74 protein-coding genes and 1 tRNA gene (1 of these 75 cut by a window edge) are annotated in these 101968 nt (G+C 56.8%); 38 read left to right on the top strand and 37 right to left on the bottom strand.

Going from position 1 to position 101968, the window contains the following annotated elements; translation table 11 throughout:
- On the top strand, positions 1 to 185 hold the 3' end of the coding sequence (locus OHL23_RS27735; protein WP_263355341.1) for a lactonase family protein. Its footprint begins 1066 nt before the window's first position; 185 of the gene's 1251 nt are visible here — the last part of the coding sequence; its start codon lies beyond the left edge, outside the window; its stop codon occupies positions 183 to 185.
- A 660-nt stretch (positions 186 to 845) separates the two neighbouring features.
- Entirely contained in the window at positions 846 to 2171 is a 1326-nt protein-coding gene (locus tag OHL23_RS27740) for an MFS transporter (protein WP_263355342.1), read from the top strand.
- A 19-nt stretch (positions 2172 to 2190) separates the two neighbouring features.
- On the opposite strand, the gene OHL23_RS27745 is transcribed toward OHL23_RS27740, so the two are convergent.
- Positions 2191 to 2925 (bottom strand): YqaA family protein, encoded by a 735-nt coding sequence (locus OHL23_RS27745; RefSeq protein WP_263355343.1) that lies wholly within the window; start codon positions 2923 to 2925, stop codon positions 2191 to 2193.
- Positions 2926 to 3149: 224 nt separating this feature from the next.
- Here OHL23_RS27745 and OHL23_RS27750 point away from each other — a divergent pair, with 224 nt between their 5' ends.
- The 3 genes from OHL23_RS27750 (at position 3150) to OHL23_RS27760 (ending at position 6081) form a co-directional block, all read left to right on the top strand.
- The gene (locus tag OHL23_RS27750) at positions 3150 to 3938 is read left to right on the top strand and encodes an MlaE family ABC transporter permease (protein ID WP_263355344.1); all 789 of its coding nucleotides are present in this window, start codon (positions 3150 to 3152) and stop codon (positions 3936 to 3938) included.
- 3 nt (positions 3939 to 3941) lie between these two features.
- Positions 3942 to 4802 carry an ABC transporter ATP-binding protein gene (locus OHL23_RS27755; protein ID WP_263355345.1) on the top strand — a complete coding sequence of 287 codons (861 nt, stop codon included), beginning with the start codon at positions 3942 to 3944 and terminating at the stop codon, positions 4800 to 4802.
- A 100-nt stretch (positions 4803 to 4902) separates the two neighbouring features.
- On the top strand, positions 4903 to 6081 hold the full coding sequence (locus OHL23_RS27760; RefSeq protein ID WP_263355346.1) for an acyl-CoA dehydrogenase family protein: 1179 nt from the start codon (positions 4903 to 4905) through the stop codon (positions 6079 to 6081).
- A 44-nt stretch (positions 6082 to 6125) separates the two neighbouring features.
- Here the strand turns inward: OHL23_RS27760 and OHL23_RS27765 are convergent, their stop codons facing one another.
- The 6 genes from OHL23_RS27765 to OHL23_RS27790 all read right to left on the bottom strand — a co-directional run bounded on the left by OHL23_RS27765 (position 6126) and on the right by OHL23_RS27790 (position 12871).
- On the bottom strand, positions 6126 to 6344 hold the full coding sequence (locus OHL23_RS27765) for a hypothetical protein (RefSeq protein ID WP_263355347.1): 219 nt from the start codon (positions 6342 to 6344) through the stop codon (positions 6126 to 6128).
- Between the two features lie 28 nt (positions 6345 to 6372).
- Positions 6373 to 7533, bottom strand: a complete 1161-nt coding sequence (gene mqnE / locus OHL23_RS27770; protein WP_263355348.1) for an aminofutalosine synthase MqnE — start codon at positions 7531 to 7533, stop codon at positions 6373 to 6375.
- A gap of 77 nt (positions 7534 to 7610) precedes the next feature.
- Positions 7611 to 9653: a WD40/YVTN/BNR-like repeat-containing protein gene (locus OHL23_RS27775; protein WP_263355349.1), complete on the bottom strand. Its 2043-nt coding sequence runs from the start codon at positions 9651 to 9653 to the stop codon at positions 7611 to 7613.
- A 193-nt stretch (positions 9654 to 9846) separates the two neighbouring features.
- Positions 9847 to 11511 carry an OmpA family protein gene (locus tag OHL23_RS27780; RefSeq protein ID WP_263355350.1) on the bottom strand — a complete coding sequence of 555 codons (1665 nt, stop codon included), beginning with the start codon at positions 11509 to 11511 and terminating at the stop codon, positions 9847 to 9849.
- A 295-nt stretch (positions 11512 to 11806) separates the two neighbouring features.
- The gene (locus tag OHL23_RS27785) at positions 11807 to 12421 is read right to left on the bottom strand and encodes an NADH-quinone oxidoreductase subunit B (protein WP_263355411.1); all 615 of its coding nucleotides are present in this window, start codon (positions 12419 to 12421) and stop codon (positions 11807 to 11809) included.
- Between the two features lie 117 nt (positions 12422 to 12538).
- Positions 12539 to 12871, bottom strand: coding sequence for a hypothetical protein (locus OHL23_RS27790; RefSeq protein WP_263355351.1), 333 nt, complete (start codon positions 12869 to 12871; stop codon positions 12539 to 12541).
- Between the two features lie 292 nt (positions 12872 to 13163).
- Here OHL23_RS27790 and OHL23_RS27795 point away from each other — a divergent pair, with 292 nt between their 5' ends.
- The 5 genes from OHL23_RS27795 to OHL23_RS27815 all read left to right on the top strand — a co-directional run bounded on the left by OHL23_RS27795 (position 13164) and on the right by OHL23_RS27815 (position 16814).
- Positions 13164 to 14555 carry an ammonium transporter gene (locus OHL23_RS27795; RefSeq protein ID WP_396127438.1) on the top strand — a complete coding sequence of 464 codons (1392 nt, stop codon included), beginning with the start codon at positions 13164 to 13166 and terminating at the stop codon, positions 14553 to 14555.
- 184 nt (positions 14556 to 14739) lie between these two features.
- Positions 14740 to 15078: a P-II family nitrogen regulator gene (locus OHL23_RS27800; RefSeq protein WP_263355353.1), complete on the top strand. Its 339-nt coding sequence runs from the start codon at positions 14740 to 14742 to the stop codon at positions 15076 to 15078.
- 103 nt (positions 15079 to 15181) lie between these two features.
- Entirely contained in the window at positions 15182 to 15433 is a 252-nt protein-coding gene (locus tag OHL23_RS27805; RefSeq protein WP_263355354.1) for a hypothetical protein, read from the top strand.
- Positions 15433 to 15900, top strand: a complete 468-nt coding sequence (locus OHL23_RS27810; protein WP_263355355.1) for a type II toxin-antitoxin system VapC family toxin — start codon at positions 15433 to 15435, stop codon at positions 15898 to 15900. The genes OHL23_RS27805 and OHL23_RS27810 overlap by 1 nt, the downstream gene beginning before the upstream one ends.
- A complete protein-coding gene (locus OHL23_RS27815; protein ID WP_263355356.1) occupies positions 15897 to 16814 on the top strand; it encodes a D-hexose-6-phosphate mutarotase in 918 nt (305 codons plus the stop codon). The genes OHL23_RS27810 and OHL23_RS27815 overlap by 4 nt, the downstream gene beginning before the upstream one ends.
- A 2-nt stretch (positions 16815 to 16816) precedes the next feature.
- Here OHL23_RS27815 and OHL23_RS27820 read toward each other — a convergent pair whose 3' ends face one another.
- Positions 16817 to 19267 (bottom strand): ABC transporter permease, encoded by a 2451-nt coding sequence (locus OHL23_RS27820; protein WP_263355357.1) that lies wholly within the window; start codon positions 19265 to 19267, stop codon positions 16817 to 16819.
- Positions 19268 to 19601: 334 nt separating this feature from the next.
- On the opposite strand from OHL23_RS27820, the gene OHL23_RS27825 reads away from it, so the two are divergent.
- Positions 19602 to 22289, top strand: coding sequence for a [protein-PII] uridylyltransferase family protein (locus OHL23_RS27825; RefSeq protein ID WP_263355358.1), 2688 nt, complete (start codon positions 19602 to 19604; stop codon positions 22287 to 22289).
- Between the two features lie 193 nt (positions 22290 to 22482).
- On the opposite strand, the gene OHL23_RS27830 is transcribed toward OHL23_RS27825, so the two are convergent.
- The 3 genes from OHL23_RS27830 to OHL23_RS27840 form a co-directional block, all read right to left on the bottom strand.
- Positions 22483 to 23601, bottom strand: coding sequence for an alpha/beta fold hydrolase (locus tag OHL23_RS27830; protein ID WP_263355359.1), 1119 nt, complete (start codon positions 23599 to 23601; stop codon positions 22483 to 22485).
- Positions 23598 to 23960 (bottom strand): PadR family transcriptional regulator, encoded by a 363-nt coding sequence (locus OHL23_RS27835; RefSeq protein WP_263355360.1) that lies wholly within the window; start codon positions 23958 to 23960, stop codon positions 23598 to 23600. The genes OHL23_RS27830 and OHL23_RS27835 overlap by 4 nt, the downstream gene beginning before the upstream one ends.
- A gap of 373 nt (positions 23961 to 24333) precedes the next feature.
- Positions 24334 to 24729 (bottom strand): DUF302 domain-containing protein, encoded by a 396-nt coding sequence (locus OHL23_RS27840; RefSeq protein ID WP_263355361.1) that lies wholly within the window; start codon positions 24727 to 24729, stop codon positions 24334 to 24336.
- Between the two features lie 134 nt (positions 24730 to 24863).
- Between OHL23_RS27840 and OHL23_RS27845 the strand changes: the two genes are divergently transcribed.
- Complete coding sequence (locus tag OHL23_RS27845; protein WP_263355362.1) at positions 24864 to 25409, top strand: hypothetical protein; 546 nt, start codon at positions 24864 to 24866, stop codon at positions 25407 to 25409.
- A 9-nt stretch (positions 25410 to 25418) separates the two neighbouring features.
- Here the strand turns inward: OHL23_RS27845 and gltB are convergent, their stop codons facing one another.
- Positions 25419 to 29909, bottom strand: a complete 4491-nt coding sequence (gene gltB, locus OHL23_RS27850) for a glutamate synthase large subunit (RefSeq protein WP_263355363.1) — start codon at positions 29907 to 29909, stop codon at positions 25419 to 25421.
- A 261-nt stretch (positions 29910 to 30170) separates the two neighbouring features.
- Here gltB and OHL23_RS27855 point away from each other — a divergent pair, with 261 nt between their 5' ends.
- From OHL23_RS27855 to OHL23_RS27885, 7 genes are all read left to right on the top strand, one after another.
- Entirely contained in the window at positions 30171 to 30641 is a 471-nt protein-coding gene (locus OHL23_RS27855; protein WP_263355364.1) for an arginine repressor, read from the top strand.
- 10 nt (positions 30642 to 30651) lie between these two features.
- Positions 30652 to 31719 carry an N-acetyl-gamma-glutamyl-phosphate reductase gene (gene argC / locus OHL23_RS27860; protein ID WP_263355365.1) on the top strand — a complete coding sequence of 356 codons (1068 nt, stop codon included), beginning with the start codon at positions 30652 to 30654 and terminating at the stop codon, positions 31717 to 31719.
- A complete protein-coding gene (gene argB / locus OHL23_RS27865) occupies positions 31716 to 32498 on the top strand; it encodes an acetylglutamate kinase (protein WP_263355366.1) in 783 nt (260 codons plus the stop codon). The genes argC and argB overlap by 4 nt, the downstream gene beginning before the upstream one ends.
- A 26-nt stretch (positions 32499 to 32524) precedes the next feature.
- Positions 32525 to 33787 carry an aspartate aminotransferase family protein gene (locus OHL23_RS27870; protein ID WP_263355367.1) on the top strand — a complete coding sequence of 421 codons (1263 nt, stop codon included), beginning with the start codon at positions 32525 to 32527 and terminating at the stop codon, positions 33785 to 33787.
- 22 nt (positions 33788 to 33809) lie between these two features.
- Entirely contained in the window at positions 33810 to 34817 is a 1008-nt protein-coding gene (gene argF / locus OHL23_RS27875) for an ornithine carbamoyltransferase (protein WP_263355412.1), read from the top strand.
- 75 nt (positions 34818 to 34892) lie between these two features.
- Positions 34893 to 36350: an argininosuccinate lyase gene (gene argH / locus OHL23_RS27880; protein ID WP_263355368.1), complete on the top strand. Its 1458-nt coding sequence runs from the start codon at positions 34893 to 34895 to the stop codon at positions 36348 to 36350.
- Positions 36337 to 36855 carry a GNAT family N-acetyltransferase gene (locus tag OHL23_RS27885; protein WP_263355369.1) on the top strand — a complete coding sequence of 173 codons (519 nt, stop codon included), beginning with the start codon at positions 36337 to 36339 and terminating at the stop codon, positions 36853 to 36855. The genes argH and OHL23_RS27885 overlap by 14 nt, the downstream gene beginning before the upstream one ends.
- 28 nt (positions 36856 to 36883) lie before the next feature.
- Here the strand turns inward: OHL23_RS27885 and OHL23_RS27890 are convergent, their stop codons facing one another.
- A complete protein-coding gene (locus tag OHL23_RS27890; RefSeq protein WP_263355370.1) occupies positions 36884 to 37174 on the bottom strand; it encodes a hypothetical protein in 291 nt (96 codons plus the stop codon).
- Between the two features lie 325 nt (positions 37175 to 37499).
- Here OHL23_RS27890 and OHL23_RS27895 point away from each other — a divergent pair, with 325 nt between their 5' ends.
- The 3 genes from OHL23_RS27895 (at position 37500) to OHL23_RS27905 (ending at position 40807) form a co-directional block, all read left to right on the top strand.
- Positions 37500 to 37817, top strand: a complete 318-nt coding sequence (locus OHL23_RS27895; RefSeq protein ID WP_263355371.1) for a FeoA family protein — start codon at positions 37500 to 37502, stop codon at positions 37815 to 37817.
- Positions 37814 to 39733, top strand: coding sequence for a ferrous iron transport protein B (feoB, locus tag OHL23_RS27900; RefSeq protein WP_263355372.1), 1920 nt, complete (start codon positions 37814 to 37816; stop codon positions 39731 to 39733). The genes OHL23_RS27895 and feoB overlap by 4 nt, the downstream gene beginning before the upstream one ends.
- A gap of 198 nt (positions 39734 to 39931) precedes the next feature.
- On the top strand, positions 39932 to 40807 hold the full coding sequence (locus OHL23_RS27905; RefSeq protein ID WP_263355373.1) for an SGNH/GDSL hydrolase family protein: 876 nt from the start codon (positions 39932 to 39934) through the stop codon (positions 40805 to 40807).
- A 44-nt stretch (positions 40808 to 40851) separates the two neighbouring features.
- Here OHL23_RS27905 and OHL23_RS27910 read toward each other — a convergent pair whose 3' ends face one another.
- Both OHL23_RS27910 and OHL23_RS27915 read right to left on the bottom strand, forming a co-directional pair.
- The gene (locus OHL23_RS27910; protein WP_263355374.1) at positions 40852 to 41601 is read right to left on the bottom strand and encodes a hypothetical protein; all 750 of its coding nucleotides are present in this window, start codon (positions 41599 to 41601) and stop codon (positions 40852 to 40854) included.
- A gap of 93 nt (positions 41602 to 41694) precedes the next feature.
- Positions 41695 to 43053, bottom strand: coding sequence for a multicopper oxidase family protein (locus OHL23_RS27915; RefSeq protein WP_263355375.1), 1359 nt, complete (start codon positions 43051 to 43053; stop codon positions 41695 to 41697).
- Positions 43054 to 43351: 298 nt separating this feature from the next.
- Here OHL23_RS27915 and OHL23_RS27920 point away from each other — a divergent pair, with 298 nt between their 5' ends.
- Positions 43352 to 44947 (top strand): ABC-F family ATP-binding cassette domain-containing protein, encoded by a 1596-nt coding sequence (locus OHL23_RS27920; RefSeq protein WP_263355376.1) that lies wholly within the window; start codon positions 43352 to 43354, stop codon positions 44945 to 44947.
- Positions 44948 to 45033: 86 nt separating this feature from the next.
- On the opposite strand, the gene OHL23_RS27925 is transcribed toward OHL23_RS27920, so the two are convergent.
- Both OHL23_RS27925 and OHL23_RS27930 read right to left on the bottom strand, forming a co-directional pair.
- Complete coding sequence (locus OHL23_RS27925) at positions 45034 to 45480, bottom strand: DUF6526 family protein (protein ID WP_317891734.1); 447 nt, start codon at positions 45478 to 45480, stop codon at positions 45034 to 45036.
- Positions 45481 to 45506: 26 nt separating this feature from the next.
- Positions 45507 to 46637, bottom strand: coding sequence for a hypothetical protein (locus OHL23_RS27930; RefSeq protein WP_263355377.1), 1131 nt, complete (start codon positions 46635 to 46637; stop codon positions 45507 to 45509).
- A gap of 370 nt (positions 46638 to 47007) precedes the next feature.
- Here OHL23_RS27930 and OHL23_RS27935 point away from each other — a divergent pair, with 370 nt between their 5' ends.
- Complete coding sequence (locus OHL23_RS27935; protein ID WP_263355378.1) at positions 47008 to 48507, top strand: sialate O-acetylesterase; 1500 nt, start codon at positions 47008 to 47010, stop codon at positions 48505 to 48507.
- Between the two features lie 121 nt (positions 48508 to 48628).
- On the opposite strand, the gene OHL23_RS27940 is transcribed toward OHL23_RS27935, so the two are convergent.
- The 3 genes from OHL23_RS27940 to OHL23_RS27950 are packed head-to-tail and all read right to left on the bottom strand — an operon-like array spanning position 48629 to position 52325.
- Positions 48629 to 50791 carry an FUSC family protein gene (locus OHL23_RS27940; protein ID WP_263355379.1) on the bottom strand — a complete coding sequence of 721 codons (2163 nt, stop codon included), beginning with the start codon at positions 50789 to 50791 and terminating at the stop codon, positions 48629 to 48631.
- Positions 50792 to 50793: 2 nt separating this feature from the next.
- Positions 50794 to 52008: an HlyD family efflux transporter periplasmic adaptor subunit gene (locus tag OHL23_RS27945; RefSeq protein WP_263355380.1), complete on the bottom strand. Its 1215-nt coding sequence runs from the start codon at positions 52006 to 52008 to the stop codon at positions 50794 to 50796.
- Positions 52009 to 52025: 17 nt separating this feature from the next.
- Positions 52026 to 52325 carry a YtcA family lipoprotein gene (locus tag OHL23_RS27950; protein WP_263355381.1) on the bottom strand — a complete coding sequence of 100 codons (300 nt, stop codon included), beginning with the start codon at positions 52323 to 52325 and terminating at the stop codon, positions 52026 to 52028.
- 621 nt (positions 52326 to 52946) lie between these two features.
- Between OHL23_RS27950 and fumC the strand changes: the two genes are divergently transcribed.
- The 4 genes from fumC (at position 52947) to OHL23_RS27970 (ending at position 56151) form a co-directional block, all read left to right on the top strand.
- A complete protein-coding gene (gene fumC, locus OHL23_RS27955) occupies positions 52947 to 54380 on the top strand; it encodes a class II fumarate hydratase (protein WP_263355382.1) in 1434 nt (477 codons plus the stop codon).
- Between the two features lie 447 nt (positions 54381 to 54827).
- Positions 54828 to 54919 (top strand) — tRNA-Ser (locus tag OHL23_RS27960).
- Positions 54920 to 55018: 99 nt separating this feature from the next.
- Positions 55019 to 55147, top strand: coding sequence for a hypothetical protein (locus OHL23_RS27965; protein WP_263355383.1), 129 nt, complete (start codon positions 55019 to 55021; stop codon positions 55145 to 55147).
- 2 nt (positions 55148 to 55149) lie between these two features.
- A complete protein-coding gene (locus OHL23_RS27970) occupies positions 55150 to 56151 on the top strand; it encodes an acyltransferase family protein (protein ID WP_263355384.1) in 1002 nt (333 codons plus the stop codon).
- 13 nt (positions 56152 to 56164) lie between these two features.
- Here the strand turns inward: OHL23_RS27970 and OHL23_RS27975 are convergent, their stop codons facing one another.
- On the bottom strand, positions 56165 to 57709 hold the full coding sequence (locus tag OHL23_RS27975) for a DUF1593 domain-containing protein (protein WP_263355385.1): 1545 nt from the start codon (positions 57707 to 57709) through the stop codon (positions 56165 to 56167).
- A 184-nt stretch (positions 57710 to 57893) separates the two neighbouring features.
- On the opposite strand from OHL23_RS27975, the gene OHL23_RS27980 reads away from it, so the two are divergent.
- The 6 genes from OHL23_RS27980 (at position 57894) to OHL23_RS28005 (ending at position 67076) form a co-directional block, all read left to right on the top strand.
- The gene (locus OHL23_RS27980; protein ID WP_263355386.1) at positions 57894 to 59216 is read left to right on the top strand and encodes a glycoside hydrolase family 18 protein; all 1323 of its coding nucleotides are present in this window, start codon (positions 57894 to 57896) and stop codon (positions 59214 to 59216) included.
- Positions 59217 to 59350: 134 nt separating this feature from the next.
- The gene (locus OHL23_RS27985) at positions 59351 to 60406 is read left to right on the top strand and encodes an alpha/beta hydrolase (protein WP_263355387.1); all 1056 of its coding nucleotides are present in this window, start codon (positions 59351 to 59353) and stop codon (positions 60404 to 60406) included.
- 80 nt (positions 60407 to 60486) lie between these two features.
- A complete protein-coding gene (locus OHL23_RS27990; protein ID WP_263355388.1) occupies positions 60487 to 62268 on the top strand; it encodes a CRTAC1 family protein in 1782 nt (593 codons plus the stop codon).
- A gap of 175 nt (positions 62269 to 62443) precedes the next feature.
- Positions 62444 to 62800 carry a PadR family transcriptional regulator gene (locus tag OHL23_RS27995; RefSeq protein WP_263355389.1) on the top strand — a complete coding sequence of 119 codons (357 nt, stop codon included), beginning with the start codon at positions 62444 to 62446 and terminating at the stop codon, positions 62798 to 62800.
- Position 62801: 1 nt separating this feature from the next.
- Positions 62802 to 65420: an ABC transporter permease gene (locus OHL23_RS28000; protein ID WP_263355390.1), complete on the top strand. Its 2619-nt coding sequence runs from the start codon at positions 62802 to 62804 to the stop codon at positions 65418 to 65420.
- Between the two features lie 243 nt (positions 65421 to 65663).
- A complete protein-coding gene (locus OHL23_RS28005; RefSeq protein WP_263355391.1) occupies positions 65664 to 67076 on the top strand; it encodes a cytochrome P460 family protein in 1413 nt (470 codons plus the stop codon).
- A 43-nt stretch (positions 67077 to 67119) separates the two neighbouring features.
- Here the strand turns inward: OHL23_RS28005 and OHL23_RS28010 are convergent, their stop codons facing one another.
- From OHL23_RS28010 to OHL23_RS28040, 8 genes are all read right to left on the bottom strand, one after another.
- Complete coding sequence (locus tag OHL23_RS28010) at positions 67120 to 68718, bottom strand: glycosyl hydrolase family 79 N-terminal domain-containing protein (protein ID WP_263355392.1); 1599 nt, start codon at positions 68716 to 68718, stop codon at positions 67120 to 67122.
- A 165-nt stretch (positions 68719 to 68883) separates the two neighbouring features.
- Complete coding sequence (locus OHL23_RS28015; RefSeq protein WP_263355393.1) at positions 68884 to 70329, bottom strand: TolC family protein; 1446 nt, start codon at positions 70327 to 70329, stop codon at positions 68884 to 68886.
- The gene (locus OHL23_RS28020; protein ID WP_263355394.1) at positions 70326 to 73553 is read right to left on the bottom strand and encodes an efflux RND transporter permease subunit; all 3228 of its coding nucleotides are present in this window, start codon (positions 73551 to 73553) and stop codon (positions 70326 to 70328) included. Before OHL23_RS28020 ends, OHL23_RS28015 begins: the two co-directional genes overlap by 4 nt.
- 2 nt (positions 73554 to 73555) lie before the next feature.
- Positions 73556 to 74806: an efflux RND transporter periplasmic adaptor subunit gene (locus OHL23_RS28025; RefSeq protein ID WP_263355395.1), complete on the bottom strand. Its 1251-nt coding sequence runs from the start codon at positions 74804 to 74806 to the stop codon at positions 73556 to 73558.
- A gap of 669 nt (positions 74807 to 75475) precedes the next feature.
- Positions 75476 to 77008: an FAD-dependent monooxygenase gene (locus tag OHL23_RS28030; RefSeq protein WP_263355396.1), complete on the bottom strand. Its 1533-nt coding sequence runs from the start codon at positions 77006 to 77008 to the stop codon at positions 75476 to 75478.
- Between the two features lie 342 nt (positions 77009 to 77350).
- Positions 77351 to 78106 carry a 2-dehydropantoate 2-reductase gene (locus tag OHL23_RS28035; protein WP_317891736.1) on the bottom strand — a complete coding sequence of 252 codons (756 nt, stop codon included), beginning with the start codon at positions 78104 to 78106 and terminating at the stop codon, positions 77351 to 77353.
- Between the two features lie 9 nt (positions 78107 to 78115).
- Positions 78116 to 78895, bottom strand: coding sequence for an RNA polymerase sigma factor (locus OHL23_RS29125; RefSeq protein WP_396127440.1), 780 nt, complete (start codon positions 78893 to 78895; stop codon positions 78116 to 78118).
- A gap of 360 nt (positions 78896 to 79255) precedes the next feature.
- Complete coding sequence (locus OHL23_RS28040; protein ID WP_263355397.1) at positions 79256 to 79810, bottom strand: hypothetical protein; 555 nt, start codon at positions 79808 to 79810, stop codon at positions 79256 to 79258.
- Positions 79811 to 80707: 897 nt separating this feature from the next.
- Here OHL23_RS28040 and OHL23_RS28045 point away from each other — a divergent pair.
- On the top strand, positions 80708 to 81181 hold the full coding sequence (locus OHL23_RS28045) for a helix-turn-helix domain-containing protein (protein ID WP_263355398.1): 474 nt from the start codon (positions 80708 to 80710) through the stop codon (positions 81179 to 81181).
- A gap of 139 nt (positions 81182 to 81320) precedes the next feature.
- Here the strand turns inward: OHL23_RS28045 and OHL23_RS29130 are convergent, their stop codons facing one another.
- From OHL23_RS29130 to OHL23_RS28050, 3 genes are all read right to left on the bottom strand, one after another.
- Positions 81321 to 81695, bottom strand: coding sequence for a hypothetical protein (locus OHL23_RS29130; protein ID WP_396127441.1), 375 nt, complete (start codon positions 81693 to 81695; stop codon positions 81321 to 81323).
- Entirely contained in the window at positions 81602 to 81886 is a 285-nt protein-coding gene (locus OHL23_RS29135) for a hypothetical protein (protein WP_396127442.1), read from the bottom strand. Before OHL23_RS29135 ends, OHL23_RS29130 begins: the two co-directional genes overlap by 94 nt.
- A gap of 111 nt (positions 81887 to 81997) precedes the next feature.
- Entirely contained in the window at positions 81998 to 83122 is a 1125-nt protein-coding gene (locus OHL23_RS28050; protein ID WP_263355399.1) for a glycerol dehydrogenase, read from the bottom strand.
- 534 nt (positions 83123 to 83656) lie between these two features.
- Between OHL23_RS28050 and OHL23_RS28055 the strand changes: the two genes are divergently transcribed.
- On the top strand, positions 83657 to 84496 hold the full coding sequence (locus tag OHL23_RS28055; protein ID WP_263355400.1) for a class I SAM-dependent methyltransferase: 840 nt from the start codon (positions 83657 to 83659) through the stop codon (positions 84494 to 84496).
- Between the two features lie 51 nt (positions 84497 to 84547).
- On the opposite strand, the gene OHL23_RS28060 is transcribed toward OHL23_RS28055, so the two are convergent.
- The 5 genes from OHL23_RS28060 to OHL23_RS28080 form a co-directional block, all read right to left on the bottom strand.
- Positions 84548 to 86095, bottom strand: coding sequence for a sensor histidine kinase (locus OHL23_RS28060; RefSeq protein WP_263355401.1), 1548 nt, complete (start codon positions 86093 to 86095; stop codon positions 84548 to 84550).
- A 7-nt stretch (positions 86096 to 86102) separates the two neighbouring features.
- Positions 86103 to 87545 carry an extracellular solute-binding protein gene (locus tag OHL23_RS28065; RefSeq protein WP_263355402.1) on the bottom strand — a complete coding sequence of 481 codons (1443 nt, stop codon included), beginning with the start codon at positions 87543 to 87545 and terminating at the stop codon, positions 86103 to 86105.
- A gap of 551 nt (positions 87546 to 88096) precedes the next feature.
- Positions 88097 to 89074 carry a zinc-dependent alcohol dehydrogenase family protein gene (locus OHL23_RS28070; protein WP_263355403.1) on the bottom strand — a complete coding sequence of 326 codons (978 nt, stop codon included), beginning with the start codon at positions 89072 to 89074 and terminating at the stop codon, positions 88097 to 88099.
- Positions 89075 to 89468: 394 nt separating this feature from the next.
- Positions 89469 to 96686 (bottom strand): FG-GAP-like repeat-containing protein, encoded by a 7218-nt coding sequence (locus tag OHL23_RS28075; protein ID WP_263355404.1) that lies wholly within the window; start codon positions 96684 to 96686, stop codon positions 89469 to 89471.
- Positions 96687 to 97453: 767 nt separating this feature from the next.
- The gene (locus tag OHL23_RS28080) at positions 97454 to 99532 is read right to left on the bottom strand and encodes a sigma 54-interacting transcriptional regulator (protein ID WP_263355405.1); all 2079 of its coding nucleotides are present in this window, start codon (positions 99530 to 99532) and stop codon (positions 97454 to 97456) included.
- Positions 99533 to 100093: 561 nt separating this feature from the next.
- Between OHL23_RS28080 and OHL23_RS28085 the strand changes: the two genes are divergently transcribed.
- Entirely contained in the window at positions 100094 to 101326 is a 1233-nt protein-coding gene (locus OHL23_RS28085) for an efflux RND transporter periplasmic adaptor subunit (RefSeq protein ID WP_263355406.1), read from the top strand.
- A gap of 34 nt (positions 101327 to 101360) precedes the next feature.
- A partial coding sequence (locus OHL23_RS28090) for an efflux RND transporter permease subunit (RefSeq protein WP_263355407.1) occupies positions 101361 to 101968 on the top strand: 608 nt, incomplete at its 3' end.

Below are 101968 nucleotides of genomic sequence, written 5' to 3' on the forward strand. Positions count from 1 at the left end.
ACGAACAAAATCTCTATGCTCTTTCGTCGCGCGGAGCTACGAGCATTCCGGAGGGCCAGGGAAATCTCCTGCACGTTCTTTCCATCGAGGAAGATGGAACGGTGCAGGAAACGGAATCGCCGATCGTATTCAATGAACCGAATGATACACGGCCGCAAGGTGTAGCCGTGGTGCCGGCAAACTAAGCAGACGCGGGGCTTGTGTCGGCAGTTCGGCAAGCCTCGTCTTTTCGCATGAGCCTCTCTTGGGGCTCTACGAGGCCATTTACTCAGGCTGGCAGATCGGAGCTTCGATAGGGGATCATCAGCGAGGCTGCCATGAGAACCTCATTCGAGCGTTTTGTTAAGGGGATATGGCCGGTGCTCCACCTATCCGTCTTCCTACCCCAACCGCCAAACTGGGTGCCCCGTCCTTGACGCAAGGGTGGCAAACCACAAAAGCCAGCCCCGTTTCTGGCTAGCCGCCTTTCTATCTGTAATTAGCAACGCAAATTGAAAACCGGAGACATCTGCTCTCACATTGCCGGGAATTACCCTCCGCAAGCGCATAATCGAAATGAGCATCTGTCCCGGCAGGCCCCAGACCACTCAGAGCAAAAAAACCGCAAAAAAAAAGTACCCAAAAAGTGCCCTAAATCGCGCTTTTAGCGCACCTCAAAATCACCATAACCCATCTGAAATGTGAGCAATACAAACCAAAAACAAGTACCCCCTACCCCCTACTCAATTAAGTTCTCCCTTTCTTCGCCATTCCCGAATGCCGGCGCGCAGCCCAATTCTGAAAGTGGCGCCCGCAAAACCGCATCAACTCCAGCAACGCGTCTCGCCGTGCGGCATCATAGAGAGGTGACCAATATCTCTACCGGACTCGCGCACGCCTACCGGGCGCTGCGCCACAGAAACTTCCGCCTTTTTTTCGCCGGACAAAGCATCTCCCTCATCGGAACGTGGATGACCCGCGTCGCCACAATGTGGCTCGTTTACCGTCTCACAAAATCCGCGGTCCTTCTTGGCACCGTAAGCTTCGCCGGCCAGATTCCGACCTTTCTGCTCGCGCCCTTCGCCGGCGTCCTCGTAGACCGCTGGAATCGTCATACCGTCCTCGTCTGGACGCAGGCGTTGGCCATGATTCAGTCGCTGGCCCTGGCATTCCTGACGCTTACCCATCGCGTCACCATCGCCGAAGTCCTCATTCTGAGCGCCATGCAGGGATGCATCAACGCCTTCGACATGCCTGGCCGCCAGACCTTCATGCTCGAAATGGTGGAGCAGCGTGACGACCTGTCGAACGCCATCGCCATCAACTCGTCCATGGTCAATCTGGCAAGGCTCGTAGGTCCATCCATCGCCGGAATCGTCATCGCAGCCAGCAGCGAAGGCTGGTGCTTCCTCGTCGATGGCGTGAGCTACATCGCTGTCATCGCATCGCTGCTGATGATGCGCCTTCCTGCGCTCAACCCTACGGCTCTGGCAGCCCGGGCCAAGCGCGCAGGCAACTCCATGGTCACGCAACTCAAAGAAGGCTGGGACTTCGTCCGTGGTTTCGTTCCCATCCGCACCATCCTGCTGCTCTTCGCACTGAACAGCCTGATGGGCTGGCCGTTCACGGTGCTCATGCCCATCTTCGCCGTCCAGGTCCTCAAAGGCGGCCCACACACCCTCGGATTCCTCATGGCGGCGCTCGGCGTCGGTTCTCTGACCTCCGCCGTCTCACTGGTGTTGAGAAAATCCGTGCGCGGCCTCCTGAAGATGATCCCGATCGCAGCTGTCATCTTCGGAGCCGGACTCGTACTCTTCGGCCTCTCGCACGTTCTCTGGCTCTCGATGATGCTTCTGCTCGTCGTCGGCTTCGGCATGATGCAGGGACTCACCGCCAGCAACACCATCATCCAGACCATCGTTCCCGAGGACAAGCGTGGCCGCGTGATGAGCTACTACACCGTCGCATTCGTCGGCATGGCCCCCTTCGGCAGCCTGCTCGCCGGTACCCTCGCCCACGCCATCGGAGCGCCCAGGACGGTGATCATAAGCGGTATCTGCTGCATCCTCGGCGGGGCCTGGTTTTTCACCCGAATGTCCGGTATTAAAGTTGTAATGCGGCCAATCTACCAACAGTTGGGAATTATTCCCGCGATGAATCTTTCACAGCTTCAGGAATCCGCTACGAAATAAACAGTCCGGACAGCCATCCCTAAGCCGCGTCTTCAGCAGGCGCGTCCGCCGGCCGGCGCGACCGTGCGCTGAATTTCAACTTCCAGATCCCGTAACCGATCCCAAGCGCCACAATCCCGACATAAGCCCACAGAATCGCGGAAGACCAGCCATCCAGTTCATGTCGCCAGAGCGTCACAATACGGCGTCCGTAAGTGACTCCCAGCCACGCCAGCAAGCCATACCGGATCGCCCGCGCCGCGCCGTAGGAAGCCAGAAATGGCCCTCGTTCCATACCAAGTGCGCCAGCCGCCAGCAGAAACGGAGTCAGCGGCACCGGAGGCGGCAGAATCGCTGAAAGGCCTACAGACCATACCCCGTGACTCTCGACCCACCCCGTAATCCTTCCCAGAAACCGCTTCGGAACGTATCGCACTAATGCCACTTTCCCGCCCTTGCGGCCCACGCCCCAGGTCAGGTATCCGCCGATCATCGAACCGGCAAAGGCGCAAAACGCAAGCCAGATCGCCAGAATGACCGTTGTCCTCCGGTGAGCCGTCAAAAGCAGCAAGAGCAGATCCGTGCTCCCAGGCAACGGCAGCGGAATCACCGAAGAATCAATAATCGCGACGCCAAATAATCCCAACCCTCCCAGACTCACCAGCCAGCGCAACAATGGAGATCGATGCGATGGCGTGCGCCGCGCGGCCCCAGTCACAGCTTTCGTTGCCGATTGCAGCCACAGGATCATCGCCTCATTGCCCAATTGCGTCATTCCTCCGACGGTCGCCCCTTGTTAGATGCAATCCAGGACCCGAGGCCTACCATGGCCAATGAAACTTAGAAAAAATACGGAGTATCCTTCCCGAAAAGACGAATTGCAACCTGTTGTCAGCAATCGCGCTCAAATACGCTATTCTGACCGCAGGGGATTTCACGCGTCCCATCCGGAACCAGTTCAGTACAAACGAAGATTTCGCAAGCAGACACTTCTTCCATATGCCCTTTGCGCTTGACAACCTCGACGTCCTCGCCAAGCGCATGCTCCTCGCTCTGCAGGAGTACACGCTTTTTTGCTGGCAAGCCGTAATCAATCTCTTTCGCTCACCGCATTACTGGCCCGATGTCATGACCCAGTGCGACCTGATCGGCGTCGGCTCTCTGCCCATCGTTGTGCTCACCGGCTTCTTTACCGGAGGTGTTCTCGCGTTGCAATCTGCGGCCTCGCTGGCGCAGTTCGGTGCGCAGGCCTACACCGGCCGTTTCGTTTCGCTCTCCATGATCCGCGAGCTTGCGCCCGTGCTCACCGGCCTCATGGTCTCCGGCCGCAACGCCAGCGGCATGGCCAGCGAACTCGGCTCCATGGTGGTCACCGAGCAGATTGACGCCATGCGCGCCCTGGGCACCGATCCCATGAAGAAGCTGGTCACCCCGCGCATGCTCTCAACCGTCGTCATGCTCTTCCTGCTGACGATCGTCTCAGACACCGTCGGCACCGCTGGAGGCTCCGCCGTGGCCGTCTTCATCAGCCACCAGAACGGCACGCAATACTACACTTCCGCCTACCAGGCCCTCGGCTACGACGATATCGCGCAGGGTCTCACCAAGCCGCTCTTCTTCGGCTTCATCATCTCCACCGTCGGCTGCTTCTTCGGCATGAAGACCACAGGCGGCACGCAGGGCGTGGGACGCGCCACCACGCAGGCCGTCGTCGTCTCCTCCGTGCTCATCATCTTCTGCGACTTCATCCTCAGCCGCGCCCTGCTCTGGCTGTACTCAGGTATCTGATCCATGGCCGAGCCGAACCCAGCCCCGAGCCACGTCCAAAACCATGTCCAGCCGGAACCTGCCCCGGTCAAAGAAGCGCAACCTGTCGTTCTCTTTGAAAACGTCTCTCTGCGCTTCGACGGTCCGCCTGTCCTCGAAAACGTAAGCTTTCGCGTAGGTTCCGGCGAAACCCGCATCCTGCTCGGCCCTGCGGGAGTTGGAAAAAGCGTCCTGCTCAAGCTGGCCAACGGTCTGCTACGCCCCGATTCCGGCCGTATCTTCCTTTTCGGCGAAGAGATCACCGCCATGCCTGAAGAAGAACTGCTCAGACTCCGCACCAGCACCGGCATGGTCTTCCAGGAAGGCGCACTTTTCGATTCGCTCACAGTACGCGACAACGTCGGCTACCAGCTCATGGAGCGCCATCTACCCGTCGCCGAGATCGACCAGCGCGTCCACGAAGCCTTGCGTTTCGTCGAGCTCGAACACACCTACGGGATGCTCCCTGCGAGCCTTTCAGGCGGAATGCGCCGCCGCGTGGCTATCGCCCGGGCCATCATCGACAAGCCCGATCTGCTCCTGTACGACTCGCCCACCGGCGGCCTCGACCCGGTTACCTCCACAACGATCATCGAACTCATCATCAAGGAACGCGACGTCTACCGCACACCATCCCTGCTGGTCACCCATCGCCTTCAGGACGCCTTCACCATGGTCTCTCACCGCTACGACAACGCCGCCAACCAGATGGTCCCCCTACCTCAGAATCAGAACAACCCCAACACCAGCTTCCTCGTCCTGCATCAGGGCAAACTCATCTTCGACGGATCGACCGATGCCCTGGTCTCCAGTGAGGACCCGTTCCTGAAAGAATTCCTGGCGTGAGCTTCAACAAACCTCGCAGACTTCCCCGCACAGCCCGTCCTCTGCTACCCTCAAGTGTTTTGGGCCACTCGCCCCATAGCATGATCGAAAGGCACAACAGATGGGCTTCAAGTTCCAAGGCGTAGACTTCCTCAAGTTCGATTCCCTGCTCAATGAAGACGAGCGCATGGTGCGCGACACCGCCCGCGCTTTCATTGAAGATAACCTCATCCCGATCATCGAAGACTGCTTCCGCGAAGGCCGTTTCCCGCGCGAACTCGTCCCGACGATGGGCGAAATGGGCTTCTTCGGAGCGAACCTGCACGGTTATGGCTGCGCCGGCATGTCCAACGTCGAATACGGCCTCGTCATGCAGGAGTTTGAGCGCGGCGACTCCGGCTTTCGCAGCTTTGTCAGCGTGCAATCCGCGCTGGTCATGTACCCCATCTACACTTTCGGCAGCGAAGAACAGAAGCAGAAATGGCTTCCCGATCTCGCCGCTGGCCGCAAACTCGGCTGCTTCGGCCTCACCGAGCCCGGCTTCGGTTCGAACCCGGGGGGCATGACCACCCGCGCCACGAAGGTAGGCGACGAATACATCCTGACCGGCGAAAAGATGTGGATCACCTCCGGCACCATCGCCGACGTCGCCATCATCTGGGCCAAAGTGACCGAAGAAGACGATAAAGTCCGCGGCTTTCTCGTAGAAACCGACCGCCCCGGCTTCCGCGCCGACGAAGTCCACGGCAAATGGTCCCTGCGCGCCTCCGTCACCGCAGGATTGTCGCTCCAGGAAGTAAGAATCCCCGCAGCCAACCTGCTTCCCGGCACTGGAGGCCTGAAGAGTCCGCTGATGTGCCTCAACCAGGCCCGCTACGGCATCAGCTGGGGAGCTATCGGCGCAGCCATGTCCTGTTACGACACCGCCCTGCAATACGCCAAAATGCGCAAACAGTTCCGCAACGAACCCATCGCCAGTCACCAATTAATTCAAGAGAAGTTAGTCTGGATGATATCGGAGATTTCAAAAGCCCAGTTGCTATCGCTGCACGCAGGCCGCATGAAAGATGCCGGAACGCTAACTCACGAAGTTATCTCCTTAGCCAAGCGCAATAACGTCTGGATGGCTCTTGAAACCGCCCGCATGGCCCGCGATATCTTAGGTGGAAACGGAATAACCGAAGATTACCCAATCATGCGCCACATGATGAACCTTGAGTCCGTCAAGACTTATGAAGGCACTCACGACATTCACGCGCTGATCATTGGTCAGCACATTACGGGCATTCCAGCGTTTTAATTCGGCGTCTTCGTGCCAAGTTCTGAGTATTCGGAGCTCAATGCTCAGAACTTGCCCGTCACAGCCAGATCCTTTGCCAGCTTCTCGTCGGCCTTGCGAAGCTCCGTCACATATTTCTCGGATGTAGTGTTCGACAGAGAATCGCGGATCGCCTTTCGATATCCACCCATATAAATCGTATAGAGCACCGCAAAGGCACATCCGACGCCGAACATGAGGCCAAGGATCAGCCCAAACAGGGCAGCCATGCCGAAGACTTCCATCGCATTGGCCCTCCCTGGCTCGTTCTAACTAAACCGCAACGACAAAGCTGTCTTCCGTGCGCGTTACCGAGTGGTACAGCGTATCGCGCTCCACAGGCACGCGCCCAGCGGCGGTGATCAGCCGGCAAAGCTCCTTGCGCGTCATTCCCTGCGGCGTGGTGGCCCCTGCGTCGTGGTAAATCTTCTCCTCGATCACCGTGCCGTCCAGATCGTCCGCGCCAAAGCGCAGCGCGATTTGCGCGATCTTCGGCGTCAGCATCTGCCAATAAGCCTTGATATGTGCGAAGTTATCCAACAGTAGCCTGCCCACTGCAACCTGGCGAATATCCGTCAATCCCGTAGTGACTGGCAGATGATCGAGCGCCGTGTTTTCGGGATGGAAGGCCAGCGGAATAAAGGTCTGAAAGCCGCCGGTCTCGTCCTGCACCTCGCGCAGTTTCAGCATATGATCGACGCGATCCTCATCGTTTTCGATGTGGCCGTAAAGCATCGTCGCATTCGACCGGAAGCCAAGCTTGTGCGCCAGCCGCGCCGTGTTCAGCCACTCGCTGCCGTCAATCTTGTGATCGCAGATGATGCTCCGCACCCGCGAAGCAAAAATCTCCGCGCCGCCGCCCGGCATCGAGTCAACACCAGCTTCGCGCATCTTGATCAGCGTATCCTCAATGCTCAGCTTCGCCCGGCGCGCCAGGAACGCAACCTCAACCATCGTGAAGGCTTTGATGTGCACCTTGGGAAACCGCTCTTTCAATCCCTTCACCAAGTCGAGGAAATACTCAAACGGCAGATCCGGATGCAGCCCGCCCACGATGTGGAACTCTGTCACCGCTTCCGTATAGCCCGAAGCAGCCGTCTCCCATGCCTCCTCCAGCGCCATCGTGTACCCAGCCGGATCGCCCTTCTTGCGTCCAAAAGCGCACAAACGGCACGCAGCCACGCAAACGTTGGTTGGGTTGATGTGCCTGTTCACATTGAAGTAGGTCACATCGCCGTGCATCCGTTCGCGCACATGGTTCGCCAGCCAGCCCACGGCCAGCACATCGCTCGTGCCGTAAAGAGCCAAGCCGTCGTCGAAGCTCAGACGTTCGCCGGCAAAGACCTTCTCCGCAATCGGCTCAATGCGAGGATCGTAGGTTCGAAAAGAATGCGTCAGTAAGGAACGACTCGGAGCTGCTGTTTCTGCCTGCATAACAAAATGATACTGGAATCGCCATAAACGGTTCAGCGATTTCCGCTCCCATGAACAAAACGTAGTCCAATTCGCAGTTATGGATGCACAGGCTCGGCGATCACCCCATCCTGCAGCGACGCGGCAAAACGCATTCCGTCTGCCGACCGCGCCAGAAAGAGCCTAAATCCCGTCTGGGTTGCCGTATATTGCAGCGTCTTTGGATCAATCGAAAAAAGCATCTGGTTGCTGCGCGAAGTAGCCAGCATCCGGCCCGTTTTCGCGTCCTGGGCAAGATCGCCAACATCCCGAATTGGAATCTTCTCCAGCCAGAACCAATTGGCGCCCTTGTCGCGAGAAAAGTAGATCCCGTCTCCGGCGCCGATCCAAAGCTCGCCATCTTTTGAGAAGGCGATCTTGCGAATGTCCTTGATTTTTGAGGGAATACCCATCGGGTCCCAGTTCTTGCCCTGGTCTTTGGAGAAAACAAGACCGGCTCTGCGCGCAGCAAGCATCTCGCCATCCCAGACCGCGACCGAATGGTACTCAGCCGATCCCATCACCAGACCGCCCTGCCACGTCGCGCCACGGTCCTTACTGGTAAACAAACCCTCCGAGGTCGCCACCAGCCATACTTCGCCTGAGAGATCGAAGTTCGCAACGCGAGAACTCATCTCTCGCGCCGGAAGCGTAATGTTCTCGATCCGATTGACGCGCCTGCCGCCAACCGTCTCCGTGACGATCTTCGTTCCGGAGTTCAGGATGCTGCTGCGCATCACCCAGTGTGGCCCATCCGAGTCCTTGCCGGAGATGTCCCCGTTCTCGAGCGCAAAAATGCCATGACTGGTTCCAGCCAGCACCGTTCCGTCCTGAGACTGAGCCAGCGTAAAAACATCCCTCCCATCCAGGCCGGTCGCAATCTGGCTCCAGTTCGCACCACTGTCGGTAGTCAAAAATACCCCGCCGTAGCTCTTGTCATTCACTACGCCCGCGAGGATGCGCCGCTGGTCACGATTGTCCGCCACCAGAGCCTCCACTTTGCGCGCCGAGAATCCCTGGTTTGACTGCGCAAAGGTCACGCCTCCATCGTCGCTCGCCAGCACTCCACTTCGGTCGGTCGCAAGCAAAATATGACCGGGCCGGGCCGGATCGAGATAGATGTCGTTGACAATCACATCGGCTCCCGTCAGCCGCTGCCATTCGTGTCCACCGTCGCGGGTGCGGTATAAACCCTCTGTCGTGCCGGCATAAACCACCTCGCGATGATGCGTATCCTGCATCAATACGCGGGTACGGCGCGCTGTCGAGGGAATGCCCTGAATCTTGTGGAAGAGTTCGCCGCCATTTTCGCTCTTGTAGATGCCGGAACAAGCGCTGGCATACACAACACTTGGCCGTTCCGGGTCGAGAATGATTGAAAAGACATCGGAATCATCAATGACGCCCTGCTTGATGTTGCGCCAGTGAGCCCCATCGTCGCTCGTCTTCCAGGGCAGGTGCCAGGTTCCGGCATAAATGACTTCGGGCTTCCGCGGATCGATCGCCAGCGATTCGACTTCGTGAATCTCCCGTGACAGGGGATTCTCCGCCGGTGGACTGATCAGATCCCATGTCGCTCCGTGATCGCGGCTCCGATATACCCCCTTGAGAGAACCTGCTACCAGCACATCAGGATTTGACGGCGCCTGCGCCAAAGACAACACTGATTGCCCTTTCAGCGCTGGAACATCCAGCCAGCTCTTGCCGCTGTCGTGACTCACGAACAGACCTCCATCCGCCTGTCCTAGCCGCCAAACGCCTGCAAAAAGAGTGGCATGGTCTGCCGCGTCCACAACAATGCTGTCGACCACGAGATCGCCTGGATCGTTTACATCGCCCACTCTGCTCAGCCGCTCCCAGGTGGTCCCGCCGTCTCGCGTCTCAAAGATCCAGTTGTCGGTGTCTCCAAGATAGAGATGCCCCGGCTCACCGGGAACAGCGGCGAAAGCACGAGCATCCCCGCCATACGGGCCAATGGACCGCCACAAAACAGGCTGCGTGTGAGATTCAGCGCGCGCAGGCCCAACGACCAGAGTCAATCCCGAAAACAGGGACAGTAGAAGCGTGGACAAGAGCAAGAAAGCATAGGATGGGAACTTCATTCCGAGCAACGAATCTCCAACAACGGGACAGGGCAGCTAATACTGAAAGCATCAGGTGCAAAAAAGAAAAGGGCTGACCGGATGAAACGGTCAGCCCCGGTATTTTCAACGAGAACTTGATTCACTTGAGACTCGATGAAAACCGGGACAGAGACTGACTTGAGCCTCCGCCCCGGTTCGGTTTCACAGCTTGCTACTGTGCGGCCGCTGCCTTTTTCCTGGGGTGATGCCTTTCAGCGAGCGGCTTGCGGGTCTGTGGCTTCACTTCCGCAGTGACCTTGGTCGCGCCAGCTACATCGAAGGTCGCGCCAGATGGCACCAGGTAGTCTTCCACCTTCTTGTCATCGCCGGTACCGGTGTAGACCGTGATGCGCGAGGCATCAATGCCCTTCTCGGTTACCAGGTAGTCCTTGGCGTTGACTGCGCGCTGTGCAGCGAAGTCCTCAGGCACGGCATGTTTCTTCGCGTGCTTCGGAGGAGCCTTCTCTTCCGCCGTCGATTCGCCAACTACGGCGAGAGCGGCATCCGACTTGCTCTGCAGTGTCAGGGCAACGTCGTCGAGGCAGGCCTTGGCTTCGTTGTCTACGCGGGTTGGACGCTTCTTGTCCTTGTCGAAGGTGAGCGAGCAGAGCGAGGAGACGGTCGGCGGCGGCGGGACATACGGAGCTTCGATTGAGATCGAGGTCGTAGAGTTCGCGCTTTGCCCCTTGTCGTCTGTCGTGGTGCAAGTCACTGTGACCGTGCCGGAGGCTGCGCCTGCCGACGAGTATGTTGCCGAGGCTCCGGTACCGCTGACAGAACCGGCGGTAGCCGAGTAGCTGTAGGTCAGAGGACGGCTCTGCGGGCTTACGCCAGTCGCCGTGATCGTGCTGGTGTCACCCGGCTTGATCGTCGACGGATTCGCCGAGCAGCTCACTGTCGGGGGCTCGAAAGCCTTCACGGTGAAGGTGGCCTGCGCGTCGGCGGACTGACCGGGCTTCGGGCCTTCCGTTACATTGCACTTGACCGTGTGCGAGCCGGGCGCAAGATTCGCCGTCGCAACCGTTGCCGTCGTGCCGGATCCAGTTACGCCCTCACCGGTAAATGTGTAAACAGCCTTAAGCTTCGGATTCAGCATGTCGGCGGTAGCCGTGATCGTTACAGGCTCGCCGGGGAACACCGATGCGGGGCTCGCCGAGCAAGCCAGCGTCACTGGAGGCGGCGGAACGATGGAGCCAATGTGCCAAACCACGCCCGCGCTCAGGCGCGCCGCGTTGATGTTCGCACGGCCACCGAATTCCACTGGGCCAAAGTCCGCATGCATGTATTCGTAATCTGCCTGGAAGAGGCGGATCGCGAGGTGGTGGTGAAACAGAGGCGTGTTGTAGTCCATGCCGCCGCCAACCGTAAGTGCCGGCCCCCAGGTATCTGCCTCGTGTTCCGGCCCACCAATATCAGCCGCTCCCACCAACGCGTGAGCGAATGGTGTAATGTCGGCAGTCGGATACCGGAAGATCAGACCGGCTGCACCCGTCACGAAGCTGTCGTTATCCTGGCCGCCTAGACTGCCATTGAACTCATGTTCGCCGATTTCGACCTGAGCACCCACGTACTTATTGAAGTAATAAGCGCCGCTAAAGATCGCGCCGACGTTCACCGACTTGTACTGAACCGGCTGGATTGATCCGTCCGACTGCTCCACCTGCACCGTGCCATGGGGCGCCAGGTAGCTATAGCCAGCGAAGATATCCCAGCGTGACGCGGAAGCGTCCGCGGGGGCCTTCGCGGCTGGCTTGTCCTGAGCAAATGCGCCCGCGGACATCATAGTGGCCGCTGCCGCAACCGCCAGAACCACAGACTTCGTAACACGAAAATTCATACGTTTCCTCCGCAACCATGCTTGAAATGCGACTGCGCCAATTCAAGTTTTCAACTCGTGGATTGTTTCGCCCGCCTGAGTACGGGCCATGAATTCTTTGAACAGAAGCAGATGAATCTTAAAACTGATGCAACAGTCTCAAGTTACCATAGGGCGAAAAGCGCGGAACACAAATTTCTTCAGTAAGTTGCCCTATGCGTTAATGTTTACAAGCGCGCCCGCTACTCCCCTGGCGAATCGCTTTGCAAGACGAACAGAACTCAGAGTCCTTCGGTCCAAGGCGTGACAAGACCTACTAACCTATGTTCAGAGCCTTCAACAGACTTCCACGCTCACGTTTGATTTTTTCCTGAAGCAATGTAATGGCGTACATAAGCTGCTCGGGACGCGGAGGACATCCGGGGACATAGACATCCACGGGAATCACCTGATTCACACCCTGAACCAACGCGTAGTTATTGAATACGCCACCTGAAGTTGCGCAGGCGCCCATCGAAATGACCCACTTGGGCTCGGGCATCTGCTCATAAAGACGCTGGATCACCGGCGCCATTTTCTGAGAAACGCGTCCAGCGATAATCATCAAATCCGATTGCCGCGGCGAAGGGCGGAACACCTCCGCGCCAAATCGCGCGATATCGAATCGAGACGCGCCCATCGACATCATCTCGATGGCGCAGCAGGCCAAGCCAAAGGTCATCGGCCATACCGAGCTCTTCCTAATCCAGTTCACAGCGAAATCCAGAGAGGTGAGAAAGACACCCTCCGGCTGCTCAAAGCCGTAACTTACCTCGCGCACCTTGGCGCGATTCCTGGCACTGCTCTCAAGTGATCCAAAGAGATACTGGTCCTTGTCCGGGCCAGTGCCCCGATTTTCGCTCGAACTCCCCGCCCCGACAGTCTCAGACATGGTTTCAAGTATACGACGCAAACGAGACATTTTGAACACTTTCCTATGTTCCTCACGCAGCTTTTCTCTGAGAGGTCCGACTAGAAGTGTCTCATTGTGCACAATTTGCCGCCGTGCTTAGGACGCCATGAGGCGTCTTCCAATCGATGGGAAGCCATAAAAATGGCGTCGAATCGAATCCAACGTAACTTTCCAAGTGCACTCGGCGGGCCGCCGCTTTGTTCCACTATGTGAGGCACATTGCTCAAGTGCGCTGCCCCATTGCCGCGCATACTCGGGAGGGTCAGCGATTCCGGCCGCAAGTTTCGCGTCGAGCACATCAAACTGCCCGTTACCCAGTTTCGTCGACTTACCAGCCATCGTCAGTAACTCGCTCGCCGCCTTACTCTGCGCCGCAGAATCCGCCTTCACGATCGCAGGAATCACGAGAGTAAATAAAAACAGACTCATACGCCTGACATTTTGAAGACTTGCACCGCTCCGCCGTGCGTCATCAGGCGTGCTGGAAGCTCTTCGCTGATTCATTCAGACTTCTTTCGGGAATCGCCCCAATTCTGCGCCGGGCGCCAATTGTCCGGATGGATTTTCTCCCAACATAGCAGTTTTACAACTACGAACCATTTCCAAATGGTCTCCTTATGTTCCCAGGCATCCTTCGCAATACAATCAATTCGAAATGAAATCTCAGTATTTAATCCGAACTCTTGTTTTCTTCTTGCTAGGGGCCGTCGGCACATCGCTGTTGCCAGTCGTTTCCCTGGCGCAAGCCGGTCCGTCCATCACTTCCCCGGCAGCGCAGCCATCCGCCAGCGCTCCGGCAACGCAAGCCCAGATCGCAGCTCTCCAAAAATCCGTCTCAGACGCGCAGGGCTCGGCCGACAACGCATGGATGCTCGTCTCAGCCGCACTCGTTCTGATGATGACCGGCCCTGGCCTGGCCCTATATTACGGCGGCCTCGTCCGCACCAAGAATGTCCTCGGGACGTTGATGCAGAGCTTTGCCATGATGGGCATCATCACCGTGCTCTGGGCGCTGGTGAGCTACTCGCTGGCCTTCGGACACGGCACAAGCTTCATCGGCGGATTCGAGCATCTCTTCCTGCGCGGTGTCGGCCTCACGCCCAACGCCGACTACGCTCCCACCATTCCCCATCAGACCTACATGATCTACCAGTTGATGTTCGCCATCATCACTCCGGCGCTCATTACTGGAGCCTTCGCCGAACGGATGAAGTTCAGCGCCATGGCCTTGTTTCTCATCCTCTGGTCGATCTTCGTCTATAGTCCCATGGCCCACATGGTCTGGGGAGTTGGCGGCCTGCTCAATGCCGCCGGGGGCCGTTTCCCTTGTCTTGACTTCGCCGGCGGTACTGTCGTGCATGTCACCTCCGGAGTCTCAGCCCTGGTCACCGCGATCTACCTCGGCAAACGCATCGGCTATCCAAAGACCGCCATGCCGCCACATTCGATGGTGCTCAGCTTCGTCGGAGCCTGCCTGCTCTGGGTAGGCTGGTTCGGATTCAACGCGGGCTCCGCGCTCAACGCCAGCGGGCTCGCCACATCCGCCTTCGTCGCCACCCACTTCGCCGCCGCAGCGGCAGCCATCAGCTGGTCCGTCGCCGAATGGATGCACAACGGCAAGCCCAGCGCGCTCGGCGCCATCTCCGGAGCCGTCGCCGGCCTCGTCGCCATCACCCCGGCCTCTGGCTTCGTCCAGCCGATGCCGGCCCTGCTCATCGGGCTGATCGCCGGAGTCTTCTGCTTCCTCATGGTCACCCGCGTCAAGAATCACTTCCGCTACGACGACTCGCTCGACGCTTTCGGCGTTCACGGAGCAGGCGGAACCCTCGGAGCGATCCTCACCGGGGTTTTCGCCGTCTCAGCCATCAACCCCATCTTCGGAAAGGATGCAAACGGAAATCCGCTGCCCACCGGAGCGATCGAAGGCAACTGGCATCAACTCGTGAATCAGTTGATTGGCATCGCCATAGCCTGGGCCATCTCCATCGTCGGAACTTTGATTCTTCTTTTTGTTATCGACAAGACTCTCGGTTTGCGCCTCTCTGCCGAAGACGAAGCTACCGGCCTCGACCTCACGCAACATGGAGAAGAAGGCTACGATTTCGGCTCTTAACCAATCCTGTCGTCATCCTTAGCGGAACGAAAATGCAACCTTCCCTGGAACGCTGCATTTTCAAAAAGAGTACCAAGGCGGATTCCTTATCGAATTGATCGCTTTATGGGATTCCGCTTTCACACCAACCTGATACGCTAGACGCTGTCAACGCGAGCAACTTTCGCGCGAGGTTTTTGGTTTTATGCAAAAGATTGAAGCAATTCTCCAGCCCTCCAAGCTGGACGCAGTCAAGGACGCCCTGCTCGAAGCAGGCATCGAGGGCATGACGATCCTGGAAGCGCGCGGTCACGGCCGCCAGAAGGGCCACACCGAGTTCTATCGCGGCCGTGAATACACCGTCGACCTCCTGCCCAAAGTTAAAATCGAAATCGTTGTGCCAGACGACCTGCGCGAAAAGACCATCGCAGCGATCATCGGCGCAGCCCGCACCGGCAAAATCGGCGACGGCAAAATCTTCGTCACACGCATCGACGAAGCCATCCGTATCCGCAACGACGAACACGGCGAATCCGCCCTTTAGACCGTCCAGATACAGCCATAGTCAAAGGCCTTACGACGAGGCCTTCGACTGCAAATCCCGGCAACAGTGGTATTGTTGATCGGCCCTCTGCTAGGCTAAATCCATGCAGATCACCGTAACCATTCCCGATGAGTTCGCCGCCCAAGTCCAGGCTCGCGGCATCACGCCGGAAAATTACGTCCAGAGATTGATCGCTGATCAGGCCTCCAAGCTGCAAACATCCGGCGCATCGCAGGAATTGACCTCTGAAGAGTTCAACGCCGCGCTGGATGCGCTTACCCGGTATTCAGACAAGATTCCCTCGCACCCTATCCAGTCATTTGCGCGTGAAAGTTTTTACGAGGACCGTGATTGATGGCCGGTTCGCTGTATTTGGCCGACACCAACATATTGATTCGCCTTGTAAAAAGGGACCATCCGGAATATCCGCTCGTGCGCGGAGCCATCAACACCCTGAAAGAAAATGGTGTCGGTCTGGGTTACACCTTGCAAAACATGGCCGAGTTTTGGAATGCCTCGACTCGCCCGAAAGAGCGAAACGGCTTTGGTCTGACGGTAGAAGAGACGGAGAATAACGCGCAGGAAATTGAGCGAATCTTCATTCCTCTGGCAGACAACGAAGCTATCTATCACAGATGGCGAACAATCGTTGTAAAGCACAGGGTATCAGGCATTCAGGTGCATGATGCGAGGCTGGCCGCGGCCATGTATGTGCACAGCATTACACACATCCTCACCTTCAACGGTTCTGACTTCAGTAGGTTTGAGGGTCTCACCGCAATCCACCCCAGCCAGATAGCCCCAAACAAGGTAAATCCATGAACAATACCTCCATCGGCAACTGGAATGACCGCTTCGCCATTCCCGCCATTGCCCAGATCGTGCCCGGCAACGGCGGCCTGCCCAAGGTGCAAATCACATCCTCTGCGGCATCCGCAGAAATCTACCTCCATGGCGCGCAGCTAACATCCTGGCAGCCGGCCGGTTCAGAGGAAGTAATCTTTCTCAGCCAGCAATCACACTGGGAAGAAGGACGCGCCATTCGCGGCGGCATCCCGATCTGCTTTCCATGGTTCCGGGCCAAGTCGGACGATGCAAAAGCTCCTGCGCACGGCTTCGTCCGCACCAAAGCCTGGAAGCTCGAAGCTCTCACCCAGGAACAGGACTCGGTTGTCATAACCCTCGCCACCGAAAGCGACGCGGAGAGCAGAAAATGGTGGCCATTCGACTTCCGCCTCGTTCATAGAATCACTGTCGGCGCCGAACTGAAGCTCGAACTGATCGTCTCCAATACCGGCTCCGCACCGTTCCATTTCGAAGAGGCCCTGCACACCTACAACCGCGTAGGAGACGCCACAAACCTTCGCATTGCCGGCCTCGATGGCGTCGCATTCCTCGACAATCGAGACGCCAACAAACAGAAGCTGCAATCGGGCGATGTCCTGCTCACTCAGGCCACCGACAACGCCTACCTCAACACCCAAAGCCCGGTCGAGATCGTCGATCCAGTTCTCAAGCGGCGTATCCGCCTGGAAAAACAGAACTCTCTCACCACAGTCGTCTGGAACCCGTGGCAGGAAGACGCCGCCAAACTCGCCGACCTGGGCGACGACGAGTGGCGACAAATGGCATGCGTGGAAGCCAGCAACATCCTCAGTGGAGCTGTCACGCTGGCCCCCGGTAAGGAACATGCGATGACGGCGATGATCCACGTCATCAACAACTCAGCGGTTTAGCCTTACTCATTCCTCAGCGCAACCACCGGATTCACGCTTGCCGAGCGATTCGCCGGAAGAGCTGCCGCTAAAGCCGCCACCAGCACCAGGCTGAATCCAGCCAACAGCATCGAGCTGGACATCCCCGTATTCATCGCTGCGAAGGTATGGGTCAGGATACGCTGTGTCACGAACGTGAGCGCCAAACCCGCCACCATTCCAAGGCCGATCAGGGTGAAAGACTGGCGTAGGACGAGCGCAATTACCTGCCAGCGTTGCGCGCCGAGAGCCATGCGAATCCCGATCTCAGTTGTCCGCTGCGTCGCGCTGAAGCTGAGCAGGCCGTAGATGCCGATCGCCGCCAGCAATAGCGCCAATCCGCCAAATAGCGTGAGGAGCCCCACCAGCAAGCGCCTTGCGGCCAACGAGTCGTTTACCAGGCTGTCGAGCGTGTGCACGTCGTAAACAGCTTCCGCAGAGTCAGCCGTCTGCACCGCCTCGGCCAGCGTAGCGCGCATGGCGTCGGGGGCAATCGTGGTTCGCACCACAAAAGCTGCTTCGTCCACCGGGTTCTGCGCCATCGGCGTATAGACGACGCCTTTGTTTTCGTCCATTTCGAGGGAGTCCCGCCGCACGTGGCCAACCACGCCGACAATCTCAACCCAGGGAGAACCGGAGCCCTGCCGAACGCGCTTTCCAACGGGACTCTGGCCAGGCCAGTAGGCGCGAGCCAGCATATCGTCGACCACGGCTACGCGCGGATGTCCCGTCCGGTCTTCCTCGGTAAACCATCGTCCGTTCAGAAGCGGAATCTGCATTGCTCGAAGGAAGTCCGGGGTCGCCTCCCGGTCATCGCTATGCGGTCCGGGATCGTTGGGCTTCTGGGGTCGATTCTCGATCTCAAAGCTCGACGACGGGTACTGCCCTTGACCAAACGGCAGCGGATAGACCGCAGCAGCCGCAACCACTCCCGGCTGCTGGCTCAGACGTGAGGTCACGTTTTGCAAAAAGTTGGCTTCTTTGGTGCCGCGATCGATGCCCGGCTGATCACGATAGTTCGAGGCATTCAAAGTCACGCTTCCTGTGAGAACACCGGTCGGACTGAATCCTGGCGCGACATTCTGAAGCTCCTTCAGGCTGGAAAGAAAAAGGCCCGCGCCCGCAACCAGCAGGAAGGCCAGCGCAATTTCGGCTGTGACCAGCGCGCTGCGAAAGCGCTGCCGCGCCGGGCCCGCAGTAGCGCTCTTGCTCTGTTCGGTCAAGCGCAGTTCCTTGTACGACCGCGCAACCTGCAGGATCGGTGCGAGGCCTGAAAGCAACGATGTGACCAGACCGAACCCCGCTGCCACCAGGACAAGTCCAAAACTGCCGTGGACAGCGAAACCCGCCGCCAGATCGTGAGGAATCGCCAGCAAAAGCAGCCTGCCAAACGCCGGCCCCGACAGCACGGCAATCAAGGTAGCTGCACCCGCAAGCAGCGCAGTCTCTGTCACGAATTGGGCCGTGATCTGCCGCAGCGATGCGCCCAGCGCGGTGCGGATTGCCAGCTCTCGTGTTCGCGTCGAGGCTCTTGCCAGCATCAGGCCTGAAATGTTGGCGCAGGCGATCAGCAGGATCATCGCGACCACCGCAAATAGGGCAACCAGCGGCTTGCGCAGGTCACCGGCGGCATCCTTGGTCCAGGGCTGGGCGAACATGCCCCACTCCGAGCTGAGCCCGAAACTGCCCGTGCCCTCGCGGCGAATCTCTTCCAGCCGCTTTTGCTCCAATGCGGCGTTCAGTTGGGCTACGTTCGCGCCCGGCCGCAGACGCAGCACCGAGTCGTACGACTCGTTGAAACGATTCGACTGGTCGTAGTCTTTCGAGGTCAGGCCAAGCGGAATCCACATCTGCTCATTGCGTGGCCAATCGAAGTCGCTGCGCATGACACCAATGACCCGATACGATTTGCCGTCCAGCAATAGCGACTTGCCGATGGCGTCAGGCTGTCCGCCAAAAAACTCCTGCCACGTAGCGTAGCTCAGCACCACCACCTGGTTGGCGCCCTTCTGGTCTTCTTCGGGAGCGTACGTGCGGCCGAGAATCGGCTTCGCGCCAAAAACCTGGAACCACCGCCAGGTCGTCATGCCCGCCCGCAAATGCTGGGTGCGTCCGGCGAAGGTGGCATTGAAGCTATTGGGCTGGACCAAAGCTCCCGATTCGACGATGGAACTCAACGAGACAGCGTCAGCAAAATCCGGCGCCGAGACGCCGATACTGGGCAGATTCAGCTGAATATACCGCGCGTGAAAGGAAGCCACCCGCGCCGGATCGTCCACCCCAGCCGGTTGCAGCAGAACCGCCTGCACCACGCTGAAAATCGCCGTATTCGCTCCCACGCCCAAAGCCAGCGTCAGAATCGTGACGATCGTAAAGGTACGCGCCCGCCAAAGCTGCCGCACGGCGTAGCGAAGATTCGCAATCACAGCATCCATGCGTTCCTCCCTTTACCTCTACGCACTGGGACAGCACGTTGTTCACCAAAAATCATTGACCTTTCCGCACAACTTGCCTGATTGATCATGAAAACAGTGTCCGTTCCCGCAAATCCACGCCCGTTTCCGGACAAGGGTACGCTTTCGCTTTCGGTTCCGCGGAAGCGTCCGACCAGCCTACGGGACACACCGAACCCGCACCTCGCGCTTTCTTTCCCATCGTGCGAAAGTTTTCGCTTATCCTCAAAGTGTCCCTGATCCTAAATTGGCCGGAATTTTTACCGGCCGTTCTTCATATCAGCACCCACTCATACGCGAAATCCCGGAGCCGTTTTTGCAAGCAGCCGCCCTCGTCATCGACGACCTGAGAGACCAATACATCCAGCAGATGGCGCTCGTCCGCCAGACCTACGACCGCACCGGCGACGGCACCGCCGCCATCCGCCGCCGCTCTTCGATCGTCGACCGCCTGCTCATCGAGCTATGGCGGCGAGCCTTCGGCGCAGACGCCAGCGCCAAAGTCAGCATGCTCGCACTCGGCGGATACGGCCGCAAAGACCTCTTCCCGTTCTCCGACATTGATGTCCTCTTTGCCTGCACCGATGACGACACGGAAAAAAACACCCGTCCCGCCATTCGAGCCCTCAACCAGGCCATGTGGGACATTGGCCTGCGCGCCAGCCCCGCCACCCGCACCCTCAAGGAATGCAGCCGCTTCGATCCCGACAACCTCGAGTTCACCCTGTCGACATTCGACCATCGCTTCCTCGCAGGCAACTTCCCTCTCTATCAAAAGCTCCACAACGAAACCTTCCCCGGCCTCGTCCTCAGCGAATGGAACGAAATCGCCCAGAAACTCGGCGAAATCGCCCGCAGCCGCCACGCCAAGTACGGCAACACCATCTTTCATCTCGAACCCAACCTGAAAGAGTGTCCGGGCGGCCTGCGTGATTTCAACCTCGCTCCCTGGTTCGCCCTCCTCTTTCACCTCAAAGAACACAAGGAATGGCCCAAACAGCGCAGCGGCGCTGGCTCCAGCGACAAAGCCTCAGCTTTAGGCTGGCAGTCCGCCCACGGTGACGCCGAAGCGGCCTTCGACTTCCTCTCCGCCGCCCGCTGTTTCCTGCACTTCCGCCACGGTCGCGACGACAACACGCTCGACTGGCAATCCCAGGATGAAGCCGCAGCCAACAGCGTCGGCCTCGAAACCCGCGGCACCGCCGACCCCGCCTACTGGATGCGCACCTACTACCGGCACGCGCGCACCATCTACCGCCGCGCCGTCCTGCTCATGGAGCACCTGCCTGCGCCCGTCAGCTTCTACAAGCAGTTCCGCAAGCGCCGCAGTCCCATCCAGGGCACCGACTTCTCGCTCGACCAGGGCCGCATCGACATTTCGCCCACGGCCCAATTTTCCGACACCGACGGTCTCCTGCGTATCTTCGCCATCATCAGCAACCACGGCTATACCCTCACCCAGGCCGCCGAAGACCGCATCACCGACGCCCTGCCCGTCCTCGCCATCCACACTCCCGAGGGGCCCTATCTCTGGAACTGCCTCCGCGAAGTCCTCCTCGGCCCCCACGCCGCCCATGCGCTGCGCACCATGCACGCCCTCGGCATTCTGGAGATGCTCATCCCCGAGTTCCACGGCATCGATGCACTCGTCATCCGCGACAGCTACCACCGCTACACAGTCGACGAACATACCTTTCTCACAATCGACAACGTCCACGCACTCCGCCGCCCCGTCGAAGATTACGAACAGCGCCTCGCCACGCTCCTTCCTGAAATCGACCGGCTCGACCTGCTCCTGCTCGCGCTTCTGCTCCACGACACCGGCAAAGCCCGCCGCAACGGCGAACACACCGCCCAAAGCGTCGAACTCGCCGACAGCTTCCTAGCCCGCCTCGACTTCGATATCGAAGAGCGAGAAATCGTCCGCAAACTCATCCGCAGCCATCTCGAAATGTCCAGCGCCCTGCGCCGCGACATCTTTGACACCGACAACGTGCACACCCTGAGCGAACGCGTCGGCTCGCCGCTGCTCCTCAAGATGCTCACCCTCATCACCTACGCGGATATCAAGGCAGTCCATCCCGACGCGCTCACTCCATGGAAAGCGGAAAACCTCTGGCAGCTCTACATGTCCACCGCCAATTTCATGGACCGCAGCGTCGACGAAGTCCGTTACCACGCCGACCTCGACCCCACGCTCCTTTACCGCATCGGAGCTATGCTTCCTGGCCCAGGCGAAGCGAAGTTTCCTACTCAGGAAAAAGCCATCCGTAAATTCCTCGAAGGCCTGCCCCAGCGCTACCTGCAAACCCGCCTGCCCGAGCAGATCCGCAACCACTTCCTGCTCGCAGCCAAAGTCGACCAGAACCAATTCGAGCCCATCCAGCTCGATCTCCGCCCGCATCGCCAGCTACTGGAGTTGACCGTCATCGCCCGCGACCGCAGCCGCCTCTTTGCCGACGTCGCCGGAACCCTGGCGGCCTGGGGCATGAATATCGTCAAAGCGGACGCCTTCGCCAACGAAGCAGGAATCATCGTCGACAGCTTCCAGTTCACCGACACCTTCCGCACCCTCGAACTCAACCCCGAGGAAAAAGACCGCTTCACAGTCAATGTCAGAGAGATTCTGTCGCTCGGAATCACTTCCTCCAAAACCCAAATCGAGCAACTGCTGGCCAACCGCCGCCAGACCCCAAGAAACGGCACCGTAAAGGTCGAAGTCCCCACACGGCTGGAATTCGACTCCGAATCCAGCAAACACAGCACCCTGCTGCAAGTAGTGGCGCAAGACACCCCCGGCCTGCTTCGCCAGATAGCCCTGGTCCTGCACAACCACGACTGCAACATCGAAGTAGCATTAGTCGACACCGAAGGCGAAACAGCAATCGACGTCTTCTACCTGACCCAATACAGCCAAAAACTAACCCCGGAAATCCAGCAAACATTAGCCCAGAACCTAAAACATGCATTAGATAAAATTCTTCCCCAGCCACAGAACCTTTAATGTCAGGTTCGCCGATTCTCGACTCATCCGGAAACGCAAAGGTTCACTGGGCAATCGTCGCCTTTCTCCCTTTTGCAGTAATTCAATTAGAGCGACATATTTGCCCCGCACGATCCGCGAGTGGCTAGGCGATTTGCAATGGTTACGTGAAGGATGTCAGACATAAGAAGGAGAAACCAGCTTCCTCGCTTCGTTATGGTTTCTGCTTCTTCACTTCCTCCAAAACATCATGAATGGCCTGGGAGATCGCTTCGGGCTTTTCTTGATGCATGCGATGGCCCGCACCGGCAATGATACGGAGTTGCGCGTACTTTGACCGGTGAGAAAGATCGACCTGAAAACTGTGCCAGGCTTCATTGATCTGGTCGCACTGCGTTTGGGTAAGCCCAGGGAAGGCGCTGCAGGGAGCCCGTTCCCCTCGCTCGAGGACGATCATGGGGACATCGTCATGCCAAGTGAGGTGTTGCTGTGGCGGGAGCAGACCTTCACGCTGAAGGCTTTCCATATCCATGTCTGAACCGGGAAACGCGGGGGAGATGGCGGCATCTCTCCACACAGCTTCTTCGTGAGAGGAGTCCACAAAGACAAAACCCGTGACGTCGGCGGGATACTGCTCCTCATAATGGCGAATGAGAACTCCCCCCGCCGAGGCCCCAACAAGAAGGTAGGGACCTGGCAGTTGCGCGGATTGGAAGAGATCGTGCATGTTCTCGACGACCTCGCTTATCGAATGATCGCCCTGAATATGATCGCTCTCACCAAAGCCAAGCGGATCGTAGCTGCACACGCGTGCAAACTCCGAGACACGCGACTGGACTAGGGACCAATCCTGATAACTACCGAGCCCTCGGCCCGTCGCCAGAATTACGGTTGGCCTTCCGTGCGATTCTCCTGTGCACTCGATGAACATCTTGTGACCTTGAGAGATCGAAACTAAATGGCCTCCCGGCACGGAACTGCTCTGCTGCGTGGTCTGCGGCCCCGGTTCTTTTGTGCAGCCATAGACAACACCAGCGTTTCCGAAGGTACAGAAGCCAAATGAGGTTAAGAGGATGAGCGAACAGGACAATACAGTCGCGGCACTCCATAGAGAAAAGGCTGCAACGCAGCTCGGGGCTACCAAAGAGATCGTTTCACCGATGGCAGATTGCCAGACCCTTCCAATTCCCGAGACCCCTTCCTTACCGGCATCCAAAAGCTGCTCCCTGAAGAGCTGTTCCATCTCATCGCCGTACCGGTAGCGAAGATTATCTGTATACAGCGGGAGCATCCGTTTATAGACCCAGCAACTTAGTTCGAGGACAAAGCTCATGCTTTACCTCCCAGTGGAAACACCTTCTTGGCCTTCGCTAAAAGAAGAACCTCGTTTTGCCTCGAAAACTCCGCGTTGAGCAGTTGCTTGCCCGCCTGCGTGAGGCGATAGTTTCGACGACGGTCTTGGCTGTCGTTCTCTACCTCTTCAATGAACGACTGGTCCGCAAGTTTTTGGATTGTGGTATAGAGGGTCGCGGGACCCATTGAGAGTTTGCCATCCGACAAGACTTTTACCTGCTGCATGATCAGGTATCCATGCTTCTCGCCGTCCGCGAGAGCAAAAAGTACGAAGAAGACCGCTGGCGAAAGCGGCAGCATCTCCTGCAAATCCTTCTTGACTGAAATTGATGGATTCATCCGTGGAACCTCTATATCGCATATAGATATATCCATTTATGATATATGTCAACTTGTTTTTGTGGAAATGGCAACCCATCCAATGCCCTGTCGAAATCTCAGGTTGCGGATAATTACCCTCCATTGGCGCATAATCAGGATGAGCGGCGTTCCGAGTCGGCCTACGCCGCCAGGGGACAAAACAAACAGAAAAAAGTGCCAAAAAACACGCAAATAATGCACTTTTGGCACCCAAATTATCCCGCAACCGAATGAAACGAATGGAGATACACGTAAAACAAGGGTACCCCCTACCCCCTCTCAATTTATTTCCTTTTTTCTTCGCCTCGAAAACTATCGCAAACGGATCTCATCGAAACCTCAACCAAACAAGTCAGCGCACAGCCTCATCCACGATCACGCGAATACCGGCAATATTCGGCATCAGCTCCTCCGGAAATCCATGCCGCTCCAGCAAATACTGCGGAGTGTTGTAAGAAACCCAAATCTTCCCTTCCGAGTCCTCCCAGACCAGAGCCTTCAGGGGCAAATCAAGCGCTAGCGTGGGCGCAGCCACCATCAGTGGCGTCCCGGCCTTGGCATTCCCAAAGATCAGCAGCTTGGTCGGCCTCATCGCTAGACCCATCGCCGCCGCTCCGCCGCTATGATCGATCCGCGCCAGCACCGGAATCCCCAGCGACTGCAATACTGTCCCCAGCCGCTCCACCGTCTCATCCACGCAGTACGGACTGCTCCGATGCACCATTCCCTTATCGGGCAACTCCACCATGACCCCTCCTTGGCAAGACACCTGTAATTTGATTCGCTTCCAATTATGATTCTGGATTATCGCGGCTGCTCCTGATATATTCGCGGAATTAATCTTCCGGCGCTTCTCCAGCAACAAGAAAGCAAGGTGCTGCCTTGAGAAATTGGCGATGGAATCTGGGTTTCTTAGCTGTTTCGGTGCTGGCAATCGTCTGCATCTCGCAAGCGCAGAACGCAGGCACTACCAAAACCATCGAAAAGCCGGCAAAGCCGCTTGACGCCTTTGCATGGCTGGTCGGCGGCGTCTGGACGGCGGACGCAACAGCGTTCGGTCCAGAAATGCTCCGCATCGAGACCAGCTATTCTCCTTCCGACAATGGCAGCTACCTCCGCTTCACCACGCACTTCGTAAGCACGCACGGAATCCTCAAGAACTATGACGGAAATATGTACTGGGACGCGGCGCGACACCAATTGCGCATGTGGTACATGAGCGCATCCGGTCAAATCACCGAATGCCCTATGACCATTGAGGGCAACCTCTGGAGGATGGAATTCGAAGGCACCAACTTCGATGACAAACCAGCCGTCCTGCAGGTTCTTGTGGAGCGGAAAACGAACGATCTGTATCACTGGTCACTCGCAGAAAAGGCCGGCGAGAGCTGGAAACCTCTCGCCGGCCTTGACTACGCCCGCAAATGATCGGCGGATTTACCCCTTCGGAGTGAGCCGAATCAGGTTCTTCGCCAGCTTCTCCCATTGCGTCAGCAAAACAACGCCGCAAGAGCTGGAGGTTTTAGCCACATGCAACTCGACCAACTCGTAGATCGACTTCTGCGCCGTGTGGTCTAGATCGTCAAACCGCTCCGCAACGAGAAATTCCTTGTGATACAGGCCCTTCTCGATGAATGCAGCCTTGTCGTCGTAAACCCACGCCAAACCGCCCGTCATGCCAGCGCCAAAGTTGATGCCCGCATCTCCAAGTACAACAACCAGGCCACCTGTCATGTATTCGCAACCGTGATCCCCAACGCCCTCAACAATCGCCAGCGCGCCCGAGTTACGAACCGCAAATCGCTCGCCAGCGCGCCCAGCGGCATACAAGGAACCAGAAGTAGCACCGTAGAGCGCCACGTTGCCGAGAATGACGTGCTTTGTGCTCTCCCGCGCCGCACGGCCTTCGCCGCGCAGAATCAACTCGCCGCCGCAGAGACCCTTGCCGACAAAGTCGTTGGCCAGTCCCTCCAGCTTGAGCGTCATTCCCGAAACCGCGAAGGCTCCGAAAGACTGCCCGGCAACACCTTTCATCTCGAACTGCAGCGAAGACCCCGACGCGGTCGGATTGTTGGTGTGGAATTGAGCAATCTGACCTGCCAGCCGCGCTCCAACGGTCCGATTTTCGTTGGTGATCGTGGTAGTCACCGAAAAAGGCTGGTTGGATTTGTAGGCCGCGAAAGCCGGTTCTACCCAGGCGTCGTCAAGCGCCGGATGTTCCTCGGGGCGGTCGTTGCGCTTGCCCTCCCAGCGAGTCGCTCCGTCCGTCATCTTTGCGACCTCGGAGGCAGCGAGAACAGGCGCGAGGTTCAGATTGCCGTCGTAACGCACCTGTTCGAGCAGATCGGTGCGTCCAGTGGCAGCAGCAAGAGAAGGCAGGCCGAGCGAGGCCAACAACTGTTGCAGTTCCCGAGCGAGTTCCTCGAAGAAGCGTACAACATGCTCCGGCTTCCCGCGGAATTTGGCGCGCAACTCAGGCTTTTGCGTCGCGATGCCGGTAGGACAGGTATTCAGGTGGCATTGGCGAGCCATATCGCAACCTAATGCGACCAGCACCGAAGTTCCGAAGGCGAACTCGTCCGCGCCGAGGAGAGCGGCGATCAGGATATCGCGAGCCGTGCGCAAACCGCCATCGGTCCGGAGACGGACGCGCCCGCGCAGGCCGTTATGAATCAGCACCTGCTGCGCCTCCGCCAGACCCAGTTCCCACGGATCGCCAGCGTACTTGATGCTCGAAAGCGCCGAAGCTCCTGTACCTCCTGTGTGCCCAGCGATCACAATGTAATCGGCATACGCCTTGGCCACGCCGGCGGCAACTGTGCCCACGCCACATTCGGAAACCAGCTTGACCCCCACGGCTGCGCGCGGGTTGACGCGCTTCAGGTCGTAGATGAGTTGCGCGAGATCTTCGATCGAATAGATATCGTGGTGCGGCGGCGGGCTGATGAGCTGCATCCCAGGCTGAGCGTGACGCAGGCGCGCGATCAACTCCGTGACCTTGTGGCCGGGGAGCTGGCCGCCCTCGCCGGGCTTGGCTCCCTGAGCGATTTTGATCTCGATCTCCTCGGCGTGAACGAGATATTCGGCGGTTACTCCGAAACGTGCGCTGGCGACTTGTTTGATCTTGTTGTTCAGCAAAGAAGGAGCGCCGTCCACTGGAGGGTAAACCGAAGGGTCTTCGCCGCCCTCGCCGGTGTTGGAGCGGCCTCCGAGCAGGTTCATAGCCTGCGTAATCGTCTGGTGTGCCTCCGGTGACAACGAACCAAAACTCATAGCCGAGGCGATGAAGTTCTTGCAGATGCTGCCAGGAGCTTCGACCGTTTCGAGGGCGAGTTCCGATCCGGCGGGGCGGATTTCCAACAAATCACGCAGGTAAGCCGGATGCTCCTCACTGGCCTGGGTGGTAAAGGCCGACCATGGCGTAAGCGCCAGAGCGGCACCCTGTTTGGTAGAACCCATGGCAGCCTGAAGGGCGCGGACGGTCTGGGGTTGCCAGGCATGCACTTCCGCCTCATCTGCCTTGCGGAAGCGAACAAAACCGTAGTCGGGCAGGTCTTTCACCGCCGCTGGAGCAATGGCTGCGACAAGCGAACCACCATCTTCAGCGGCTTCGGAAGCTTCGCGCGATTCCGAAGGCGAAGATTGTTCCCGCCACGACTGGCGAATCAGCTTCTCGATATCCTCGAATCCGATTCCGGAGAGCGGCGATGGCGTTCCGACAAAGCACTTGTCGATGATCTCGTCGGACAGGCCGATGGCGTCAAAGAGGTGAGCGCCGCGATAACTGTCCACGACACTGATCCCCATCTTGGACATGATCTTCGCCAAGCCGAGTTCCAGCGCATGAATGGTGTTCGCTTCGCCTTGTTCCGGAGTGAGCGCGCGCGCCGTTTCGAGGGCCAGCCATGGACAGACCGCTCCAGCGCCCATGCCAAGCAGCACAGCCAGATGATGAATATCGCGGCAATCACCTGCTTCGACGGCAATGCCGACCTCGGCGCGTACGCCCGCGGAGATAAGAGCGCGGTGCACTGCGCCAACCGCCATTGCCATCGGAATCGGCATGGCGGACGAAGACGCGGATCGGTCGCTGAGTAGCAGAACCTTGGCGTGATCCGCGGTAAGGTCCACGGCGCGGCGCCTCATCCGGTCGAGAGCAGCTTCGAGAGACTCGTCGTGAGAGAAGACGCAATCGATGACTTCGAGCGGCAGATCCTGCGCCAGCGGATGGTCCTTGTATTTAAGCGCCTGCATCTGCGCCAGCGAGAGCACGGGAGAACGCAGGGAAAGACCCGGCAACGGCTCGCGCGGCTCGAACAGATGAGGCCAGGGACCGAGACGCGTATGCATCTGGATTACCACCGCTTCGCGCAGAGGGTCGATGGGAGGATTGGTGACCTGCGCAAAGCGCTGGCGGAAAAATGCGTACACGGGGCGCGGAGCGCGGGCCAGCGGCGCAAGCGGCGTGTCGTCCCCCATGGACCAGACGGCCTCTTTGCCCTCGGTGGCCATGGGCGCAAGGATCATGCGCACCTCTTCGCGGGTGTACCCGAAGCGGTGCTGCAGCCGGTTCAGTTCGACTGGATCTAGAGCTTCCGTGGTTTCTTCGACAACAACCAGCGGAGTATCGCGCTGTATCAGGTCCTGGTAACGGTTGTTCTGATCGAAGCGGGTGAGAAGTTCTTCGTTTTCAAGGAACTCGTGGGTTTCGAGATCGACGAGGATCATCTGGCCCGGACCGAGGCGTCCAGAGTGAATGACGCGCTCAGGGTCCATATCGACAAGACCGGCTTCCGAGCCGGCTACGACGAGGCCGTCTTCATCGACGGCAAAGCGACAGGGGCGCAGGCCGTTGCGATCCAGAATGGCTCCGACCTGGCGGCCGTCCGCGAAGGAAAGCGCAGCGGGACCATCCCAGGGTTCAACGCAGTCGCCCGTGTATTGCAAAAAGGAGGATGTATTGCCGTGGTTGGCGGGCGGCACAAGCATACGCAGAGCCTCGGCGACGGTGCGGCCATTCTGCGCGAGTAGTTCAACGACTTCGTCCAGCGACGAAGAGTCCGAGCCGCCGATGGTCAGGACCGGGTGCAGGTCAAGAGGCAAAGTGTCAGCGCGGGCCTCCATGCGGGAGCGATTGCCCCAAATCGTGTTGATCTCACCGTTGTGGGCGAGGGTGCGGCAGGGCTGAGCGCGATCCCAGCTTGGCAGTACGTTGGTGGCGTAGCGTTGATGAAAGACGGCGAAGGGCGTCAGGAAGCCCGGGTCCGCTAGATCCGGATAGAACTCGGGCAGGAGCCGACCGGCACAAAGCGCCTTGTAGACAATGGTCGTCGACGAAATAGACACGACGTAACCGGGGAGGGCGGAGCGCTCAAACTGCTTGCGGGCGAGATACAAACGGCGGTCGAAGTCCGCAGCATCCTCTGACGTAACAAGAACGTGCCATATATCCGGCAACGTGGAGGCGGCGATCGAGCCTAAAATCTGCGGACAAATCGGCACGGGACGCCAGGCCAAAAGCGCGATCTGCTGGGCTGCGAGCGCCGATTCGAGTTCTGTACGCGAGGCCAGGGACTCGCCTTCGAGAAAAACGACAGCGACGCCGAGAGGCTTGTCGTGATCGAGTTCGATTCCGAGCGGCAGGAGAAGCAGATCGCGCGGGATTGCAGTCATGACGCCGACCCCGTCGCTCGACTTGCCGTCCGCGGCGACGGCTCCGCGGTGTTCGAGCCGGGCCAAAGCCGTCAAGGCGTGTTCCAGAATTGCGTGCGAGGGCTCACCGGAAAGTTGAGCCACGAATCCCACGCCGCAGGAATCCTGGTCAAAACGGGAGTCAAGAAGGTTCGGAAAAGAATCCAACTGACGCGCGAGATTCAATTCCTGAGACGGATTGCTACGGTTATCGGAATGAAGGCGGAGGCGATCCATACGTAACTATACGACCTCTTGAAACGAGAAATCTACTTAGGAAATTGACAAAGACGCAAAGCATCTGCAAAAGACACCACCGCGCCGAAGTGACCCGAAGGCCGACAGGGAGTAAATTCAAAATGCCGTTAAGATTTTGCGAAACCGCTTTGCATATTTATACAAACTACCGTATATTTATGCAAGCGCGGTCCTCGAAATGGGGCCGCGCTTTCGATTTGCCGGTCCAAAGCGGCTGGCTTCAGGGAAGTCGATCGCGAAATGAAGCAGGAACGTCACAATGCGATTCGGGAGTTAGTCGGCAACTCTCTCATCCAGAGCCAGGACGATCTGCGGCGCAAGCTGCGACGCCGGGGCTTTGCCGTCACACAGGCGACACTTTCCCGCGACATGCATGAGATGCATCTATTCAAAGGGCCTGCGGGGTATCGTCTTTCAAATGGAAATGGGAACGGCGAAGTTAGCGCGGTGGCGGAGGAAGAAAACGATGGACCTCCCAGCGTTGCGAATGTAATGGAAACATTTGGATTGCGCTGCCGGCAGGCGATGAATCAAGTGGTGATTGGTACAGTGATGGGAGGGGCGCAACCGGTAGCGGCCGCCCTGGATAACGAGTTGTGGCCGGAAGTAGTTGGCACCATTGCGGGAGACGACACTGTGTTGGTGATTTGCCCGGACTTGCGCCGGGCAGCGGAAGTCCACGCAAGATTGCGAAAGATACTGGAAGGGTAAAGCGGTTGAAATGAGCAAAGCGGTACATACGGCAGTTGTCGGCGTGACGGGATATGCGGGAGCAGAGTTAGCCCGGTTGCTGGTGCGGCATCCCAGACTTAAGGGCGCCATGCCGGTATTTGCGGGACGTGTCGATGAACAGGATCAGGCACGCGGCGGAATCCCGCTTGGAGAAATTCATCCGCAGTTAATGGATAGCTATGAGACTGGATCGCTACGGGTGCAGCCGTTTTCCTGGGAACTGCTGGAGGATCTGGGAGTTGAGGTTGTATTCCTGGCGACTCCGCACGAGCTTTCGCGGGAAGTGGCTCCGGAGGCGCGCAAACGCGGTTTCCGGGTGATCGATCTGAGCGGAGCCTGGCGGCTTGAAGAAGCTGCGAATCGATCTGTCTACAAGTTTGAGGATGAGGGTTCGACAACGGCGTTGCATACGCAATTGGAGGCGGTTTACGGAATGCCGGAGCTGCACCGGGCGGAGATTCGCGGAGCTGGATTGGTGGCGAATCCGGGATGTTACGCAACTTCGGTGATTCTGGCGCTGAAACCGCTTCTGGAGGCGGGATTGGTCGATTTGAACCATGGCATTGTCTGCGATTCAAAGAGTGGCGTCAGTGGCGCGGGCAAGGCACCGTCCGCAAAGACTCACTTTATGTATGCCGCGGATAATTTGTCTGCTTACGGGGTGTTTACCCATCGTCATACCGGCGAGTTACTGGAGCAGTTGGGCGTAGATGCGGAGGCTTTGACCTTTACGCCGCATCTGTTGCCGATTCCCAGGGGCATTCTTTCGACGATCTATGTGCGGTTTGTTGAATCGCAGACAAATGATGCGATCGAGAAATGCTACCGGGATTTCTATCACGGAAGTCCGCTTGTTCGGCTCTTTGGAACGACATTGCCGCAGATTCAGTATTCCGTTCGTACCAACTACGCGGACATTGGCTTCAACATTGCGAAAGACGGGCGTCGGGCGGTGATTGTGAGTTGCCTGGACAACCTGCTCAAGGGCGCTGCAGGGCAGGCGGTGCAGAATCTCAATGTAATGCAGGGCTGGGGCGAGGCGGAGGGTCTGGAATGAAGTATGTCATCAAGCTCGGTGGAGCGGGCCTCGAAAACCCAACGCTTTTGCAGGGATGCGTACGCGCGATTGCGAACCTGGTGCAGGATGGCAACCAGGTGGCGGTGGTGCATGGCGGGGGAATTCAACTTACCAAGACTCTTGCTCAGCTAGGCAAGAAGAGCGAATTCATCAACGGACTGCGAGTTACAGATGCCGAGACGCGCGACACGGCGTTGATGGTCTTTGCAGGTCGCGTGAACAAAGGGCTGGTGGCGGCGCTGGGTTCCGTTGGGCAGCCTGCGATTGGGCTTTCGGGCGGCGACGGGCTGATGTTTCGCGCACGCAAGAAGCGCACGGAACCGGATCTTGGATACGTAGGCGAGATTGCCGCGAGCGATCCTCGGTGGATTGAGGCTATCTGGCAGTTGCAGGGCGTGCCGGTGATTTCCTCCATGGCGCTGGGCTTTGACGGCGAGTACTACAACATCAATGCCGATGAGATGGCCGCGGCTTGCGCCACAGCTTGCCGCGCGGACGCATTAGTATTTCTGACCGATGTGCCTGGGGTGCGCGGAGCCAGCGGCGAAGTGATGCGTTGGTTGAGCATCGACCAGATTGCCGAGATGGCGAAGAGCGCCGTGATCTCCGGTGGAATGCTGCCGAAGCTGAGTGCTTGCCGTGAGGCGCTGTTGCATGGGGTGAAGCGAGTGCGCATTTTGCCGGCGGAAGCTGCTCAAGTCCTGCCTGATTTGTGTACGTCACGAGTTGCCGAAGGAACGGAAGTGATGGTGGCTTAGCGGCCTCCTGAGGAGAGGAATTAGATATGAAGCTGGATACGATTCGCGCTGCCGAGGCGCGACTTTTACTTTCGACCTACGAACGTAATCCCCTGCTCTTTGAACGCGGCGAGGGTGTTCATCTAATTGACGAAAATGGAGCACGCTATCTGGACCTGTTGAGCGGCATTGGCGTAAATGCGCTGGGATATGGCCATCCTGCGATTGAGGAAGCGGTTGCACGCCAGAGCCGTGCGCTGATCCATACGTCGAATCTCTATTTTCATGAGGGACAGGCGGAGCTTGCGCTGCGGCTAACGGAGCGGACCGGAATGGATCGCGTTTTCTTCGCGAATACTGGCACCGAGGCATGGGAAGCAGCGATGAAACTGGCTCGGGCTCATGCCGGGCTGTTGCGCTCGGAAGGCAAGACGATCGGGACGAAGTTTCTGGCGCTGGAACATAGTTTTCATGGGCGTACTTTTGGATCGGTTTCGACGACTCACAAGGCTAAGTATCGTGAACCATTTGGACCGGTCGTGCCGGGCGTGGAGTTTGTTCGCTTCAACCATGTAGCGGACCTGCGGGCGAAATTCTCGAATGAGGTTTGCGCGGTTCTGATGGAGTCAATTCAGGGTGAGGGCGGGATTCGGCCTCTGACGCAGGAATTCTTTAACGCCGCACGCGAATTGACGGCGTCGACTGGCGCACTGCTCATCGTGGACGAAATCCAGGCGGGAATGGGGCGTACTGGCAAGTGGTGCGGGTATCAGCACTACGGGATTCGCCCGGATATTACTACGCTGGCAAAGCCTCTCGCAGGCGGCATCCCGCTCGGCGCGACGCTCTGCACTGAAGAGGTTGCGCGAGCAATTCATCCCGGCATGCATGGGACAACTTTTGGTGGAGGACCGCTGGCTTGCGCAGTTGCCATTGCGGTAATCGACACGATCGAGCGCGAAGGGTTGCTGGAGCATGTGATCGAGGTGGGTGACTACTTTCAGGAACAACTGAAAGGGCTTGCCAACAAACACGGCGCGATTGTCGACGTGCGCGGCAAGGGACTTATGCTTGCGGCTGAGCTGGATTCGGCGGATCTCGCGAAGTTAGTGGTGAAAGAAATGCTGCAACGGAAGATTCTCATCAACTGCACCAGCGACACGGTGCTTCGCTTCCTGCCGCCTTTCATTCTTCAGAAAGAACATGTGGACCAGGCCATCGCGGCTCTGGATGAGATTCTCAAGGAGCACGCCAGCAGCATTGCTGTGGGCGAGGCGGCCGATCACGTGGGAGGACAGGTCCGTGGCTAGCAAGGCATTTGTGGAGCGGCAGATGGCCGCCATTCCCGTAGAGCAGGATCAGGACATACTGACGGCCGCAGCGCGACTCGCGGGCGAAGACATGTGCTCGATCAACGATCTTTCCAGCGCCGAAGTCAGGGCGATTTTGAAGCTTGGCCATGATGTGAAGCGCAATCCGCGCGAGTACAGGCACGCGCTGGACGCGAAGCAGATGGTGCTGATGTTTGAGAAGGCCAGTCTGCGCACGCGGTTGAGCTTTGAGACAGGCATCAACACGATGGGCGGCAATGCCATCTTCGTGGATCAGACAAACTCTCCGCTCGGTGAGCGCGAGTCGATTGCGGACGTGGCGCGCAATGTGGAGCGCTGGGTGGATGTGATCGTGTTGCGGACGTATGCGCATGACACGATCACCGAGATGGCGGCGCACTCGCGCGTGCCGGTGGTTAACGCGCTCTCGGACTTTGAGCATCCGTGCCAGGCGCTGGCGGATTTTATGACCCTTGAGGAGCATTTCGGCACGGTTCGCGGCATGAACTTCACCTACGTTGGCGACGGGAACAACGTCTGCCATTCGTTGATGCTTACGGGCGCGCAACTGGGGGCGAACGTGACCGTCGCCACGCCACGCGGATACTCGCCGGATATCGAGATTGTTACGCTGGCGCGCGAAAAGGCGGAAGCGAATGGATGTGAGATTCGGCTGACGCAAGACCCGCAGGCCGGAGCGGAAAACGCAGATGCAGTCTATACCGATGTTTGCGTCAGCATGGGCTTTGAGCACGAGTCGACCAAGCGGGCGCCGATCTTCCGGCCGTTTCAGGTGAATGAAGCTCTTATGTCCCGGGCCGCTGGTCATGCGGTGTTTATGCATTGCCTTCCGGCACGCCGCAATGCGGAAGTCACGGACGCGGTGCTTGATGGGCCGCAGTCGATTGTCTTCGATCAGGCAGAGAATCGAATGCATGCACAAAAGGCGCTGCTGCTGTTACTGCTGGGAGGCCTCTCAAACACTGCCAGCTTTACCCAGAATGCGTAAGCTGTTCTTGACCATGCCAGAAGCGTCGGAAATATAGATCGACCGAATGGAAGGCGAAGGAATCAAAGAATTATCATGTCTAGCGAACAAAATGCTACAAAGATGTGGTCAGGCCGCTTTCGAGAGCCTCTCGACGCGGAATTCGAAGCATGGCAGCGATCGATTGTCTTTGACTGGCAGCTACTGCAAGAAGAAGTAGCTGCCAGTAAGGCTCATGCGTCGGCAATTGCCGCGGCAGGCATATTGAACAGCGACGAGCTCTATCATCTGCGAGCGATCCTCGACGACATTGCGGCAGAATATGCCAGTCCCGAGAACGCAGCGAAGGTGCGTGATCATGCGACAGCCGAGGACATTCATCACTTTGTTGAGATTGCCCTTACTGAGCGGCTCGGCTCCCTGGCGCTGAAGCTACATACGGGGCGTAGCCGCAACGAGCAGATTGCAACGGATCTGCGGCTGTATGTTCGTGGGCAGATAGAAGGGACTGTCGCTGCTCTTGGCGATTGGGCATTGGCGCTGGTCGCAAAAGCGAAAGCTGCGGGCGATGCGGTCATGCCGAGCTACACGCATTTGCAGCGCGCGGAGCCGGTGCTGGTGGCGCATTGGCTACTGGCGTATGCGCAAATGTTGCTGCGTGATATCAGCCGCCTGCACGATTGCGCAGCGCGATTGAATTACTGCCCCCTGGGTTCAGGTGCGGTCGCCGGCGCAACGCTCAAACTTGACCGCTGGATTGCGGCGAAAGAGCTTGATTTTACTGCGCCGACTGCAAACAGCATGGATGCTACGAGCGATCGCGACTTTGTACTGGAATACTTGCAGGCGTTGACGTTTGTTGGACTTCATGCCAGCCGGTTTGCGGAAGAGATCACTCTGTTTGCTACAGCAGAGTTTGGATTTGTGCAGTTGCCAGAGGCTTTTTCGACGGGATCGAGCGCAATGCCGCAGAAGAAGAATCCGGATTTGACCGAGTTGGTGCGGGCCAAGGTCGGCCGCATTCATGGCGCTGCGGCTGCCGTAACGCTACAGTTGAAGGGATTGCCGCTGGCCTACAACAAGGACATGCAGGAGACGCAGGAACCGGCCTTTGCCGTGCGTGGAACGGCGCAGATGCTGGGGTTGCTGGCCCGGTTCACGAGCGCACTTGAGTTCAATGCGGGGCGCATGCAGGAGGCTGCCGAGAATGGCTACCTAAATGCGATGGCGGCGGCCACCTACCTGGTGCACAAGGGAGTTCCCTTCCGTAAGGCACATGAGAAGATCGGGAACGCTGTGCGGTTCGGCCTTGAAAAAGGCTTGGAATTGAATGGGCTTACGCTGGAGGAACTGCGTCAGTTTGGCGAAGAGTTTGAAGTCGATTTCTATGATGCGATCACTTTGGAAGCTACGCTGGATTGCCACGATGTAATCGGCGGAACCGCGCGAAACCAGGTTCGAGAAGCGGTCATTGCCGCAGAGGAGCGCATTCAATCGGTCTTGCATAGCGGTGCGCGGACGGGCAGACAGGAGGCGGTTCATGCTGGTGCGTAAGGCGCGCCTTCAGGACGCTTCGGACGTCTTTGAATTGGTGAACAGTCTCAGCGGCGATGGCACTCTTCTTAAGCGCCAGTTTGCCGAGATATGCGAGAATATCCGCGATTTTACGGTTGCAGAGTCGGATACGGGCGTGTTTCTCGGCTGCGGCGCGCTGCATCTTTATGGACCGCATCTGGCTGAGGTGCGGTCGATTGTCATGAAGCCCGGCGCGAAGGGACGCGGTGCGGGCGGGCGTGTGCTGAAGGCTCTTATCGAAGAGGCCGAAGAACATGGGATTCAGTCTGTGTGCCTTTTCACGCGCATTCCGGATTTCTTTTTCAAGTACGGATTCCGGACCGTCGAGGATAAGGCGGATCTGCCGGATAAGGTCTTCAAGGACTGCCAAACCTGTCCTCGTTTGCATCGATGCGATGAGGTTGCGATGGTACGAGGCAAGATTCCAAAGATATCGATCCTGGGGCCGAAGCAGGAAGCACGGGAACTGGTGCGGCTGGGTTGAAGCAGCTCCTAACTTCCAGCCCGCCTAGCTATCTGCGAAGAAATGCCTGAACGAGTGCGGTCCATTCGTCGCCTAGTTGAATTCGGTAGTAAGTGCGGCCTGCGCGGCGATACCAATAGTCGGCGTTCCATTGCTCCCCTTCTTTTCGGTGGAGATAGGCATGAACTGCCATTCCTTCTGTGGTTTCGAGTTCGTCGACGAGTTGATGCGCACGGGACCAATCCCCTTTCTTATCCCACCAGAGAGCTTCGAGGGGCGCGGATAGGTCTGCCGGGGGTATGTCGTTGTTTATGCTGGCTTGGAAGGCGACGATATTCATTGCGGGTAATTCCTCGTTGGGAGTGTAACGCCGCCAAAGGCCGATCGGCGGTTATTCCCGTGGTCCGAACGATTCCAAGTCATTTGCGTCTTCGGGTTCTTACCGGAGTGTAAATCTCAAACCCGCAAATGAACGAAATGGCTGTGACGGGAACCTGAAGAAGACTACTTAAACTGGTTACAGAACAGTTGGTTGTAACGCGGATGTTGCATTGCAATCCAGACCTAATCGGTCGTATACTGAAGTCCGACTGAACTAGTCGTAATTCTTCAGTTCCCTCGATTTGTAATGACCCTTCCCGGAAACACCGGGGCGATATTTTGGAGTGCGCCAGTTGCGTGTGCTGAGCAGTCTTTCGGTAGGCGAAAGCGGAGTGCTGGTGGCGTTGGACTTGCCGCCGGGCGTCCAGAACCATTTGATGTATATGGGCTTTGTACCAGACGCGCGGGTGAAGGCGCTGCATCGCGCCCCGTCAGGTGATCCCACGGTGTATTCGGTAGATGGAATTGAGATCGCTCTGCGGCACGAAACAGCGCGAGAGATTCGAGTAACTTCTGTGCAGAGGGATGCGGAGACAGAGGCTGTTGTACGTACGACCTCCCCGGAAAAGCCCATTCAGGAAATCATTGAGGCAGTTCGATGAGCGAGTGCTGTGCGCCTCCTGTCTATGTACCGCCAGTCCCGTTACCTGGGGCGAAATCTCACGGAAGCGTTCACACAATCGCGCTGATCGGTCCGCCTAATTCAGGAAAATCCACTCTTTTCAACCGCCTAACCGGGTTACGGCAGAAGGTGGCCAACTATCCTGGCGTCACAGTGGAACAGCGCATGGGCCGCATGGCTGGCGTGGGTCGCGACGATCTGACACTGATCGATCTTCCCGGGATTTACTCGCTTGACGCCTATTCGGAAGATGCGCGGGTCTCGATCGATGTGCTGGAAGGCCACATGCCCGGCACGCCAAAGCCGGATGCGGTGCTCTTGGTGCTCGATTCCCTGCACCTGACGAGACAGCTGATGCTGGCCGCTCCAGTGCTTGCAATGGGCTTGCCCACGATGGTGCTCCTCAACATGAGCGACCTGATGGATGCGCGCGGCGGGGCCATCGATCCGCTGCTACTGGCTCAGGAGTTGCAGGCACCGGTTGCCCTGGTGAGCGCCACCAAGGGAACCGGGATGGAGGCCATCCAACTGTTTCTCAATCGGCAATCGAAGAAGGTCGACGGCAAGCCGGAACAAGCTCCACTGATGCTGCCGGTCCTGGGAAACGCGATGAGCACGCATCGCTGGGCAGCGCAGGTGAGTTCGCGGACTGGGTATCGCGCGCCGCTTTCCGCGCAGGCATCGCGACGCGTCGATGCGATATTGCTGCATCGTGTATGGGGTCCACTGCTTTTCCTCCTTGTCGTGATCTCGGTCTTTGAAGTGGTGTTTTCGATCGGGCAGCCACTGAGCGATGGGCTGGGAGACCTTCTGGGGCGGCTGGGAACTTATGCGACAGATTTTCTGCCGGATGGGTGGATCCGGTCGCTGGTGCTGGATGGGGCGTGGAAGGGCGTAACTTCGGTGCTTGTCTTCCTTCCGCAGATTCTTCTGCTGTTTCTCTTTATCGGAGTACTTGAAGATACCGGGTATCTCGCTCGCGCAGCCTTGATTGCCGACCGCGTGATGCGGTCGATCGGGCTGAACGGTAAGGCATTTATCCCGCTGCTCTCGGCGTATGCCTGCGCGGTGCCTGCGATCATGGCCACGCGCACGATTGAGAACAAGCGTGACCGCCTTGCTACGATTCTCGTGACACCATTCATGACTTGTTCGGCGCGGCTGCCGGTGTACATGCTTTTGATTGCTGCATTTGTTCCGAATGTTGCCTTCGCGGGCGGATTGATCGGCCTGAAGACGATTGTGATGCTGAGCCTCTATCTCATTGGCTTCCTGGCCGCGCTGGTGACGGCGCGGCTGTTGAAGAGCTCCATTCTGAAGTCGAGCGACACGCCATTCATTCTTGAGTTGCCGCAGTACCGGATGCCGACGCTGCGCTCGCTCAGCCTGCGCCTGATGGATCGCGCGAAGGTCTTCCTCACCCAGGCTGGCACGATCATTCTCTCGGTCACGCTGGCGCTTTGGGTGCTAGCATATTTTCCGCTTCATGCGGGGCATCATGCGGAGCTGACGGAAAGCGTAATCGGCCGGCTGGGCCACTTTATCGAGCCGGTGATTGCGCCGCTTGGCTTCAACTGGAAGATAGGCATTGGATTGCTCTCCAGCGTGCTCGCGCGCGAAGTGATGGTCGGCACTATGGGCACCCTGTATGGCGCAGACCCGGAGACGCAGGCGTTGAGTCTGCAGACGGCGCTGCATCATGATTTGCCGCTCGGTGGAGCGATTGCGCTGATGGTCTTCTTCGCCTTCGCGCTGCAATGTACATCGACGATTGCTATCGTACGGCGCGAGACCAATAGCTGGAAGTGGCCCGCGCTGCAGTTCGCTTATATGCTGGCGCTGGCCTACGGAGCAGCATTTGTTACCAATTATCTGGTGACCGCGATCTGGGGATAACTTCCGCCAGGAATCCCAACGTGCAACTCCAGCCTGCGGTTGCTCTTCAGGCTGGAGCCCCTCCCCGGTCGCAGATGCCCTGGTCCAGGCCGAACTTACTCGACAAAGAAACGCGTTGACAGCAACCTGGTTAGTCGCTAGCATCCTCCCACGCTGAAGATAGTTGTTCATTCAGAGCCTAGGAGACTGGGGGATTGTATGCGAAAACCATCGTGGATTCTGACGATTTTCATTTCCATTGGCCTGGCACCCTTCGCGATGCAGGCTGCGATTCCAAGCTATGACGCCATTTATGTGTTCGGCGACAGTTATTGCGATGTCGGTAATATCTTCATCGCGACTGGCGGGGCAGAACCGGCGGCACCATATTACAACGGCCGCTTCTCGAACGGGCCAATCTGGATCGAGCATGTTGCGGGAGGACTCGGCCTGCCAATGAAGCCATACCTTGCGGGCGGAACAGATTATGCCTTCGGGGGAGCTTTGGCTACGGCTCCAGTGCAACTTGCAGGCGGGACGATTCCGAGTGTGCCGGAACAAGTAGGGTTGTATCTGGCCGGACACGGAGGCAAGGCTGATCCGAATGCGCTTTACGTGATTGAAGGCGGCGGAAATGACATTCTGGATGCAACGGGCGGTTCACCCGATGCGCTGGCCTTTCAAATCGCGACTGCCATTGCCGAAAGCGAGTTGGCCTTGCGGCGGGCGGGTGCGAGGCACTTTGTTATTCCTAATTTGTTTGATGTTGGACTCATTCCCGCCGGCCAGGCGAATGCGACGTTCGATCATGAAGCGGTCGTGGCGGCCAATCGGGATCTCAATCTGCTGCTGGGGCTCGAAGACTGGATCGAGGGTGTTCATATCCTGAGGCTGGATGTATATAGCCTGCTGGAATCTCTCGAAAATGATCCAACGCACTACGGATTTACGAACATCACAACACCTTGCCTGACTACCTCGGTTTGCGCCGATCCGGATCACACGTTCTTCTGGGATGTTCATCATCCCACGGAGTTTGGGTTTGATCTCTTTGCGGTAACGATGCAGGTGGTTTTGGCACAGCAACAAAGATAATGGCTGTTTGTGCGGGCACTAGCCCGCGCAAACAGCGGGCTCTCCTAATCCGTTACAGACTGCTTTACCCAGGAGAAGTGGCGTCCGAGGATGCCTTTGACCATCCAGCGATCGGTGGCGGCTGTTGGGCCTAAGCCGACACCCAGGTTGATCTCCCACTTTGGAGAGACATTCAGGTCGGTGACAAGGAATATCTGTTGCTGCTGGTCGTGGAGCGGAGCGATCGAAGTGATACTGCCGTAGTCCGCGTAATATTCCACGCCGCCGCTCACAACCTTCGTGAAGTCATAGCCCACTTTCACGGCTGGCGAGAAACCGATGCCAAGGTTGACGTCGGGGCCGTGGAGGGTTCGCTCAAGAGCTGGATTGACCGCAAAGTACCACCGACCGACAGATTTATCGATGATCGGACGGATCTCCCAGGTCCAGGTATCGGGAGAATATGACGCTCGCTGATAGCCAACCTCGGTGGAAAGGCTTACACCGACTGGCCAATGCCAGGAGTCGGGCACCTTAACCCTTGGCCGGATGTGATCGCCGACCCATTGCCATCCGCGGCCATCCTGAAGGCTGGTGAAGACGTAGAATCCGACCTCGGACCAGCTGTTGATGCCCTGCGTGATCTCGAGAGTTTCATGCTCCTGGTGGTTCGTTGGGTAAACGCCGTCGATAAGTTTCTTTTGCCCGTCGATGGTGTAGTTGGAATGCAGCTCAACCATGGTGCTTTTGGCCGGTTCGGTGTCAGAACCGTAGACCTGAATTTCGTAGTTGCCCTGCGCGTGCAAGGATGGCAAGGCGAAAAGGCCTGAGATCAAAAGAAGTGCGAATGTAAAAGTCGAAGTATGACGCATAGGTAGCTAAACAGTTCTTCCTTCCGGCCGCGCACATCACACATAACGAAACAGCATCATGAAGCCCTCGTCCATGTGGTTCTGTTGATGGCAGTGAAACAGGGTTGATCCGGGGTTGTTTGCCGTGAACTCAACGTCCACGTCGGTTTTGGCTTCTACGAGTACCACGTCTTTGATGACGCCCTGCGTCTGAGGATTCCCGGGAAGGCTGCGAATTTCAAAATTATGACGGTGCAAATGAACCGGATGATCGTCGGAGCTCGTGTTCTTGAATTTGAGACGGTAGCGCTGGCCTCTGGTGAGCGAAATCGTTTCGGTGTTTGGCCAGGACTTTCCGTTGATCATCCAGTGATCCGGCGCGCCATGCCCTGCAAATCTGGATTCAAAGACGAGTGGAATGTCGATTACGTTTCCGGCAGGCACGGAAGCCGGATTCACCGCCGCGAAGGTATGGTAGTTCCAAAGCAGTGATTCCGGCTGCTGCCACACGGGTTTGCCGTTGCTGTTGGCGTATTCGACGACGATACCGAGGCCGGCTGCCTGGATGTGCTTGCGCACTTCGCCCAGTACCCAGACGCCGGGGTTGTTCATCTCGACGATGGCGCAGACGCGCTCGGCGGGAACCAGCCGCAACATGGGCACCGACTGAGGATTCGGCACGGAGTTACCGTCGAGGGCGATGACGCGGAACTGATGGCCTGCCAAGGCGATCCAATGTTGCTCGGTAGCGCTCGAATTGAGGATGTGCAGGAGGACGCGCTGGCCCTTCTTGACGCGCAGCGGGTCGCCGGAGCCAAGAAGACGGCCGTTGATGGACGCGAATTTGTAAACCGGGTTCATCGATCCGTCGCCGCTGGCAATCATCTCCCCATCCCAGTCGTGGAGGGTGAGGTGGATTTCCTGGTCGAAATGTCCTGGGTTTTCGCTCGAATTCGCCGGATCGATGAGGATGTGTCCGTGCAGACCGGTGTACTGGCCTTTTTTCAGGTCTTCGCCTGCAAAGGTGTGGGTGTGATACCAGCGAAAGCCCGCGGGACTCGGAGACAAGGTGTAACTGGCTTTGCCGCCGGCCGGGATCATTGGTGTGCCTTCTTCCATCGCACCATCGACGTCCGACGGCGTAAAGAGGCCGTGCCAATGAACAATCTCTTCACTGGCGGAGTGGTTGGTCACGTCGATGGTGACTTGCTGCCCTTCTTTGAAGCGCAACAAGGGGCCTGGAATCTGCTGGTTGTAGGCGACCGTCCGGATGGAGTGTTTGGGCGAGAGCTCCACGGTGTACGGAGCGATATCCAGCGTGTAATCAGCGGATGCGAGGGTCCGGGCTTTTTCTGACAAGGCGGCGGACGCCGCGGCCATGCCGCCGAGCTTGAGGAGGCTGCGACGAGTAAACACAGGTTGACGTTAGCAGGAGGAATGCAGCGTTCGCAAACGCAGAGGCGCGAGAGTTGCGTACGACAGGAACTTCTTGTGTTCGGGTGTCGAAGCGGGCTGCGATGCGGCGAATCCCCAATCGTTTTTTCTAAAACGCAGGATGTGAGAAACTAGAAGAGTAGAAGGTCTTGCTGGGCGGCCCGGCAGGCACGCCCGAACCATCCAAAAGTCTGGAACTCATAAGCCCGACGGGCTTGCACCGTTGTGTGGCTCACGACACGCCGCTGAAAGAGGCGGCCATGGCAGGAAATCGAAACGAATGATCAGTGTCAGCAATGTGACGATGCGTTACGGCTCAAAAGTCCTTTTTGAGGATGTGAGCGTGAGCTTTACTCCGGGGCGGCGCTACGGCCTTACTGGCCCTAACGGAGCCGGCAAGTCCACCTTCATGAAGATTCTGACGGGCGAACTGGAGCCGCAGAAGGGTTCCGTGGTGCGCCCACGCAAGCTCGGAATTCTGCGACAGGATCAATTTGCCTTCGACGCCTACCGCGTGATCGACACCGTGATTATGGGCAACGCTCCGTTGTGGGCGGCGCTCGAAGAGCGGGATCGCATCTATGAGAAGGCCGAGTTGACAGACGAAGACGGGATGCGTCTGGGCGAGCTGGAAGGCGTAGTGGGTGACGAGGACGGCTACACGGCAGAGAGCGATGCAGCCGTGCTGCTGCAAGGACTCGACATTCCTGACGAACTGCATGAGCGCAAGATGAGCGAGTTACAGGGCGGGCAGAAGGTGCGTGTGCTGCTGGCGCAGGCCCTCTTTGGCAAACCGCAAGCACTTATGCTAGATGAGCCGACGAACCATCTCGATCTGGAGTCGATTCACTGGCTGCGGGAGTTCCTCAACGGCTTTCAGGGAACGGTGATCACGATTTCGCACGATCGACATTTTCTGAATGGCGTCACCACGCACACGGCCGATATCGACTATCAGACGATCATCACCTACACCGGTGGGTATGACGACATGGTCGTAGCCAAGACACAGATTCGTTCGCAGCTTGAGGCTCAGAACGAGCAGCGCGAAAAGAAGGTTGCGCAGTTGAATGAGTTCATCGCGCGATTTGCTGCGGGTACGCGTTCTACGCAGGTGACCAGCCGCAAGAAGGAAGTGGAGCGGCTGCAGAGCGCCGAGCTCTCGCGGTCAAATATTCAGCGGCCCTTTATCAAATTTGACCAGTTGAGGCCCAGCGGCAAGCATGTGCTGGAAATTGAAGGAGTCCGCAAGACTTACGGCGATCAGGTTGTCATTGAAGGCTTCGGCGGCGCGGTGATGCGCGGCGAAAAAGTCTGCCTGATGGGCCGCAACGGCGTGGGCAAGACGACGATGTTGAAGTCCCTCCTCGCGAATGTGCCCGGCGAGGCGGACAAGGAGTTCTCACTCGACGCGGGCGTCGTAAAGTGGGGACACGAGGCGCAGATCGGATACTTTCCGCAGGATGTCTCGGGCATTATTCAGCACGGAATGACAGTTTCCGACTGGCTGCATCAGTTCGATCCCAAGGTTACGCGCGAGGAGATTCGCGGTCTGCTTGGGCAGATGCTGTTCAGCGGCGAAGAAGGACTTAAGCCGACGAAAGCGCTGTCGGGCGGCGAGACGGCGCGATTGCTCTTCTGCCGCCTGATGCTGCTGAAGCCGAACATCCTTATCCTCGACGAACCGACAAACCATCTCGATCTCGAGTCGATCAATGCGCTAAACATCGCCCTGCAACGCTATGAAGGCACGGTCTTCCTCGTCACGCACGATCAAGATCTGCTGGAAGAGGTGGGTACCCGCCTGTGGAACTTTGAGCATGGGAAGATAGAAGACCACAAAGGGCCTTACGAGGAATGGCTGGACAAGAAATAAGACCAGAAAACCAGTTTCAGTAGATGCCCGAATGAGCAACTCTCACTCGGGCATTTCTATTTCGATCGGGAGTTGATTGGCCAGACTCAGATGCGGTAGTGGTCTGGACGCCAGTTCTGGATGCGCTCTTTGATCTGCTTACGGTCCAGGTGCTTGTCGAGGGTCAGCTCCACAAGCGAAGGCAGTTCGTCGTCGGAGGCGAAGCGCAGTCCGATTAATTGATCCTCTGTGAGTTCAGGGATGCGCTTTCGAAGTGGCTCCGGCAGCAGGGCATCCATGCGCAGCCTCTCTTCGAGGCGAATGATCCGATCCTGCACTTTGAGCGGGTACATGCGTGACTTGAAGAACGTAATCAGTAACACCACGGACAAAGTCACAATCCAAAGTGTGAGCATCAGCTGGCTTCGCGCGCTGAGAAATAGCAGGATTATACCGAAGATCAAGTTTAGAAAAAGTGCAGCCATTGCAACGAAGTGAAATGGCGGATCGACGCTCGCGTGATTCCGGAAACTCTGCGGTTTTGGCATACTCATGGGCGCTGTTCTTACCTAATCTGTGCTCAGGGCTGGTTATTCTGACTGTCCGTGGATATTTGCCGCAGGAGGTTCGCCGAGACAGAGCCTTCTCCATTCAGCGTCATTCCCATTGCGTTTGCTCGATCAATGGGATTGTCTTGCTGCGAGCTGAAGCCTGTCAATATCGGGCTCGGGTTCGTGACCGAAGTCGCAGGCTGTGCCAATGCGTCCAGATGCTCGGCGTCTACGACGGTTGGATTTTTAGGAATGAGATGGTAGCGGCCGCGTACCAGATAGTCCACCAGCAGACCGCCAGCTATGTACGGATTGAGGACCACGACCGGGATTACATAACCATTGGTGATGAGCGTCTCTGTTACGCCGTGAATGGCGCGGCTCTGATGCCGATAGCCAGGCACTTGAGGGATTTCAAGGACGGTTAGCTGCGCCTCGGGGTGGCGCTTGCCGTACTTCACGAGCGTGTAGGTGACGTGTTTGGGAGTTGTGATGCCGGCATCCGGAAAGACGGTGCGCCCGAACTGATGCGGGAAATAGTTGTTCAGAAGAAAGCGGTCGAAGTCGGCACAGTTGTTGTAGAGGATATTGAAGTGCGACTTGTTAGGCTGCGCATTCAGGCGTGCGATCAGTTCCCTGTCTTGTTCAGGAGTGGTCGCAAACCGAAAGGCATAGGTGTGGCGGTCGTATGCAGTACCGACCAGTTCCGTCCAGCCCCCGTTGAAAAAGCCTCCGGGTGGCAGGTGTGCTCCAAATGCATCGAGGCGGGCTTCGCGATAGTGACTGCGCAGTTGATTGACGGTGTCCTCATTCACGTGGGTAGGCACCTGGGATGGGTCGTCGACAGCATAGAGATACGGGATCAAGGGAATAGCAACCCAGTCATAACCGCCCATGCCTTTGTAACGGCTGATGACGACTCCATACTCGCCAGGCTCACAAAGGCGCAGATGAACAGGAGAATCAGCGCAGACGCGCTGCAAATAAAGGGCGGCATGGCCAGTTGGATTCAGAGTGCCAAAAACGCCGAAGGGCTGCTCCAGTAACAGCGCGGCCTGTGCAAACAAATGCGGCGCCGACAAAAGCAGGAGAAAGAGAGCGGTTGCTTTCAGGGGAATTCTCTGTGGTTTTACTTTCCCGCTCCATTGGAAAAGTTGCATCAGTGATCTCTCGGAATTGGGGTACGGGAAATAGCAAATACCGACCGATTAAGCGCTGTTGCACTATGCACTGTCGTTGACAGTGCATAACTTACCGCTACGTCCAGCTCAGTCCGCAGGGCGCATCAGGCAAAGGGCGGTTTGCCTCTCCTTGAAAATAGACACAGAATTCGCTTCAAAGTTGCCGCATTACGGGGTTTTTCCTGGTCTGGGAACTTTCCAAAACAAGGTAAGCGATGTATTTTTCACCCCCCTTGCAGCCCAACCGATTGGACCCTAGCGGCACTGCCTGCCTGCGTGTTACCGTTTTCTTTCGAAGGAAAAATCGTTCAAAATATTGGCCAACCCTATTTATTCAGAAGAGGTTCACTTGAGTTTTCAATTTCCGGCGCTGCTGCGCTTCGCAATTTCACTTTTTGCCTTCTTCTACGCCGGCTCGATTTACGGCGAGGTGACGCTCCCAAAGGTCTTGGACAGCCACATGGTGGTGCAGCGTGATCTGCCCGTGCACATGTGGGGCTGGGCTGCGGCGGGTGAAAGCGTAACTGTGAGCTTCCGGGGTCAGGACAGAACGACCGCCGCGAATGATCTGGGGCTGTGGAGCGTTTACATGCCGCCGGGTGCGGCAGGAGGGCCGTTCCAACTCACGGTGAAAGGGAACAACACCATCACTCTGGAAGACATACTGGTGGGGGATGTCTGGGTAGCAGGCGGGCAATCCAACATGGAATTCGAGATGCGCAAGGCATCGACAGCAGCCGTAGATTTGCCCAAAGCGGCCGATGACAAGATCCGCCTGATGATTGTGAAAAAAGAATTCTCCGAATTTCCGAAGACCGACCTCGACGGAACGGCCTGGACCGCGTCCACGCCGGAATCAGCAAAGGAATTCTCAGCGGTGGCCTGGTACTTTGCGCAGGAGATCGAGCAGCGCGAGCACGTCCCGGTTGGGGTGATCGACTCGACGTGGGGAGGAACGGTTGCAGAGGCATGGACAAGTCTCACAGCATTGGGGGCAGATCCAGGACTGGCTCCGGTCTTCACCGCGCGCGGCCATATGACGGAGCGAGAAGCTTCCGCTTCGCTTGAACAAAAGGTTCGGACCCGGCTCATCGACGAGGCCAAGGTACAAGGCAAGCCTGCGCCGAAGTTTGCCTGGCACCCAGTGCTGAACACATGGGCTCCAGCACAGCTTTTTAACGCGATGATCGCGCCACTTACTCCTTTTCCGATTCGCGGAGTGATCTGGTACCAGGGCGAAAGCAACAGTGCGCTGGAGCGTTATCCGACCTACGAGCGCCTTTTCCGCACGATGATCGAGGACTGGCGCAACCAATGGTCGATCGGCGACTTCCCTTTTCTGTATGTGCAACTGGCGAATTTCAAATCCACTCCCGCTGAGGAATATTTTCAGATCCGGGAGTCGCAACGGCGGACGCTGGAGTTGCGCAACACGGGAATGGCGGTGACGATTGATATCGGTAATCCCGACGACGTGCATCCGACAGACAAACTTACCGTGGGCCGGAGACTGGCTCTGGCTGCGCGTGCTCTGAGTTACGGAGAACAGCTCGAGTTCTCCGGGCCGCTCTATCGCCAGGTAACGCCAGAGGGCAGCAACTTGCGGGTATGGTTTGATCACGCAACCAGCCTCGAAGCCAAAGGCGGCGCGTTGACGGGGTTCGAAGTCGCCGGAACGGACGGTCAGTTTGCTCCGGCAGACGCCAAGATTGACGGAAGCACCGTGGTTTTGAGCAGTCCTTCTGTTGTGTTACCGGTTGCCGCGCGATACGGCTGGGCGAACAGTCCGGAGTGTCACCTTTACAACGGTGCGGGACTACCTGCGTCTCCATTTACCTCGATTAAGTAGCGATCTCGCGAACGATTGTCGCGAGCACATTTCTTCACCCGAATGGCGGTAGCAACGTACCTGGAAAGGGCCGCGAACCGTTTGGCCTCGACTTAGCCTCTACCTGGCCTCGGCGGACTTCTTACGGCTGGTCCATACTGTTCCCCGATTTCGGCCGTTCGATTTCGTTTACCAGAGACGTGGCCAGACTCTCTGCAGTGCGGGAGAGAGCAAGAAAGGTTTGCAGTTCCATCGCACTTGTTGGATGAGATCCCTCCAAACCGCAGGCCCGGGCCGCATCTTCCAAAACATTGCGTTCGTCTTCAAAATCGTTGCTTGTCGTCGACGGCTTTCCTTCGATTCGGTTCGCCAGTCGATCCAGTATCCCGGCTAACCGATTATCACATTCCTGTTGTGCTGCGCGTGTGGCTTGCGGAAGCTCGAAGCCGGGGAGTTGCAGGCGGTATTTGTAGAGGGTGATACGCGTCAGGAAAAGCATCCGAAGTTTTGGTTGCCACTCACGGATTTGACTGCGCAGGACGAGGGCTGCCTCGCGGGTGGGACCGAATTCGAAGAGAGCCCCATCTGCCAGACTCCTGACCTTGTCAAAGTTCGTGTTGATCTTCTCACGTAGAGAATGGCTGAGCTCGATCGCGATCTTTCTGTCTTTTGAAAGGGGTTGCCTTTGATATTCAGAGAGAGATCGCAGGTTCGCGACGAAAGCTTTCTTCAACTCGACTGAGGCGAGAGTACCCCAGAGTTGATCGAATACGAGCCACATCACAGCGAGGCCTAAAAAGATACCGACCACACGGTCTCTTGCTACACCTAGAGAAATTTGTTCCTTGAATTCCTGAAGGTTGATGAGGTAGAAGGCGACCACTATTTGCACGCCAAAATAGGCCAATCGAGGGCTAGACGCTGCAAACCAGGCGGCCACGGCACTCACTGCGACGAATAGAGCAGTAAATCCAGCAATCGAGTCGAGATAAGGAAGAATAAGAATTTGAGCACCCATCCCGAAGAAAACGCCGCCCACTATCGCGCCCGTGAATCGCAGGATCTGCTTCTGGCGAGAGAAGCCGACCGTAGACAATGCGGTTAACAAACAAGTCGTGATTGCTGTGCTGATACCCGGCCACGCAATCGCGTTGTAGATCACATAGCAAAGACTCGCAGCAAGCCCCCCTTTCAAAGCGAACTTCAGATGGTCCGGGTTGGAGAAAGCATCCGGAACAAAAAAGTTCGACGGCCGTTTGTCATCCGATGCCGAGGGCCTGAGCTCGCCGACCGAGCCAGAACCGGTGAAAACTTCAGGAATGAGCGACACGGTTTTCTCCATCTCATGCAACAGCGGAACGCCGCCTGTGGGTTGACTTGCGTCGTACAACGCTCGTATGTCTGGAGCTTTTCCGCTAAATAGATCGACACGAATGCTGCCGATGTTTGCGGCCAGATCCCGTATCCTCTGCCTGTCGTCACCTCCCGCCGGAATACCGACAGGCATCAGGGTTGCGGCAATATCGACAAGTCTCCCAACCAGCGCCACTACGGCCCCCATCTTCTCGCGGTAGTCTTGCGGATAGTTGGAATTGCGCAAGGTGCCTCGCAACCTTGATGTTCCCAGCATCGCCAGTTGTGTGATCTTCTTAGCTGCAGCCTGGTCCACTGGCCTTCCTGTTCCGTAGCAATCGAGTACCGCTTCAACCGAAGCCAACCTGTCAGCAATGGATCGCAGAAAATCATTCCCGGGCCTCATCGCATCAAACAGCAACTCGACGACCACCGCGACCGCGCTGCCAATCGTCAGAGCAAAGACCGCCCAAAGCGTCCCTTCCACCCTAAGTTCGCCAGAGATATGGCTATCCCAGAGCGGGGTAGTCATTGCGATCAAGTAGCCGATGTTCACCGCCGACACGAATGTGGACATAGCGCTCATTCCATAGAACGCCAGAAACATCGTCCCGCATACCCAGAGAAGACGCAGCGTTGGGTCGTCAACAAAAACAATCGCTCCAATCAGCAAATAGATAGTTCCAAGAGCAAAAGAGAGGGTCCTCGTTCCAGCGGCCTTCACCGTTATCCGAAGGCTTTCGTGCGAGATTGTAAGCGAGTAGATAGCGCAATACGCGCCATAGGGAATCCGAAACGTCATGACAATGAGCATGGAAAGAGTCGCAGAGAGTACCATGCGTCCCACCAAGGCAGCTCTTCCGGGGTAAGGTACAAGCTCCTCTCTGAGAAACTCCCAGATCCAGCTCGACCGTCCAGTCGATTTCGGTACGGTTTGAGCAATGGTTGCCATAATTAATGCCCGCGGATTTCGACCACTGCTGACTCACCGAATCGAAATAACTCCTGGGGAGGATTCTTGACCCGCACTCGGACCGGATATCGAGAAGCCAGGTGCACCCAATTGAGCGTTCGCTGTGCGTCTGGAAGGCCAGGTTCCAAGCGGCCAAAGACATCGGGATCTGGAGTCGTACCGAAGCCAATGCTATCTACCACGCCGGAGAAACGTACACTCGGTTTCGAGAGTAGAAAGACATCAGCCCGCATTCCAGGCGCAATGTGCTCCAGTGTTCCTTCACGAAAGTTGGCTATTGCCCACCACGTGCGTGCATCGATCAGAGTGAAGACCTGCTGCCCCACATGCACGAAAGCACCCTCGGAGATCGTAAGGTTAGTAACACGCGTATCGAATGGCGCATAGACCCGGCAGTTATTGAGATTGTACCGGGCGGTTTCTACGGCCGACGTGCGAGCGCCACGTTGATTAATGAGCGGTTCGAGCGTGGTCACGGCATTGATTGATTGCTCGTGCCGGGCATGGCTTTCCTCCAGGGCAGCCTTGGAGTGTTCGTACTGCGCTATGGCCGACTTCAATCCGGCCTGAGAAAGCCGTAGTTGCGATTCCGCCTGCTTGAGTGCCTCGGCCTGAGCAACCTCGGACGTTCTCGCTCTGTCTACCTGGTCTACTGTGACATACTGTTTTGCAAGCAGCGGCTCAATCCTGTGCAAGTTATTGTTTGCGTAGGTCCACTCTGCTTTGGCGCGGCTCACGCCCTGCTCTGCGTTCGCGACATCTGCACGAGCCTCTTCGACATCCGCTGCCCACCGGTCGATGTCAGCTTCTGAGCTATGGATATTCGATCGCGCAATGGAAACGCCGCTTACCAGTGCAGCGATCTTCCGACGTTCGTCCTCAATTTGCCCTTCGAGAGTAGCCTGGTCAGAGAGGGCTTTTTCGAGCGCGTACTTATAAGGCCGATCATCGATCTCAAACAATAACTCGCCTTGTTTCACAAATTGATTGTCGCGCACATTCAGCCGCGTGATTGGCCCTTCCACTTGCGGTGCGATACCGATGAAGTTCGCGAAAATCTCAGCATCATCGGTTCGGGGGTATCGATTGGTCTGCCAGATTACCAACAGTCCAGTAATCAAGGCGCCCGCAATGATGGAAGTCCTCACGATTTGGCCGACGCGCCCGGATCGAGACGTCAGGTCATCTTCGGGCATCTCTTCTCCTTTCCTAATTAATTGAAGAACAGCAGCCAAAGGGAAAATGCGAAAAATGCGGCCAGACAGGGATACACGAGGATCAACGGCTTCAGTTGGTCTTCCAGCTTGATATGCACAAAATACAAGCGCGCAACAACGGTGAGCAGTAGCCCGATGACTCCGCACAATATCCATGCTGGGAAGAACGAGCCAAGAATATCGAAGGAGGGCGCGCGGGAACATCCTGCCGTCGAGAGCGCGGCAATAGAGCAGGCTGTGACCGCGACCGGTCGGATCAGACGTTTGCGGCTGAGCGAATTCAGCGTTCTCGTCATCTTAGTGTCCTTTTGCGTCGAGCAGATCTCCAGTCTGGATGGCTAATGCGCAATGCTGGTCAGCAGCTAATGGGCGCGCGCTCACGTGGGCGCTACGTGCCACGGCTACAGCACGCTGTGCGGAGACAACATCTATAAGGGCCAGGCAAAATGCGGTTAGCATAACACTCACGATCATGATAAATCTTGCGGCTGTATCCGAAGCGCCAATCGGACACATTGAATCCCTTCGTTGGTTCAACGGGCAATTTAGATGCAGCTCAAGGACTTATCGATACTTATTTCCTCGAACCTGCCACGCTAAAACACCATGCATCAGACTGCTCATGGAACCGCCGGAAGCCTAAGCGTTAGTCGTGCTTTTTCCTCTAATTCGATGCCCTATTATCGCCATCTATGCCTTCAGTAATCTGGAGCCCCACATACGCTGGACGCCGTCATACTGGCACTAGAACATTTGCGATATCGCTTCGAGCCGATAACTCTTGGATATCAGCCTTGTCGACAAAGTATCGACAGCACTTATTCGGTGTGGCTGCGACAATTGGCAAGAAGTCTCCGTTGCGGCACGGACTTCCCGCATATGCGGATCGCGCATCTCATCTATTGGAGTGTGTGGACATGAATAAGAGAGCGGCAGAGACGCACCAAGAGACCAGGCCGGACTCACGCATCGAGTCCGACAGCATGGGAGAAACTGAAGTCCCGACCAATCATTATTGGGGAGCACAGACGCAGCGCTCGCTGCACCACTTCGCCATCGGCGAAGACCGCATGCCGCCGGAGTTGATCCGGGCTTTCGCCATCCTGAAAAAGGCGGCGGCGCTTGTAAATCACGATTTAGGAAAACTCCCGCAGGACAAGACGGATTTGATCGTCCGCGCAACCGATGAGTTGATTGCAGGTAAGCACAAGGACGAATTCCCGCTGCGCATCTGGCAAACGGGTTCGGGCACGCAGACAAACATGAACGTCAATGAGGTGATCTCGAACCGCGCTATCGAACTTGCAGGCGGCGAGATGGGCAGCAAGAATCCCATTCATCCGAACGATCATGTGAACATGTCGCAGTCGTCGAACGACACCTTTCCGACGGCGATGTATATTGCCGCGGCATCGGTAGTGAAGGAGCAACTTATTCCGGCTGTGCAGCGCCTGCACGATGCGATCGCAGCGAAGGCAAAGCAGTTCGCGGAGGTAGTCAAGATTGGACGCACCCACCTGCAGGATGCAACGCCGCTCACGCTTGGCCAGGAAATGGGCGGGTGGGCGAGCCTGCTCGCGCGCGATATTGCTCGCATGGAATCGACGCTCGACGGCCTCTACGAGCTTGCTATCGGCGGGACAGCCGTGGGCACCGGACTGAACACGCACCCGGAGTTCGCTGAGCGCGCTGCGACAAAAATCGCAGCACTGACAGGCCTGCCATTCCGCTCGCATCCCAATAAGTTTGCCGCGCTGTCGGCCCATGACGAGCTTGTGTTTGCGAGCGGTGCGCTCGAGACACTTTCGGCCTCGCTGATGAAGATCGCCAATGACGTTCGCTGGCTCGGTTCGGGGCCGCGCTGCGGATTAGGCGAACTCAACCTTCCAGAGAACGAACCGGGCAGCTCGATCATGCCGGGCAAGGTTAATCCCACGCAATGTGAAGCGATGACGATGGTGGCCGTACAAGTACACGGCAATCATACTGCGATCGCATTCGCGGGCAGCCAAGGCAACTTTGAACTCAACGTATTCAAGCCAGTAATGATCTACAACTTCATGCACTCGGCGCGGCTGTTGACTGACACCTGCCACATGTTTGTGGAGTTCTGCGTGGAGGGCATGGAAGCTAACCTCCAGTGCATCCGCGAGTATGTGGAGAACTGCCTGATGCTTGTGACCGCGCTCAATCAGCACATCGGCTACGACAAGGCCGCTACGTTGGCCAAGGCAGCGCATCAGAAGGGACTCTCGCTACGCGAAGCGAATCACGAGCTTGGGTTTCTCACGGAGGAAGAGTTCGACAAATATTTGCGCCCCGAAAAGATGACATGTCCTGAAGTCCAGTAGAGACATTCATTGCCCCGACTTCTGGGTTTATCAACCAGAGGCTGCTCTTCGCTTCGCTCCTATTCATTCGGAAGAGACGCGCTTCGAAGAGTTCGGCGGCCCCTCGCAGAATTGCAAAAAAGAATCGAACAGGAGTCTCTTGCTTCCGAACGCGAAGAGTCCCCGCGGGTGATTCCTTACCGCAGTGGAGCGAGTTGGGCTCAGAAACGATACGTGGCATTGCAATCGCCATACCTTCGCCAGTAGACTGGTTATGGCCGGCGTGGATCTGCACACGGTCGGGGGAACTCCTGGGGCGCCAGACGGCATAGATGACTAGGCGGCATGGGCATCTTGGTGTCAATCATGGCACGATGGAACGCGTTTCGATGGCACAGAGTACGATCAAAACTGCCGACTAGTGAAGGCGAGACCAGAGAGCACCTCGTAAGTCGTTGTAAACAAAGCGGAGAGTTGGCAGAGCCCGGTTGAATGCACCTGACTCGAAATCAGACGTAGTCGAAAGGCTACCGGGGGTTCGAATCCCTCACTCTCCGCCATTCACTGATTCTAAACGGTTTACGCAGCTCGCTACTATTCCTTGTTACTACTTTTCTCGAAATAGCCCATTTCTCGGTATTTCCTCCTGGAGGCGAGAAATGGCGAGCCGTCCTGCAAAGCTCTACATCAGGTCAAAGGTAGGATGGTCGTTCGACCGCGAAAAGGCCACTCCTAACTGCACTCTCTGGACCAAGGCATTGCTGAAAACGCTGCTAAAGGAGCAGTGAAGATGAAGAGGATTGTCCAACTGGACGGGGTTCGGGCGCTGGCCATACTGGCTGTGTTTCTCCATCATGCGCTCAAGCTCAAGATGATGTGGATGGGCGTCGACCTCTTCTTCATCCTGTCGGGATTTCTGATCACTGGCGTTCTCCTTAACGCCAGGCGGAAAACTCTGGGCCAATATTTCTCCAGATTCTACGAGCGCCGCGCCCGCAGAATCCTCGGCCCTTACATTCTTACCCTCCTGGTGATGAGTCTCTTCTTCGGCCTTGCTTGGGCGCGCCATTGGTATGTTTACATCCTGCTTACCAATCTTTTGCTTCCTCTGCACATCCCGCATCCTGTCGCCTTCGACCCATTATGGTCTCTTGCGGTAGAGGAACAGTTCTACCTTGTATGGCCCTTCGCCGTATACTTCCTCAGCGAAAAATACCTCGGACGTCTTGCAGCCCTTTTGGTAGTGCTTGCACCTGTGCTGCGAGGTGTCTTCCATTTTCATGAGCATTGGGCCATTTACACGCTCACGCCTTTCCGTATGGATTTGCTGGCGACGGGCGCCCTGCTCTGCCTGGCCTACCGACACCGTCGAGCCGCGATTGAACGCTGGGGTACAAGGCTTGGCCTGATCTTGTTGCTGACAGGACTCGCGGGCTTGTGGATTCTATCGCGATTTGGCATCAGCACGTATGGCAACACACGAGTCGGAAATGTCCTGATTTACGAGTGCGCTTTGTTTTCCTGTCTTGGGGTGATGCTCTGGGCACTGAGCGGATGGAAGGTAGCACTGTTGCGCTGGCGACCGCTCACCTATATTGGCCAGATCAGTTACACCATGTACCTGGTTCACCTGGGCGTGCTGACCCTGATCGGAACCCGCTTCTCACCAGCTCTCACAGTGGTCGCTGGTCTGACCGTCACGATTGCCTATGCTTCCGTCTCCTGGTATCTCTTTGAAAAGAAGCTGCTCAGCCATTCCTCTCCAGTCACCCAAGCCGTACCGGTGCACTAGAGTCCTTTGCTGCCTATATTCCCGCCGGAACCGAAGCTATCGGCAGCGGCCTTACGTGCAGCACAATACGCCGATAGGATGTGAGTTTCGGTGTACCCTCATCTGTGACTTCGAGGATGACGTGGGCAACGCCTTCTCCGCGACAAGGCATGATTCCCGGTATCCACACCTCACGACAGGGCGAATTAATCGTGACCTGCGCCTGCGGACCATTGGCTCTATTGATGCTAACGTCGGCTCCATGCGTACCTGCAAGTCCGGCTTCTTCATAAACCCACCACTGGTAATGGAGTGTCTGCCCGTCAGGATCCCTGCTCCCTGCCGCGTCAAGAGTCAAGCTTGCTTTGGCGTCAACGGTTAGCTCGACAGGAGCGGTCCCAGCTTGCCCATTCACCTCAACTTCCGGATTGTGGTTCGCGTGGGCGAAATCTTTGATCGTCCAATCCATTCGCGCGGCAAAGTCATTCTGATAAGCATCCCGCCAACGCCAGATCGTTGCCTGGTCCGAAACATGTTCAACCCCATCGATGCCGATAACGCGGTCCTGCGAGGTTGCGCGAGTAAATTCATCGCCACCCTGGGTCCAGATGGCGTGGGACTCGCCATAGGGCTGGCGATAAACATAGCGTCCGCCCCAACCACCCCAGTCCGGACGGCGATACGAATTCAACCCGTTGTCAATCAGCCCAAGAAACGACGGTGTATCGCCTTCCATGATGAACATAAAGCGCGGGTAAAACTTGCCCATCGGACCCTTGGCGCGGATATTCGCCTCAAGCCATTCATTGGTTACAACGCTGGTGTTGGCGCCGGCGCCATTACGGTAATAGAGATCGCCGCTGATGCCGGTCCACGTTGCGTAATAGTATTCCTCGCCATTGGGCGCGCTGGGCTTGACTATATAAAAGAGCGTGGGAAACTCGCGGCGAATCCACGGTCCCGCGTCATCCTGGTCAGAGATGGAAGAGACGCGCAGATGGGATACGAGCTGATCCATCTCAGTGGCGGAATGCGTAGCTCGCAGATCGATGAGCGCCTGGGCCAGTGTGTTTACGCCGCCCCAAAGGCAAATCCAAAGCGGACGTGGATCGTCGCGTTCGATGGCCTTGCTCAGCGCCTGTGAACCGGCAGATGCTTTCCCTACTCCGGTGGCCGCCATGCCGTAAGCGGGCTGGCCGGCAAAAATGCGTTGATCGAGATACTCCGCAGTGGGCCAGCCCTTCGCGTGCAACAGCAGGTTGGGACGCACCTGGCCATACGCCTGAACGATGGCATGCATGGTATCGGGGTGTGTTGCACTCTTTTGCCATGTCGAAGTGGAGGCAATCATGGCCTCAAGATCGAATTCATTGGAGTAAAGCAGCAGGCGCACAAACGACATCTGATCGTCAGGCTCATTCCCAATGTCGCTGATGATGGCCACGCGCGGATGACCGGCAAAGTTATCTGCGGCTGGTGGTGTGACAGATTGCGCCCCGGCCACCATCGGCGCAATAAAGAAAGCAAATAGACAAACCCACGCGCGTGAACAGAGTCTTATCCACTCTTCCGTTCGCATTGTCGCCTCCGGGTGCATTCATCGATTCCCTGCCTCAGACCGGCTCTCTTACGCCGGATTATTTGACAGCCACGCAAGGAATTGTCGAGAGTGATCCTACAACATCCTGCATGTTCGCACAGTGATCCTCTGCACCTCTATACTCCGTAAGCCCAAACTTTGCTAAATTCGGGAGACATTTGCAATGACGAAAGATCTTCACCCGTTTCAAATAGTTATGCGCTGGTTGGCTCTACTGATATGTGTTTCTCCCTCTCTGGCTCAAACACCGCACGCAAAAAAGGTCATCGGAGGCTACTTCGAGGAGTGGGGAGTTCGCTATGGCGGATTCACAATTGCGGATTTGCAAAGGAATGGGGTTGCCGATGAACTGACGCACCTGATCTACGCCTTTGGTGATGTGACTCCGACTTCAACGCCTTCGTGCGCTGTCGACGATCCCTCCGTAGCCTACCTGGATGCGTCCCTGCCGAGTGTGAGCGGCAAACCCTACACGGCACCCCTCTATGGGAATTTCGGAGCGATCCTGCAACTCAAAGAGTTGCATCCGCGCCTGAAAGTACTGATCTCGCTCGGAGGGCAGGCCGGCAACGCCGCTGGCTGGGTGGCCGCTGCCGCTTCGCCCAATGGACGCGCGGCGCTTGCCTCATCGTGCATCGATCTGTTCGTCAAAGGCAACATCGCTGCTGGCGTTCGCGCTCCCGGTCTCTTCGACGGCTTCAATATCGACTGGGAGTTTCCATCCGCGGCAGACAAAGAGAATTTCACTGCCCTGTTGAAAGAGTTCCGAACGCAGCTCGATGCTCTGTCGAAGAACACGGGCAAGCAGTATGTTCTAACCTTCGATTCACCAGCGGATCCGAGGAAATACGCCAACATAGATCTAAGAGCTGCCGCCGAGCAAGTGGATTTCCTCACTATTGATGGCTACGATTTAGCGGCGCCCGAGGATAAGCAAACCAATGAAGCCTCTTCCCTTTTCGCTTCCAGCGCGAACCCTTCGCACGATGGCGCACCCGACATCGACGCGACCGTAAAGGCTTATTTGAAGACGGGCGTCCCGGCGGCCAAATACACAATGGGTCTGCCGTTGTATGCCGTCGGCTGGACGGGCGTTCCCAACGGGAACCATGGTTTGTATCAAAATGCCGCAGCCCCCGCTCCCGTACTTCTAGCCGATGGATCGGGTTACTGTCCGAAACCGAATAAAGCGGCTCCGTCGCCGGGTTGTGACACCATCCTGACTCCGGGATTCTTGACGTACGCGACGATTGAGAAGCTTATCCGGGCGAACGGCGTTACCGCCTGGTACGATTCGGCCAGAGTTGGAGCGACGCTCTACAATCCGCTCAACAAGACCTTTTACACCTATGACTCTCCCGCTTCGGTCGCGACCAAAACGGCTTACATCCGAGAGAACAAGCTTGGCGGCGCCTACGTATGGGCGCTCAATGACGACGATCCCGACGGTTCCCTGACAAAGCTCATAGCGGCAGGACTTAAGTAATCGAAACTGGAAGGATGCGTTCTCGTCAGCGATTTAGCTACCGGCAAACTGCGACATTATGCATGGGCAGAGACTTTTCAAACGGCCTTCTACTCAAATAGACATCTCATAATCCCAGTCGAAGGAGAATATGGATGAACCGCACCAAGATTTTTCTGCTTGCCTGCACCGCTCTCGCTGCAACTTATGCCGCCGCGCAGAGCAATGATGCCACGCATCCTCCTTTGCAGGTGCCTGCCAAGACTCTGCCCGTGCCAACCGATGTCAGCCCAGGCATGCAAAGTATCATCGCGGCGCCGCGCAACCCCAACTGGAATCAATTGTGGAAGACCGGAGAAGAGTGGAGAACAGCGGCCAACGCGCAGGCGGCTAAGAGCGTGCAGGCCCTGCCTGCAATGCGTCAACGACTTCACGTTACAGTACGGCCTGACACGATCGACGGCGTGAGGGTCTACATCGTGACACCAGACGTCATTCCTCCCGAACACCGCCACAAACTCCTCATTCACGTACACGGAGGCTGTTATGTGCTTTTCCCGGGTGAGGCGGGAACATCCGAGGCTATCATCATGGCGGGACTGGGACACTTCAAAGTGATCTCCGTCGATTACCGAATGCCCCCTGAGGCCTACTTTCCCGGCGCGCTGGACGATGCTATGACCGTATACAAGGCGGCGCTCAAGACCACCAACCCCAAAAACATCGCCGTCTTCGGCACTTCCGCGGGTGGAGCTCTGGTGCTGGAGATGATGCTACGCGCCAAACAATTGGCGATTCCCCTGCCAGGAGCGATCGCACCCGGTACCCCAATGTCGGATGTTACCAAGACGGGCGATTCGTTCTATACCAATGAGATGGTCGATAACGTCCTGGTATCCCGCGATGGTTCCTGCGATGCCGCAACTGTTGTCTACGCACACGGTCATCCGCTCACCGATCCGCTGCTCTCACCCGTCTACGGAGATATGCACGGCTTTCCTCCGGCCATCCTGACCACCGGCACGCGCGATCTACTGCTCAGCAACACCGTGCGCGTTCACCGCAAGCTGCGTGAGGCCGGCGTCGACGCTCAACTCGAAGTCTTTGAAGGCCAATCGCACGCCCAGTATCAGTTCGACGATCGCGTGCCCGAAACAAAGGAGGCATTCGGAGAGATCACCGCATTCTTCGACAGCCATCTTGGCCATTAATCGGGCATGACCGGATCGATCGACCGGCGCACTCGCCTCTCCGCTAACGATACACTGTGAACTCAGGAGCTGGGGAGAGAATGACGCAGGAGATTCTCCGCAAGATGAAGTCCGCATCCGTATGGACAGCCGCGCTGGCGTTAGCAACGATCTGGTATTGCATGGTTGTCGCCGCATCGGCGCAATCTACCCAGGGCAAAGCACCACTCAATGTCTCGACCACACCTCAAGCTGGTTCTCCGGGTCGGTTTGTCGACATCACCGAGAAATCCGGCGTACGTTTTCTCCACCAGGCTCCGCATACTTCCCGCAAGTATCTGATCGAAACCATGGGTTCCGGCGTAGGGCTTTTTGATTGCGACAACGACGGCCGGCTCGATCTCTATCTGGTGAACGGTGCGCCCTATTCCGACCCCGAGCCAAAGGGGTCGATTCCCCAGAAGACTGGCCCGCAATATTGGAATCGGATGTATCACCAGAAACCGGATGGGACCTTTGAAGATATCACCGAAAAGGCCGGACTACAGGGCGTTGGCTACGGCATGGGCGTCGCGGTTGCCGATTATGATAACGACGGCTATGAAGACATCTTTGTCACCTCGTATGGAGGCAATCGCCTGTACCACAATAACGGCGACTGCACGTTCACAGACGTAACAGACAAGGCAGGGGTCCCTGGCAGTGGATGGTCAACTTCAGCCACATGGGTAGACCTAGACAACGACGGTCGACTCGACCTCGTGGTAGATCGGTATGTCACGTGGGATTGGGAGGACGTCTGGTGCGGCGAACATCGTGAGGGATATCGGGCATATTGCCACCCGGATGTTTTTCAACCGATCTCCATGCTTGTTTACCACAACGATGGCAATGGCCATTTCACGGAGGTATCACATAAGCTGGGACTGGACAAACCAGCCAAGGCGCTGGGTATTGCAATTGCCGACTATGATCGAGACGGGCGAATCGATCTCTTCGTCGCCAATGACTCGGCTCCCGAATTTCTCTTCCATCAGAAGCCAAATGGAAGTTTTGAGGAGGTGGGTTTGGAATCCGCGGTTGCAGTGAATGCCGACGGACAAACCTACGCGGGCATGGGCGTGGACTTCGCGGACTATGACAACGATGGGTGGCCCGACCTCGTTATAACTGACCTGGCAAATCAGAGATATGCAAGTTACCACAATCAGCGAGATGGAACCTTTGACTATGCATCAAACTCCAATGGCATCGGCGCTATCACGCTTCTTCATTCGGGATGGAGTCTCAGATTCATTGACTATGACAACGATGGCTGGAAAGATCTGCTGATCGCGCAAGGGCATGATCTTGATACGGTTGAAAAGACATCCCCGAACCTTCACTACCGCGAGCCCATGATTCTGCTTCGCAATTCGGGCAGAAAATTTGTGGATGTCTCTTCCATCTCCGGGGACGTATTCACCAAGCCATGGGTCGGTCGCGGCATGGCCATCGGCGACATCGACAATGACGGCCGTATCGATGCTGTGGTCACGACAAACGGTGGGCCTGCGCACATCCTGCACAATGAAACGGCTAATGCAAACCACTGGATAACACTGCATCTCACCGGACACAAGAGCAATCGCGATGGCATCGGCGCGGCGGTGAAGCTGACGACCTCGCAGGGCTCACAGTGGGTGACAGCGACGACTTCGAGCGGCTATCTCTCCTCCAGCGACCCACGGGTTCATTTCGGAATGGGAGATAGTTCCGTTGCAGAGAGCATTGAAATTCACTGGCCAAGCGGAATTGTACAGACCCTGACAAATGTCAAAGCAGATAGACAGATTCAGGTCGATGAACCGTCCGCGCCCGGCAGCGATTCTCCCCGACACTAGAGAAGTGTCCCGTCTTGGAGCGAAAATCGAGCACTATCTCATCTGTGGCGCAATCCACCCTAGAGCCATGACTCGGACTGAAATCGCGATCCCGGAATTCGCCCTCGGTTTCTTCCTTGACAATCGATAGTAGACGGTCTACCATCGGCGCCAACTCGAGAGTAGAGTGTCTTCCATGGAAAAGCAAGCAAAGCAACGGGTAGGGCTCCTCCAGGGAACGCTTGACATGCTCGTCTTGAGGACGCTGCTCTATGGTCCTGCCCATGGTCACCAGATCGGAAAGCATATTCAGAGGACCTCGAATGAATTTCTGCAAATGCAGCACGGCTCGCTCTATCCTGCGCTGCATCGCCTGGAGCGAAGAGGGTGGGTTGCCTCCAAATGGGAGACTGCGCCGGACCGCAATCGGGAATTCAAATACTACCGTTTGACTGACAAAGGCAGAAAACAACTGGTGGTCGAAGAGTCGCAGTGGAAGCAGATGGCCGAGGCCGTGGCGCGCGTGATGTGGCCCGTCCCTGAGGAGAACTGACATGAAATGGCGGCAGATCCGGAAGAGGGACGCAGACCTGGAGCGAGAGCTGAGTTCCGACCTGGAATTGGAAGAAGAGGAGCAACGGGAAGCTGGCATTCCCGGAGAAGAGGTTCGCCGCGCAGCTTTGCGCGCATTTGGCAATCCCGCTCTAGTTCGTGAGCAGACTCGCGCGGTATGGTCCTGGAACTGGCTTGAATCGTTGACGCGTGACCTACGCTTCAGCCTGCGCACACTTCGTCGCACCCCCAGTTTTACCGTCATCGCCATCTCGGTGATGGCGCTAGGCATTGGCGCCAACGTCGCGCTGTTCACGGTGGTGCGAGGCGTCTTACTAAAGCCGTTGCCGTTCCAGGATCCGAATCATCTTGTCATGGTGTACGAATGGGGCCTTCATGACAACGACGCGAAGGCTTACAACACGGTCTCCGGCGGCATGTATGCTGAGTGGAAGAAGCAGAACCGGAGTTTCAGCAGTCTCGCACTCGCGCGAGGCAGCCGGGTCGGGCTCTCCGGTTCGGGCGGGCAACTGCCTGAGAAGCTGAGCAGCGCGGAGTTCTCATGGGACCTGCTCCGTACGCTGGGCGTGCAGCCCGCCCTGGGCCGCGATTTTGCGCAGGCCGATGACAGCCCTGCGGCCAATGCCACAGTGTTGTTGAGCTGGGGTCTGTGGAAGCGCCGCTTCAGCGGCGATCCTGCCATCCTGAATAAGACGATATATCTGGACGCTCAACCGTACACAGTCATCGGCATCATGCCCGCTTCGTTCGATTTTCCTGACCCATCCACACAGCTCTGGACGTCGGTTTACCACGACAGACCAGAGGAACAGATGACCTCGTTCAGCAAGCACATGGTCGGCGTGGTAGGACGGCTCAAGCCGGGAGTCAGTGCGGACCAGGGCGCGGCCGACCTGAGCCTGATCTCACGTCGCATCCACGATGCCCATCTCAACGACCCATTTGTATTCAGAAATGCCAGCAGCCGGCCGTTGCTGGATCACATCGTGGGCGACATCAAGAAGCCTCTCTACGTACTGCTGGAGGCGACCTGCTGCCTGCTTCTGATTGCCTGCCTCAATTTGGCCAACCTGCTGGTGGCGCGCGCTGCTGCACGGCGCAAAGAACTGGCTATCCGCACCGCACTGGGTGGTGGCTGGCTACGGCTTATACGCGAGCGGTTGATAGAGTGCATGGTACTTTCAACGGTGGGCGGCGCGCTGGGACTTTTGCTTGCGTTCGCCGCGCTTCGTTGGCTGACGCTGATTCGTCACGACATGAGCCGCGTCGAATCCATTCACATCGACGGTGTGGTGGCAGCGTTTACGGTCGGCGTCATCGTGCTATGCGCGCTGTTTTCCGGGCTCATCGCTGCCTTCAGTACCACCGACAAGCGCATTCTCAGTGCGTTGCATGAAGCGTCGCGCTCAGTCAGCGGGGGCCGCGCGCGCGCCACGCTGCGCAAGACGCTCCTTACACTGGAGGTCGGACTGACGGTGATCCTGCTCATTGGCGCCGGTCTTCTGCTCAAAAGCTACGAACACCTGCGCTCCGCCGACATGGGTTGCATCACGCGAGATGTGCTCACCATGCATCTCGGTCTTCCAGATGCCCGCTATCCCACGCCAGCCCAGCGCGCCAACTTTTTTGACACACTGCTGGAGCGCGTCCGCGCCCTGCCCGGTGTCGATGCGGCGGGCTTTGTCACGGCTGCTCCCGGCCAGGGATACTGGGGCGACTGGGGTTTTACGATCGTCGAACACCCACACCTGCCACAAGGCAACGGTCAGTCTGCCATTAACCTCTGGGCCGATCCGAAGTATTTCGCCGCGATGGGAATTCCAATCCTGCGCGGCAGTTCATTCAACGCAGGCAAACGATTGGATGCGGCCAAAGAAGTCATCATCAGCCAATCGTTCGCCAATCAGTACTTTCCCGGCGAAGACCCCATCGCTAAGCACTTGAATGTCAAGCTTGAGCATCGCACTGCAGAGATAGCAGGCATCGTCGGAGATACCCGCTACGTGATCGGCGAAAAGCCGCTGCCAACGATGTACTTCCCGCTCGACGCCGGCGTCGAGACCGTCGGCACGCTTGTCATTCGCTCACGCCATGGTGTGGAGCAATACGCTCTGCCAGTCGAACGAATCGTCTCCGAGATGGACCACGACCTGCCCGTCTCCGACGTGCTCACCATGGACCAGTTGCTGGGCAAGCACACATACGACCAGAGCTTCAACGCGACACTGCTCACGGCTTTCGCAACACTGTCGCTGCTCATGGCATCCGTAGGCCTGTTCGGTGTGATGTCATACATCGCAACGCAGCGGACGAACGAGATGGGCATTCGTATTGCGTTGGGCGCAAAGCGCGAAGACGTGATGCGGAAGATCTTGCTGGATGGAATGCGGCCTGCGATCTTCGGTCTTGCCCTGGGACTCGCGGCAAGCATGGAAGCAGGCGCGCTGTTGCGCGACCTGCTCTATGAGATCAAGCCCCTCGATCCTGCGGTTTTTGCTGCAGTTGCCGCAACTCTGATCGCGGTGGCAGCATTCGCATGTATCGTTCCCGCTTGGCGCACATCGCACCTCGATCCTATGCAAGCATTGAGAACCGAATAGGCTGATAATCCCGCAGTCTCCCGAAGGCACTCTTGACTGACGATCTTCGCCTCGATGGCAGTTCAGGCGGCACAACAATCAGAGATACGTTTCCACACTGGTTGACAGGAAGCCTTGAAGTAGCTCTATCTGAAGGTGTATACAGGGAAAGTAAGCGCCACGCGTTTTCCTGATCGGACGCGACGGCCATCATAAGAATACACAGCCATCGGCAGCCTTCACAGATTCGAAATGGTGAATTGAATGAAGATGTTCGGCAAGCTGATCGTCGTCGGATGCGTTGTCTTCGGGCTGATCCAACTGATTCGGCCCAGCATCCCGGACACGTCTCCGACAGCCGAGTTGCAGGCACCTCCTGAAGTTAGACAAGTCCTCCAGAAAGATTGCTATAGCTGTCACTCAGACCAGCGCCGCCTCTCCTGGTTTGATCAGATTGTGCCTGCCTACTGGCTGGTGCGGCATGACGTTCTGACCGCGCGAAAGCATCTCAACTTCTCAACGCTGGGCTCCAAACCAGCCGCCGCGCAAAGAGCTACGCTTTATGAGGCTGTGAACATGATTCAGCTCGGAGCCATGCCGTTGCCACAATTCGTTGCACTGCACCCGGACGCAAAGGTGACGCCGGAAGAGCTCTCAACATTGAAGGCATATCTCTCCCCATGGACATCTGTGCCCGCCCAACCTGCAAGTTCGTCCTCGAATAACAGTACGATGCAGATTGCACCGGCTACGAATCCGGCTCAAGCCGTCCCACGAGCCTCATTGGTATCTGTTGCACCAGAGCCGGATGGATTCCCTTTCGATCCCAGCTTTGAAAAATGGACGCTAATCAGCACAACCGATCGCGGTGACAATAGTTCCTTCCGATTCATCCTCGGCAATGACATCGCCGCAAGATCTGCGCAGACAGGCGCAATCTCGCCGTGGTCAGACGGCGCGCGCTTCGCCAAGATCGCTTGGCAACAGGAGATCGGTTCTGATGGCCTTGTGCATCCCGGTAAGTTCATTCAAGTAGAACTAATGTCGAAGTCGGCCCAGCGTTACAAAAGCACTGAGGGATGGGGCTGGGGACGCTGGCGCGGGCTAAACTTGAAACCCTACGGAGCGGATGAGCACTTTGTCAACGAATGTACTGGTTGCCACCAGCCTGTGCGCGGCGACGACTACGTCTATACACTGCCAATGACAAATGCCAAGATGAACCGCGACAATGTTGTGAACAACGCTGCCGCCGCGCTGCCATCAGGTTTGCCTTATCAGCCATTGGCGTGGAGTCCCATCACCATGTACGTTGACCCGAGGGATCGGACTACGGCAGCACTCTTTGGAAACGATATAGCCATGCAAGCTGTCCGTGGACTGGAACGCGCGACAACAGATACGACAAGCAGCCCGAAGTATCCTGCTGGCGCTGTGCTGGCCCTTGTCACCTGGGCGCAACGCGATGATCCTCACTGGTTTGGTGGCCGTATCCCAAACGCGACCCAATCCGTCGAATTCGTTAAGATCGGTGATGGCGGACAAAGCGACAACCAACTAAACACAGCCTATCGTCGCTTCGCCGGAACAGGGCTCTCAGAAGAGAGCGTCGCAGCGAGTGCAGGTGCTCAACGAATCAGGTTCATGTTAGGACTCGCCCCGGTTCAGCTTCCGTAAGCGGGTCAACCATGTTGTGCAACAGTGCATGAATGCACTCCCATCACATGCAGCTATTGTTGTGCGCAGACGGAAGGCTAAGAAAAGTCACGCTGGAAGGCGCCAGTCGGATGAAACCTTTCTTTAGCTCATCTGCCTTCAACGACCCAATGGATCCATCCGATTCGGCTCTCAGTTCCCTGCCGTTCAGCATCACGGTTGTACTTGTCAGTTCGTGAGCCGTAAGAGTGAATTCCTCGGAGGGCACCGGTAACGCGAGCACCTGTTCGTGTTCCGTATCGATGTTCAAAGCCACAAGAGCGACCGCACCCTTTCCGTCCTTCGAGCAATGAGCATAGACTCTGAGGCTCTGATTCCTGGGAACGCCAGGATCGAGCACCACATCGCCCATAGTGCGTTTCCAAAGGAGGGCCGCCCAGTAATCTGGCTTGGGATCGAGAGTGTCCTCATTGAGCAACCCATAGTCGCTCGACGCGAGGGTGTTGTGCATTACCACTTTCACGCCTTTCTGCGCAAGAATGCCGAGCTGATTCAGATAGCGGAACGTGTCGACGAATTCCCCCGCCCACTGGTCTCCTCCGCAGGCGGCTTCTGCGGTCTCCGAAAGCCACATGGGTTTGCCCGGCAAGTACTTATCTCGCAGCTTTTCGTAAAATGCCTCCGCAATATTCGTGCGATCCAGCCATTCTGCCGTGAGCGATTTGTCGACGCTCATGTTCCCCATGCAGCGTCGCGATACTGCACCGTAAAAGTGATACGAAAATGCATCGAAAATTGGCCCCGTCGCTTTCACTATGTCTTCGGTGCCGATCAGATTCATTTTCACGCCAGCAGGCGCGAGTGAAACTCCTTCGCCAACGCCTCCCGGACCGAGAAAGATCGTTTGTGGCGATTCATTTCGCAGGAAAGTTTCGAAGACCTTTGCGTCTCTCGCAAATGTTTCGGCATCGTACCCTGCCGGAGCTCCGCCCGGTCCCGGAAATGTCGGTTCATTCATGAACTCGCTTGCCGCGATCTTGCCGCCAATGCTCTTTGTGTATTCGACGAAAGCCTTGGCCTGCGCAGAAGTCCACACGCCATTCGCGTCACGCGTTCCTGCGCTGATCGCCAAAGATGTCACGAGATCGTCATCAACAGCATGGGCAAAATCGACAACTTCTTTCCATTCTGTCCGCGTCAGGACGCCTTTGAAGCCTTTCGGAGGTTCGGTCAATGCGGGATTGTCGTCGTTCTGAAAATAAGTACTGTTTTGCCAGGTTCCGCTGACCCGGACATAGGAGGGCCCAAGCTGCTGGGCGAGCTTTCTAAGCCGGGGACTCGCGAGGTTGATGGGTGGCCTGTATTGATAGAGGCTCGGACTCATGCCGACCTGCTGATTCGCCTCAGCGGACGCTGCCGGCTTCGAGGTAGCTTGCCCGTCTGCGGCTGACTTGTACGGCTTCCAGAAGCGGCCGCCCGTCACCTCGACCATTTCGACATTGTAGGAGACAAAACGCTGATCCACCGTGCCCAGCTTCGACATCTTCGACGGCGCTACAGGGATCGCAGATTTCTCCTGAGCCAATAACACGAGCGCCCCAGCAGTGAAGAAAGCAATCGAAAGGGCTGTGCGGACCCCCTGCGTCTTCGTGTTCAATCTCATGGCTTACTCCTGCAAGTCTCGCCGCTCGGGAAGTAGCAACAATTGATGAATGGAGCTGATGAATAGAGCCTACACCAACTCAAGCAATACGACCCCGTTCGGCATGCCGTCGCGCAGGCGAAGTCCTGCGCAACGGCATCGACGCCCGCCACCACACTTTTCGTTCTATGGGGCAAGCTGACCACGCGCATAGTCCAGCGAACGCAGAGACAGCAAGTAGTCGTATCGCGCATTCACTGCCGCAACTTCCGCCTGAGTGCTTTGCAGTTGAGCTTGGCTGAGTTCCACGATTGAACTGAGTCCCAGCTTATACCGGGTTTGTGCGAGAGCGAGCGCCTGAGCGGTTTGTTGCCGGAATTGATCGGCAACCGCAATGCGCCGAAACGCGGTCTGTGCATTCAAGATGGCAATGCGGACGTCCCGGGCGATGGTGTCGGAGACATCCTGCTCCTGCTTCTCAGCGGCCTTCTGACGCAGCCGAGCCTCCTGCGCCTCGGCATCAATGCGGAATCCAGTAAACAAAGGCAGATTCAGGTTCACTCCCCCAGCGGCGTACCAGTGGGGAACGAAAATTCCGTCCGGTGCGATGGGAGTGACTCCTCCCATCGCCAAGGCGGATATGGTCGGAAGATGCTGCAGTTGCTGCGCGCTGGCAAACTTCTGGTCGGCCGCTGCGTTGAGCCGCAGAGCCTGAAGGTCGGGACGCTGGGCTTGCGCGGTCGCATTCATAGCAGCAGAACTATTCGGCGACGGAGGAGGAGGTAGTGCGGTCTCGGGATCTTCGATGGCTTGATATAACGTGTCGGCAGGTGTCGCCAGAACAGCCGCAAGAGCGGCCCTCGCGGAGTCGACTGCGTTTTCGGCGTCCAGTTGCAGCAGTTGCGCCTGAGAGAGATCGGCGGATGCAATGTTGAGGTCCAGATCGCTCTTGAGTGCGCTTTTGGTGAGTGCCGAAATAAGCTTTTGTACGTCGCCGCGTGCTACAACCGTTGCTCTGGCGACGTCGAGCAAGGACTGTGTGTTGAGCAGGCGATAAAAGGCCTGATCCGTTGCCAATAAAACATCCTGCTCAGTAGCGAGTGCGGTCTGGTCCTGGGCTTTCTGTTGCAGTTTGCTGGTCGCAACGAGATCGCGTGTGCGGCCGAAGTCGGTGATCAGTTGCGAGAAAGAGCCTCCGGTGCCGGCGTGCGTATAGAGGCGCGAATCGGTGAGAGCACCGGCACCGATGCGGCCTCCATCCTCTGCCTTCGACGCGGTAATGGCGCCGGAGATCTGGGGCAGTAAGCCCGACCGCGTCTCTCGCGTGACTTGTCCGGCGGCCAGAGCGAGAAGACGACTTGCCGTGATACGCGGATTATTCTTGAGTGCGAGGCGTTCCGCATCGGCGCGGCTGATCGAGGTGGTGCCGATGGCAGGATCAATGAGAGGCTGCTGTCGATCCGGCGCTGGAGTGGCTGCTTGAGACTGAGGTGAGCCAAAGTTCGAACTGGCAGTCGCAAGCGTCAAAGAGACGGAGGAAGGCTGCGGGGCCGTGGGGAGACTGGTGGCGCTACTCTGCGCGAGCGCAGATAGGGGAGCGGTGAATAAGAGACTGATAAGCCAGCTTCTCATGCGGTCACCTCAAAGGCCTGCGATGAATCTCCCGAAGAGGCAGTGCCCGCACGCTCTTTGCGAGTTTCGATGCGGCGATGTATGAGCAGATAGGCGCTCGGCACGAGGAAAACCGTCACTATACCGGAGACGGTAAGGCCACCGAGAATCGCTCGCGCAAGCGGTGCGTATTGTTCACTACCGGCCTCAAGCGCAAGCGCCATTGGGATGAGGCCGAGCACCGTGGCGAGCGTCGTCATCAGGATTGGACGCAGGCGCACCTTGCAGGCCGTAATGATCGCCTCTTCGAGCTTGAGTCCCTGATGGCGCAACTGCCCCGTGAACTCGACGATTAGGATGCTGTCCGACACCACGATGCCAGTCATCATCAGGACACCCATGAGGCTCATGATGTTGATAGTGGTGCCCGTAGCCAGGAGGAAAAGGATCACGCCCGAGATGCCGGGAGGGATGGCTAACAGGATAATGACGGGATCAACGAACGAGGCGAACTGCGCCATCAGGATGAGGAAGACGAGCACGATCGACAGGATGAGGCCGGTTGCAAAGGACTTAAAGGACTCATTCATATAAATGACAGAGCCTCGCACCGTGAGGACAGTACCATGAGGCGGATGAGCCTCTGCGATGATCCTGTTTACGTCACTGCTGATAGTGGACAGGTTCTCCGCCTTCGGCATCACGTAGACATCGAAGACCCTCCGGAGTTGATAGTGATCGACTTCGGTTGGCGTGTTGATCGACCGGATCGATGCAACTGTTTCCAGTGGCGTCGTGGTCTTGCCGTCAGGAGATCGCAATGGGATCTGCTTGAAGTCATTCAGCGTTTGAACCTGTGTCTCTGGATACTGAACAGTGAGCATATAGTTGTTGCCGCTCTTCGGGTCAATCCAGTAACTCGGGGCAACCACGCCGTTCGAGGTCATGGCCGTGATCACGCTATCGACAACGGTCTCCGGAGTCAGACCTTCAAGGCTTGCCTGCTGGCGATCGATGTCAAGCGCAAGGCCAGGGTAGTCGATGTCCTGAGGGATCAGAACATCGCTTACACCACGGAGTGCTCGCATCTTTTGTGCAAGCTGCCGCGCTACGGCATATCCGCCCTCCATGTCGTTGCTGCTTACCTGGATGTCAAAGGGCGCGGGAAGCCCCTGATTGACGATTGAATCGACGAGTCCTCCGGATTGAAAGTAGGTCTCAATGGATGGAAGATCGGCAGCGAGTTTGGTTCGCACTCGCTGCATATACGCAAAGCTGCTGAGACTGTGATCTTCCTTCAAACTTACCTGGACAAAAGCGGTGTGCATTCCCGAGTTGGAGGTGTAGATCGCCGAAAGATCGGGTGTGACTCCGATGTTCGAGACAATCATGTTGAGATCTTTCGGAGCCACGACCTCGCGAACATCTTCCTCGACGCGAGCGATGTACTGGTCGGTGAGTTCAATGCGCGTGCCGGTAGGGGCCTTGATGCTGATCACAAATTGGCCAGGATCGGTGCGCGGAAAATAGGCGCGGCCAAGGAACGGAGCCAGTGCAAAACTAAGTACCACAAAGATGGAAAAGACCGTAATGACCAGCGCAGGCCTGCCTAAACAGTAGTGAATCGCTTTGTCGTAATGTTCTTGAAGCCAGCCGAATCCCAGATTGAAGTGATGGACAATCTTGGCAAAGAAAGTGGTTTGACCGTGACCGCCACGCATATGTTCAGGGACTGGATCATCCTTCTGCGCGGACTCATGCTCTATGCCATGTCCGGTGTCCTTGATAAATCTAGAGCAGAAGAGCGGTACGACGGTCATCGCGACGACGTAAGAGCAGAAGAGTGCAATAACTACTGCAAGTGCGAGAGCCGTAAACAGGTACTTGCTAACGCCCGTGAGCAGCACCACCGGAAAGAAGACAATGGCTGTGCTGAACGTAGCCGCCAATACAGCAAGCTGAACCTCCTTACCGCCCTCCTGCGAAGCCTTGACTGGATCTTCACCCATCTCAAAATGGCGGAAGATGTTCTCGAGCACAACCACCGAGTTGTCGATAAGGCGGGATAACACGAGCGCCATGCCACCAAGCACCATCGTGTTGATCGAGTCGCCGAATGCGTTTAGTACCAGGAAGGTCGCGATGCACGAGATCGGGATCGATAGAAGGACTGCAATCGTGGCACGCACGTTACCGAGAAACAGAAGGATCATGATGCCGGTGAGACAAAGGCCGATCGAACCCTCGCTGATCACGTTCTTGATGGCGGTTTTGACAAACACCGATTGATCGAAAACCACGCTGGTCTTCAATTGCTGCGGGATGTCGAGCAGATGAGCCGTGGCTTTGCGGACTCCATTGACAATGGTGATCGTGTTGGAGTCGCCACCCTGTTTGAGGACTGGAATGTAGACGGAGTGCTGTCCGTCGACGCGCACAATGTTGGTCTGGAGTGCTCCGCCATCGACGGCATGACCAACATCGCCGACGAGGATGGATGCATTGCCGACTGTCTTGAGCGGGATGCTGTTCACGTCGTCGGGCGTCGGCACCTGGCTGTTGGCGTAAATGTTGTAGTCCTTAGGGCCGATGCGGACATCTCCTGCAGGCAGGATGAGGTTTGACTCGTTGACCGCATGAACAACATCCATGACGCCGAGTTGCGAAGCTTGCAGCTTCAACGGATCGACGTAGATCATAATCTGCCTGTATGTTCCCCCATATGGCTGAGGAACTGAAGCACCTGGGACATTGGCTACCTGGTTTCGGACGGTAAACTGCGCGACATCCTTCAATTGCGTCTGATTCATCCCCGCGCCTTTCAGCGTAATCAGACAAACCGGAAGGTTCGCCGCGTCGAAGCTGAGTACCACAGGCGGCAGAGTCCCCGGAGGCAGGCGGCGCAGGTTTGCCATTGCCAAATTCGAGATGCCGCTCACGGCCGCCGTTGGATCGGTACCTGGCTGGAAGTAGATCTTGATAAGGCTGACACCGGACATCGAGCGCGATTCAATGTGGTCGATATTGCTTCCCAGCGTAAAAAAGCGTTCGTCGCTGTCTGTAATGTCAGATTCGATCTGTTGAGGTGGCATACCTGCATAAAAGGTTGCTACGACTACGACAGGAATTTTGACAGGAGGAAAGAGATCGACGGGCATGCCTGTCATAGCCGCTATACCGACCACGACGACAATCATGCAGGCCATGAGGATGAAGAACGGGTAGCGAATCGCAAAGAAGGACATGGTTATCGGCCGCCCTTCTGGTTTGCTTGCTGATAGTTAGCGAGGTCGCTTTTTGCGGGCTGCGGTGTGACTTGCTGGCCGGGCTGCAGCTCCGACTGACCGCCGATGATGATCCTGTCCCCAGGCCGAAGCCCCGAGGTTACCTCCTGAGAGTTTGCGTTGCTGATACCCAGCACAACGGGCCTCTTCTGCACTCGATTGTCGTTATCGACAAGCATCACCGAAGGCTGATCGCCTTGAATGACTGCGCTTGCGGGAATAATGAGAGCGTCGTTTTTCTGCTCCAGATTAAAGGTCACGTCCGCATACATCCCGGGGGTGAGCTTCAGATCTGGATTGCTCACGTCTACTTCGGTCAACATCGTTCTCGTCGAATTGGATACGTCTCGCGTGTAGCGCACTACAGTTCCCGGGAATTGCTGCCCGGTTGCCTGCACATGGACCGTGACTTGCGAGCCGAGGTGCACGAGCGGCACATCCCGCTCAGGAACCGGCATGCGGAGACGCAGCATGTCGCTCTGTGCGAGCCTGACCACTGCCTGGTTCAACCCTTCCGCGGTTCCAGCGGGAATGAGCGCGCCGGTGTCCGCGTACCGCATGGTGACCACGCCGCTGTAGGGAGCCGTGATGGTTGCGTATTGCTCCAGACTGCTGACTCTCATATTCTCGGCACGCGAGACGCCCAACTGCCCTTGCGCGGCGGCTACGGCGGATTTAGCTGCATCGACTTGCGAAGCGGCCGACCTGTCTCTTGCCAGAGCATCATCTAGCTCCTGTGCCGCAACCAACCCAGGCTGTTCGTCAGACGCCTTTTTCAATCGCTCGTAGTTGGCGTGAACGGCTGCGTAATTAGCCTGCTCCCGCGCAACTTCATTCTGCAGACGCAATATGTTTTGCTCTGTCTGGGTGATACCCGCCTGCGCGCCGGCAACTTCAGCTTGCAGTTCCGGAACCTCCAGCACGGCGAGTGTCTGCCCCTGACGAACACGGTCTCCTATATCCACATAGATATGCCGGATATAGCCAGCGACCTTGCCGTGAACGTCAATCTCCTGAAAAGCCTGGAACACTCCAGCGACGGTGAGTTGATTTGCGATAAAGCCACTGTGGGCCTTGGCGACCGAGACGGCTGAGGGCGCTGACGGGGCGTCCGCCGCAGCCTCCGCTCTGTGATGGGTACGCAGAAAATGGAATAACAGCAGAATTGCAGCCAGAGAACAGGCCACAGTCAAGAGCAAAGGCTTGGCGCGCATCAGAAGACCTTCCTTCGAACGGATTCAGAAATTCATCCGCAGGAGGGTCTTATCTCTAGCGGCTACTCGAGAGAGAGTCCATCGTCTGGAGGTGGTCGAAGACAAAGAATCGGGGCCCTACTGAGCGGCGACAGGTCGCTGACCTCTTCATCGCGCAGCCGATTTATAGGGTGATCTTCCGTTCCTTGGAGAAGAGAGAAAAGCGCCGCAATCCGTAATGGCGCCTGAGCCGCAATACAGCCATCCGCAGCATGGTGTAATGCACGCTTTGCGGCGTCGCTGCCGCTTGTGCATACCTTTGCCGGAGTCGTTTCACGCTCCGCCTTGTAAAGCGAAAGCCTGTAATTCGTCCCCCATGCAAAAACCATGAATGCGAGGACGAGACACAGGACGCCGTAGAAGGAACGCAATCCCTTAGGTTCCGACATCCGTGTTTGAGACATACATCCCAATTTAGCTCTCGTTAAGTGGTCGCACCACTACATGTTATTGGACTACCGGGCTTCGATATAGGTTGCCTGATCCATCCAAATTATCTAACCTTTGGCGGCACATCGTCCAAAAATCGGCCCGTCAGTAGGGATCGTCACAGTACACGGAGGTCGTACAAGACAGCAGGAATTGTGGGTCGGGTAGCGGGTTGGAAATTTGCCATGGGCATGTTGGGATTCACCGCCCAAGGACCCGGCCAAGATATTCGTTAAGGCTTCTCAGGCTTTCCTCCAGGCCGATCCAGCCAATATATCCATCGGGACGGATCAGTACATACTCGCCCCGGCCCCCGCCATAAGCCGCGTCAAAATGGCCGTAGGCATCCACGTAGATTTGCGCGCCGTTAGTGCTCCCGGACGGCCTACGCTTGACATCGACACACTTTACCCTGCTCAACTCACTGCACTTCATATCGGTATCGTCGGCAAACAGCCGCAACAGGGTAAAATGCGGGCCACGCAAAAAATCGAACAGCCGAATCGCTTCGCCGGCAGCATTCAATCCTGGAGCGTCCGGAGCCCGGTCACCGGAAGCAACTTTCAGCACCGCGCCACTTGCGGTCTCGCTGAGTGACATCTCTTTGTAGGTGATGCCGAGTTGCAGCGTTACGGCATCGCGGCGCACCTTGTCCTCCTCGCCTGCCGCCGTGATCTGTCGATAGAGTTTCGTGCTCAGGCCGAGCACGTTTGCGGCTACTGGCAGTCGCTCCTCCTCGTACGTATCCAAGAGCGCCTCTGGAGCGCCTTTGAGCACACTTTCCAGTTTCCAGCCAAGGTTGTAGGCATCCTGTATCCCTGTATTCATGCCTTGCCCGCCCGCAGGTGAATGCACATGCGCGGCGTCTCCCGCAAGAAACACACGCCCGATTCGATATTGCGTCACCATCCGGATATTCGCACGGTACAACGAAAGCCAGGACGCTCCCGTCAGTTCGATATCCATACCGCCCGTGCGCTCCTCCACCAAGCGTCGGAATAACTCTAGCGACGGCTCTTGCTCATCACCCGGAGGCACCTGCGCCTGAAACTGAAACGCGTCGGTGGAAGGCAGAGGGCAGAGCGCCAACCAGCCGTCTGGATGGTTCGGCCACGAATGCCATGCGTCCTGGTCCAGGCCGCGCAGGTACACATCGCCCACATACATGCGCTCGTCTTTCCACGTCTCCCCCTCGAAAGGAACCTGAAGGACCTTGCGCACAAAGCTCTTGCCGCCATCCGCAGCCACAAAATACTGGCAGCGAACGCATTCCTCTCCTTTACTTTGTTGCAGCGTTGCCCTCACACCATTCCCATCCTGCACAATGGCAATCAGTTCTGTCGAAAGCTCAACCCGTCCTCCGTTTTTCTCTAAAGCTCCCCGCAGTGCTTCTTCCACGCGCCATTGGGGAGTAAGCAGCGGGCTCGCATAAGGTGTACTTGGCGTCGGATTGCGACCCTCGTGGGGCTCTCTCTCGCCAAGTATCTTCGTGCCGTCGTAACCGCGGAACGGAACGTGAAACCTTCCGTTGCGCAGTACCTGCTCGACAATTTCGAAGTCGTCCATCACTTCGAGACTGCGAGGTTGCAGCCCTTTACCCTTCGAACCGATGAAGTAAGTCTGTGCCTTATCGATGATTCGGAACTGGAGGCCACGGCGCGCGAGATCACACGCTAGAGCCAGTCCCGTCGGGCCGGCTCCCACAATCAGAACCTGAGTCTCTTGGTCGGTCATCGTTGCTCTGAAAAGATTTGGAAGAATGGGATGTTTACACGCTTCATGGAAAACAATAACCGCAAACAACCTTGGGCGCAATCCACGCCAGGAGACTGCTTCTAAAATGAATGGCGGAAATAGTCTTCGATGATGTCGCGGTATCTCTCTTTGTCCAGTTCGCATGTACTCATTGGCTTATCCTCCGAGACCAAGTAGCGTTCTCCCTTTAGTGAAAGTCCTACAAAAAATTGATCAGAGGTTTGGAGAAAAAGAGCCGGCGGAGTCCGGGTCAGGCTCAACCCCGTCTTGCCACGGCGAAATACTCCCAGGCGAACCGGCACCTGGAAGTGCTTTCGGCGCTCAACTGGCAGCAGCCTTCACGGCAGCGCGCCCCTGCTGATAAATGGTTAACCTGACAAATGCCGCTTGGAGGAGTGGCGCGGAGACGCCTTGTTTCCGCCCGCGTTCTATAAGATCCCCAAGAATACTCTCCACCTCGACAGGTGCTTGATCCTTGAGGTCGCGATACATCGACGTGGTCAACGGAGAACCAGGGGCAGTAAGTTGAGGGCTCTTCTCTGCCAGGAATGTCTCCGAGAGCGGATAGCCACAAGCCCCCGCGATTGAGGTGCATTCATGAAATACTGAGAGAGTTAACTCAGCGCCGCCGGGGACCGCCGCGATTTCGCCGATGCTTCCGTTAAGCAAACACGTGACAGCTCCGACGCTGGCCAACCACACCCACTTCTGCCACATATCCCGCAAAATGGCGGTGTCAAATCCAGCTCCACGAAAAGCATCATGCACTGCTTCAATCCGAGAAGTCATTTTGCCGTCCAGTTCGCCGTAGGTGAGGTTTTGGAAATCGGCAAGCTGGATTATCCGGCCCTGTGCGTCGATTTCAGTGGCTACGAAGCAACCCCCGCCCAGCACGGATTTCTCGCCAAACCTCTGTCTCAACGCGTCCATGTGCTGCATACCGTTGAGCACAGGAATGATGACCGTTTGTGGTCCCACTGAGGGCGCGAAGTCATCGATCGCGGCAGCGAGAGCGTAGCTTTTTACGCTCAGCAAGATAACGTCGTACTGGGAAGGAATCGCAGCCGCCTTCCGAATCGAAGTGGGTTAGTTTTCTTTCACAGCGAGCGTCTTGACGCGGCGTGGCCATCGCGAACTCAGTGAGTTTCCTGAGCTAATTGCTAAATACTTCAAGATGGAAGCCGCACAAAGCCGTAAGCGAGCCCGATGCAGACGGGACTTGACGGCCGGAGCAGAGATACCTAGTGCACGACCGATCTGCTTGACGGAACATCCCTGCATCATCTGCATCAGCACTGGAATTCTCAGACTGGGTTCGAGGTTCTGAATTGCATGAAAAAGGCAGCTTTGCCGCTGGCGTTGACCGAAGATCTCTTCCGGGTCTGGAGCAGTATCTTTCAAGTCGAAATGCGGAGTATCTTCTCCGGATTGCCCATTCGGGCCGAGTGATACTTCAGACCGGGCCCGCCGCTTGCGGAGGACCATGAGGGCGGAGTTTATCGCAATCCGCGTGAGCCATGAGTAAACTGTTGATCGACCCTCGAAGCGATCGAGTGATAAATATGCCCGCAAAAAGGCATCTTGCAATGCATCCTCAGCGTCTTCGGGACTTCTTGTAATCGAATAGATCGTTCGATACAAGCGCCGTGAGTAGATCCTCCACAAATCGTCAACCGACTCTGATGATCCGCGTCGCGCTACGGATACTAGTTGGCCATCTTCCTCTTCTCTCCTTTCATCTGAGTTATCGCGAATAGACGCAACTGTGTCTGCACGATTCATATCCGGTACTTGATACCGCTCGAGACGCGCGTCCTGGCAGAGTTGTCCGGTCTTCGCATCGAGCCGGTTACATGAATTCATCATTTATCTTTTCCTTCTGCTCAGATCCCGGCTGTGGCAGAGACATGCGCACACCTTCAGTGAAAGTCCGGCCCTGTCTCTCGTATAGCCGACGCCCAGAAACGTCCCCGGGATTGCAATCTCATTTTTCATAAGTCTCAGATCTCTTTTCAGTTGTGGAGGGTTTCACGATGCCGTTGACTCCTGCTCTTTGCGTTGACGTCCGGAAACCGTGCAAACAAACTAGCCCGCCGTTCAGTTCCGTTTTGCCAAAACAAAATTTCTGTCACTTGAAGCACCTCGGGATCGCTGAAATCGGCGACGTAAAGTTTGGTTGCCTAAAGGGGTGGGCAAGATAGTCGAATATACGTCATCCGCGGTCTGCTATTCGTCCCAGTGCCGAATTGGCATAACCAGATATAGGTCAGGACGATTTGGCAAATGCATCACGTAAGGCATTCCGTTTGATGGGTCCGGATTCAATCCCTCAAAGTCGTCTTGATGGGGACTGACGATCATCAGGTGTGGGCCAACGTGGGCCTCATGGCCGGAGCCCTTCGCCGATTGCCAGGCGCCAAGATACATGTACGAGATGCCGATACGATCAATGTTCGGCGTGCGGCCGGCAAGGCTGTCCTGCATCCAGCGCAGGAATATTGAGTCGAAGCATCCTGGCTCATCGTGCGAATATCCCGGAATGGCTGGAAGACATGTCCATTCGTTCGATCCTTTGCGAAGGAGCCGGTATTCACCTCCAGATGTCGTCGGCCAATCGAGCAGAGTCGCGTCCTTTGTAATGAAAGCGGGACCCGCGCGTAGTGCGTCTGCGATCTTCTCTGCATCAGTCACCGGCAATCGATCTGAAGACTGAGCGAAAGCGGTAGCTGCGGTCAAGAGAACCCTTGTGAGTAGCGTCATTGCAGTGTGTGATTTTTTCATCTTTGTCCTCCATGTTTATTGTGTCTGGTTGCACTAATTCCCAGCACACAAGTTTCGATGGCTTCGAGACTGCGCAGTCGCACTGTCATTGCTTCACAATGAATGATTCGAGCGAAATTCGACACAGAAAATCGCTTTTAGACACAAGTAAATTACATGAGAATGTTTTGCGAGAATTGGAGGAGAATGAATGCTGTCCTTCGAATCAATGAAGGCAGAATTTCATCGGTCGCTGCGAGTATCCCCTACGCAAGCCGGATTGGTGCTTATTTTGTCGTTGAACTCAATGGCTGATTACCCATCCCCGTTTACTGAGAAATCGCTTCTGCGGAGAAGGTTCAGATAAGATAGAGGTCCAATGCGATGCAGTAATTTGCGACCGCTCGGTTTCGCCGAGAATCTGATTAAATGTGCTTGCAAGTGTCCCTAGTCGTTTGATCGAATGCAAGCAAGCTCGATATGTTGCAGGAGAGCTTTCACCCTTCGATACGGGTGGTGTGGAAAACGACTATGAATCATGGACTCAGCTTAGACTCAAAGACTGCTCCGTTGGCCATTCGGCAGACTGCTAAACAAGAATCTATACCGGTAGATGTGGCCGAGGTCGCAGCACCTCAAGGAAATTGGATACTTCCAGCTGTCGGCAAAGTTCGTCTCGGTTTGATTCTCTCCGATTACTCTGCAAACTGGCATAGCTCAAAGGGGCTGTTGTCAATAGACGCGAGCTCCGGCAGTCTCTCGATTTGCGAATTCAACCAACCGCGGCACATGGAGATGCGAAACCCGGCAAGCGTTGCTCTCGTGCTTCTACGGAATGAAATCCTCGAGCAAACTCTACGCGGTATCCAACATCCGCGCGTAGAACTGCAGGAGCGTCACGGGCTTCAAGATCAGACCATGCGCCGACTCATGGAGGTTCTCCTTTACGAAAAGCGCCAAGGCTTCCAAAGCGGCGCCTTCTTTCTGGACGCCATAGCAGCAGCGTTAGCGAGCCACCTTATTCACCACTATTCCGCCGATGCACCACTCATAGAGAATTCCGTTGGAGGGATGGCGCCATCGATTCTGCGTCGGTCTATCGCGTTGATGGAAGCGCGTTTGGAAGGAGACCTTCGACTGGATGAGTTGGCAAACGAGGCTGGATTGAGCACATCGCATTTCATTCGGAGTTTCCGCGAGAGCACAGGGAAGACGCCCTATCAGTTTCTGCTTGACCGGCGAGTGCAAAGAGCGCAAACCTTGATGCGCAATCCCCGTACTTCGTTGACTGACATCGCCAAGTCAAGCGGCTTCGCCAATCAGCATCACATGGCCCGCGTTTTCCGGGGTATTACAGGAATGACGCCAAGCGCTTACCGTGGGTCATTATAATAATCAATTCGCAGAAACAACGCGCGCTATCTTGCGAAGGCCCTTATCGACGGCATTGAGTGGGCGGTCGACAAAAGTTGAACTTGCCCAAAAATCGGGAACACTGTAAGCGTGGCGTGGTGTCCGTATTGACATCCGGTTATTGACAAGTTGCGTCCAAAAGTCGCGACCTGTGGACACAGGTCAGAGCAGTGTTGCCTGAATTCATCACGGTTACAGTCTTCGGGCTATCGCTGCTAGTAAGACCATAGACCGTGCTTGCAAAGTCGAGGCTTGGCGGATCTGTAAGGTCCAGCTCCTGAACCGAATCGTAGTATTCTCCTGAGACATACAGATTTCCATTCCCGGCTATGGCGACACCGACGGGGAACCTGAAACTAAGAATGGATTGAGAGTATCCGCCTGCTGATGGAGTCTCTTTCAGCACGCGATTATTTGAGGTGTCGGCAATGTAGACATTTTCGTTGTCGTCGACCGCAATTCCCAGCGGGCCGCTGAGACTGCTTGCAATGATGCTCTGGGAGTAGTGTCGTTCGAAGGAGTCTCCTTTAATGCGCGGGAATTGATGTCATCGGCGATATACACGTTGCCCGCTGCATCGACGGCTACACCCCAAGGATCGCCGAGGCCGCTCGCGACAGTGCTCTCGATATAACTGCCCTTTGCCTCGGAGCATTTTTCAACACGTTCCTGAAGAGCCGTCATTGACCACGGCAAGCTAATTCCGACTCATACGACCCTGGATATCCGCTGGTTTTGTTTTCGATAGTCGGCGACCGCAAGGCCCGCGTCCGACCTGTCCCAAACCGGAGGCAATCAGGAGCGATTGCGCCTCGATATGGATTGCCAAAAGGAACTCCCGGCGGAATCGGCGGCTCGCATGGCCTCCACGACCAGTTCCGCCGTCATAGTGATCGGTTCGTTGTGTATGGTCTCATTCGGAATTGTGGCTCGTCTAGCTATCGTTTCGAGCAATTCCCGGCTGGGTTCACGAATACCGATATCGGCAAATGTGATGGGAAGACCTACACTGCTGGAGAATGCGAGGACTTCGTCAACAACGGACTGCGGCTGCGACTCGAGCATGAGCTGAGCGATGAGCCCGAACGCAACTTTTTCGCCATGCATGTAGTCATGTGTGCCAGGCGCGGTGGTAAGGCCATTGTGAATGGCGTGAGCTGCGGCAAGACCGGAAGATTCAAACCCAAGCCCGGAAAGAAGCGTGTTAGCCTCGACCAATCGTTCAAGAGAGTCGGTGGCTTCCTGTTGATGAAGTGCTTCGACGGCGGCCACGCCATCCGCAAGGAGCGTCTTGTAGCAAAGCTCCGCTAAAGCGAGAGCACTCCGCGTAGAGGCTCCGCCACGCATGTTCTTCACGCCACCCTCAACGCAGACCCTGGCCTCAAACCAGGTCGCGAGAGCATCGCCCATACCTGCCACCAGAGGCCGCACGGGACTCTTGGCAATGATCGATGTGTCCACCAGTACAAGATCAGGATTACGGCGGTAAATGCGATACTCCTCCACAGCACCAGCTTCCGTGTAGATAACGGAAAGAGCACTGCATGGAGCATCGCTGGAGGCTATGGTCGGACAGTTGATCACAGGAAGCGAGAGATCAGCGGCGATGGCCCGGGCCGTGTCCAGGACTTTTCCGCCTCCCGCCCCAATCACAACCCGCGCATGTGCAGCTCGCGCCGACTCGGCTCCCCGGCGAATTTCCGCCGCAGTACATTCACCTGCAAATGGGAGAACTTGATGTTTGATCCCGGCTTCCAGGAACGTCCTCCTCCAGGTCGCGGAGAGGAGCCGGATAGCACTGCTTCCGGCAACAATGATGGCTGGTCCATCGAGCCCAAGGTTGCGGATTTCGGCGCCAAGTTGCTCTGTGGCCTGGGGGCCTTGCGTGTATCGGGTAGGAGCGCAGAAGACTTTAAGCATGTGTCTGTGACCTGATGCGAAGATCTGGACAACGCATCTGCGATTCTACTCCGGAACAGACGCTACGACCCGAGCAGCGTGGTTAGGCAAATGTGGACTATAAACCGGAGGCCACGATGCTCCCGGACGCTAACGCGTTTTCGGGGGCTAATCCTGCCGTCCGATTGGAAAGGGCCGAATTTGGCGTTCTGGTCGACAGAGATCCCAACCGACGCTGATCAGTCAGTTGCATGGTTGATGGCAGGCTGTTGGCTAAGGAGGACTGACGGATTGGCGACGATACAGCCCGAACTCATGGATGCTTCCTTATACTGGATCGCATGCATCTCCATCGACGCCTCTTGGCTGCTCTCGTGATTCCATTGGGCGGCATGTACGAGTTCTGGCGGACTGGCCGCGTGACGGATTTAGAGCTCCTCTTGGGACCGGATTCGGGAGGTACCCAATTGAACGGAAGATATCGGTGCGCACCGCGCAAGTCGTGCACACGATAACTCGTGCGATCGGCTATTGATGAGAACGGAGACCTCGAACATGAAGCCTGATGAATTCAGCCGCACAGCCCTGATAGTCGCCCGACAACGAGCCGCTCATCAGGTGCTCGATCATGGCTCAATCCTCTATGACCCATTTGCCATGAAGATTCTATGTGAAGACGAAAAGGACGTGCTTCAATTTGCGAACCAACACCCCTTGGCCAGCATCGGACGTCTGTTCACCACCGCGCGAAGCCGGATTGCGGAAGATGCTTTGTCAAGAGCTGTCAAAAGAGGGATTCGGCAGATCGTCATCCTTGGAGCCGGACTCGACACGTTCGCTCTCCGGAATCCCCATGGCGCACTTGAGATCCGTATCTATGAGATCGACCACCCCGCGACGCAGGCATCGAAATGCGAGCGCTTGGCTAAAGTTCAAATCGCACTTCCGCCATCGCTAATACTCGTGCCAGTCGATTTCGAGCGGGAAGGTATGGGAGAGAAGCTCCTCGCCGCAGGCTTTCAGCAGAACTCGCCCGCGTTTTTCACTTGGCTCGGGGTTGTGCCATATCTGACACTGGACGCCATCGGCCGCACTCTGGACTACATGTCGTCAATCCAGAACTCGGAGGTGGTGTTCGACTACATGGAGACTCCCGAGACATTCTCAGAAGAGCTAAGGCAATTGGAAAAGGAGCGGACCGAACAGCTTAAGAAAATTGATGAACGTTCGGTCAGCCACTTCGAGTCGGCTGGTATTGCAACGATTCTTCGCTCGCACGGATTTTGTACCATCGAAGACATCAATTTCCAGGAGATCGCGTCCAGGTTCGGTCCCGCCGTTCAAGGACTCGCGCCCGGACACGCTGGCGTTCATGTTGTGCACGCTAAGCACTAATTGAACGCCGTCATCTATTGCTATGCAAATACAGAGTCCGCATGCATCGACTCAGACGACCGGCTTGTTGGCGTGGAGGCTCTCAGCGGACCCCGTTCGATCCGCCAACACAGCTGAATCGCGTTTCTCACCATTCGAGGGTAATGTGAAAGAAAATCTTGCGCCGCGCGGATGGTTGTTGTCGGCCCACAGGCGGCCCTCGTGCGATTCAATAATGGAGCGGCTGATCCGCAATCCCATGCCCGTGCCGTGAGTCTTGGTGGTAAAAAACGCATTGAAGATCTTGTCCACCTGCTTCTGTGGAAGGCCGACGCCCGTATCGCTGACCGAGATCAGTACCTGACCATCCTCATCGCGCTGCGACTGGATGATGAGCTTGCGCGTCCCATTCACGTCCCTCATCGCATCGAAGCTGTTCATCATGAGGTTCATCAGGACCTGTTGCAGTTGCACGCGATCTCCCATGACCGGAGGTAGGTCTGCAGCGAGTTCCGTCCGGATTAATATGTCGTATTGAATTGCCTCGCTGTGCAGGAGAAGCACCATCTCTCGAATAATTTCATTTAGATCAACCGACTCTCGTTGCAGAGTATCCTTCGTGAAGAGCAGACGCACTCTGTTGACGATTTCACCCGCACGTCTTCCGCTTTGTACGATTCTCGATGCAGCCGCGCGCGCCTCCTCCAAACTAGGCTGATCGCGGGATAACCAAAGCAGGCAGGCGTTGGCGTCCATAACGGCTGCCGCAATCGGTTGATTCACTTCGTGCGCTAGCGAGGCCGTCAGCTCTCCCATGCTGCTTACCCGGTTTGCGCGTGCGAGATCCGACTGCGCCTGCCGCAGCGCCTCCTCCGCGTGTTTTCGCTCCTCGCTCGCTTCCATTCGAATTTCAATGATCCGTAGCGCTGTTGCCCAGCCGAAGAAGCCGGCGGTCAACAGAGTCACGAATCCTGTGACGAATGCGGTGAAAACGATCCTACGTTCGACGAGCGCAATTTTGAATGCAGCCTGGGTGCGCTGTTCATCGACGTCGCGGGCTACGTCTTTGACTAACTGAGAACTGAGGAATTCAAGCCGCTGGATTTGTTTGTCGGTTCGACCCCGTACAGCCGCCCACTCTCCCGAATCTGCTAATGCTCGGATGGCGTCCAAATGAGACAGTAGGGTGTTCTGGATTGTTTCGATCGTTGGAAACACTGCTTCATCTACCTTGACCTCGGAAGGCAAATGACTGAACGCGGCCTCAGTGCGTCGAGTCTCGTCCTGTACGCCGCTCCTGAGTGCTTCCGATCCAGTGATGAACTGATTCTTGTCCTCGGAGCGCGCCGCGACGCCCAGCCCTTCGTAAAACGAGAAAAGCTCACCATGGACGCGCAAGACCTCGATCAGTTCTTCGTCGACACCCTTCAGGAGTTCAACCTGAGAACGCACCTCGCGTAACTGCCAAAGCAGAACACCATCGCAAAGGACCATCATCAGAATAAGGAAGGCAAAGCAGAGTGCCCGGTGACGGCCAATCCTCAGTCGATGAAGAACGGGGCTGGCGGTCGCCTGCCTGAGCCAGCTAGCCAATCCTGTAGTGTTTAAGAAACGGGTCATACATTATCTAATCCAGGTATTGGTGCGGTGAGGCACCAGTCGAACCACCAGCTGGCCGCGACCCGGAAACCTTTCCTGGACTCTTATCCTTTGGAATGCGATTTCGGCTCGGCGGTCCCGGCTTGAGGTCGGTGATCTGCACCAATTGTTGTTCCAACGATGCCGCAGCCTCTGGCGCCTTGCTCTGTCCCAGCAAAACGGAGCGCACTGCCTGAATATAAGCTCGCGAAACCTCTTCGTATTTCTCTCCTGCAACTGTGGAAGGTCGAGCGACTACGCCGCTCACCTGGTGTTTCCCAGTGTCTACGGAACCTGGTCTTGCTCGCAGGATTGCGGTCGGATCATACAACTCCGGCCAGTTCCGTGACTCGTAGTCGGCGCGTGCTTCTTCGATTTCGATCTCCCGATGGATCAAAAATCGGATCAGCTGCAGTGCCTCGGCACTGTGCCTTGATGATCGCGAAATTCCCAGCCCAAAACCGCCCAAAGTCGCCGCTTGCGCGTTCTTTCCCGCAGGAATGCTCGTAATTCCGATCTTGTCTCGAATCGACGGAATATCTCGGACACTGAGCAGATAAGTCCGCGCCCACCCACGAAAAAAAGCTGCTGTGTCTCGATGGTAAAAGTCTTCGATGGCATCCCATTCCTGAAGAGAAGTCACGCTGGGCGGCGAGATCCAGCCTATCCAATGCGCTGCGCGTTGCCAGCTGCGGATAGCATCCGGATTATTTACGCTGATTCTGCCGTCGGTTTCGATGACGCGTCCCCCGCCTTCAGAGATCTGCCATTCCAGGGCGTTACAGGTCAAGCCTTCACCTGCCGCTCCCGGCCATATAAATCCCCAGAAGTTTTTTTGGCCTCTGGCGCGCTCGCCGTTCTGGATCTTTACGGCCATTTGCTCGAGTTCGTCCCACGTACGGGGCGGCGCGGAGTACCCATACCTTCGAAGCAAATCCCTTCGGTAAAACAGCACTCCGATATCGGAATGATAAGGCACCGCGACAAGCTTCCCTTTGACCGTGTAACTGGCGGCGACATCGGCGTTGATCGAAGAGAGTTCTGTCGCCAGATACGGCTTCAGGTCCATCAGTTCATCGCTCAAAACTCCGGGCCAGATCACATCGACACCAGACACGTCCGGGGTAGAACTCCCCTGACTAAGTAGCTTCCTGACCAGGTCTAACTGGTCCAGCGTGGTCTCTGGGGTCGGCAGATGCTTGACGCTAATTCCTGTCTCCTGCGTGAAATCCTTCAACCTGTCGTCTGCAACCACAGTATGATCGGTTAGGTCGTGCGACCACTCTGGATCTACGAACGTGACCGCCGCAGGCTCCTTGGAAACTGGACGCTGTCCAAAAAGAATCAGGGAAAAAAGGAAAGTACATACGGCCCCGGCGGCCTTCGTCGAACGCGGCCCTGAAGCTTTCCACATATCGATCGTAAGACCCATTGAACAACCTACGAGGTTTTTGATCTCTACTACAGGCACCTCCACGATGTACCTGTGTTCCCAGATTGTCAAACAGTTTGTTAGCGCAAATTGGTCGCGATCACTCTATCAAACGTGTTCGCGTCCTCCGTGGATAAAATGGTGAGGGCGTCCGAGCCAGATCTTGGTACACGGCGGGCGCAAAGATGCTTGAAAATGATATCTATTGGCGCAAATGACAATATCACTGGAGCATCGCACTGGAACAGTCTCTCAGCAGCGCCAAAATCTCTCGATAGCATGCATCGGTGCGGTTGGGCGCAACATACTTCGCGAGACGATTTGATATCACGCAAATCCAGAGTTCCACGCCGTCAACGTAAGCTGCAACTCTGCTCCGTCGGATCGTCAGGCTCTTCGGGTCAAGTTCCAGTCGCGTTTATCACAAAGCTTACAGGCATTGGCCTCATGTACTTCTCCCGCTAGGATTGATATTGCCTCCTGCGGTGTTTTTCGTTACCTACTGACTCGTTCCTGCGGCTCGGGTCAGAGCAACAGAAACGGGCACTGTCTTAGAGCTCAATGACCACCTTGCCCAAGGAGCCCGAGGCAACGAGTGCATGCGCCTGGCCAATCATTGAAGCGTTGAAGCGCTCGGCCGCAAGAAGGGGTTTGAGCTTTCCCTCATCGGCCATCTTTGCGGCTGCAGCCAAAATCTCCCCGTGATGCTGGCGGCCTTCACCTGTGATGAGCGGCAACAGCGTGAACACGCCGGAATACGTTGCTCCTCGGAAGGACAGCGGAGCGAGAGCGTGCGTACCCCAGCCGAGGCAGCTCAGCACGTGACCGGTGTAACGGCGAACGGCAGCGAAAGAATCGTCCAGCGTCTTGCCGCCGACCGTGTCGTAGACAACGTCGAAGCCCGCACCGTCGGTATATTTTGCAAGGTACTCCGCCAGTGAAAGAGCTTTATAGTCGATAGGAGTTGCGCCAAACCCCGTCGCGATCTCGGTCTTATCCGCGGACACAGTAGCGAAGACCTCCGCTCCACGGGCTTTCGCAATTTGTACTGCGATATGCCCTACACCGCCTGCACCAGCGTGAATCAAAACCTTTTGCCCCGCATGGACTCCGGCGCGATCAACCAGGCCTTCCCAGGCCGTGATCGTACTGAGCGGAAGAGCCGCGGCCTCCCGCATCGAGAGTTTCGACGGTTTATGCGCGAGTAACCTGGCGTCGGCGGCAACAAGCTCAGCGAGAGAACCCTGTAGGCCTCCCACTCCGCCCGTCATGCCAAAGACTTCATGGTCACGCTTGAATTCGGTTACTCCTTCTCCGACTTCTTCCACTACACCAGCCATATCGAGACCGAGCACGGCGGGTAGTGGCTGCCTGGCATGAGCAGCTTGGCCAGCCCGTATTTTGATGTCCAGAGGGTTAACGCCGCTTGCATGAATTCGAACGAGAACCTCGCCAGCCTTCGCAATCGGGTCCGGCGCTACCGCTTCGAGAAAGTCTCCATCAGGCTGTTCCACCTTATAGATTTTCATTGTCGCGCTCCTTCTTTGAACATGAGGAGGTTACAGGTTTAGCACCTGTGTATCTTTATTGAACTGCGGAGAACGCGCTTGAGACGTTCCAAGACTCGGTGCCGAGACCTCGAAATGCCACCGCCACGATACCCGACTGCCCGCTGGGACTCAGTGGGCATGACCGACAATTGGCAAGAAAATCATAGACCTGTCGATCAGGTCGAGTATCGTGTCCATATCGATGGCCCTACCCATCTGTTTACGCGCAACCCGTCGCAAGTGGGTGTCAGCAGGCCGGATCAAGTTGGCATTAGATTTCCCAGTGAAGGTGGACATGGCACCACCTCTGCATCTCCCGCAAGTCTGTTCCGTGCCCTCCTCTCGGCTTCGGCCATTCGTCTGCGCACAAAAGCTATTGCACGGCGATCGTAACGTTCACCGAGGTCGTGATTTTAGCGTTAGACGAATCCACTCCGGTCACAGTAAACGTGTAGTTGCCGGCCGTAGTAGCTGGCGTTCCTAGGCTCTGACTCGATGAACCGCTTCCGCTGCCGCCTCCGCAGCCGATGACTCCTGCCGCAACAACGGTCAGGCTGAGGAGAACCAGCATTGACAACCAGCGACGGCGGCGCGAGGAGACCCCAAACACCGCGACAAGAGCCAGCGCCGAACCGCCGGAGCCGAGACCCCAGACATTCATTCGCTTTGGTAGAGCGAGAGACGCGCTCGACGCTGCTGTTGTGCTCACACTGAACGTTGTGGTCGCAGTGCCAGCGGTCTGGAGGGTGATGCTCGTTGGATTGAGTGTGCACGTTGGTAGGCTCTGCGCACCGCTTGGCGAAGCGGTCAACGTGCAGGTCAGGTTCATCGTGCCTGAGTAGTTGTTGCCCGCCATAAAGGTGGCCGTCGCAGTTGCGGTGTTTCCGGGCGAAACAGGAGATGGTGTGGGCAAAGTAACCACAACCGGGGAAACGGTGATCGACGCGGTCCCATTCGCAGCCGCGTAGGTGCTGTCGCCGGAGTAGGCTGCCGTCAATGTGTTGGCGCCACTGTTTAACGTTCCCGGCGCGATAGTGAAGCTGGCCGAGCCGCCTGACAGAGTTTGGGGGGCGCTATAGGAGCCGCTCGACAGAATGACGATTCCGGTCGGCGTTGCTTGTCCGGAAGCTCCTGCGATCGAGATCTTCACGATGTCGCTTTCCGTGTTGGTGATGTTGGCGGACGAGGGCGTTACTGTGACTGTGGGAGCTACCGAGCCGATCTGGGCCGAGACCGTGATCGTGGCGGACTGTGTTGCACTCGTGTAGGTGATGGCGCCTGAAGCGTCCGGAGTATAGGTCGCGGTTAGCGTGTCGCTCCCAACAGGCAGGGTTCCAGCAGTAAGGCTGAAGGTTGTCGAGCCCGCCGATAGCGTTTGTTGCTGGTTGTAGGTAGCGCTCGCGAGTGTCACAGAGCCGGTTGGAGTGGGGTTGCCGTTCCCGCCATTGACAGTGACTGCAACGGTGAATGCAGTTGCCGTCGTGATGTTCGATGGAGAAGGAGTCATCACGATAGTGGGCGTTACATAATCTGCGGTTAGTGGAACCGTGGTAGAGAGACTGGACTTGTAGTCGCTGTCTCCGGGATAGCTTGCCTCAACGTTGTGCGTTCCGGAGCCGAGAGGGGAAATGCCCGTTGCGACTGCGGTGACGGTGTGTGTCAATTGTGCAGCAAGGATAGTGGCTGAATTGCCGTAATAGTTCGCTGTGGCGAGATCGGGAATGCCGTCACCGTTGAAATCCCCGACTACCAATGCATACGGTTCGGCTCCCGTTGCGGGAATTGCTCCAGACGTAAATGTGCCGTCGCCATTGCCCAACAGGACCGTCACGTTATTGCCGAAATAGTTGGCGACGGCCAGGTCAGATATACCGTCTCCGTTGAAATCTCCGACAGCGAGGGACATAGGTTGATCGCCTGCCACAGGAGAGGCGGAGGCAGCGGTAAAAGTTCCGTCGCCATTGCCCAACAGAACAGTCACGTTATTGCTGGTCTCGTTGGCAACTGCCAGATCAGGTATACCGTCCCCGTTGAGGTCTCCGATCGCCAATCCAAAGGGGTAAGGGCCGGTAGCCGGACTTGCGGTGGGAACGAATGTCCCATCTCCGTTGCCGAGCAAGACCGTGACCGTGTTGGACCCTTCGTTAGCTACGGCAAGATCGGGTATACCATCGCTGTTGAAGTCCGCAGACATCATCGATCTAGGATCGATGCCTGTTTGTGGCGACAAAGCCGATGGGGTGAAGGAGCCATCCCCATTGCCCAGCAGAATCGTGACTGTGTTGCTCCCGGAGTTCGCGACAGCAATATCCGGAATTCCATCGTGGTTGAAGTCGGCCACCGCGATCGATCCTGGAGCGACTCCCGTTTGTAGGCTGGTCGGAGAAGCGGTGAATGTTCCGTCGCCATTCCCCAGCAGAATCGTCATATTATCGCTAGCAGCGTTCGCGATTGCCAGGTCGACCTTCCCATCCATGTTGAAGTCTCCGACTGCCACTGAATAGGGGTACTCGCCAGCTGGTGGATTTGATTGCGCCGCTGAGAATGTCCCATCCCCCTTCCCCATGAGAATGGTCAAAGTGTCCGAGTTCTGGACCACCATCGCAAGATCAAGGATTCCGTCTCCGTTAAAGTCGCCTGCCGCCATTGCGAGCGGATACGGCCCGGTTGCAAGCGTTTGCGTATTCAGCCAGGTCACGGTGCTCTTGCTTCCGCCCAGAGCCGTGCTGCCGACGGAAGCATCCCCATTCGATGTGTCCTGGAAAGACACTGTGCCCGTGGGCGCAAGCAAGCCTTGTCCAGTCACCGTTGCTGTCAATGTGTAGGTCCCCGGACTGCCGCTTTTAGTAATCGTGGTCGTTGTAGCCACCGACGTCGTCACCGTCAAATTGGACTCCGCCGAGGAACTGATCGCATTTGCATTTGTTCCGGCAAAGACGGCTTTGTAGCTGTGGCTTCCCATTCCAGGGATAAACGTCAGAGCGGCTGTGCCTGAACTGGTCAATTGCGCGCTGCCCAGAAGATGAATGCCAGCGCATGAGGTTGCGGTTGCGTCGCAAAAATTGATCTGTCCTTGCGTTAAGGTCGTGGACCCAGCGTTCACTGCAGCAGTCAGTGTCACCGGTGTGCCCGCGGCAACGGTCGTTATAGCTTTGCCCGACGAGGTGAGTGTAAGAGAGGTAGAGGTCGCAGCGGAGGCATTGCGCACGGTAACAATTAGCGGGGCTGTCGCGGTCAAAGCACCTGATGTACCAGTCACGGTTGCTGTCGCGGTGCCCGCGCTGGCATTGCTGCTTGCCGTCAAAGTGAGAGTGCTGTTCAGCGAAGCTGGATTTGGAGAGAAGGAAGCGGTCACGCCGGTGGGCAAACCTGTAACGGACAGACTGACATTTCCGCTGAATCCATTCAGAGGTGCGATAAGCACCGTTGATTCTCCAGATGCTCCCGGAAGAATGTTCACCTGACTTGGAGCGTCGGAGAGCGTGAATCCAGGTGAATTGATCGTCAACGCAATACCTGTGCTCGCGGTTAGGCTTCCCGATGTGCCGGTTATCGTCACGGTTGCGTTCCCAGGCATGGCACTGCTGCTTGCTGTCAGCGTCAACGTGCTGCCGGTGGTTGCAGGGTTCGGAGAGAAGGATGCGGTCACGCCGCTGGGCAGGCCCGATGCAGACAGTGTGACATTTCCGGTAAATCCGTATTGTGGGCTGATCGAAATGTTGGAGGTTGAGGTAGCTCCCTCGTTCATGCTCACGCTGCCCGGATAATCAGCAATCGTAAAGCTTTGCGCACTGATCGCCAGCGTCAATATGGTGGATGCTGTCTGGGTTCCTGAGGTGCCGGTAATGGTCACCGTGTACTGCCCAGTCGGGGCGGAGTTACTTGCAGTCACCGTAAGCGTGCTCGATGTCCCGGTTGTGGGATTCGGAGAAAAGGATGCTGACACACCGCTGGGTAAACCCGAAGCGGCCAGGCTCACACTGCCACTGAATCCGTATTCGGGAGATATATAAAAATAGGACGTTCCCGAACTTCCCTGCCCGACACTTACGGTCCCGCCTCCGCCTAGCGTGAATGTCGGAGTGTAGACACCGAGGGTGAGTGGTGTCGAGGCAGTATGCGAGCCGGATGTTCCGGTGATGGTCAACGTGTACTGCCCGAGCGCGGCCGTACTGCTCGCGGTCAAGGTCAGGGTGCTCTGTACTCCGGTCGTCGGGTTCGGAGAAAAGGACGCGGTGACACCGCTGGGTAGGCCTGAAACGGAGAAGGTGACACCGCTATTAAATCCATATTGAGAAAAGATATCGACCCATGCCGTGCTCGATGTGCCTTGGCCGATATTCAATGAGCCCTCGCTGAGAAGCGTGAAACTAGGAACATAGACGCCGAGCGAGACAGTAGTGGTCGCTGTCTGCGTACCGGATTTTCCGGTAATGGTCAGCGTGTACTGTCCGAGCGTGGCTGTGCTGCTTGCGGTCAACGTTAAGGTGCCGGTCGATGTCGTTGGATTGGGAGAGAAGGATGCGGTCACGCCGCTGGGGAGTCCCGAGACCGCAAGGTTGACACTCCCTGTGAATCCATATTCGGGATTCACGTAAATATAAGTCGTACCCGAGGTTCCCTGGCCGATGTTCAGACCCCCGCCCGAGAGGGTGAACGTCGGTACGTAGACGCCCAGAGTCAATGTTGTTTTTGCGCTCTGTGAGCCCGAAGTTCCGGTGATTGTAAGCTGGTACTGCCCAGGTGTTGCCGTGCTGCTGGCTGCGAACGAGAGTTGGCTGCTCCCCGTTGTGGGGTTAGGATTCCAGAGCGCAGTCACGCCTGCAGGCAAGCCGGAGACAGCAAGTGTGACACTGCCTGAGAATCCGTATTGCGGATTGACGTAGATGTAGGTCGACGTGCTGTTTCCCTGGCCCACTGCAACACTCCCTCCCCCTGATAAGGTGAAGGTCGGCGTGAAGACGCCCAGTGTCACTGTTGTCGTCGACGTGAGGGTGCCCGAGGTCCCGGTGATCGTCAGCGTGCTCGTACCCACGCTCGCGGAACTGCTGGCGCTCAATGTGAGCATGCTATTACCCGTTGAGGGATTCGGTGAGAACGAAGCGGTGACGCCTGCCGGCAAACCCGAAATCGAAAGCTTCACCGTACCCGTGAAACCGTTTTGATCGTTCACGAACACGTAGCCGCTGTCGGAACTACCTAGACCGATATTTATGGAGCCGGTGCTTGATAGGGTAAAGCTGGGCGCATAGACCGTTAAGGAAATTGTCGACGTCACGGTCAGGCTGCCAGATGTTCCGGTGAGCGTCAGCGTAGCGGGTCCTGGGATTGCGCTGCTCGTCGCATTCAAGGTCAACACGCTGGTCCCTGATGTGGGGTTAGTGCCCCACGAAGCAGTAACCCCGCTCGGCAGACCTGACACGGAGAGCTTCACACTTCCGGTAAAGCCATATTCCGGCGTCATTGTAATTGTCGGCGTGGCAGAGCCGCCCTCGTTCAGACTCACCGTGCTGGGAGAAGCAGTGAGTGTGAATGTCGGCGCATGCACGCTGACAGAAACATTCGTTGTCTGCTTGAGGCTTCCCGAGGTTCCAGTGATTGTCAGTGTCGCCGTTCCTGCAGGAGCAGTGCCGCTGGCAGTCAGCGTCAGGACGCTGCTACCTGAGGTCGGATTCGTGCCCCACGATGCGGTCACTCCCGTGGGCAGCGCTGAAGTAACTGCCAGCGTCACGTGGCCCGAGAAACCGCCTGCGTCAGTGACCGTTATGGTTGTAGTACTGGACGTACCCTGGTTGACCGACACATTCGCCATCGAAGACGACATCCAGAAGCCTGGCACTTGCGGTCCGGCCAAGGCATCGATCAAGGCCTGCCCGTTGGCGCTTCCCCAACCAGTAACAAGGTCATATCCTGTAACGGCGTTGAACCACGTGGGCTGGCCCTGAGTGTCGTTATTCCCCGCAGTGATGTCGTGTAAGTCGCTGTTGTAGCTGGAACCCGTACCGATTGAATAGATCGCCGGATTGATGAATCCCAGACCTCCCGCCGGCGCATTGCCCGCCTCTAGTGCCTGCTGATTGATTAGCGCCATGAACCCAGCCCAGCGCGGAGCAGCAAAACTGGTCCCCGCGCCATCGCCGAAGCATGACCCCATCGAACACATGTAGTTGTCGAAGTCACCTTCCATCGCGACGTCGGGTACATTACGCAAAGTAGTGGAGCCGCCATTCGACCCAGTGGCAAGTCCGCTCTGCCAGCTCGGAATCGGAATATTGTCGGGGCTGATGCCGCCGCCACTACCAAATACGTAGGGAGTTCCCGGTTCCGTGGAGTTCCATGCCGTCTCCGAAGCCCAGACGCCTCCAGCTCCGGTAGTGGTCAAGTGTGTTCCGCCCACTGCCGTTACGTAAGCATCTTCTCCGGGATAAAAAAAAGGGGAAATGGAGGCATCAAACGCTCCGTTGTCTCCGGAAGCCGCGAAGAATTCCTGTCCCTGCGCGGCAAACTCCTGGAAGAACACGTCGTCCGTCGCAGGGTCGTCCGGCCGCCAACCCCACGAACAACTCAACTGTTTGGCAATGTTCTCTGAAGCCATCGAACTGAGAATGTCGACATCGTTGTTTCCGATGTAGACGCGCACTTGGCTGAGTCCCGGCGCCATGCCAATTGCCTGAACAATATCCAGGACCTGCTCACCGTCGTCGCCCTCCGTCGGGTTTCCGGTTACGCCGTCGAGCAGCACGTTGTTGATCGGCACGCTATTGGATTGGCCCGCATTGCTGAAGGTTAAATTCACATCGCTGAGGAAGTAGCCATCAAATTCGAAAATGCCCACCGCCTGCCCGGTGCCCGTGAGCTTCGTATCGCCGTAATAGGCCGCGCGCATGTCGCTGCCCAGATAGGAACCGCCGGGACCGGAGCCCGTAACGTCGGCGGTCGGCGCCACGTTCTGTCCCGGCACTAGCATCGACTGCGGTTTCGAAAAGTTGTTCAGCCCCGCGATGTGGGCAACCGGTATGTCCAATGCGAGCGATGGTTCGCGATCCGGCGAATAAAACGTTCGATTCTCCGCCGGATGCTGATAGAGATTCATCCTCACGTTAAAAGTCTGGTTGATCTGCGCAACCGTACCCGTGACGGGAACGACGAGCCGGTTCGCGTGACTCCCAGTAACCGTCAGACCGTTTGCTTGCGCAAAGGAGACCACAGCCTGGTAATCCGCATCAGTGGCGCCGAATTGGCCGGCGAATTCTTGCACAGTGAGAAATTTCCGGTAGTCCGGACTCGACGGGTTGTACAGGCGCCCCAGCAAGCTAGTCAACTGCTCCTGATTGCGCAAGGGCAACACGATGGAGAGGTTCAACTGCTGATCGGGCGCGAGCGGCCCAACGAGCGCTGCCTTGCCGCTGAGAACTTCGCTGCGGACATGATGGCTCAGAGTCTGGATTTGCGCCTGTGCATTCGCCGCATCGCCGGCCAGGAGCAGCAGGAGCGCCAGACATGAACAATTGATGAATCGAACGGAGAGTCTAAATAATCTCAAAGCGGCATTGAGAATCGAAAGAGCTACAGACCAAGGCCCAGCAGACATGAAAATACACTCCAATCAGAGAAGAGCGCAGTTCGCCGTTTTGTGTTCGATTCGCAGCGACCTGCCGATAATGATCCCGATAGAGTTTCATTCGTCGCAAACTCCAGAAGGCTCTCGTTGTTTTGTGATTCTGCAGTAGTTTACCACTGCAATGAAAGGCTTGCGGTACTACCATCGGCAACACATTGGTAATCAGACTTCAGGAAATGGCGGTTGTGAGTCGATAATCCTCGGACCGAAATTAACACCGAAGGCAATGTTCAGAAGATCGGGTGCGCGTCGATGACTGAGGCCTGGGATCACTTTCAGGTTCACGAACTCTGTGATCCTGACGTTGATCGGTTGTCAACGACGATTCGGAACTACGAAGCCCATTTCCGAAACCACATCCTTTTGAATTGGGAATGTGGCGCTCAATAATATCAAGGCTGTGGCCTGCAAGAAATGGCTGTGTGGACTTGATCTCGCACTGGCATCCAAAGCAAAGGCCAGGACTACCTGAGCGCCCTCTACGCGCACTATATCCGCAGTGAGCTTTTTGAAGGAAACAATCCGATCAGCTCTGTGCGGCGTCGTGTAAGACCAAGCTCTTTGTGGATCGGAAATCGAAGCCTATAAGGGAAACCCCGCATCAGAAATGAATCTGCTAGAAAGTTGGCCAAATGCCATCGCGCCAATAGACGCAAATCTTATTTGCCGATCGAGACTGTGAGGAACGCGAGAAAATGTCGGCGGACGTTCTGAACGGCATCGTTCGCCTGCTTTGCTTATCTCGGTGTTTGTTTCCGATCGTCAACGGCAGTTCGCGAGAGCCGGATGCCAAGCTTCTGCATTCTGAGCTGAAGCGTCGAACGCTTCACTCCAAGGAGCGCCGCGGCTCCGCTTGGGCCTGCAACGACTCCATTCGCATCTTCCAGAGCACGCAGAATCTGATTCCGCTCCGTCTCTTTCAACATCTCCTGAAGGCTCTCATGGGACGCCGATTTGGCGGCAGTGATTACAGGAGCTGAAGTCGAAGCCACATCCGGAGTGAGTTCTGTCAGGGCGACATTCAGCACAGGGCCTCGCGAGATAATGACAGCCCGCTCAATCACATTTTGAAGCTCTCGAATATTACCTGGCCAGTGATAGCGGACCAGCGCCTGCATGGTTTCAGACGGAATGGTGTCGATCACCCGCTGATTCCGGCGGCTGAATTCCTTGACAAAGTGGCGGACCAATTGAGGGATATCTTCCTTTCGCTCCCGCAATGACGGCACTCGGATGGGAAAGACATTTAGCCGATAATACAAATCAGAGCGGAATCTCTGCCCCTCGACCATGGTCTTAAGATCGCGATTCGTCGCGGCGATCAACCGTGCATCGGTGCGCACGGTTCTCGTGCTGCCGAGCCGCTCAAACTCGCGCTCCTGGAGCACTCGCAAGAGTTTTGGCTGCAACTCCAGCGGGATTTCGCCGACCTCATCCAGGAATATGGTCCCGCGATTCGCCAGTTCGAAGCGGCCGACCCGCTGCGTGATGGCGCCGGTAAACGCACCCTTTTCGTGGCCGAACAGCTCGCTCTCGAGTAGCCCCGTAGGAATCGCCGCACAATTGAGCTTCACAAAGGCGTTCGACTTCCTGGAGCTAAGATTATGCAGCGCCCGAGCGATTAACTCTTTTCCGGTGCCGGTCTCTCCATAAATGAGCACAGTGGAATCGGCAGGCGCCACAATCTCGATTTCTTGCAGTACGCGGCGAAGGGGCTCGCTATTTCCGACAATCTCTTCGAAATAAAGTTCGCTGCGGATCTCGGATTCAAGATAGACATTTTCCCGCGTGAGCTTGTCCCTGAGTTCGGAAACTTGCCCATATGCAAGAGAATTCTCAACGGCCAGCGCAATTTGATTGGCAACCTGACTAAGGAAGGAAAGATCATCTTCGGTGAAGGCATTCTCGCGCGAAGTGCCAAAACCCAATACGCCGAGCACACGTTCGCGGACTATCAGAGGGTAAAGGCAGAGTGACATGTTCGTCATCGCGCCCTGGGGATCAGCGGCAACCTCTTCTTTGGCGGCGATCAGTGGCTTGCCGGTCCGGAAGACAGTCTTGGCCCGCTCGGAGGCGGGACCGACGGACATCTCTTGGAATTCGGCATGATCCACGGCATAGCGGCGTAGTTCGCCATCTTCCGGATCGGGCAGAGCCACACCGACGCCGTCGCATTGCATAAAGTGTCTGATACTCCCGACAATCTCGCGAAGCAGGTCGCGCAGGTCCAGCTTGGTCGCAATCCGATTGGTTATGTCGAGGAGTAATCGCAATCTGGCCTGGGCACGAGCATCGTCCAGTGCAACTGCGATTTGATTCGCAACCATGGATAAGAACTGTTGATCTTCTTTGGAGTAAGCGTCATCGAGGTGGCTGGCAAACACAAGGCTTCCGAGCTTTCGGTGCGCCGTGCTCAGGGGAAGCGCACAGAGCGAACGAAGTCCCAACGTTGAGAACCGCTCGATCACAAGCGGAAAACTCGTCTCGCGATCGATGAACGGAATCACTGCGGGCTGCTGATGCTGGTATACCCACCATGCGACCGTCTCTTCTTTCGGAATATTTCTGACGGCAAGTGCCTCAATCGCACTGTTATAAGGCTCGAGAAGATGCCACTGGACCCAATTGGCTGCCGGATCGAACCAACTTAGACCATCGAATGCAACCACTTGATGCAGTTCGCTAGCGCAGGTCTGGAATAAGACCTTTTCCTCGGGATGATACCGGATCAATTCCGCAATGCGGGCGAGCGCCTCGTATCGCGAAGCAAGGCCTTCGCTGAGAACGGTCGGTTGTGAGTCATGCGATGCTGGCATACGGGGAGTACCGTGTCCGTTAGATTGCGAACGGTGTCAGTGGGATTCAAGCAAGAGTAAATCAGCAATCTCTCCCTGGCATCTGCCCGTTTTCCGGCGCGCTGCCAGCGGATTCCTGGCACACCGCATCTTTCCCTCCCGATCAATTCGTGACGTTTCTTGCATTTAGCAGATCTGTCGCTTTGGCACGCTCCGTGCCATACATGTTGGCGACGATATGTTACGCATCACGATTCACGAAGATGGCGAGGTATGCAGGCTTGAACTCGCGGGCAAGCTCGAGGGCCCGTGGGTCGCCGAAACAGAAAAAGCCTGGCGCGCTTCGCTGCGACCAGACCTAAAGATCGAAATCGATTTGAGACAGCTGACATCGGTCGATAACGCAGGGCGCGATCTTCTCGCAGCCTTTCATCGATCGGCAGCCTGTCTCCTCGTGGAAGGCGTTTGGATGACTGCCCTCATAGGGGATCTCATTTCTCAGCCTTGCGAAGGTGCCGGGGCGCAGTCAAGGCGGAAAAAGGTTCCTCGCAGGAAAACATCTCGGCAACAGGAGAGCAGCAAATGAAGATCAAGTCCGTTCTGAAACCAAAACACGTGGCATGGGCAATAGGAGCTGTCGTTGGGGCCATCCTTTTGAATCTAGTTGTTCACTCGGGTGCCAAGGCCTCAGTGCAACCGCCGTCATCGCCTCTAGTAGAGGTCGCCACCGTCGAACAGAAGGACGTGCCCGTTTATGGAGAATGGATTGGGACTCTCGCCGGACAGGTGAATGCTGACGTCAAGGCGCAGGTCACCGGCTATTTGCTTACGCGGAAATACAAAGAGGGTTCCTACGTCAAGAAGGGGCAACTCCTCTTTGAGATCGATCCCCGTCCATTTCAGGCAGCACTCGACCAAGCAAAGGGCCAGCTTGCCCAGGCTCGGGCGCAACTGATTCAGAACCAGGCGCAGCTTGCGACAGCTAAGGCGAATCAGCTCAAGAGTCAGCTTGATGTAGAGAAGTACGGTCCTCTTGCAAAGGTTGATGCGGTCAGCAAGCAGGATTTCGATAACGCGACGCAGACAGACCTAGCAAATCAGGCGCAGGTACAGGCCGCCGAAGCAGCCATTGTTTCTGCGAAGGCTCAAATTCAGGCCAACCAAGCCGCAGTCGAGACCGCCAGTATCAACCTCGGTTTCACTCGCGTCATTTCTCCGATCGATGGCATCGCCGGCATCGCACAGGCTCAGGTTGGTGACCTGGTCAGCACCAGCAGTGGGTCACTTACTACCGTTTCCACCCTCGATCCGATCCGAGACTATTTCACCGTCAGCGAACAAGATTACCTCGCTCTGCAGAAACGGTTGTCAAACTCAGACAAAGATCGGTGGAAGCTGCAACTCATCCTTGCTGATGGAACCACCTATCCCAAGGAAGGCGACTTCTACTTCGCCGATCGGCAGGTGAATCAGAACACCGGAGCCATACAGCTCGCCGCACTCTTTCCAAATCCCGGAAACATTCTGCGCCCCGGGCAGTACGGCAAAGTCCACGCCATGGTCCGGAAGCAGCAGAATGCCACGTTGATTCCCCAGGCCGCTGTCAACGAGCAGCAGGGCAGCTATCTTGTCGCTGTTGTGGATAAGGACAACCGGGTCAGCATGCGTCCCGTGCAAGTCGGAGAGCGCACCGGGACAATGTGGGTCATCCGGGGAGGCCTAAAGGCTGGTGAGCACGTGGTCGTCGAAGGCCAGCAAAATCTCAAGCCGGGAATGACGGTGCGAACCAAGCCATTTAAGAGCGACGTCGAGTGAACGCTGAGGCCTTAACACGCAAAGGAAAGGAATCATGTCCAAATTCTTTATCAAACGACCCATTGTAGCGATCGTTATCGCGATCCTGATGGTCATCGTCGGTGCAGTCACGATCGCGACCCTGCCGACAGCGCAGTTCCCGAACATCGCGCCACCTGAGATCAGGTTACAAGCCACCTACCCGGGCGCTGATGCCAAGACGCTGGAGGATGCGGTCGCGGTTCCTATCGAGCAGCAAGTCAACGGCGTGGACAACATGTCCTACATGTACTCCTTAAACGCCACCGCCAACCAGCAAACGACGTTGCTGGTTGATTTCGATCTGAAAACTGATCCCAACACAGACTTGCTGCTCACACAATCGCGCGAGCAACTGGCAACGGGGCAGCTCCCGCCTTCGGTGAACAGCTACGGGGTCAGTCTTAAGAAATCGACCACGGCTCCGCTGATGCTGATCGCACTGTATGCGCCGAATAGTACGCATGATTCGAACTATCTGGCCAACTACGCCTACATCAACCTCAACGATCCAGTCGCGCGCTTGTACGGCGTTGGCCAAACCCAGATCTTCGGCTCCGGCCAGTACGCCATGAGGCTGTGGGTGAAGCCCGACCAGTTGGCGAAGCTTGGCATCACCATTAC

This window comes from Acidicapsa acidisoli, assembly GCF_025685625.1.
Classification (GTDB): Bacteria; Acidobacteriota; Terriglobia; order Terriglobales; family Acidobacteriaceae; genus Acidicapsa; species Acidicapsa acidisoli.

Excerpts from the sequence above, each read along its gene's own strand:
- OHL23_RS27765 (WP_263355347.1), bottom strand. The coding sequence starts at position 6,344 with ATGGAAGTCTTCGGCATGGCTGCCCTGTTTGGGCTGATCCTTGGCCTC.
- OHL23_RS27745 (WP_263355343.1), bottom strand. The coding sequence starts at position 2,925 with ATGACGCAATTGGGCAATGAGGCGATGATCCTGTGGCTGCAATCGGCA.
- OHL23_RS27815 (WP_263355356.1), top strand. The coding sequence starts at position 15,897 with ATGAACAATACCTCCATCGGCAACTGGAATGACCGCTTCGCCATTCCC.
- OHL23_RS28080 (WP_263355405.1), bottom strand. The coding sequence starts at position 99,532 with ATGCCAGCATCGCATGACTCACAACCGACCGTTCTCAGCGAAGGCCTT.
- OHL23_RS27800 (WP_263355353.1), top strand. The coding sequence starts at position 14,740 with ATGCAAAAGATTGAAGCAATTCTCCAGCCCTCCAAGCTGGACGCAGTC.
- OHL23_RS28065 (WP_263355402.1), bottom strand. The coding sequence starts at position 87,545 with ATGGGTCTTACGATCGATATGTGGAAAGCTTCAGGGCCGCGTTCGACG.
- OHL23_RS27950 (WP_263355381.1), bottom strand. The coding sequence starts at position 52,325 with ATGACGAGAACGCTGAATTCGCTCAGCCGCAAACGTCTGATCCGACCG.
- OHL23_RS27970 (WP_263355384.1), top strand. The coding sequence starts at position 55,150 with ATGAAGAGGATTGTCCAACTGGACGGGGTTCGGGCGCTGGCCATACTG.
- OHL23_RS27760 (WP_263355346.1), top strand. The coding sequence starts at position 4,903 with ATGGGCTTCAAGTTCCAAGGCGTAGACTTCCTCAAGTTCGATTCCCTG.
- OHL23_RS27905 (WP_263355373.1), top strand. The coding sequence starts at position 39,932 with ATGCGAAAACCATCGTGGATTCTGACGATTTTCATTTCCATTGGCCTG.
- OHL23_RS28015 (WP_263355393.1), bottom strand. The coding sequence starts at position 70,329 with ATGAGAAGCTGGCTTATCAGTCTCTTATTCACCGCTCCCCTATCTGCG.
- OHL23_RS27775 (WP_263355349.1), bottom strand. The coding sequence starts at position 9,653 with ATGAAGTTCCCATCCTATGCTTTCTTGCTCTTGTCCACGCTTCTACTG.
- OHL23_RS28085 (WP_263355406.1), top strand. The coding sequence starts at position 100,094 with ATGAAGATCAAGTCCGTTCTGAAACCAAAACACGTGGCATGGGCAATA.
- feoB (WP_263355372.1), top strand. The coding sequence starts at position 37,814 with ATGAGCGAGTGCTGTGCGCCTCCTGTCTATGTACCGCCAGTCCCGTTA.
- OHL23_RS28005 (WP_263355391.1), top strand. The coding sequence starts at position 65,664 with ATGAAGATGTTCGGCAAGCTGATCGTCGTCGGATGCGTTGTCTTCGGG.
- fumC (WP_263355382.1), top strand. The coding sequence starts at position 52,947 with ATGAATAAGAGAGCGGCAGAGACGCACCAAGAGACCAGGCCGGACTCA.
- argB (WP_263355366.1), top strand. The coding sequence starts at position 31,716 with ATGAAGTATGTCATCAAGCTCGGTGGAGCGGGCCTCGAAAACCCAACG.
- mqnE (WP_263355348.1), bottom strand. The coding sequence starts at position 7,533 with ATGCAGGCAGAAACAGCAGCTCCGAGTCGTTCCTTACTGACGCATTCT.
- OHL23_RS27810 (WP_263355355.1), top strand. The coding sequence starts at position 15,433 with ATGGCCGGTTCGCTGTATTTGGCCGACACCAACATATTGATTCGCCTT.
- OHL23_RS27995 (WP_263355389.1), top strand. The coding sequence starts at position 62,444 with ATGGAAAAGCAAGCAAAGCAACGGGTAGGGCTCCTCCAGGGAACGCTT.
- OHL23_RS27790 (WP_263355351.1), bottom strand. The coding sequence starts at position 12,871 with ATGAGTCTGTTTTTATTTACTCTCGTGATTCCTGCGATCGTGAAGGCG.
- OHL23_RS27980 (WP_263355386.1), top strand. The coding sequence starts at position 57,894 with ATGACGAAAGATCTTCACCCGTTTCAAATAGTTATGCGCTGGTTGGCT.
- OHL23_RS28055 (WP_263355400.1), top strand. The coding sequence starts at position 83,657 with ATGAAGCCTGATGAATTCAGCCGCACAGCCCTGATAGTCGCCCGACAA.
- OHL23_RS27940 (WP_263355379.1), bottom strand. The coding sequence starts at position 50,791 with ATGGCAACCATTGCTCAAACCGTACCGAAATCGACTGGACGGTCGAGC.
- OHL23_RS28075 (WP_263355404.1), bottom strand. The coding sequence starts at position 96,686 with ATGTCTGCTGGGCCTTGGTCTGTAGCTCTTTCGATTCTCAATGCCGCT.
- OHL23_RS27975 (WP_263355385.1), bottom strand. The coding sequence starts at position 57,709 with ATGCGAACGGAAGAGTGGATAAGACTCTGTTCACGCGCGTGGGTTTGT.
- OHL23_RS27840 (WP_263355361.1), bottom strand. The coding sequence starts at position 24,729 with ATGGTGGAGTTGCCCGATAAGGGAATGGTGCATCGGAGCAGTCCGTAC.
- OHL23_RS27890 (WP_263355370.1), bottom strand. The coding sequence starts at position 37,174 with ATGAATATCGTCGCCTTCCAAGCCAGCATAAACAACGACATACCCCCG.
- OHL23_RS27945 (WP_263355380.1), bottom strand. The coding sequence starts at position 52,008 with ATGCCCGAAGATGACCTGACGTCTCGATCCGGGCGCGTCGGCCAAATC.
- OHL23_RS27965 (WP_263355383.1), top strand. The coding sequence starts at position 55,019 with ATGGCGAGCCGTCCTGCAAAGCTCTACATCAGGTCAAAGGTAGGATGG.
- OHL23_RS28025 (WP_263355395.1), bottom strand. The coding sequence starts at position 74,806 with ATGCGCGCCAAGCCTTTGCTCTTGACTGTGGCCTGTTCTCTGGCTGCA.
- OHL23_RS27750 (WP_263355344.1), top strand. The coding sequence starts at position 3,150 with ATGCCCTTTGCGCTTGACAACCTCGACGTCCTCGCCAAGCGCATGCTC.
- OHL23_RS29135 (WP_396127442.1), bottom strand. The coding sequence starts at position 81,886 with ATGACGGCTCTTCAGGAACGTGTTGAAAAATGCTCCGAGGCAAAGGGC.
- OHL23_RS28070 (WP_263355403.1), bottom strand. The coding sequence starts at position 89,074 with ATGAAAATCTATAAGGTGGAACAGCCTGATGGAGACTTTCTCGAAGCG.
- argH (WP_263355368.1), top strand. The coding sequence starts at position 34,893 with ATGTCTAGCGAACAAAATGCTACAAAGATGTGGTCAGGCCGCTTTCGA.
- OHL23_RS27785 (WP_263355411.1), bottom strand. The coding sequence starts at position 12,421 with ATGTCTGAGACTGTCGGGGCGGGGAGTTCGAGCGAAAATCGGGGCACT.
- OHL23_RS27755 (WP_263355345.1), top strand. The coding sequence starts at position 3,942 with ATGGCCGAGCCGAACCCAGCCCCGAGCCACGTCCAAAACCATGTCCAG.
- OHL23_RS28000 (WP_263355390.1), top strand. The coding sequence starts at position 62,802 with ATGAAATGGCGGCAGATCCGGAAGAGGGACGCAGACCTGGAGCGAGAG.
- OHL23_RS27855 (WP_263355364.1), top strand. The coding sequence starts at position 30,171 with ATGAAGCAGGAACGTCACAATGCGATTCGGGAGTTAGTCGGCAACTCT.
- OHL23_RS27835 (WP_263355360.1), bottom strand. The coding sequence starts at position 23,960 with ATGAATCCATCAATTTCAGTCAAGAAGGATTTGCAGGAGATGCTGCCG.
- OHL23_RS28060 (WP_263355401.1), bottom strand. The coding sequence starts at position 86,095 with ATGACCCGTTTCTTAAACACTACAGGATTGGCTAGCTGGCTCAGGCAG.
- OHL23_RS28050 (WP_263355399.1), bottom strand. The coding sequence starts at position 83,122 with ATGCTTAAAGTCTTCTGCGCTCCTACCCGATACACGCAAGGCCCCCAG.
- OHL23_RS27985 (WP_263355387.1), top strand. The coding sequence starts at position 59,351 with ATGAACCGCACCAAGATTTTTCTGCTTGCCTGCACCGCTCTCGCTGCA.
- argC (WP_263355365.1), top strand. The coding sequence starts at position 30,652 with ATGAGCAAAGCGGTACATACGGCAGTTGTCGGCGTGACGGGATATGCG.
- OHL23_RS27920 (WP_263355376.1), top strand. The coding sequence starts at position 43,352 with ATGATCAGTGTCAGCAATGTGACGATGCGTTACGGCTCAAAAGTCCTT.
- OHL23_RS27780 (WP_263355350.1), bottom strand. The coding sequence starts at position 11,511 with ATGAATTTTCGTGTTACGAAGTCTGTGGTTCTGGCGGTTGCGGCAGCG.
- OHL23_RS29125 (WP_396127440.1), bottom strand. The coding sequence starts at position 78,895 with ATGATGAATTCATGTAACCGGCTCGATGCGAAGACCGGACAACTCTGC.
- argF (WP_263355412.1), top strand. The coding sequence starts at position 33,810 with ATGGCCGCCATTCCCGTAGAGCAGGATCAGGACATACTGACGGCCGCA.
- OHL23_RS27930 (WP_263355377.1), bottom strand. The coding sequence starts at position 46,637 with ATGCAACTTTTCCAATGGAGCGGGAAAGTAAAACCACAGAGAATTCCC.
- OHL23_RS27925 (WP_317891734.1), bottom strand. The coding sequence starts at position 45,480 with ATGAGTATGCCAAAACCGCAGAGTTTCCGGAATCACGCGAGCGTCGAT.
- OHL23_RS27805 (WP_263355354.1), top strand. The coding sequence starts at position 15,182 with ATGCAGATCACCGTAACCATTCCCGATGAGTTCGCCGCCCAAGTCCAG.
- OHL23_RS27870 (WP_263355367.1), top strand. The coding sequence starts at position 32,525 with ATGAAGCTGGATACGATTCGCGCTGCCGAGGCGCGACTTTTACTTTCG.
- OHL23_RS27885 (WP_263355369.1), top strand. The coding sequence starts at position 36,337 with ATGCTGGTGCGTAAGGCGCGCCTTCAGGACGCTTCGGACGTCTTTGAA.
- OHL23_RS28010 (WP_263355392.1), bottom strand. The coding sequence starts at position 68,718 with ATGAGATTGAACACGAAGACGCAGGGGGTCCGCACAGCCCTTTCGATT.
- OHL23_RS27990 (WP_263355388.1), top strand. The coding sequence starts at position 60,487 with ATGACGCAGGAGATTCTCCGCAAGATGAAGTCCGCATCCGTATGGACA.
- OHL23_RS27820 (WP_263355357.1), bottom strand. The coding sequence starts at position 19,267 with ATGGATGCTGTGATTGCGAATCTTCGCTACGCCGTGCGGCAGCTTTGG.
- OHL23_RS28040 (WP_263355397.1), bottom strand. The coding sequence starts at position 79,810 with ATGAAAAAATCACACACTGCAATGACGCTACTCACAAGGGTTCTCTTG.
- OHL23_RS28030 (WP_263355396.1), bottom strand. The coding sequence starts at position 77,008 with ATGACCGACCAAGAGACTCAGGTTCTGATTGTGGGAGCCGGCCCGACG.
- OHL23_RS27830 (WP_263355359.1), bottom strand. The coding sequence starts at position 23,601 with ATGAGCTTTGTCCTCGAACTAAGTTGCTGGGTCTATAAACGGATGCTC.
- OHL23_RS28020 (WP_263355394.1), bottom strand. The coding sequence starts at position 73,553 with ATGTCCTTCTTTGCGATTCGCTACCCGTTCTTCATCCTCATGGCCTGC.
- gltB (WP_263355363.1), bottom strand. The coding sequence starts at position 29,909 with ATGGATCGCCTCCGCCTTCATTCCGATAACCGTAGCAATCCGTCTCAG.
- OHL23_RS28045 (WP_263355398.1), top strand. The coding sequence starts at position 80,708 with ATGCGCCGACTCATGGAGGTTCTCCTTTACGAAAAGCGCCAAGGCTTC.